Origin of the sequence: Alkalicoccobacillus porphyridii (genome assembly GCF_007293315.1) — a bacterium.
GTDB classification, from domain to species: domain Bacteria; phylum Bacillota; class Bacilli; order Bacillales; family Bacillaceae_D; genus Alkalicoccobacillus; species Alkalicoccobacillus porphyridii.
Window position 1 is genome coordinate 346,030 of the sequence record NZ_VLXZ01000003.1, and the last position, 84,610, is coordinate 430,639.

At 41.7% G+C, this 84,610-nt stretch carries 77 protein-coding genes and 5 tRNA genes (1 of these 82 cut by a window edge); 25 read left to right on the forward strand and 57 right to left on the reverse strand.

Going from position 1 to position 84,610, the window contains the following annotated elements; all coding sequences use genetic code 11:
* The 6 genes from FN960_RS06995 to FN960_RS07025 form a co-directional block, all read left to right on the forward strand.
* Positions 1-59, forward strand: partial view of a DUF1850 domain-containing protein gene (locus FN960_RS06995; protein WP_143847974.1) — the 3' portion only. It extends 415 nt beyond the left edge of the window; 59 of the gene's 474 nt are visible here — the last part of the coding sequence; its start codon lies beyond the left edge, outside the window; the stop codon is at positions 57-59.
* The gene (locus FN960_RS07000) at positions 56-2,098 is read left to right on the forward strand and encodes a TRAP transporter permease (RefSeq protein WP_143847975.1); all 2,043 of its coding nucleotides are present in this window, start codon (positions 56-58) and stop codon (positions 2,096-2,098) included. The genes FN960_RS06995 and FN960_RS07000 overlap by 4 nt, the downstream gene beginning before the upstream one ends.
* A gap of 574 nt (positions 2,099-2,672) precedes the next feature.
* Positions 2,673-4,217: an AbgT family transporter gene (locus FN960_RS07010; protein WP_143847977.1), complete on the forward strand. Its 1,545-nt coding sequence runs from the start codon at positions 2,673-2,675 to the stop codon at positions 4,215-4,217.
* A 28-nt stretch (positions 4,218-4,245) separates the two neighbouring features.
* The gene (locus tag FN960_RS07015) at positions 4,246-5,556 is read left to right on the forward strand and encodes an amidohydrolase (protein WP_143847978.1); all 1,311 of its coding nucleotides are present in this window, start codon (positions 4,246-4,248) and stop codon (positions 5,554-5,556) included.
* Positions 5,557-5,569: 13 nt separating this feature from the next.
* On the forward strand, positions 5,570-6,835 hold the full coding sequence (locus FN960_RS07020; RefSeq protein ID WP_143847979.1) for a M20 family metallo-hydrolase: 1,266 nt from the start codon (positions 5,570-5,572) through the stop codon (positions 6,833-6,835).
* Entirely contained in the window at positions 6,825-8,123 is a 1,299-nt protein-coding gene (locus FN960_RS07025) for a hypothetical protein (protein WP_143847980.1), read from the forward strand. Before FN960_RS07020 ends, FN960_RS07025 begins: the two co-directional genes overlap by 11 nt.
* A gap of 518 nt (positions 8,124-8,641) precedes the next feature.
* On the opposite strand, the gene FN960_RS07030 is transcribed toward FN960_RS07025, so the two are convergent.
* The 8 genes from FN960_RS07030 to FN960_RS07065 all read right to left on the reverse strand — a co-directional run bounded on the left by FN960_RS07030 (position 8,642) and on the right by FN960_RS07065 (position 16,187).
* On the reverse strand, positions 8,642-9,022 hold the full coding sequence (locus FN960_RS07030; protein ID WP_143847981.1) for a hypothetical protein: 381 nt from the start codon (positions 9,020-9,022) through the stop codon (positions 8,642-8,644).
* A 186-nt stretch (positions 9,023-9,208) separates the two neighbouring features.
* The gene (locus FN960_RS07035; RefSeq protein WP_185970951.1) at positions 9,209-9,841 is read right to left on the reverse strand and encodes a DUF4352 domain-containing protein; all 633 of its coding nucleotides are present in this window, start codon (positions 9,839-9,841) and stop codon (positions 9,209-9,211) included.
* 429 nt (positions 9,842-10,270) lie between these two features.
* A complete protein-coding gene (locus tag FN960_RS07040; RefSeq protein WP_143847983.1) occupies positions 10,271-10,555 on the reverse strand; it encodes a hypothetical protein in 285 nt (94 codons plus the stop codon).
* 374 nt (positions 10,556-10,929) lie between these two features.
* The gene (locus tag FN960_RS07045; RefSeq protein WP_143847984.1) at positions 10,930-11,223 is read right to left on the reverse strand and encodes a hypothetical protein; all 294 of its coding nucleotides are present in this window, start codon (positions 11,221-11,223) and stop codon (positions 10,930-10,932) included.
* Positions 11,224-12,239: 1,016 nt separating this feature from the next.
* On the reverse strand, positions 12,240-13,256 hold the full coding sequence (locus FN960_RS07050) for a sugar kinase (protein WP_143847985.1): 1,017 nt from the start codon (positions 13,254-13,256) through the stop codon (positions 12,240-12,242).
* Positions 13,249-14,004, reverse strand: coding sequence for a 2-dehydro-3-deoxy-phosphogluconate aldolase (dagF, locus tag FN960_RS07055; RefSeq protein WP_143847986.1), 756 nt, complete (start codon positions 14,002-14,004; stop codon positions 13,249-13,251). The genes FN960_RS07050 and dagF overlap by 8 nt, the downstream gene beginning before the upstream one ends.
* Positions 13,997-15,109 carry a DgaE family pyridoxal phosphate-dependent ammonia lyase gene (locus tag FN960_RS07060; protein ID WP_143847987.1) on the reverse strand — a complete coding sequence of 371 codons (1,113 nt, stop codon included), beginning with the start codon at positions 15,107-15,109 and terminating at the stop codon, positions 13,997-13,999. Before FN960_RS07060 ends, dagF begins: the two co-directional genes overlap by 8 nt.
* A complete protein-coding gene (locus FN960_RS07065) occupies positions 15,087-16,187 on the reverse strand; it encodes an amidohydrolase/deacetylase family metallohydrolase (RefSeq protein ID WP_143847988.1) in 1,101 nt (366 codons plus the stop codon). Before FN960_RS07065 ends, FN960_RS07060 begins: the two co-directional genes overlap by 23 nt.
* A gap of 247 nt (positions 16,188-16,434) precedes the next feature.
* On the opposite strand from FN960_RS07065, the gene FN960_RS07070 reads away from it, so the two are divergent.
* On the forward strand, positions 16,435-16,956 hold the full coding sequence (locus FN960_RS07070) for a hypothetical protein (protein WP_143847989.1): 522 nt from the start codon (positions 16,435-16,437) through the stop codon (positions 16,954-16,956).
* A 37-nt stretch (positions 16,957-16,993) separates the two neighbouring features.
* A complete protein-coding gene (locus FN960_RS07075) occupies positions 16,994-17,602 on the forward strand; it encodes an SdpI family protein (protein ID WP_185970952.1) in 609 nt (202 codons plus the stop codon).
* Positions 17,603-17,691: 89 nt separating this feature from the next.
* On the opposite strand, the gene FN960_RS07080 is transcribed toward FN960_RS07075, so the two are convergent.
* The 5 genes from FN960_RS07080 to FN960_RS07100 form a co-directional block, all read right to left on the reverse strand.
* A complete protein-coding gene (locus tag FN960_RS07080; protein WP_143847991.1) occupies positions 17,692-17,922 on the reverse strand; it encodes a hypothetical protein in 231 nt (76 codons plus the stop codon).
* A gap of 222 nt (positions 17,923-18,144) precedes the next feature.
* Positions 18,145-19,428, reverse strand: a complete 1,284-nt coding sequence (locus FN960_RS07085; protein WP_185970953.1) for a methyl-accepting chemotaxis protein — start codon at positions 19,426-19,428, stop codon at positions 18,145-18,147.
* A gap of 15 nt (positions 19,429-19,443) precedes the next feature.
* Positions 19,444-19,824, reverse strand: coding sequence for a hypothetical protein (locus FN960_RS07090; protein ID WP_143847993.1), 381 nt, complete (start codon positions 19,822-19,824; stop codon positions 19,444-19,446).
* A 13-nt stretch (positions 19,825-19,837) separates the two neighbouring features.
* Entirely contained in the window at positions 19,838-20,206 is a 369-nt protein-coding gene (locus FN960_RS07095) for a carboxymuconolactone decarboxylase family protein (RefSeq protein WP_143847994.1), read from the reverse strand.
* A gap of 11 nt (positions 20,207-20,217) precedes the next feature.
* Positions 20,218-21,852 carry a thiamine pyrophosphate-binding protein gene (locus FN960_RS07100; RefSeq protein WP_143847995.1) on the reverse strand — a complete coding sequence of 545 codons (1,635 nt, stop codon included), beginning with the start codon at positions 21,850-21,852 and terminating at the stop codon, positions 20,218-20,220.
* A gap of 630 nt (positions 21,853-22,482) precedes the next feature.
* On the opposite strand from FN960_RS07100, the gene FN960_RS07105 reads away from it, so the two are divergent.
* The 5 genes from FN960_RS07105 to FN960_RS07125 all read left to right on the forward strand — a co-directional run bounded on the left by FN960_RS07105 (position 22,483) and on the right by FN960_RS07125 (position 27,330).
* Positions 22,483-23,160 (forward strand): response regulator transcription factor, encoded by a 678-nt coding sequence (locus FN960_RS07105; RefSeq protein ID WP_143847996.1) that lies wholly within the window; start codon positions 22,483-22,485, stop codon positions 23,158-23,160.
* Positions 23,161-23,472: 312 nt separating this feature from the next.
* On the forward strand, positions 23,473-24,489 hold the full coding sequence (locus tag FN960_RS07110) for a siderophore ABC transporter substrate-binding protein (protein ID WP_143847997.1): 1,017 nt from the start codon (positions 23,473-23,475) through the stop codon (positions 24,487-24,489).
* A gap of 23 nt (positions 24,490-24,512) precedes the next feature.
* Positions 24,513-25,532, forward strand: a complete 1,020-nt coding sequence (locus FN960_RS07115; RefSeq protein WP_143847998.1) for an ABC transporter permease — start codon at positions 24,513-24,515, stop codon at positions 25,530-25,532.
* Positions 25,529-26,581 (forward strand): iron chelate uptake ABC transporter family permease subunit, encoded by a 1,053-nt coding sequence (locus FN960_RS07120; RefSeq protein ID WP_143847999.1) that lies wholly within the window; start codon positions 25,529-25,531, stop codon positions 26,579-26,581. Before FN960_RS07115 ends, FN960_RS07120 begins: the two co-directional genes overlap by 4 nt.
* A complete protein-coding gene (locus FN960_RS07125; RefSeq protein ID WP_143848000.1) occupies positions 26,578-27,330 on the forward strand; it encodes an iron ABC transporter ATP-binding protein in 753 nt (250 codons plus the stop codon). The genes FN960_RS07120 and FN960_RS07125 overlap by 4 nt, the downstream gene beginning before the upstream one ends.
* Before the next feature lie 213 nt (positions 27,331-27,543).
* Here the strand turns inward: FN960_RS07125 and FN960_RS07130 are convergent, their stop codons facing one another.
* The 5 genes from FN960_RS07130 to FN960_RS07150 form a co-directional block, all read right to left on the reverse strand.
* The gene (locus FN960_RS07130; RefSeq protein ID WP_143848001.1) at positions 27,544-29,748 is read right to left on the reverse strand and encodes a G5 domain-containing protein; all 2,205 of its coding nucleotides are present in this window, start codon (positions 29,746-29,748) and stop codon (positions 27,544-27,546) included.
* Between the two features lie 275 nt (positions 29,749-30,023).
* Entirely contained in the window at positions 30,024-31,043 is a 1,020-nt protein-coding gene (locus FN960_RS07135) for a DEAD/DEAH box helicase (protein ID WP_143848002.1), read from the reverse strand.
* On the reverse strand, positions 31,028-32,617 hold the full coding sequence (locus tag FN960_RS07140) for an ATP-dependent nuclease (RefSeq protein WP_143848003.1): 1,590 nt from the start codon (positions 32,615-32,617) through the stop codon (positions 31,028-31,030). The genes FN960_RS07135 and FN960_RS07140 overlap by 16 nt, the downstream gene beginning before the upstream one ends.
* Positions 32,618-32,695: 78 nt before the next feature.
* Positions 32,696-33,721 (reverse strand): restriction endonuclease, encoded by a 1,026-nt coding sequence (locus FN960_RS07145; protein ID WP_143848004.1) that lies wholly within the window; start codon positions 33,719-33,721, stop codon positions 32,696-32,698.
* Positions 33,722-33,964: 243 nt separating this feature from the next.
* A complete protein-coding gene (locus FN960_RS07150) occupies positions 33,965-34,702 on the reverse strand; it encodes an SDR family NAD(P)-dependent oxidoreductase (RefSeq protein WP_143848071.1) in 738 nt (245 codons plus the stop codon).
* 196 nt (positions 34,703-34,898) lie between these two features.
* Here FN960_RS07150 and FN960_RS07155 point away from each other — a divergent pair, with 196 nt between their 5' ends.
* On the forward strand, positions 34,899-35,507 hold the full coding sequence (locus tag FN960_RS07155) for a TetR/AcrR family transcriptional regulator (RefSeq protein WP_143848005.1): 609 nt from the start codon (positions 34,899-34,901) through the stop codon (positions 35,505-35,507).
* 120 nt (positions 35,508-35,627) lie between these two features.
* The gene (locus FN960_RS07160; protein WP_143848006.1) at positions 35,628-36,533 is read left to right on the forward strand and encodes a hypothetical protein; all 906 of its coding nucleotides are present in this window, start codon (positions 35,628-35,630) and stop codon (positions 36,531-36,533) included.
* A 270-nt stretch (positions 36,534-36,803) separates the two neighbouring features.
* On the opposite strand, the gene rlmH is transcribed toward FN960_RS07160, so the two are convergent.
* The 4 genes from rlmH to FN960_RS07180 form a co-directional block, all read right to left on the reverse strand.
* On the reverse strand, positions 36,804-37,283 hold the full coding sequence (rlmH, locus tag FN960_RS07165) for a 23S rRNA (pseudouridine(1915)-N(3))-methyltransferase RlmH (protein ID WP_143848007.1): 480 nt from the start codon (positions 37,281-37,283) through the stop codon (positions 36,804-36,806).
* Positions 37,284-37,352: 69 nt separating this feature from the next.
* Complete coding sequence (locus FN960_RS07170; protein ID WP_143848008.1) at positions 37,353-37,511, reverse strand: CxxH/CxxC protein; 159 nt, start codon at positions 37,509-37,511, stop codon at positions 37,353-37,355.
* Positions 37,512-37,656: 145 nt separating this feature from the next.
* On the reverse strand, positions 37,657-38,934 hold the full coding sequence (locus FN960_RS07175) for a S1C family serine protease (protein WP_143848009.1): 1,278 nt from the start codon (positions 38,932-38,934) through the stop codon (positions 37,657-37,659).
* A gap of 235 nt (positions 38,935-39,169) precedes the next feature.
* The gene (locus FN960_RS07180; RefSeq protein WP_143848010.1) at positions 39,170-40,078 is read right to left on the reverse strand and encodes a LysR family transcriptional regulator; all 909 of its coding nucleotides are present in this window, start codon (positions 40,076-40,078) and stop codon (positions 39,170-39,172) included.
* Positions 40,079-40,195: 117 nt separating this feature from the next.
* Here FN960_RS07180 and FN960_RS07185 point away from each other — a divergent pair, with 117 nt between their 5' ends.
* Positions 40,196-40,750 carry a flavodoxin family protein gene (locus tag FN960_RS07185; protein WP_143848011.1) on the forward strand — a complete coding sequence of 185 codons (555 nt, stop codon included), beginning with the start codon at positions 40,196-40,198 and terminating at the stop codon, positions 40,748-40,750.
* Positions 40,751-40,858: 108 nt separating this feature from the next.
* Here the strand turns inward: FN960_RS07185 and FN960_RS07190 are convergent, their stop codons facing one another.
* From FN960_RS07190 to FN960_RS07295, 22 genes are all read right to left on the reverse strand, one after another.
* Positions 40,859-41,560, reverse strand: coding sequence for a CPBP family intramembrane glutamic endopeptidase (locus FN960_RS07190; protein ID WP_143848012.1), 702 nt, complete (start codon positions 41,558-41,560; stop codon positions 40,859-40,861).
* A 284-nt stretch (positions 41,561-41,844) separates the two neighbouring features.
* The gene (locus FN960_RS07195) at positions 41,845-42,639 is read right to left on the reverse strand and encodes an MBL fold metallo-hydrolase (protein WP_143848013.1); all 795 of its coding nucleotides are present in this window, start codon (positions 42,637-42,639) and stop codon (positions 41,845-41,847) included.
* 25 nt (positions 42,640-42,664) lie between these two features.
* Complete coding sequence (locus tag FN960_RS07200; protein WP_143848014.1) at positions 42,665-43,534, reverse strand: two-component system regulatory protein YycI; 870 nt, start codon at positions 43,532-43,534, stop codon at positions 42,665-42,667.
* Complete coding sequence (locus tag FN960_RS07205) at positions 43,531-44,856, reverse strand: YycH family regulatory protein (protein ID WP_143848015.1); 1,326 nt, start codon at positions 44,854-44,856, stop codon at positions 43,531-43,533. Before FN960_RS07205 ends, FN960_RS07200 begins: the two co-directional genes overlap by 4 nt.
* On the reverse strand, positions 44,856-46,679 hold the full coding sequence (walK, locus tag FN960_RS07210) for a cell wall metabolism sensor histidine kinase WalK (RefSeq protein WP_143848016.1): 1,824 nt from the start codon (positions 46,677-46,679) through the stop codon (positions 44,856-44,858). Before walK ends, FN960_RS07205 begins: the two co-directional genes overlap by 1 nt.
* Positions 46,679-47,392, reverse strand: coding sequence for a response regulator YycF (yycF, locus tag FN960_RS07215; RefSeq protein ID WP_143848017.1), 714 nt, complete (start codon positions 47,390-47,392; stop codon positions 46,679-46,681). The genes walK and yycF overlap by 1 nt, the downstream gene beginning before the upstream one ends.
* A gap of 190 nt (positions 47,393-47,582) precedes the next feature.
* Positions 47,583-47,655: transfer RNA gene (locus tag FN960_RS07220), tRNA-Thr, on the reverse strand.
* 3 nt (positions 47,656-47,658) lie between these two features.
* Positions 47,659-47,734: transfer RNA gene (locus FN960_RS07225), tRNA-Phe, on the reverse strand.
* 19 nt (positions 47,735-47,753) lie between these two features.
* Positions 47,754-47,830 (reverse strand) — tRNA-Asp (locus FN960_RS07230).
* 1 nt (position 47,831) lies between these two features.
* Positions 47,832-47,906, reverse strand: a tRNA-Glu gene (locus FN960_RS07235).
* A gap of 68 nt (positions 47,907-47,974) precedes the next feature.
* Positions 47,975-48,047 (reverse strand) — tRNA-Lys (locus FN960_RS07240).
* Positions 48,048-48,220: 173 nt separating this feature from the next.
* Complete coding sequence (locus tag FN960_RS07245) at positions 48,221-49,507, reverse strand: adenylosuccinate synthase (RefSeq protein WP_143848018.1); 1,287 nt, start codon at positions 49,505-49,507, stop codon at positions 48,221-48,223.
* A gap of 1,072 nt (positions 49,508-50,579) precedes the next feature.
* On the reverse strand, positions 50,580-51,944 hold the full coding sequence (gene dnaB, locus FN960_RS07250; protein ID WP_143848019.1) for a replicative DNA helicase: 1,365 nt from the start codon (positions 51,942-51,944) through the stop codon (positions 50,580-50,582).
* Positions 51,945-52,030: 86 nt separating this feature from the next.
* Entirely contained in the window at positions 52,031-52,474 is a 444-nt protein-coding gene (gene rplI / locus FN960_RS07255) for a 50S ribosomal protein L9 (protein WP_143848020.1), read from the reverse strand.
* Entirely contained in the window at positions 52,474-54,438 is a 1,965-nt protein-coding gene (locus FN960_RS07260; RefSeq protein WP_143848021.1) for a DHH family phosphoesterase, read from the reverse strand. The genes rplI and FN960_RS07260 overlap by 1 nt, the downstream gene beginning before the upstream one ends.
* 12 nt (positions 54,439-54,450) lie before the next feature.
* Positions 54,451-55,371, reverse strand: a complete 921-nt coding sequence (locus tag FN960_RS07265) for a YybS family protein (protein WP_143848022.1) — start codon at positions 55,369-55,371, stop codon at positions 54,451-54,453.
* A gap of 194 nt (positions 55,372-55,565) precedes the next feature.
* Complete coding sequence (gene rpsR / locus FN960_RS07270) at positions 55,566-55,799, reverse strand: 30S ribosomal protein S18 (protein WP_143848023.1); 234 nt, start codon at positions 55,797-55,799, stop codon at positions 55,566-55,568.
* Between the two features lie 43 nt (positions 55,800-55,842).
* The gene (gene ssb, locus FN960_RS07275; RefSeq protein WP_143848024.1) at positions 55,843-56,328 is read right to left on the reverse strand and encodes a single-stranded DNA-binding protein; all 486 of its coding nucleotides are present in this window, start codon (positions 56,326-56,328) and stop codon (positions 55,843-55,845) included.
* Positions 56,329-56,422: 94 nt separating this feature from the next.
* Entirely contained in the window at positions 56,423-56,716 is a 294-nt protein-coding gene (gene rpsF / locus FN960_RS07280; RefSeq protein WP_143848025.1) for a 30S ribosomal protein S6, read from the reverse strand.
* 842 nt (positions 56,717-57,558) lie between these two features.
* Positions 57,559-58,659 (reverse strand): redox-regulated ATPase YchF, encoded by a 1,101-nt coding sequence (ychF, locus tag FN960_RS07285; RefSeq protein ID WP_143848026.1) that lies wholly within the window; start codon positions 58,657-58,659, stop codon positions 57,559-57,561.
* A gap of 74 nt (positions 58,660-58,733) precedes the next feature.
* On the reverse strand, positions 58,734-58,937 hold the full coding sequence (locus FN960_RS07290; RefSeq protein WP_143848027.1) for a DUF951 domain-containing protein: 204 nt from the start codon (positions 58,935-58,937) through the stop codon (positions 58,734-58,736).
* A gap of 68 nt (positions 58,938-59,005) precedes the next feature.
* Positions 59,006-60,043, reverse strand: a complete 1,038-nt coding sequence (locus FN960_RS07295; RefSeq protein WP_143848028.1) for a YkvI family membrane protein — start codon at positions 60,041-60,043, stop codon at positions 59,006-59,008.
* 87 nt (positions 60,044-60,130) lie between these two features.
* On the opposite strand from FN960_RS07295, the gene yyaC reads away from it, so the two are divergent.
* Positions 60,131-60,772 carry a spore protease YyaC gene (yyaC, locus tag FN960_RS07300; RefSeq protein WP_143848029.1) on the forward strand — a complete coding sequence of 214 codons (642 nt, stop codon included), beginning with the start codon at positions 60,131-60,133 and terminating at the stop codon, positions 60,770-60,772.
* Positions 60,773-60,856: 84 nt separating this feature from the next.
* Here the strand turns inward: yyaC and FN960_RS07305 are convergent, their stop codons facing one another.
* The 13 genes from FN960_RS07305 to FN960_RS22760 form a co-directional block, all read right to left on the reverse strand.
* Positions 60,857-61,570: a DUF554 domain-containing protein gene (locus FN960_RS07305; protein ID WP_143848030.1), complete on the reverse strand. Its 714-nt coding sequence runs from the start codon at positions 61,568-61,570 to the stop codon at positions 60,857-60,859.
* Between the two features lie 29 nt (positions 61,571-61,599).
* Positions 61,600-62,754: an aminotransferase class V-fold PLP-dependent enzyme gene (locus FN960_RS07310; RefSeq protein ID WP_143848031.1), complete on the reverse strand. Its 1,155-nt coding sequence runs from the start codon at positions 62,752-62,754 to the stop codon at positions 61,600-61,602.
* 64 nt (positions 62,755-62,818) lie between these two features.
* Positions 62,819-63,676: a ParB/RepB/Spo0J family partition protein gene (locus FN960_RS07315; protein WP_143848032.1), complete on the reverse strand. Its 858-nt coding sequence runs from the start codon at positions 63,674-63,676 to the stop codon at positions 62,819-62,821.
* Positions 63,669-64,430 carry a ParA family protein gene (locus FN960_RS07320; protein WP_143848033.1) on the reverse strand — a complete coding sequence of 254 codons (762 nt, stop codon included), beginning with the start codon at positions 64,428-64,430 and terminating at the stop codon, positions 63,669-63,671. The genes FN960_RS07315 and FN960_RS07320 overlap by 8 nt, the downstream gene beginning before the upstream one ends.
* Before the next feature lie 148 nt (positions 64,431-64,578).
* The gene (gene noc, locus FN960_RS07325) at positions 64,579-65,430 is read right to left on the reverse strand and encodes a nucleoid occlusion protein (RefSeq protein WP_143848034.1); all 852 of its coding nucleotides are present in this window, start codon (positions 65,428-65,430) and stop codon (positions 64,579-64,581) included.
* A 191-nt stretch (positions 65,431-65,621) separates the two neighbouring features.
* Complete coding sequence (gene rsmG / locus FN960_RS07330) at positions 65,622-66,335, reverse strand: 16S rRNA (guanine(527)-N(7))-methyltransferase RsmG (protein WP_143848035.1); 714 nt, start codon at positions 66,333-66,335, stop codon at positions 65,622-65,624.
* Between the two features lie 12 nt (positions 66,336-66,347).
* Complete coding sequence (gene mnmG, locus FN960_RS07335) at positions 66,348-68,237, reverse strand: tRNA uridine-5-carboxymethylaminomethyl(34) synthesis enzyme MnmG (RefSeq protein ID WP_143848072.1); 1,890 nt, start codon at positions 68,235-68,237, stop codon at positions 66,348-66,350.
* Positions 68,238-68,652: 415 nt separating this feature from the next.
* A complete protein-coding gene (gene mnmE / locus FN960_RS07340; RefSeq protein ID WP_143848036.1) occupies positions 68,653-70,029 on the reverse strand; it encodes a tRNA uridine-5-carboxymethylaminomethyl(34) synthesis GTPase MnmE in 1,377 nt (458 codons plus the stop codon).
* A 222-nt stretch (positions 70,030-70,251) separates the two neighbouring features.
* Entirely contained in the window at positions 70,252-70,890 is a 639-nt protein-coding gene (jag, locus tag FN960_RS07345; RefSeq protein ID WP_143848037.1) for an RNA-binding cell elongation regulator Jag/EloR, read from the reverse strand.
* Positions 70,823-71,656 carry a YidC family membrane integrase SpoIIIJ gene (gene spoIIIJ, locus FN960_RS07350; protein WP_143848038.1) on the reverse strand — a complete coding sequence of 278 codons (834 nt, stop codon included), beginning with the start codon at positions 71,654-71,656 and terminating at the stop codon, positions 70,823-70,825. The genes jag and spoIIIJ overlap by 68 nt, the downstream gene beginning before the upstream one ends.
* A 25-nt stretch (positions 71,657-71,681) precedes the next feature.
* Positions 71,682-72,044, reverse strand: a complete 363-nt coding sequence (gene rnpA, locus FN960_RS07355; protein WP_143848039.1) for a ribonuclease P protein component — start codon at positions 72,042-72,044, stop codon at positions 71,682-71,684.
* A gap of 164 nt (positions 72,045-72,208) precedes the next feature.
* Positions 72,209-72,346 carry a 50S ribosomal protein L34 gene (rpmH, locus tag FN960_RS07360; protein WP_143848040.1) on the reverse strand — a complete coding sequence of 46 codons (138 nt, stop codon included), beginning with the start codon at positions 72,344-72,346 and terminating at the stop codon, positions 72,209-72,211.
* Positions 72,347-72,801: 455 nt separating this feature from the next.
* A complete protein-coding gene (locus FN960_RS22760) occupies positions 72,802-72,960 on the reverse strand; it encodes a hypothetical protein (RefSeq protein ID WP_185970954.1) in 159 nt (52 codons plus the stop codon).
* Between the two features lie 1,120 nt (positions 72,961-74,080).
* Between FN960_RS22760 and dnaA the strand changes: the two genes are divergently transcribed.
* From dnaA to FN960_RS07400, 8 genes are all read left to right on the forward strand, one after another.
* Positions 74,081-75,430 (forward strand): chromosomal replication initiator protein DnaA, encoded by a 1,350-nt coding sequence (dnaA, locus tag FN960_RS07365; RefSeq protein ID WP_143848041.1) that lies wholly within the window; start codon positions 74,081-74,083, stop codon positions 75,428-75,430.
* A 168-nt stretch (positions 75,431-75,598) separates the two neighbouring features.
* The gene (gene dnaN / locus FN960_RS07370) at positions 75,599-76,738 is read left to right on the forward strand and encodes a DNA polymerase III subunit beta (protein WP_143848042.1); all 1,140 of its coding nucleotides are present in this window, start codon (positions 75,599-75,601) and stop codon (positions 76,736-76,738) included.
* Between the two features lie 171 nt (positions 76,739-76,909).
* On the forward strand, positions 76,910-77,131 hold the full coding sequence (gene yaaA, locus FN960_RS07375) for a S4 domain-containing protein YaaA (RefSeq protein ID WP_143848043.1): 222 nt from the start codon (positions 76,910-76,912) through the stop codon (positions 77,129-77,131).
* A 4-nt stretch (positions 77,132-77,135) separates the two neighbouring features.
* Positions 77,136-78,257, forward strand: coding sequence for a DNA replication/repair protein RecF (gene recF, locus FN960_RS07380; protein ID WP_143848044.1), 1,122 nt, complete (start codon positions 77,136-77,138; stop codon positions 78,255-78,257).
* 42 nt (positions 78,258-78,299) lie between these two features.
* Complete coding sequence (remB, locus tag FN960_RS07385; protein WP_143848045.1) at positions 78,300-78,560, forward strand: extracellular matrix regulator RemB; 261 nt, start codon at positions 78,300-78,302, stop codon at positions 78,558-78,560.
* Between the two features lie 37 nt (positions 78,561-78,597).
* A complete protein-coding gene (gyrB, locus tag FN960_RS07390; RefSeq protein WP_143848046.1) occupies positions 78,598-80,538 on the forward strand; it encodes a DNA topoisomerase (ATP-hydrolyzing) subunit B in 1,941 nt (646 codons plus the stop codon).
* A gap of 42 nt (positions 80,539-80,580) precedes the next feature.
* Positions 80,581-83,082 (forward strand): DNA gyrase subunit A, encoded by a 2,502-nt coding sequence (gene gyrA, locus FN960_RS07395; RefSeq protein WP_143848047.1) that lies wholly within the window; start codon positions 80,581-80,583, stop codon positions 83,080-83,082.
* Between the two features lie 135 nt (positions 83,083-83,217).
* Positions 83,218-84,312, forward strand: a complete 1,095-nt coding sequence (locus FN960_RS07400; RefSeq protein ID WP_143848048.1) for an HD-GYP domain-containing protein — start codon at positions 83,218-83,220, stop codon at positions 84,310-84,312.
* The last annotated feature ends 298 nt before the right edge of the window (positions 84,313-84,610 follow it).

Here is an 84,610-nt window from a genome sequence, read left to right on the forward strand (position 1 = left end):
TGACAATAAAAGCAAGGAATCTAGCATTATGGGAATATAAAAGGGGGGAATTCTTATGAAGAAAGATGACAAACTAGTTGAGCCTACAGCGATTGCTGATACGGAGATCCCAGATAAAGAGGTTCAAAAGGTACTTGAGAAATATGATATAGAATCTAATACGAGAAACTGGAGCAATAGGGGCCTTGTGTTGTTTTTTAGTCTATTAACGATTGGTTATGCACTATTCCATTTATATATTACCTTTTATCCACTACCAACCCTCTTACAGCGTAGCTTTCACTTAACGTTTGGGATGGCTTTGGTCTTTTTACTCTATCCAACCTATAAAAAGCAGGATCGCACGAAAATTCCATTTTACGACTGGATTTTGTTTGCCTTAAGTATTGGCTCGTGTATTTATTTATTTAACGTCTACCAAGAAATTGTGACTACTCGAGGCGGCGTAGCTAGTACAACAGATATTTTGATGGCGATCTTAACCGTCATTTTAGTCTTTGAAGCGGCACGGAGAGTAACCGGGTGGATCCTACCTATCCTCGCCTTCTTATTCTTACTGTATCCGTTCTTTAGCCATCAGGATTGGCTTCCAAGGATGTTGCTGACAAGGCCATTTGACTTTGCTGACATCTTTGGACAGATGTATACAAAAACAGAAGGCCTATTCTCGACAGCCATCGGGGCATCCGTGCAGTTTATCTTCTTATTTATTTTATTTGGAGCCTTCCTAGCCAAATCAGGCATGGGGAAATTCTTTAACGACCTAGCTTTAGCTCTAGCCGGTCATAAGCAGGGTGGACCTGCAAAGGTAGCGGTGCTATCGAGTGCGATGATGGGTTCAGTCAATGGCTCAGCTGTCGGAAACGTTGTAAGTACAGGGGCCTTTACGATCCCACTTATGAAAAAAATCGGCTACGACAAAAACTTCTCCGGAGCCGTTGAAGCCAGCTCCTCCATTGGTGGACAGATCCTCCCACCTATTATGGGAGCCAGTGCCTTCATCATGGCTGAAACAACAGGCATTTCCTATGGAACGATTGCCCTGGCAGCGATCATTCCAGCGTTTCTATTTTTTATTACTAGTATTATGCAGGTTCACTATCGTGCAGGACGTTCCAACCTTAGAGGTTTACCAAAAGCCGACCTTCCTGAAGTGAAAAAAGTTATGAAGCAGGGCTGGCATTTGATGATCCCGCTCATCAGCTTAATCATTATGCTATTTTCAGGAGTGCCTGTATCCTACGCAGCCTTCTATACCATTCTTGTATCAGTGGCAGCTTCCTGGATTCGTAAGCACACTAGAATGTATCCAAAGGACATCCTAAAAGCATTAGAAACCGGAACAAGACAAGCCCTATCCACGATCATTGCGTGTGGAGTTGTTGGGATTGTGATTGGTGTCGTGAACTTAACAGGCTTTGGCGCTACACTGACATCAGCCATCACTAGCCTTGGTCAAGGATCACTATTGTTAACGTTAATCTTAACAATGCTTGCATCTCTTGTACTTGGAATGGGCCTACCTTCCATCCCGGCTTATATTATTACAGCTACGATGGCAGCGCCAGCTCTAGCGACATTTGATGTACCCATTCTTGTGGCGCACTTATTTGTGTTCTACTTTGGAATTTTTGCGAATATCACGCCTCCAGTAGCCCTAGCATCCTTTGCTGCATCTGGCCTGGCGGGAGGAGACCCCATGCGAACGAGTATTATCTCACTGAGATTATCCGTTGCGGGCTTCCTCGTCCCATTTGTTTTTGTCTATAATCATTCGATGCTGTTAATTGATGCAACCGGACTACCGGCTAATACAACCGAGTTCGCCTTTGCCTCGATACCAGATATCGCCTTTGTTCTCATCACGTCGACCATCGCCGTTATTGCTATTAGTGCAGCGGTAGAAGGCTACATTAGAACAAACCTAGGCGTGATCAACCGACTCGTTTTAGGAGCGGCCTCTGTACTTGCGATCGTGCCAGAAATGGTATCGAGCATAATTGGCATTGCCGTGATTATTGTGATTTATGTGTTGAATTACATGAAAGCAAAGAAGGATCAAGATCCGCCGGTTGGGGTGGCGTCGAGTCAGGCATAAATTTATATGAATGAAGAAAGCTAGAAGCGAATGCCGCTTCTAGCTTATCTTTTGCTGACTGTGACGACCGAAAAAAAACTGGCTCACTCCGTCCGTTAAATTGAGTCAGAGATTGAAACTATAAGGGCTAAATCCTTATTCAACAACATCTTTAAGCTGGTTAATTTCAATTGGGGCATTCATTACAACATAATAAGTGCCACTACTATAATGAATAACACGACCTTCGTAAATACCTAGCCATACCGACTTATTTTTCATATTAAATGTAATATGAACTCCATTTTCTTTTGATACATCCTCATTCCATTCATCATCTTTCAATCTTTTTATATTGTATTGACTTAAAAAATCTACTAACTCATTTGCAAAAATTCCGTTTCATTCACACAACCATTTGTTAGGAAAAGAATGAACGTGAGACATGTTAAAGAGCTTTGTATCATATCCTCATGTCAGATTACCTGCTTAGAAAATTTATAATTATTAGATTTTTAATTGGAATCAAGAATTGAATGTGCTATTTTTATTTAAAGAACAATTAAAGACAATTGCTTAAAAAGAGGTGTATAATATGAATAATAGCGATAGTTCAAAGGGTTCAACGGTTTTTACGAGGGCGTTGGACTGGATTGAAAAGGTAGGTAACAAGCTTCCTCATCCGTTTATGCTCTTTGTTTATTTAGCATTGGGGGTCATTTTAATTTCCTCCGTCATCGGCTGGTATGGGGTGAGCTTTGAGGATCCTCAGTCAGGGGAGACGATTGCGGTTCAGCCGCTGCTATCTGTAGATGGGCTTGAATACATTCTGTCGTCGATGCTTAGCAATTTCACTGGCTTTGCTCCACTTGGTCTCGTTTTAGTGATGATGTTTGGGATCGGGCTAGCTCAAAAGGTTGGCTTAATGGAGACATTCATGAAGAAGACCATTCTTCAGGCACCGAAACGACTTGTGACGTATGCTGTTATTTTTACAGGCGTACTCGGAAATCTAGCCTCTGATGCAGCGTTTGTCATTGTTCCTCCCTTGGCTGCGATGGTCTTTTATTCTATTGGTCGTCATCCACTTGTAGGGATTGCAGCTGGATTTGCTGGGGTAGGGGCAGGATTTACAGCGAACATCATGATTACGGGAACCGATGCTCTGCTTTCGGGGATCACTACGGAAGTCGCTCAGACGGTGAATCCGGAGATCGTGGTTTCACCAGTTGATAACTATTATTTCATGGCCTCTTCGGTCATCATGCTTGTGGTGGTTGGCGCATGGATTACCGAGCGTATTATTGAGCCGAGGTTAGGTACATATGATTCGAAGCTAGGCGATGACTCTGTGACCTCAGATGAGATTGAGCAGATTACGCCAGAAAAGAACCGAGCGCTTCGCAATGCAGGAATCTTTGGTCTGCTCTACGTACTCATCGTAGCAACAACGATTGTTCCGGCTAATGGCATTCTCAGAGGTGAAGATGGTGGCTTTTTGAATTCACCGTTTCTTAGCAATATTATTCCGATCATTCTTTTCTTCTTTATTATTATTGCGGTTGCTTATGGAGTATCTGTTAAAGCGATTAAGAAGCCTGGAGATGTACCAGACTATATGGCGTCTGCGATCAAGGATATGTCAGGCTACATTGTCCTAATCTTTGCAGCCTCTCAGTTTATTGCGTATTTTGGGTGGACGAACTTATCTTCCTTTCTCGCTGTGTCTGGAGCAGACGCCTTAATTTCTGCTAACTTTACAGGCATGCCAGTCATTATCGGCTTTATCCTGCTCGCCACCATCCTGAACTTATTTATCTTTAGTGGCTCTGCCCAGTGGGCGTTAATGGCCCCAATTTTTGTGCCGATGTTTATGTATTTGGATTACAATCCGGCCTTTGTGCAGCTGGCTTACCGGATTGCGGACTCATCCACAAATGTGATTACGCCTTTAAATCCATATGTGCCGATTATTTTAGCGTTAATGAAACGCTATGACTCTCGTTCTGGTTTTGGGACATTGTTCTCGATCATGCTTCCGTATTCCCTCATCTTCTTAGGACTTTGGATTACGATTATGATTGTATGGACGCTCATTGGCTTGCCAATCGGACCTGGTGTAGGCATGTATCTAAACTAAGACTCTATGTAAAAGGAACGTGATATAAATGACTACGATTTCTGTCGAAAAGTGGGTCAACAACCACAGGGATCTTTTAAAAAGTTGGCGGCAAACTCGACACCAGCTTCCTGAGGTAGGTTGGACCGAGATTATCGCCACATATACAATAACGCAGCATCTAAAAAACTTACATGGACGAGTGATTTACGGGAAAGAGCTGATTGACACGAACTCAAGACAGGGCATGGTATCGGAGGTGGAGTGGCAGGAAGCGGCTACTCGGGCGGAGGAACATGGCGTCCCCGCTTCATTTATCGAAGAACTAGACACGGGGCATACTGGCGCTCTTATCCAATTTGATACGGGTAGCCCCGGCCCTCATGTGGCGTACCGATTTGATATTGATGCCTTGCCTATTAAAGAGTCTGATGATGCATCACATGAACCTAGGAAACAGGACTTTCCTTCACAGATTCCAGGAGCGATGCATGCTTGTGCCCATGATGGTCATGCGGCAATAGGCCTCGGTGTCGCAAGTTTTATCTCTGAGCACCTCAATCAACTCACTGGTACTATCACAGTCATCTTCCAACCAGCAGAGGAAGGCAGTCGCGGGGCTAAGGCAATTGTGAACAAGGGCTGGCTCGATCGTGTCGATTATTTTATAAGTGGTCATATTGGCATCTCGTCCCTCTCTGTTGGGGAGATTGCCTCCACCACCCATTCCTTTCTTGCTACAACAAAATTTAATGTCTCGTTTCAGGGCGTGTCCTCACATGCCGGTGCTAAACCAGAGGAAGGACGTAATGCCCTTCTTGCTGCAGCGACTGCAGCGACTCAGCTTCATGCGGTATCACGTCATTCCGGTGGTGCTTCACGAATTAATGTTGGCTCCCTTCACGCTGGCTCGGGTCGCAACATTATTGCCGATACAGCCGAGTTACAAGGAGAAACGCGAGGCAGTACAACGGAAATCAATGAATTCATGATCAAGGAAGCAAAGCGAATCATTCAAGCAGCCGCGCTTATGTATGATGTTGAGGCTCACATAGAGATTGTTGGCCAAGGCGAAGCAGCTGACTGTGATGAAGAGTGGAAGCAATGGATTCCCGCATCGCTTCAGGGTAGCGAACTCATTACAAACGTTCTGCCTACGATGGCAGTTGGTGCTTCTGAGGATGTGACTGTCATGATGAACCGTGTTCAACAAAATGGAGGTAAAGCTACCTATATGATCTTTGGCACTCCACTGGCAGCCGGGCACCATCATCCAGCCTTTGATTACGACGAAAATGTGCTAGCGATCGCTGTCACCGCGTGTCTTCATCCTTTAGTGACGCAAATATGGAGTAAATAGGAGGAGTATTCATATGAAAGAATGGCTACATCAACGTTTACTTGAACTTAATACAACCGATTCGATGGATCAATCAGAGGGCTTTACACGATGGGCCTATTCAGAGGACGAAGTAAAGGCCATGCAGGCTTTTAAGGACATTGCCCACTCCCTTGATATGCAGGTGGAACGCGACGAGGCTGGAAACCTGCACGCCATCTGGAACCCAGAAAAAAGTGAGGAAGCCACACTAGCCTTTGTTTCACACGTAGACACGGTAACAAATGGTGGGGGCTATGATGGGGTAGCCGGTGTGCTCTGCGGACTTGGTGTGATCAAACGTCTACAGGAGGAAGGCTTTAAACCCGAGCGTCCCATTTCCGTGATTTGCTTTGCCTCAGAGGAGTCCGATCGCTTTGGCGTCTCCACTCTTGGAAGTAAGGCCATGGCCGGTAAAATGACGAGCAAAGTCAAAGAATCGCTTGAAGGTTTACTCGATAAAGAGGGCATTTCCGTCAAAGAAGCCATTGAATCTACTGGGTTAAGCTGGAATCAGTTTGAACAGGCCGAAAAACATGAGGATAGCTACCACCATATCATCGAGCTACACATTGAACAAGGGACGCAAATTGAGGAAGCAGGAAAAGAAGTAGCCGCTGTAGAAGCAATTGCCTGCCCAATTCGTTTAATAATCACCATTGAAGGAAAAAGCAGTCACACCGGGACTACGCCGATGCACCAGAGAAAGGATGCCTTACTTGCCGCAGCTCCGATCATTAGTTTTACCGGCGAACATGCTGTGACCATTGCGGAAGAAGCGGGTGTGCCATTAGTTGCCACCGTTAGCTCTATTAACTGCTTTCCCAATGCTATGACAGTCATCCCAGGCAACGTCGAGCTTGGCATTGATATTCGCAGTGTGGATGATGATGCCAAGGAGCAGATGGCCACCGCCATCCGGGATAAGCTGTTAAGTATTGAGCAAAAATTTGGAGTGACGACAGATGTACAGGTCCTGGTCCATAACCCTTCTGTCAAACTCGACACAAAGGTTCATCAGTCTCTGTTGCAATCGATTGAGCAGACAGGGTATCTCTCGCATTCTATGAACAGTGGCGCAGGACATGATATTATGAATATGCAAACCAAATGGCCATCTGGTCTTTTATTTATCCCCTGCAAGGATGGAGTGAGTCATCATCCATCTGAACACGCGGAGCTAGAAGACCTTGAAAAAGGAGTTAAGGTTATGACACATTACGCCAAAAAAGAAGCAGGCGGATCAACCCTTGAAGATTAAAATTGGCACCGTAGGACCAGAGGATTCCGTGGAAATTTTAATGGAAGAAGTTAAAAAACACGAAGAATTTGAAGCGGTTCCAATTTGCTATAAACAAACGAGCGACCTAATGGAGCTGATTACGAAAGATCAATCTGAGATCACCTACTGGTTGTTCTCTGGTCAGGCTCCCTATGATATGGCCGTCTCTAATGGGTTAGTAGACAGTCGTAATGCAGGCTATCCTCCGTTGTACGGGGCTAGTTTGCTGGGCCGTCTAGTACAGGGACATTATCAGGCTGGCAAGCTCTTTCAGTCGATTAGTCTGGATACCATTCAGGAAAAAGAATTAGACGAAATCAAACAAACCTTTTTGCCTCAAGAGCTCACTTTACATACGCTTTTCTACCCAGGGTACAAACCATCTGAGGACATTATAGCGTTTCATAAAGAGCTCTATGAACAAAATAAAATTGACGCGGCCTTTACCTGTATACGAGAGGTGTACATCGAGCTGCAAAAACAAGGAATTCCCTGCTACCGAGTCACTGCGACCAAGCAATCGATTCAGCAGGCCTTAAAGTACCTAAAAGAACGCGCACAGGCAGAGCTCTACAAAAAAGCGCAGATTGCCATCGTCGCCATCGACATTCGCAACCAGAATGAGAAAAAGGATGCCAGCTTCTACTCAATGAAGCAAAAATACCAAGAGCTTGACCTCAGAAGATGGCTCCTGCACTACGCCGAGAAAGTAGGCGGCTCTTACATGCAAATCGGTGATGGAACCTTCTTTATCTACACCACCCGTGGCGAATTAGAATGGCACGGAGACAGACTCTGGTTCCAGTTTATGAAGGATGCAGAATCTAATACAACGCTACAAACCAATGTTGTCATAGGCTATGGCAGAACCGCACTAGAAGCAGAAAGCAATGCAAGAAGTGCGCTGAAGGAAGCACAGGACAAAAACAGCGGCACGATCATTTACGTAGACGAGAATAAACGAAGAACCGAACACCAGCCTAACAACGAGGTTTTATCCTACGAGACCCGTCGAATCAGCCAAGAGGGCTCTGCTGATATGACGCTCAGCCCAGCAGTGATAAACAAAATCAGCTCCCTCAGTCGACACTATGACCAGGATCTAGTTACGGCCCAGGACATCTCAACCTGGCTGAATAGCTCCCTACGCAACGCCAACCGAATCCTAGCCAAACTAGAGGACATGAACCTAGCCAAACAAACCGGCGGAGAGCAATCGGGGCAAAGGGGACGACCGAGAAGAATCTATCGGTTAGATATTCATTAAAAATATGTACGAAGTAAAACACCTCTCCACTAAGCGAGAAATGAGCTCATGCACCGCTACAGGAGAAAACTTCGCTTTCCACGGGAACGGCCTCAGCCCTTGAAGTGGAAGGGCGCCACTTCAATGTCTTCAGACTCGTTCTGTTCCGTAGGAGTCTTCGTTTTCTCCTTCCGCTCATGTTCCCGGTCAGTCAAATGATCAGCATTCCATTCTAAAGAAATGAGGACTGTTTTTTTGTTGAGAAGAAGGTTCACAATCATATAAAGCTTCTTTTTCAGTAGACTTCTTTTCATCCCTCAGGTGTCGGCTCTTCTATTTCGTCCGCCTGTTTTAGGGTAGGATTGGTATGACTATTAACAAAATAATAAGGACTTGACCACGACACGCAATCTCTCTTCTAGACATGCATGCAAGATACTCGTGGAAAACGTATGTTTCTCCTGTAGGTGCACATGAGCCTTAGTTCTAGTGACTTTTTCAGTGGCCTTAATAACCAAAGGAGTGTTTTCTGCCATCTTTTATGTAGGATCCGGAGTCGTCGTTTTTTTCATTTCTTTATATTTTTTATATGTTTCAAAAGCTGTATAGAGAATGACAATAAAGAGCACCGGACTCACAAGACCGGATTGAGATTCAATTCCCTGAAGAGAACATAGCAAGATAAATAAGATGAAAACAGACATTGCGATGATATTTATCCAGAAATGTTCTTTATCTGATTTTGTTTTAGTCGTATAGCTGAGAATTGCCTCAAGTAAAGCAAATGTAATTATAGGTAGAGCAATGTGAGTAGTGGTTAGTGAATCGAAAATCAATAAGCTTGGAAAGAAATCTTTAATGACCAGTAATAGTAACAAGGAATATACTGTAATGTGTATGGTCATGATGGCTTTTTTCATAGGGCCTCCAATTAAAGGTAAGTACCTTTATTTTATCAAAAAAATGACTGATTGACGTATATTGGAATAAAAAAACAGCCATGCAGCACATGACTGTTTGATTCATTTAAAATCACTTTTCTAGATTGCTTAATGGCTCGCGATTAGTTAGAGGCCCTGGGTTTAATGCTTCTAGCTATGGGACCTTTACTCAGCTTCACTCTTCTCAAAAGTAAAGGTAATTTGATTCTTCACGGCACCTGTTCCAACGAGTCCTTCATTGACAAGAACATAGTATTCATCTGCATCATAAGTGTAGTAGAGTGCCTGAGCAGTGGCTTCCTCATTAGGATTGATATCACCCTCAAATGAATTTACTTCTTCAAAATACTCAGCACTATCAGTCATTCCTGCGCCCTCAGGCATATCAGTTAATTCTAAATTACCGATTGTATCCAAAGCATCTATAGGTTCTTCGCCAATATTTCTGATCGTTAATTCTGCAATCATATATTCATCTAACTCAGACAGCTGTCCATCTACCTCTTGGGTGACTTCAACACCATGTAAGGTGATTTCATATAAACCAATGGTACTCTCTATTGTGGCAGTGTCACCAATTTTTAGATCTAGCTGATCCTCCACATTCCCCTCTGCCATGGCATCACTTTCATTAGAATCGGCTTCGCTATGATCATCTTCCTCGCCATCCATGGTTTCACCTGTGACCTCTTGATCTGGTGCTTCCTCCACAGGATCTTCAGTTTCCCCACTGTTACACGCTACAAGTACCCCGATCGAAACCAATAAGACTGAAGAATTTACTATGTACTTTTTCATCTCTCTCTTCCTCCTAGTATGAATAAACTGTTTTTTGAATGTAGAATTTCCCACCTTCAACACTACCATTTAAAATGCCTGAATCTCTAGCTAGAGATATTCTTGATCCTATTTATGTAACCAAATACCCAATTACAGATGCGAAATGATCCCGTTTATTAAAAAATTCTCTCTTTATACATTCGTCTCTTTTTCTTTTGATCTGTGATTAAAATGTGCAGCACCTATAAGACCAAAAATGATACCTACTACACTAGCGTTTATAAAGGTTTTATCAAACTCATAGGTAAGAGGGTTATTATGATAAGAATTACTTATTATTCTCACCAAAAAATAGGATAGATATGAAAGTGCAAGGTAAGCACAAAACATTAATATACTTCTCCATATCCTACTCAATATTTCACACCCCCTGGCTCTCATATAAAATCAATCTTGGTTAAATGGTTCAATCCTTTCTAAGACACCTTTATTAGTCTCACTGTTACTTTTATAAACCATAAAATATTCAGTCTCTACCTCAATCAGATTATAGACATTCTCATCTAACTCAAGCATAAAGAACGCATCACCCATATCTTTAATTTCAATCATATACTCGCCATGATTCTCTACCTTGTCAATGACCTCTACTATTGCACTTGTACTTGTGTCGAATTCGCTACATGCCATTAAAATAAAGATCGATATTGACAAGATTAGCTTTTTTACCACGTTTCATACCCTCCAAAGTTGTGCTGTCTTTTCCCAAAGATCATCCCAACCTATAAAATAGCCTAATTGATGATGAATATATTCTTTCGAGAACTCTACCCATTTCCAAATCTGGTAAAACGCTAATTTCAGAATGATAATCTAAAATCTGCCTTACGATAGAGAGGCTGAGACAATTGAAGAAATATCGCAGTCTTATAAAGATCTTTCGTTTTTCAGTGACCGCGATGGAAAAGTTCATTGAAATAAAAGGGTACCACCCGATATCGCGGGTACTCCCGCGGTAAGCGTGCCACAGTTCGGGGAGCGATACCCAAAAAAGCGGAACAATCAACGGAGGGACTCCAACATCGTTTCGCTTTTTATTAGTTAAACTACTTCCTAGCAGTTCGCTTCGTCTCTTTTCTTCTATCATACCAAACAAAATATTTATACAAGAGAAAAGCGATAACAAATAAACCCACCATAAACGGTAACGTAATCATTGTAAGTAAGAGAAAGCTAAACAGATCATCCCTACTTTGATTGTCCACCTGATTAAAAAAACTAATGATACGTATGCCTATTACAAAGATAATAGACAAACAGATCGATGAAACGGCCGCCGTGAAAACAGTCAGAATCAATTGTCCAACAAATGTTGTTCTTAGAAAAGCTACGAAACTCAACTTCAATCACCTCTGTACTACATTCCTACTACATGACTCTAATGGACAAGGATATATCAATCCTATCTAAAAAGAAACCTTCCTTTGCGCCTCTCGTAGATAACTAGAAAATACAATTAAGGGAGATAACGTGATGGCAACGTGAGGCTGGGACAAAAGAATTATTACTAATCTAAAAGCTGAAGAATGTTGGAGTCTCTCCATTCATTGTTCGGCTTTTTATTGTACAAATAAGGATAGATGTATTCCAGAAGTACACTTCACACGCTTAAATACATAGAGGAATTGGAGGTTATCTGAGTAACAGTTCTTCGGTTGTCACTCCCGAGAATGGGGGCATGCTTACCGCGGGAAGGTTTTGAGCTAACGGGCTTCGCCCATTTATCTCAATGAACCTTTTCATCCCGCAGGTGTCAGCCCACCATTTTCGTCCGCTTGGTGAGAGTGGTGGCATCAAGGATATGATAGTGAACCTTCTATTAAACAAAAAAACAACCCTCATTTCTTTAGACAGGAATGTTGGTCATTTGTCTAATTGGGCACAAGATCGGAAGGAGAAAACGTAGACTCCTACGGAACAGAACGAATCTGAAGACATTGAAGTGGTGCCCTTCCACTTCACTGGCTGAGGCCGTTCCCGTGGAAAGCGAAGTTTTCTCCTGTAGCGGTGCATAAGCTCATTTCTAGATGACTTTTTCAGTAGCCTCTTTTTATCCCGCAGTAATAGTCCACCATTTTCGACCGCCTAGTGAGTAGCAGGTATCTAGTATCTAGGATATAAGATATTACACATGCAGGGCAGTTTCTTGTACGTAATTCTGATAATGAAGAAGTATGGCGAATGGTCAATCGTTTTAATGGAACGGGTTTCGTTTACCTTCTAATGAGCAAAGACACGACTGCCTTTTAGATAACCTTCGTGTCTTTGCCATTCTTTTTTAGTTAATTGTTGCGGATAGTATGTTCGGGTCTATTTTTTCATGTGCACTTAGAAGGACCATTTCGTCACGGAAGGTTTATCGTTTGATATCCGTGCCCTTCGTTTCCATCGATTCAAAAATCTCCACATCTGATAGGACGGGCGTATCGCCTACCGTCGTATGCTTCAGCATTCCTGCTGTTGTGGCAAAGTCAACGGTTTTACGAGCAGACATCCCCTCTAATTCACCGTAGATTATTCCACTCGTAAATGCATCTCCGGCACCAATACGGTCGTGCACCGTAAATGTCAATGTGTCAGAGAAGCTAAATTGATCCTCTTTATAGAGGTAGCCCTGTAACGAATGCGTATGGTCCTCATGAATCGTTCGGTGAGTACCTGCGATAACAGGAATAGAGTATTTTTTTGCTACTTTCGGAATGAGATCTTTAAGTTGCTGGTGGCGATCTGTCTTTTCCGTTTGCATACCAAGCACATGTATCGCGTCTTTCTCATTCATTAACACAATATCCGCTAAGAACAATAATTCTTCATAATAAGGCTTTGCTTTTTTGTAGCTATTCTCTCCCCAAAGCGTGGGACGATAATTGCAGTCAAAGACAACGATCCCATCATTGTCTTTCACAGCCGTTGCAAACCTACGTATATTATTTCTTGCCACGTCATTCATTGCTAGAGTAATGCCGCAAAAATGAACAACATCCGTTTCCTTTGCAATCTTTTCAAAATCATAGATCGCTTCTGGTGCTGTATTAAAGCTGCTCTCTAGTCGATTTGAATAGGTCACGCGACTTGGCCTGACACCTACTCCAGACTCGAGAAAATAGTGGCCAAGATACTGCCCAAATCGAACCAGATAGTTCTTTGAAATGCCGAGCTTGCCAAGGTAGCTTTCGGCCGCTTGTCCAAGCGGATTGTCAGGTAGAGCCGATACCAAGTAGCCCTCATAACCATAACGGGTCATGGTAGATACAACATTCACGCCGGTTCCAGAGAACGAATAATTCAGTGTATTTGCCTGCGACAATAGCTCAAAACCAGGGACCTGCAACCGCATCATCACTTCACCAAAAGCCGCTATTTTTTTACTCATATTGATCAACCAGTTTTTTTATAATGGCGATTAATTCTTTTACGTCCTCGATTTTGGTGTCACCGGAGGCTTTATCAATAATGGATGAATACACATGCGGAATTATGTGTGGGACCTTTGACTCTAGTGCAATGCGTAAAATCGCCTCAAAGTTCTGCTTATCAATGCCACCAGTTGGCTCTAGGGCAAACCCAGCTTCTCCACAAGCCTTGGCAACAGCGCGAAATTCATCCTCTGCTGACAAACCATTCATTGGAAAGTACTTTAAGGCATTGCCTCCCATATCTTGAACGAGTGCAATCGCGGTTTCCACGGGGACAATGGCTTGTTCGTTTTGTGCGGCACTAAGAGGACCAGTGGAAATATTCACGTAGCCACCTTTGCCTGTCGGAGACACTAAGCTATTAATCCAGCTTTCTTCTCCATTAAGATTCGCGCGTGTGGCCCCAACCGAAGGAAATACCTGATTGATATGACTGCCAGGGTAATGCTTCGCAATGTCTGCAACAACCGCCGCCTGACGATTATCTCCAGCTCCGAGACCAATGGATACAGCATCCTCAATTTCCTCACCATATTCCTTCATCGCTGTTACAGCTTGAGCGACGGTTGAGTAATTTTTTGAAAGCACACCCACCACAACATATCCTTCCGCTGCTTGAAAGATCTCCTTTGCATTTTCAACACTATTAGCTAACACATTTAGCGCAACCCGGTTTTTATAAAAGCGTTTTGAGATCTTAGACATGGTCATTGCCTCCTATAAGTTCACGTGTTCGAGACTCAATCACCTGCAAATCATCGCCGCTGAGAGGTCGAGGGTCAATATCAAAATAACCTTCCCTGATTCCATAGTCGCGTGTGTAAATCGCAATACCACCCTCGCGTAATGCTTCGGTGAGCTGCATGGCTGTTAGGCTTGCTTCATTTGGATCAAGCTTCACTCGTGCACGAAAGATGCTACGTCCGGCTTCATCTTGAACAATCTGCACAGAGACACCAGCTAGCTCGTCCAAGGAGAGTAACGCCTGTAATTCTGCCTTCTCTTGTGCGCTTGTATCTTGCTTTGCCCCAAATTCATCGAGGGCCTGAAGCAATCCGAAGGTCGTCTCTTTGCCAACCTTCATACTTCTACCAATGCCATGCAATTGAACCTTTAGCCAGTCAATATACTGCTTCTTCCCTGCAACCAGCCCTGACGTCGGTCCTTCAATAGCTTTTGATCCACTAAAAATGACTAAGTCCGAGCATGATATATATCTCTGAAGCTCCTCTTCTGCTGCTGCATCGACAATCAGTGGAATATCATGTCGCTGCGCCACTTCCCAGGCCTCTTCCACAGGAATCATATTCTTTTGCACAGCATGATGAGATTTGACGTACACAATGGCTGCTGTCTTTTCTGAAATGGCCTCTTCAATATGACTAGCCTTACCCTCGTTTGCATAGCCTACCTCCATTAATGTTCCACCACCTAAATAAATCATCGTTTCAACCGGTGCGCCGTATTGAACGTTATGACCTTTTAACATAATGATTTCATTATGAGTAAGTGCTTCTTGATGGAGGCGTAAGCTTTTGCGTTGATTGCCTTTTGTCACAAGCGCTGCAACAGAGAGTGCAATGCCACTGGATGCCGAATTGACCACAACTGCATCCTCAGACCCGAGCTTTTGCGCGATGTATTGGCCTGCCTTGTCTACCAAATCCGCTATTTCTACATAGTTTTGTCCACCACTTTTCATGGCCTCCATCACCGTATCTGATGTTGTAGAGGTTCCAAGAATCGTCATCCGACCGCTTGCATTAATCACACGCTTCAATCCATACTTAGCACTTAATGTATTCGCCATGTACAAATACCCCCTCTGCGTTAATTGTGGTTTTTGAGATTCTCTCATCTCCAAGAGAATCAACAAGTTTAACCTCTTGATCCTTAAGAGAGAATAACGTTAGATTAGCCGGCTCCCCAACTCGGATACGACCAAGCTCCGGCTTCCCTAACCAGTTAGCTGCATTAACGGTCACCCCGTTAATCACCTCTTCAAGTGAATACCCTATTGATAGAAATTTGGTCAAAAGATTGGCCATACTATATACAGGTCCATTCAAACGATTGCCCTTATACATATCCGTGCTAATCGTATCAAAGTGGACGTTATTCGCTTTCGCTGCTTCCGCTACCTTAAAGGAGAAGCTCGCTGTTCCATGACCGACATCTAAATGCACGCCTCTTGAGATCGCATCCATGAGGACAGAGAGTGGCCTACCTTCTTTATCAAATAAATTATTTTCTTTGCCATTTAAGTAATGAGTGATCACATCGTTTGTTTGCAGAAGTGGAATCACCTCTTCTATGTGAGGAGGTCCTGAACCGATATGTACCATGAGTGGCTTTGACGTCTCATCGGAAAGCTCGCGTGCGATTAGCAACGGCTCGACGCCATTTTCCTTCACCACAGACTGGCTTATGCGCGCTTTTAATCCGATTACTATATCTTCATTCAAACGAACGGCGTCATGGATAGCTTGACGATCGATCCATTCTAGATTCGATAGCTCGTCCACTCGTTCCAACCCAATTTTGGAAATATTCAAAAAAGCAAAGACATTCGTTTTTGCTCTTCTACTATTAGCTGACAGCTCTCCCATGCGATTCGCTCCCGTACTCCCTGCATCAACGATCGTTGTGACCCCTTGCTTCACACCAATCTCATCAATCTCATCACCATACGGATTAAACTCGGGAAAGGCATGAACATGTAAATCGATCCATCCACTGGATACAAACATTCCAGTGCAATTTATCACTGCTCCTTCCCCACTCCCAGGCTCGGTCACATCAGCGATTTTACCTTCCTTAATAACCAAATCCACCTCTTCGCCAGTAAGCTTTTTGATATTATGTAATACGATTTGGTTGCTTTCCATTGTGACCTCCTTCCCTACTCCTTCTATGTTTGATAGTTTCAACATAGCATAATAAGAATTTTCTGTAAACATAATGTTATAATGTTATGTTATCTGATAAGTAAACAACTTGTATACCATAGAGGACAATAAAATTTACGAAGACAGAGTAAAAATATTTAGTTTGCTTAATAGTAAATCAAGAAACCAATAAACGCTTCAACTCGTACTTAGAGGTATCACGTCAAAGAAAAAAGGCGGTAAATTAATGAGTTCTTTTTCAATGATCAAAAAAGATCAACAATTTCTCGTTTGCAATTCAGACGGAGTTGTACTAGCGGAGATTCATAAGCTACATGCAGCACCCTATGAAAAAGGTCATGCCTTTATTTATAAAAGTAAAGATAATGCCTCAGCCATTCATCTAGGCATAAAAAAAGGACGGCTTCTTTTCGCTCAATATCTACTTCAAATCGAGAGTGAGAGCTATACCCTTCAGGACCATAAGGCAAAAACATTACTATATTTCGCTGTTTCTGGGAAGATAAACGGAAAGCAGATAGATGTGGAAGAGAACTGGAATGAACATATTGATCTCAGAGTAGCGGGCGAAAAAGTAGCTATTTTGAAGCCATATGCTATTAGAAGTGGAGCGAATATCGACATTGTGCATGAAGCTAAGAATGAACTCTATTTGTCTATTCTAGCGTTGTTTTACTTTATGTATCAGATTTACAAAGAGGAGACCGCCTTTGTGGAGGATCTGATAGAAGAGGCATTGGAGTTTTGATGCCCTGTGAATCATTCGCCTCGGAGGAATGTTGCCTATGAGTAGAAAATGGTTATGCCGTTCAATTATGCTTACAACCTTTTTGATTAGTTTTTGGTTTTACCTATACCTCCCCAACACAGTAACAATCCCTTTTATTGGCTCTGTATCAACATGGGCTTGGCTGTTTTTCCTACCTGTCACCCTATCTGTTCTTTGCCTTTTACGTCAAAGCAGGCTGTTTGTTGTGATTACAACGCTTCTAGCATTATTACAGTGGGTTCTTTTATATCTTTCAATCTTCGTAGGATTGGATGTTGATACCACCATTTTTCTATTTGTTTCATATGTCATTGGTTTTCTCTACATATTACTCGGCTATCTTTCTTCACGTGTAAAACAGAATCCGATTTTAGGGTTACGCGTGAGCTGGACATTACATAATGAAGAGGTATGGCGAAGGGCCAATCGCTTTAGCGGGACGGGGATGGTTTATATAGGCCTTATGACGATGGCTGCAAGTCTCATTGTCACCATGCTTTATCGTTCCAGTGCCTATGCGGAAATGGTGTTCTTCGGCTCCATTGTTTTGCTGGTGGTTTTTATCGTTGTTTCTCTAATTTATGCGTACCGTGTTCATCGTGAGGTTACTGTGGAAGGTAAATAGGAGGGATTAAAGCAAGCTGTGTTCGTTTGTTTTTCCCTTCTTTGTTTTACTTTTTTAAACGGCTTTAACAATACATTTGAAACCATCAATTATCCAAGGTTATTATAAAACCACAACACGATAAGAAACATACTCACAATTCCCCAAGCGAAAGTACTGATAATCCACCAAATAATAGATGTAGCTTTTGTTGAGCTTTCCTCGTCTTCCTTATTCGCTTTTATAACATCGAGCTTTCTTTCCATTCCTTTTTTCATAGATATGAGAACAACAAAACCGATGATTATGAAACCAATCGTTATCCAGAGTAATAAGTCCACTTTTAACACTCCTTTTTTGTGAAATCCTTTCCTTCCTACCTTATTTATTCAAGTATCCTGCTGTTTGTTGAACTAAGTAAACAAAGTGTACCATATATGATATGTTTCCATGCTCTGTATTAAAATTCCTTTAATCATCAAATCCTTCTTAGTAACTTGTTTCTCTTACAGAATAAAAGCACCGCCATCATGGCGATGCTTTTCATCAATATAAAGATTACATTAAGCCACCACGGACTGCTCGTCCTCGGAAACTACTTGTACTCCTTTTTTCATTACATCTTCACCCTCAACCTGTTGATTCGTCACATTCGCCAACGTCTCAGCCGAAGCGTAAATTTCCTCCATGGAGGCATTTAGTTCTTCAATGACGGCTGCGGCATTTTGCACGCTTCCGTTAGATTCAACGGCTGAGGTAGAGACTTCTTTCATCGTGTTGGACACGTCTTCCATGCTACCTGTTAACTCGCCAATGGATTCTGAGAGATCCTGGATGAATTCATCCACTTCCTGCGCGTTTTCATTAATGGTTTTGAAGACGGAGCCGATTTCGCGATTTAAGTCTATGCCTACCTCAACTGAATTCGCACCCTGCTGAATGGCAGAAATGGCATCATTACTTCCTTCTTGCACTTCAACAATAAGCTTTTGAATGTTGGCTGTGGCCGCATTTGTTTGTTCCGCAAGCATACGGACCTCGTTGGCAACAATCGAGAAGCCTCGACCATGCTCTCCTGCCCGCGCCGCTTCAATCGCTGCATTTAAGGCAAGTAGGTTCGTTTGTTTGGAAATGCCTGTGATCTGTAATAGGATTTGTTCGATCTCGGCTGTCTTTTGGCCCAGTGCTTCAATACGTTCTTTTGAAGACTGAACATCCTGTCCGATTAAATCCATTTGGTTCATTGATTTTTGAACGGCTGTATTTCCTTGTTTGGCGTTTGTGTACGTTGCGCTTGAAGACTCTGCTACAAACTGTGTGCTTTCGCTTATTTCTTTTAAGTTAAAGAATACAAAGGACAGGGATTCCTCAATGGATTTAATCGCATCCACTTGATCGTTATTATTAGACGCTAAGTCCTGCATCGTTTTTGCAATTTCTTCTACACCAGCGCTTGTCTCACTTGCCGATACCTGTAGATGATTCGCTGCTTCCGCTGTCTCAGCTTGTTGATTATGATTGCCACCCGACACTTCCACTGGCTGCGGCTTTGAATGAATAGCATGTAAAAACTGAGCAAACGAATTCTTTTGAATTGATTCTTGATCAAAAAGGTATAATTCTTCCGCTTCTACGCCTTCTTCTGCCTCGCGTAATGTACGAATAAGTTTCATGTGAAACAAAAACGCAACGGCTCCAACGACGACCCAAGTGAGGGCCAGTCCTGCCCATAGAAATAAGTTCCCATCGAGCCCGCCTCCGAGCAACACTGTAGCAAGCGAGATAACCATTACACTAATGACTGCTATAAGCATAACGTTCTGTAGTTTTTTATGAAGTTTGTTCAAATGGACCATTCCTCTCTAGCTAAGCTCTAAACTTGGTACCCCTACAAACTCAAGCGCCTGCTGAACATCTGTGAACGCTCGAACACTTTCATACGTTCCTGCTGTTTTCGAAAGTCGGTTTAACTGCATCTTTAATGACGTATTTGGAGCAATGGTTGCGTTCTTTTCAACATTTGTAGATACCCAACCCATTAGTTCTCCCCAGACAGCACCCACTTCTGGAGCAGCCACAGCTGTAATGTTGCGGTTATCATTCAGAAACTTGGAAATCGCTGGCTTGGATAATTGGCTACGAACAAAGTTAGCCTGTTCCTGCGCCTCTTCTACCGTACTAGCCATTTCTAGATAGTTAAAATAAAACACGTCACCTTCAACTTTGTAATCATACTTTTTCATTGTATATATCCCCCTATTCTTTTTCTAAAAAATCTTTAAATACATGTAGTGCATGAATCGCCTTTGGAAACCCAGCATACGCACTGCAGTGATTAATTAACTCTAAAATTTCTTCCTTCGATACGCCCACACGAAGCGCTGCATTAAAATGGTAGGTTAATCCTCTACCTTGATCCCCCTGGGTGATTAACGATGATAGGGTGATCAGAGCGCGTTGCTTTGAATCAAGCGCTTCTCCTAGATACACATCCCCATAACCAAACTCAAGGGCTAGCTTTGCCAGCCTCGGAGAAAACTCCTCAACGGCTTTCATCGCTTGAATGCCTCGTTCACCAGCTAATTCATCGATCTTCTTCCAGCCAGCTGCTGCTTTTTCACTCATAAGATCCTCCCTTATCCACGACCAAGCGTAGGTGGCACTTCCTCTTTATTCACTAACACTTCAATCACTACAGGACCCGCTACCTCTTTCGCTGCTTCGTATGCTTCTGTAATCTCAGCTTCTGTTGCACATTGGAACCCTGTGGCCCCTAGCGATTCAGCAAACTGGGCAGCATTAATGCCTTTTATATAACGAGTTCCAGTGACGACACCGAGATTATACTTCATGCCTTTATCCACCATATCGAGCATCTCATTATTAAAAACAACAAAAAGTAAGTCAGCATCAGCATCAACCGCCGTCGCAATCTCTGTTCCATGCATGAAGAGACAGCCATCCCCTGTGAAACAAACAATGTTCTGATCTGGCTGTGCCACCTTCGCCCCAATTGCCAGCCCTATGCCATTCCCCATTGCGCCAAACACATCATCAAAGCGGAACGTCCCAGCTACATGGGTGGTGAAGTGTTTAATCGTATAAAAGGAGTGACTGCCATCATCGCCATACACAATGGCATCGTGGGGCAGGAGGTCACGTAACACCTGAACCGTACGCGCAGCGGATAATCGACCCGTTTCGGGTTCGGCTGTTTCACCCGTTTCCTTTTGAACATAGGAACTCAGATCAATGGACGGAAGTGCGGAATGATTCGCTTGCTTTAAAAGCTGCTTCAAGTTTGTATCGGCATCACCCTGAACCAAAATGGTTTCACTTTCTAGTGACTTTCCAACAAATTCAGCGTGCCAATCAAACTGAATCACCTTTCTCGGTTCGCCTCCCGCCAGTAACCCAACGGTCGACATATCACTAAGCTTCGAACCAATCACAACAAACAGGTCGCTCTCTCGATCCTTCACATAAGCCGCAGCCGCTTCCGTTCCACCCAGTCCAAGTGCGCCTAAAGACAGGGGATGCGTTTCCACAAAGGCACCTTTTCCGCCTGGTGTGGTCACGACAGGAATCTGCCAGCGCTCCGCCAGCTCTTGAATAGAGGCATACGCCCCGGATAGATGAGCCCCTTTCCCAAGAAGCAAGAGGGGTCTTTCCGCGGCCTCTAATGCTTGAATCGCACGCTCGATGTTACCCGATATCACATCGTCCCTAGCAGGCACAGCAAACTCAAACGAATCGATCTCGCTCACCAAGATATCAAGGGGTACAGAAAGATGTACCGGACCCTTTGAACCCGTAAGCGCTTGCTCCTCTGCGTGCTGCAGAAGCTGTCTCAGCATCTCCTTGCTCTCAACCTTCGCACTAAACTTCGTGACCGGTTTAAATAGCTCGACCAAATCCGTCCCAAACATACTAGAATCCTGCCCTAGCGCCTTGCCAGATAAAGCAAGTGGCGGATGGCCCGTAATAAATAGCACAGGTGCATGAAACGCAGCTGCCTGAGCCGCAGCCGTCAGCATGTTTGTGCCCCCAGGACCCGATGTACCAATGGCTACCCCTAGCGACTGATTCTGCAAGGCATAGCCAGTAGCCATATAACCAGCCCCGCCCTCATGCCGAGCCAGCACAAACTCCACGCCTTCCGCTTCCATTGCTAGTATAAGCGGGACAATCGGCTTACCAGGAATGCCAAAAACCTTGGTGCAACCTTTTTCTTTCATAAATTTAACAATCATTGATGATACCTTTGGCATGGATGCCCCCCATTATTCAAGTATATGGCCATATGTATTACACGTTTCATAGAGCGCTTTCATAGCCAGTAGTACTTTTTTTAATGAATCATCTTATGTATCGGCAGGTGTCGGTGGGGTTTCTAGTATTTGTAGGAAAATAGGAGGGGGAAAGTTTTCCTAATTAGAGAAGAGTTGAGGGGAAGAGGTGAATCATAATCATAAGCCCCATAACACCAACTGTGACAAAGAGTTATTGATTAGGGGGTTAATAAATGATAAAAACCCGAAAATAGACCTTTTTAAAGTGTCCATCTCTTCGGGTTGCAGTTTAGTACTCTTCAGTTTTTATTAGATTCTCATTTATTTCTCTAACCCAGCTAGCATTCCGCTTATCCATACCATTGTCATAGAGCCACATAATCGTCTCCTTATATTTTTTCTAGTTCACAAAATATCCTTCTTGAAATATATCAAATAGACCAATTTTATTAATTTCCTCTGTCGTGTAGTCATTGAATTGAAATACATTATCATCATACTCTATATTAAAAGAAAGATAGGGAAAAAATATCACTATGAGAGGACAGAGGTTAACAATGGGCCATTTTATTGAAAAAGTACATAATGTTGAAGTAGAGGTGAGCTCATTTGAAGCGGGTGCTACTCATAAAAAATAAACGGTCTTTAGCCAAAAAGATTGTTAGTGGTCTGAATCAAGAAACTGGCTTTACTTTGACACTTCATAATGAGAATCAAGGGCTGGAGATCGCGTTTGAGCAGGACTGGGACTTTATCATTTTGGATTGGGATTCCTTAAGCATTCCTGGACCAGAAATCTGTAGACAAATCCGAGCTGTTAAAACGACCCCAATCATCATTGTGGCGGACCGTGTGTCCAGCAAGGCTTGCATAGCAGGCTTACGGGCTGGAGCAGATGATTATATAAGAAAACCTTTTGCGAAAGAGGAGTTAGTGGAAAGGATCAAAGTCATATTAAGAAGAGTAGATGGCTTCCATTCAAATGCGACACATGAATTACCATTTAAGGACCTCTCTGTTGATACAACACGTAACATTGTGACAAAAGATGGAGAAACCCTTTCCCTTACAAAACGGGAATATGACCTACTCTTATTTCTAGTCAGAAATAAAAATACCATACTAAGTCGAGAGATCCTTTTAAATAAGGTTTGGGGATATAATGTTGCTGTCAATTCGAATATCGTAGATTTATATATTGGCTATTTAAGAAAAAAACTAACGTGTACAAAGGACAACAGGTATATTCAAACCATACATGGCAGGGGCTATTCGATGGTTGAATAGGACAGATAAAATATACACACGAGTAAGCCGTTCGCGCGGAACCTTACTCGTGTTTTTTGTATTGGTCTGTCCCTTCTTAATTCAAAATCGTAATCCAGAGGAATAAAAACACATGAAAAAAATGATTTTTCACAGGATTTTCACAGAATTAAAATCTATACTTCTAGTTAGAAACTTGTTGAAAATGATTATCAATATCAATAATAGGAGGGGACAGATAATACGCGGGCAATACATAAAAGAAAAGCTACAGTCTTGTTACGACCTAGCGATGAGCTAGTCTACAAATATGATGAGGAAGAGGTATAGACGATGAAAAAATTAAGCTATTTTAAATTCCCTGTGATTGCGGCAGTTTTTACTTCAATGCTGGTAGCTTGCTCAGATTCAACGAACGAAACAACAACGGAAGAGCAAGTAAGTGGTGACGATACGACTGAGACATCTGAAACCGTTGAAATTACAGATGCACATGGTACTGTCGAGGTTCCTGTAAATCCTGAGACTGTTGTTGCTTTAGATAACCGTACGTTTGAAACATTATCTGATTTTGATGTTGAGTTAGCCGCGGCTCCAAAGGATGTTATGCATGCCGATACTCCTTATGCAAGTGATGATTCAGTTGAGAATATTGGAAATCACCGTGAACCGAATCTAGAAATCATCGCAGCAGCTGACCCTGATCTTGTCATTGTTGGTCAACGCTTTGCTAGCTTCTATGAAGACATTAAAGAATTAGTACCAAACTCAACGGTCATCGATCTAAACATTGATGTATCTGAAGAGGCGGACGCACCTGGAGAGAACTTCATGAACGGACTAACGGATTATACGCTAGTGTTAGGACAGATTTTTGATAAAACAGCAGAAGCTGAAGCATTGGAGGCTGACTTTAATCAAGCGATGGAAGACGTGAAAGCTGCGTATAACGGAACAGATACAGTCATGAGTGTCATTGTTTCCGGTGGCGATATCAACTATGCAGCGCCTCATAATGGACGTGTGTGGGGACCACTCTATGACATCTTTGAATTTGAACCCGCACTAGAAGTTGAGAACACAACCTCCGATCACCAGGGTGATGATGTTTCAGTTGAGTCGATTGCACAGAGCAACCCTGACTGGCTTCTTGTCCTAGATCGTGATGCCGCTGTATCTGCTGAAGATTCGTCTCCAGCAACAGACGTGATTGAAGGTTCACCTGCGCTTCAAAATACAACAGCTATATCTGAAGGTCACGTTTTCTATGCACCAGATGACACCTACACAACAGAGTCGATTCAAACCTATATCGAAATGTTTGAAGACCTTGCGAATGCTTTAAATTAAGTAGTGTAAAGGAGCCTAACGTAGTGCCTAAACACACAGTAACCGGGGCTGGGAATCATTCTTCTCAGCCCCGCTTTTATAACCAAAAGACATTATGGACAAAACCATTTATATTCGCCATTATAACGGTCCTCATCTTAAGTATAACTTCCTTATTAACCGGCGTATATGACATCTATGGTCAAGAAGATGGACTACGAATGTTCTTCACCACACGTGTTCCACGGACAGCCGCCTTACTACTTACGGGAGCGGCGATGGCGATGGCGGGGCTTGTGATGCAGTTGATTACACAGAATCGTTTCGTCGAGCCTACCACAACAGGAACCATTGAATGGGCGGGTTTAGGTCTTCTGCTTGTTTACTTAATTATTCCTTCCCCTACTTTAGGTGTGAGAATGATTGGCGCCATCGTTTTCTCATTTGTGGGGACGATGATTTTCTTTTTATTCTTACGACAAGTGACATTACGTTCGTCGCTGATTGTCCCGATTATTGGGCTGATGCTTGGAGCCGTTGTCTCTGCGTTTTCCACCTTTGTTGGACTCCTGTTTCAAATGACCCAAAACATTCAGAACTGGTTTATTGGTTCTTTTACGGCGGTTCAAATTGGACGATATGAATATTTATGGTTCATCGTCATCATCAGCATTCTTATTTTTATTTGTGCTGACAGACTAACGCTTGCAGGTCTTGGAGAAGACATAGCCACAAGCCTTGGCGTCAATTACAATAAGATCGTTCTAATTGGTACAGCTCTTATTTCTATCGCGGTGGGCATAGTGGCGGCGGTTATAGGATACTTGCCTTTTTTGGGGTTAATCGTACCAAATCTAGTATCCATGTTCAGAGGGGATGATCTGAGGAGTAATTTGCCCTGGGTCGCTGTGATCGGCATGGGAACCATAACCGCCTGTGACATCATTTCTCGAACGATTATTAAGCCTTTTGAAGTACCTGTTTCCCTCATACTTGGAACAGTAGGGGCCGTGGTATTCATCACGATCTTATTGAGACAGAGAAGACCAAGGAGGGCCAGATGAGCACATTAGAGCATAGAAAAACCATTCAAGCAAACCTCCACCATGGATCTAGGTCTGCTAGAGCCTTTCGTTATAAAAAAGAAGAGAAACGATACTGGATATTGCTGATCTCCTTGATTGTCTTAGGTCTGCTTGCTTCCTATGGACTCTTGGTCTATAACAATCCCGTTCCTATTGATTCACCATCATTCGTCCCAGTGACAAAAAGAAGGATGGTCGCCCTCGTAGCGATGATTATTGCGGCGATCTGTCAAAGCTTAGCAACCGTAGCCTTTCAATCGATCACAAATAACCGAATCATTACACCGTCCCTCTTAGGCTTTGAATCACTGTACTCGGTCATTAACACAAGTACGATCTATTTCTTTGGGGCAGCAGCATTCATTAACTTTACTGGCATTGGATCCTTTCTGTTTCAAGTCGCTGCGATGGTGCTAATGAGCTTAATCCTTTATGGCTGGTTGCTTTCCGGAAAATACGGCAACCTACAGATTCTCCTGTTGGTCGGTATTATTATCGGGGCAGGACTAGGTTCCGTTTCTTCATTCATGAGGAGAGTTCTTTCGCCTTCAGAATTCGATATCCTACAAGCAAGAATGTTCGGCTCAGTTAATAACGCAGATTCTGACTATTTTCCGATTGTCATTCCAATTGTCGTCATTGTCATGTTCTTAATTTTTGCTTATGCCAAGAAATTAAACGCCCTGTCACTCGGCAAAGAGGTCTCTACAACGCTTGGTGTTAATCATCGCTTTAGCATCATCTATGTGCTCGTCTTAGTTGCGATCTTGATGTCGATATCAACCGCTTTGATTGGACCACTTACGTTCTATGGATTCCTAGTGGCCACACTTAGCTATCAAGCTGCACCAACCTATGACCATAGATATATCTTTCCAATGGCTCTAGCCATAGGATTCTTGGTATTAACCGGTGCCTACTTCTTGATGTACCATGTATTTAACGCGCAAGGCGTTGTTTCTATTATCATTGAACTAATTGGTGGCGTAATCTTCTTATATGTCATCCTACGAAAGAGGTCGTTATGATACAAATTAGTAATGTGAGCAAGTCATATACTAGCGAGGAAACGATTGGCCCGTTAAATATCAACATCCCAAAAGCAGGTCTTACCTCTTTAATTGGACCAAACGGTGCCGGAAAATCAACAACACTCTTAATGATCGGAAGACTCCTAGATATTGATAACGGACAGATTCAAGTCGCCAATATGGACGTCTCTGGGTCAAAATCAAAGGATCTCGCCAAAATCCTCACCATCCTGCGACAAGAAAACCACTTTGTCACAAGACTCACAGTCAGACAGCTGGTTGGCTTCGGACGTTTCCCATACTCAAAAGGGAGACTAACCAGTGAGGACGAGTCCATTATCTCAAAGTACATTGATTTTCTCGAATTAACCAAACTCGAAAACAGATACCTAGACGAGCTTTCCGGTGGACAAAGACAAAGAGCTTACGTCGCGATGGTTCTGTGCCAGGAAACCGAATACGTACTCCTGGACGAGCCCTTAAACAACCTCGACGTCGCCCGCTCCGTGCAAATGATGGGCCACCTAAGAGAAGCCGCCAACGAACTCGGCCGAACCATCGTCACAGTCATGCACGACATCAACTTCGCCGCCAAATACTCCGACCGCATCTGCGCCATGAAAAAAGGCCAAATCGCCGCGTTTGGATCGGTGGATGAGATTATGCAGGCTGAGCTGCTGACTGATATCTTTGAAACGCAGATCGAGATTATTCAGGGGCCTTATGGGGGAGTGGCGATATATTAGAAGTACCTCACAGTGTGGATTTTTATGGAGAGTTTACATCCGCACTGTGCTCATTAATCAGGTCAAAAGAATATTATCATTATTGCGCAGGTATGGGCTATGTACAAATTGTAGCCTGCCTAAACGCTATCAACCACTAACGTACAATATCACTTAATGGGAAAAATAAAATCAGATAGAAGACATAGTCCTCTATCTGATATAAATAATTTCCTATATAGCTTTCCTACGACTAAGAAGCAGAGTACATCCACCAAGCATGATTAGCACAAGTCCAATCAACAAGATATTATACGTATTCGTTGCGGTATTTGGTAACGTGTTCCCCTTGTTTGAATCTGTATTTTCTCTAGCTGGTAGCGTATTTCCCTCGCTAGCATCGGTAGCTTCTGTAGCTGGTACAGTATTTTCTCCATTAGTATCTGTCTCTTCTATGTTTGGTAGAGTACCTTCTTCATTTGAATTCGTATCTTCTGGATTTGGTGCGATACTTTCCTCATTAGATTCTTCATCTTCTGGATTTGGTAGAGTATTTTCTTCTTCATTAGATTCTTCATCATCTAGAGTTGTAGTAAATACACCATATCTAGAGAAGTGGTCTACTTCTATTGTAATCGTACCTTCTTCTTCATTTACAGTCCCGTGTTGTTTTACCCATATCCCTTGGTTTTCATCGTAATAATAAATATCGACGTCATCTGCACCGTATTGATCCTTGTCATATTCCATTGTTAATAGATAGGGTCCAACAACGTTTTGATTATTTGCGTCGAAAATGGATACATCAAGCACATTTCCTGCCAAAACTAGGTGTTCATTCTTCAAATCTATGAGCTCGCTTGCATCCTCCACTATTAGTTTCGTTCCTTGTGGAAGTTGCCCTGGCATGGTAATGGTTGATTTCGTCTGACCCACTTCAATCGAAATGGTATCATGTGCACGGACATCATATTCTTTTCCAAGCGTTACATGTATATGACGTGGATGGTTTTCATCCTTTTCACCGCTATCGTCTTCTCGGTCCGTCATTTTTGTTCCAACGATGATGATTTGATCTACTGGCTCTCTTGTCACTTTTTCTGACTTTAATTCACGATGAACTTCTTCACCGTTTTTATAAGTCACTACGTATGTCATCACTTTCTCGCCAGCTAACCCCTGTTGTTCAATGACTTTTTTACCTTGCTCTAAGGTTGGGTCTTCTTTTGTTACCGTTTGATAAGGAATGTCTGTTTTTACTTCTTCCATTTTTCTATCGTCATTATTATAAATGTGTATATCATATTTCCCATTAAAGTCGGATGCTCCAAATCGGGTTTCATTCCCTGCGCGATCCATAATGATTAATGTAGCCAGTTCCCAAACTCCTTCTTGGTCTAACTCCCTGACGACATAGGAACCACTGCCATTCAAGGATGTGGAGTTCAAATCTTCGTTGTAAATACTGACATCGATGTATTGATTTCTTTGAGGAGAGTCATAGATGACTCTTGCATAATGTACGCCTGATGCATCATCATCTGCCTTTACGTTAAAGTTGATTCTCTCTCCTACCAACGCTTCTGTTGTACTCACTGAAAAATCTTCTAATGTCGGTGCTGTAATATCTGTGTTCTCATTTTGAATCGTGATATCATATTTCCCATTAAAATCTTCTGCTCCAAATCGAGTCTCATTTCCCGCTCGATCCATAACGATTAATGTAGCTAGCTCCCAAACTCCCTCTTGGTCTAACTCCCTTACCACATAAGATCCAATGCCGTTCAAGGATGTGGAGTTCAAATCTTCGTTGTAAATACTAACATCAATATATTGATTTCTTTGAGGAGAATCATAGATGACCCTTGCATAGTGTACGCCCGATCCATCATCCTGTGCTTTTACGTTAAAGTCAATTTTCTCTCCTACCGACGCTTCCGTTGTACTCACTGAAAACTCATCCAATGTCGGTGCTGTAATATCTGTGTTCTCATTTTGAATCGTAATATCATATATTCCTTTAAAATCTTCTGCTTCAAATCGAGTCTCATTTCCCGCTCGGTCCATAACGATTAATGTAGCTAGCTCCCAAACTCCCTCTTGGTCTAGCTCTCTTACTACATAGGAACCCATACCATTTAAGGATGTTGAGTTCGAGTCTTCATTGTAAATACTGACATCAATATACTGATTTCTTTGAGGCGAGTCATAGATAACTCTTGCATAATGAACCCCTGAAGAATCGTCATCTGCTTTAACTGTAAAATCAATGGTTTCCCCTACCTTCGCTTCTGTTGTACTCACTGAAAAATGTTCTAGTTCCGGTGGGGTAAGATCCGTGTTTGCACTGGTTTCATTTGGTATAAAGACTGTTTGTAAAATCAAAATAATTGCTAGAATCAAGGATACATTGTAAAACCTTCTTTTCTTAAAGCCCATCTTATTTTCACTTCTCCCATTCAAAATATTTACTAATACCTAGTAAAATTGTATCATATTTATACACAGTATTAATCCTATCGATGGAATACAATGAAAATATTCTAAATTTCTAGCATTTTAATTATTCTATAGTTATATCTATTGAAAAATAAATTAAATGCAACTTTAAGTCTACTTTATAAAAAGTATGAGGAAAAATAATACAAGATTTTTATACAAGTGGCCTTAAAATACTTACTTAATAGATTAAAAAGCATTAGAAGAAATCGCTTCTAATGCTTTTTAAAGTTCAAAGGAATATCTTTTTCTCTAATAAAATAAATATCTCCGCTACTTCTTGTACAGGCTACATAAAATTTTCGTAGTGTCTGAGGGGCTAATTCTCCTAATTCATTTTTTACGTATTTCTTAAATGTAGTATCATTTAAAATTATGCAAACATTTTCAAACGTCATACCTTTAGAGTTCCCCCAATTTTCACCACTTACACTAAACTTACTTGAATTCTGATAAAATAGTTTCTTGATATTATTATTCTCCAGGATCTGTTTAATTTCCTCAACGTCTATAATGTTCACAATTTCTGATGAATGATCTTTTGCTGATTCTATGTTTATTTCTAAATTAACTTTAATAAAACTGCAGACTGTTGAGGTACATCTATAACTTTTTACTAAAGTAGTTGTATCGAAGTAATACCCTGCGTCTCTAATTATTCCCTCATAGTTTGAAAAATTATTATATAAATTTCCTAAATGATTTCCTCGTCTACTTGAAGCAAAGGTTGATTGAAAAAAGTCACCTACTAGTGTCACTGGGATTTCTAAATCTTTTAGTGACAGCATCCACTTAAAATCATCCGAAGCTAAATCCTGCATTTCATCTATAAAAACCTCATCAAAATATTTATCCATCCTTCTTTTAAAATCCGCAATATTGTCCAATATATATTTTGCCATCCTACTATGATATATTTTATTTTTATCTCTAGTAAAAGGACTACGGTATCTAAAATTCGGTAACTCAAAACATATGTCTTTAACAGGATAAGAACATAATGGTTTAATAATGAATTTTAATAAAAACTCAAAATATCCATAAACGAATATATTTGAGGGCATATATCCAAACTTTTTAATTATCTTCCCTTTTAAATTCTCCTGATTTGTAGTTGTATATGTTAGTATTAAACTTTTTTTACCTTCAAACGATAGCTGGTCTATTATATAACTTGTTTTTCCAGCCCCGGCAACCGCATTAATCACTTTTTTATTATTTAACCCGTAATCCATTGAATTGATTCCTCAATATATGGTGGTATTTTAAATTTATCTAAATTGGTCTCAGGATTTTCATCAGAAAATAAACATAAAAGTCTAAAGGCAGATTCAGCCTTATTATTTAGCATAAAATTTTGAACTCCGTTAGTCATAAATGCAGTAGCTAAGTAATTATCTACAAACGAACTGTTGTGTCTATATAAACTTACTTCAAAAGTGTGATTTAAATTATCATCATCTGCAAAAATCTGTACATTTTCCATTTCAAAATCTAAATAGTTTTTAGTGATATTTTTTTCATAGTCGTGATCATTATCCGTAATAACAACTACTTTTTTATTCAATAATTTAGCTATTTCCAGATACCTTTTGAAAGTCTTACCTCCACAAGAAATAATAGAGATATCCCTATTATAAGGTTCATCACCTTGCAAGTAATTATAGAACTCATTTAATAAAATATACTCCGCGTCTCCTTCCACTAAAATAGCCTTTTTGGAGAGAATGAAGTTTAAAACGTTATTATCTGGGGCTTTTTTGAAAAACCCGGCAGTTTCTTTGTCTAATTCATATAAATTCATGATACTATTTTCGCTAAAAAAAATTGCATTTTGTAAATCTAATCTTGAAGCAGTCATATTACTATGTGTAGCAATAAATGTTTGTTTTTCATTACCTGCTGCGATTACTTTATCAATAAGTTTATGCATGTTTAAATAACTTAAATGATTTTCTGGTTCTTCAATTAGAATAATCTCAGAATTTCCTGTGGCGTTTGAAAGCAAAAATTCGGTGTTAATAAACATCTTTTCTCCCTGACCAAGATTTTTGATCATTATACCTGATTTTTCAACAGTAATATTTTCTTGAAAGCTATCTTCATTTTCGGTGTTGAGTTTAATTTTTAAATCATCTGTAGGTTCTAAGGCAAACTCCAAATATAAATCATCTGAGAATTTTTGGTTAATATCTCTATATCTATTGTTGATTCTTTGTCTTAGAGTTCGATCTGTTTTACTTTCATAAATTCGCTTAATATAATCTTTCATTGCATAATTTGAATTTACTTTTGAACTATCTAGATATGAGTACTTTATAAAGTCTGGATACTTCTTATAACTACTATATGCCCGGTCTGAAAAGGTATAAAATTCAACATTATAATATTCAAAAGGGAATATATTCGTACTTTCTAGTGATTCTTTTATTAAATCTGAATACTCTTCATTCGGACTGATTTGTAACCTTAGTCCATTTTTTTCGTGATTAGCAGAATTTTTCTTACCGTTAATTTCATGATTAATTACTTCCTCGATTATAAATAATTCAATTTCAATCACTGGTAACATTTCATATTTTTTATCACCATTCATAAATTCATTAATTGTATGTATATTAAAAAGATTATGTAAGCCTATTTTCTCTATAGTAGAATAACTGCCACTTAAAACACAGGATATAGCTGATAATACTGATGATTTCCCTACTCCATTTTCTCCAATTAAAATATTTCTACCTTTATTAAAAGTTATTACTTGTTCTTTGAATCCTTTGAAATTATGTAGTCTTATTTTCTCAATCAACATATTCACTCCAAATTAGTTATTAATCCCCTAACAAAACTCACTCAATTTCATTTTTGATCTCAAAATATCTAAGTAGAATTATTCCACTGCATGATCTAACATCCAAACTTTCTTAATAGGAATTTCTTTCTTAATCTCATCACTGATATTTTCGTAATTTTCAAATAACTCTCGGATGATTATTTTAGAATCCCATAGTCGAACCTTAAAAAACTGTTTAGGAATTTCCTTTGTAACTGAAGACTTAAAACCACTCCATGAAACTAACAAACCAAAATCTGCACTATAATTGCTCATTGTACCTATTAATTGATCTAATGTCGGTCTATCGAGTGGTGTATCAGATGTCTTTACTTGCACACAAATTTTGGGATCGCCAAACCCTAGTGTATTAGAAGCTGCTAATATATCTACACCATGGTCTGCTCCCTCTGGACTTCTAAAAGTCGTAAATCCTTTTGCCTTTAAAATTTCCTCAACCAAGTTCTCCATCTTATGACCCTGAAATCGTTGAATAATCCTCTCAGAAATCTGATCATAGATATATTCCTCTAAATCAACGGAAACTGATTCCTCGTTCTCTTCAACTAATTCCTTTACATTCTTTTTCTTGGGAACATACCAGTTATTATTATACATTTCTTTAATTCTTTCTTCTGCATTATTTCTATGTATTTTACATACCGTCATAAATGCACCTAATGAATATAAAATGTCTTGATCAAAACGATCCCTTGGGATATCTTTTGATACCCACTTAATTTCACGGTAATGATAATATGGGCTTCCAAGTGATTCATCATATACGTAGTTACCAGAAACTTCACCAATGTGAATTGTTCGACTAAATTTTGAAGGTAAAATTACCAAATCACCCTTTTTCATTGAATGTGCGATCGGCCAAATTTGTGAGGCCCAGTTAATTGCCGTTTTCTCTTTATCCAAATCATAGTGTTTAATTAACCTTCTATATAGGGTTTCCTTTGATTCAATCCCTTTTAAATTTATATTAAGTCTATCCCAAGTAAGATAGATTCTTTCATCCTCAAGGAACTTATTCTCAAACTCCCCTTGTTTACCTGCACGAAATAACCAAATTGTCATAAAACTCAACTCCTTATAGTTAGAAAAAATAAGACGCTTTGATTAGAATCTCCATTATCCTAATCATACCTATCCACTTTAATAAATGAATATCTCATATATTAATTCTTCATACATATTTAAAAACCTGTTACCTTTTGTAGTCATACCTTATATATCGACATATAAAGTATTTTTTCACTTAAAAAAAAAGACCTGTATAATTACAGATCTTTTTAGTACATAAATTAGAACAATATTCAATTACTGCGCCGTATACCCACCATCAACAATCAAGCTGTTCCCAGTCATATAAGAAGAATCATCAGAAGCCATAAATAATACTGCTTTTGCCATTTCATCAGCTAAGCCAAGACGTTTCATTGGTGTCATTTCAGATAACGTCTGTTTGCTTTCTTCAGGAATGATTGGCGTATCAATAAAGCCTGGGCATAGTGAGTTCACACGAATGTTCTTATCTGCATACTCAAGGGCTAGAGAACGAGTTAAGTTCACCACCCCGCCTTTTGCTGCGTTATATGCTGCTGAACCAGGTGATCCAACCCATCCGTACATAGAAGCTGTATTCACAATCGTACCGCCGCCAGTCTTTAGCATTTCACGGATCGCTTCACGTGCGACTAAGAAGACGCCATCTAAATCGACATTCACCGTGTTGCGCCATTCGGAGTACTCAAGATCATGGGTTGGGTGAACACGACCAATTCCTGCATTATTAAAAACAACATCTACTGTTCCAAATGCTTCAACCGTTTGTTTGAAGACATTTGCCACTTCTTCTTCACTCGTAATATTTGCTTTGATAAAAAGAGCCTCTGCCTTAAGCGTTTTCAATTCCTCTTCAAACACTTTGCCCTTCTCTTCATTTAAATCAACTAGAACCACCTTGGCTCCTTCTTTAACAAATAACTTTGCAGTCGCTGCTCCGATTCCAGATGCACCACCTGTAATCACGGCTACTTTATCCTGTAATTTACCCATCATAAATTCCCCCTGTTAGCTGAATTGTATTAGCACATTTTAGACATGTATAATAGATGGTATCTACTATTCGTGCTGTTCTTATTCATTTAAATTGTACTCTTTTGTTCACATGTAACAATCAGTAAGTTATGACGAAATGTCTAGTAGATAGACACTTATAAGAAAACTGTCTAAAATCAAAGGAGATTTTTTTATGAACCATGAAAACACAACCCCATCCCAACGACAAAATCGAACCAAAATCCATCTACAGCATGCCTTCATTGAACTCATCAAAGAAATCGGCTACCATGCCGTCACCGTAAAAGATATCGTCACACGCGCCGCTTATAACCGCAGTACATTCTATGTTCATTACAAGGATAAAATAGACTTAGCTGAAGACCTGCTCGTCTCCATGCTTCAAGGATTAGAAACAGCCGTAGGCAAACCCTATACACCAGGTCAAACAGTCTATACAGACAAGCTAGGTAGCCCGTCCTTCCATATCGTTTCCTATATCTATACCAATCGAGAGTTCTTCACGTTAATCAAATTCGAAGACACATTACCAGGCCTACACACACGCCTCCCGCAAACGATCTTAAAGATTTATAAGGAGCAATTTGAATTTGAAACCATTAATCACACACCAGTCAATATGGAGTATTTTGAACGATACACCGCCTATGGGTTTTACGGATTGTTGAAGCTTTGGATTAAGGAAGATTTTAGGGAGAGTCAAGAGGTGTTTATTCAGGAAGTAATTGAATTGACGAAGACGCATATGCATTCGTTTAGGTATGTTGGGGGAATAGATTAGGATAGGCTTCACGGCCAATTCATATTTAGAGCAATTATATACCTTCTTGTTAAATAGAAGTTAGACAAGTAAGTATAACAATATTTATATTAAATTAGTAATAAGTAAAAGGAGATAACTATGCGTGTGACATTTGAAGAAAAAACTTATGAAAGCTATTTTAATAACGAATTAGACAATCGTTCCAAAATTTATTTTCCTCCAGGGCAATATCAAGAAGGCTTTTTAGGCTTCGATTCATCAGCTTTTACAGAAGATATAGAACTCTGGCGTTATTTGGGTCATCCATGGTTACCCAATTTGCCGTTTGAGGGCATAAAACTTAGAAGGATTGCTGATGAAATGGAACATTTTTTGAGTATTAAGATTCGAAATATGCCATCCATAAGTGTTAATCTCTTGTTTCAATATAAGAAACCAGAGTACATAACAACTAGTTTGGGTAAGGAATGGAATAAATGGAGTCAACCATACTATAGATACGAAATTTATAGAGAGCAGCAAGAACTTTTAATGAATATTCATTCTAAGCTAGGAGATAGAGTTCTAGTCATCTATGCTTCACCTGCTTTGCTATCTAATGATGAGCTCGTAAATGCTCATATGAATAGAAAAATTATAGAATTTTCAAATTTCCGGAAAGCATCTGAATTAAATACTCATCACAGAAATACATATATAAAAGCTGGTAACTATTCTATAGCTTGTAGTGACCCTGAATTTTTAGATAATTTCGATCTCATTAATGAAATTAATAATTTTAAAAGAAGTAAAACTGATATGGATTTAAACAATATTGATATTATAAATAACTTTAGAAATAGTTTAATAGAATTAATTAATAAAGATCTATATATCTCAAATTCTTTTAACAAGTTAAATGAGAAGATTAGTGAATTCCAAAACCATGAATTACTATATACCTTTTTAGTCTTAAAAAATTTTAGATTGTTAACTGGTATGCAATGGGTTATTAAATTTGAAGATGAAGAGAAATTCAAAAAAAAAAGAATTCATATCAAATAGGTTTATACAATAATTTTAGTATGTATAATGTATGAATATTACATAAACCCTATACACCAGGTCAAAAAGTCTATACAGCCAAGCTTGACGTTCCTTATATTAATTGTCTCATTATACTTTTTTAGAAATTCTTATCATTCACTTTAAAAATAATTTCAGCTACATTAGAAAAGGAGCAAGCGAAATATCTTGTTCACCTACTCTAAATTATAATCATTTAATAAATTCTTCATTTTACTTTAATTGGTTTTGTACTATAAAAAACCTCATTTACTTATGGTAAGGCTCACCCCTCATAATCCTAAACCCCCTATACACCTGCTCCACCAAAATCAATCGCATCAACTGATGTGGAAACGTCATTTTAGAAAACGACAATTTCTCATTCGACCGATTCAGAACTTCATCCGACAATCCCAACGATCCACCAATCACATAGCAAATCTTACTCTTCCCATAAAGGGCAAGCTGATTAAGATTCGCTGCTAACTGTTCGGAGGTTAGCATCTGGCCTTCAATCGCGAGGGCGATGACGTGGGCGTCTTGGGGGATTTTGGTGAGGAGGCGATCTCCTTCTTTTTGTTTGATGATGCGCATGTCTTCTGGGCTGAGATTCTCGGGTGCTTTTTCGTCGGGGACTTCGGTGATGGTGATTTTGGCGTAGGCACCGAGGCGTTTGGTGTATTCGTCGATGCCTTGTTTGAGGTATTTTTCTTTTAGTTTGCCGACTGTTAGAATTGAGATATTCACAGTGTTGAAAACTCCTTTTTATATGTTATCCACAGAACTTATCCACATATACACATTGTGGGTATCTGATTATTTCGTTACGGAGTAAATGGCTTGTTTTTTGCAGAAGCTGCAGGCTGTGGATAAGGCTTGTTCTGATGTAAGCTTTTCCATGACCGGGAAGACTTCATTTTCGTCGACAACGACGTCGAGTGCGAGCTCAATGTGCTCGTCGCATGCGTAATACATAGATGATCCGTCCTTTCGTTTTCATGGCTATTATATCATAGGTTGAAGGTTGTTCCCACAGGCTGTGGATATGTGTGGATAACCTTTTACACAGGAAAAAAGCAGTGCCTGTTGATAGGTCACTGCTTTTTTGTGGATAGCTGTATTAGAAGCTTTGTGGTTCTTGTAATTGAACGTCGATTTCTTGTTGTTCGCCGTCTCTATAGAGAGAAACGGTAACTGTGTCTCCTACTGCTTTATCGGTGTAGAGGAAGCGACGTAGGTCGGCGCCATCTGCTAGCTCTTCTCCGTCAATGGAGATGATGACATCATATTCCTGTAAGCCCGCACTGGCTGCTGATGAGTTAGGTGCAACACTTGTGATCACAACTCCATCTTCTACATCCTCAGGCAGGTTCAATGTGCCTGTGCGGTGCTGAACCGGAATTTCAGAGAGGGAGCGAATGCCGACACCTAGCTGCGGACGTTTCACTTCTCCAAAGGTTTCAAGATCATTAATGATTGGTTCTGCTACCGCTGTTGGGATGGCAAAGCCAATGCCTTCGACTGCGCTTTGAGCAATTTTCATCGAATTGATGCCAATCACTTCACCGTTAATGTTAATCAATGCGCCACCGCTGTTCCCTGGGTTAATGGCTGCATCGGTTTGCAGTACCTCTGCATTCCAGTCTGGTGTGCCGTCGCCGTTAATATCAACCGGGATGCTTCGTTCAGTGGCACTGATAATCCCTTGGGTTACAGAGCTTGCAAAGCTTTGACCAAGTGGGTTCCCAATGGCAATCGCTGGTTCGCCGGCACGTAGGCTTTCGGAATTTCCGAAGGTCGCTACGGTATCAACATGCTCATCGTCAATTTCAAGCACGGCAAGGTCAGTAATTTCGTCTGCACCTAAAAGCTGTGCAGGGACCTCTGTGCCGTCTGTTAGCGTGACGGTAATTTCATTTGCGCCTTCGATGACGTGATTATTGGTGACTACATAGGCCTGGCCGCCTTCTTTTTTGTAGATGACGCCAGAGCCTGTGCCTTCTGCAACCTCTTCACTAAAGAGGTCTCCCTGGTGGCGGTTGGAAACGCCCACCACTGCATCCGAGACATTTTCGACTGCATCGGTGACGCCAGAGCTGACGTTCAGGTTAATGGCTTGATTTGAATTCTCTTCTCCCGTTGAGAGTAGGGAACCGCCTGTTTCTTCAGTAGGGGTACCAGACTGCGTATCATCCGGTAGCAAGCCGAGGCTTGAAAGCGCTGGTGTGGAAAAGACAACAATCAGCCCGCCGAGTACTGCACCGGCAAAAGCCGAAGCTCCTGCGACGCGTTTAAGACCCTTTGGTTTACGTGTCCTGTGCTGTGGCTCTTTATAACTTGGTTCATTTGAATAAGTAGGTCTGTTGCGATTTGGGTCTTGAGAATCATAATAGCCCATATGTGTTGCCCCTTTCTTTCTCCGTGGGGAGGTTAGTGTGTTGCTTTGAACTTATTATAACGCTTTTGTACCGCGGGTCTAGTGGCCTGGTCTCTTTTCGACTATTTTTTATAGAGATTAGTTAATTTGCGTCAAATTTGACGCGAATTTATGTAAATAGACGCAAAGTCGCGGTGAGGCTTTTGCCCTAAGAGGCACATCAATCTATCTTCATAATTCCACATATGTGGAAGGATTAAACATCTATTTGTGAATGATGAGAGGAGAATTGCTGTTTACTCGCTTCAATTAGTGATTTCAGGAAGGGTGTGAGCTGTTTATCCTTATGCCAGATGATGTGATGATGGATGCTATGATCATCCGTTTTTGCCCAATTCAATATATATAGCTCTCCGTTTCTCACTTCTTGCGCCACTGCTTCCCTAGGTAATAGGGCAATACCTAAGCCTGACTTTACACAGCTTTTTAAAGCTTCAATGGTGGTGATTTCATAAGTAGAGCGTGGTTTGATGTTGAATAGAGATAGAGAGTGCTCCAATAGATTACGGTACGAGCAATCTTTCTCTGTGACGATCCACGTTTCTTCTTTTACGTCCTCGATTGTACATATGGGCTGTTGCACAAGCGTGTGCGTAGTGGAAGCAACAAGTACAATTTGGCCTTTGGCGAGCGTTTGCTTTTTTATGTGTGAGGGTTTGCTTTGATCGCTGTCGCTAAATAAAAAAGCGATGTCTATTTCCCCTGTCTGAAGGCCTTCGTGAATCCGGGCAATCTGGTGCATTGGCCTCATAATAATTTGTGTATGTGGATGTAGCTTCCGTATCTCTGATAACAAGGCGGGAAGCTTATAGGTGCTTTGACTTTCTGTAGCGGCAATTGTGATCGTCGATTGCTGCTGTAATTCTTGGACCGCCAGGTTGTACTGAGAGAGTATGGCTTTTGCATGCAAGATAAAGCTTTGTCCAGGTGCCGTTAAAACAAGCTTATTGCCTAAACGTTCAAATAGAGACACACCCAGCTCCGTTTCGAGATTTTTTATTTGTGAAGTGACGGTCGATTGGGCATAATTAAGCTGCTCCGCACACTTGGTGAAATTTAGGCATTCACTTGCTACGATAAACGTCTTTACTTGCTTCATATCCATGGTTGTTGCCTCCAATCAAACATTCCGATGGATTCCATCGTTTATTTCAGCTGGGATCTATTGTCATCCTATCATACACTAAGTGTATTCATTTAGAGGATGGGAGAGAAATCAATCATGAAAATTGGCATCTTTTATGGAAGCACGAGAGAAGGCGGGAATACTGAGGCACTGACAGAAGAGGTTGTAAACGGATTGGCTGAGGTCGAAAGGGTTCATCTCCGAGAGTATCACATTCTAGATATGGTCGATCAACGACATGCACAGGGTGGGTTTAGTTCGGTAGATGATGACTATGACAAGCTTATTGACACCTTATTAGAGAGTGAGGTGCTATTGTTTGCGACACCGATCTATTGGTACGGCTTTTCTAGTGTGATGAAACGATTTATTGATCGCTGGTCGCAGCTACTTCGAGATGAACGTTATCCAGATGCTAAGAACAGGCTGGCCTCAAAAAAAGCATATTTAATTGCGGTTGGAGGAGATCAGCCGAGAGTAAAAGGGCTTCCGTTGGTGGAGCAATTTAAACATATATGTGCGTTTTCGGGTCTGCAGTATAGTGGGTATGTCTTGGGAACAGGTAACCGGCCGAATGATATATACCAGGATACAGAGGCGTTGGAGGAGGCGCGGGAGCTTGGAGAGAAGTTGAAGCTTAATCTAAGATAGTCAGTACCTCTTGCTGTTTGTGAACAGAGATTTTCTTAGTTACGTGGTGAATTATAAAAGACATAATAAAAGAGGCAGGCACACCATCGTCCGCCTCTTTAACATCGTTCAGATAAAATAAGAGGAAATAAATGCAACAATCGTACCCAATAAATTATTCATACCATGTACTATAACAGCAGGCCATACCGACTTCGTGCGATAATACAAGTATCCAGCAGCCAATCCAGTGATGAAGGCGATTGGTAGGATTTCATTGATCCCGTGTGCCAATGCAAAGATAAGGGAGCTCACACCAATTCCTATCCAAGGTCCATACCGGAGTAAGGCATTTGTGAGAACACCTCTAAAAGCAAATTCCTCACCCAAAGGTGTTAAGATACCAATGAATAGTAGCTGGATAGAAAAGATTAGTACACCACTCGATGAAGCAGCTTGGTACGCATCCTGAGTGTTCAGATCGCCCCCCCATATATATAGCAGTATCAATAGGCCACGATTTAGAAGAAAAACCGCTAAACCTATTCCTATGCTAATCAAAAGCCACTTCCACGTGGTTTTTCGAATTCCAAAGGCAGCTCCTGAACGTATACGAATTAGATATGCTGCAGCGAAAGCGGCGAGCCCTGCAAAGGCTGACAATGCTGAAAGACTTAGTCCTACCAACGTGATGTCGGAAGAAAACATATGTAATATGATTCTTGATACCACTACGACTACAATAAAATACACAATACCCAACACAATAATCTCCAACCATCCAGGTCTTATTTCATTGGTTGGATTATGTCCTTTAGATTGATTGTTCATACATAAGTCATCTCCTAGTTATGAAGGGTTCTGCCTTTTGCTTAAATGGGGAAGGCAGCTTTCAATCATTGAATTCGATCTCTGAAAAATAATCGCTCGATAGATCATTATCATTTAATTACCCAATAATGCTCGTAGGAAACAAAGAGCTTTTGCAGAAAGCAGTCATTGCGTCTTTGGATGACCATATTAATAGCGGTATGGTCCATAAGATTTGGGGCGTTATTTTTTTTGTCGCTTAAAAGCATAGGATTCAAAAAAGCCCAGCTGATGCTGGGCTTTTTTTATACCACCGTCAACGCAGTGGGTTTGATTGGGTCTGTATCATATAGCTCGAATTGTTCACCTACGCCCATACCCTGCTCATGAAGACTTTGCGCGACGGTGAGTCGGGCGAGGTCCTTCATGTTGTTATCGAGGCTAAGGTGGGCCAAATAGATGCGCGACGTGTTATCGGCAATGACATCTGTCAGGGCGAGGGCGGCGTCTTCATTAGAGACGTGGCCGACATCACTTAGGATACGGCGTTTGACGTTCCAGGGATAACGGCCGATGCGCAACATGTTCAGGTCGTGATTGGATTCAAAGACATACATGTCTGCGCCTTTAATTGTGCCTTTGATCCGGTCGCTAACATAACCCATATCGGTGGCAAGCACGAGCTTGCGCCCATTGTGGCGGAAGACGTAGAACATCGGTTCCGCGGCATCATGGGAGACGCCAAAGGATTCGACCTCTAAATCGCCGAAGCTGCGCACGGTTTCCATGTTAAAGTGAAATTTTTGATCAACGGGAATCGTGCCTAGGTGTTTGTCCATGGCATTCCAGGTTTTTTCGTTAGCATAGATCGGCAGCTTATGGCGCCGTGCGAAGATGCCTACGCCTTTAATATGATCGCTGTGCTCGTGGGTAACGAGAATGCCGTCTAGCTCCTTGGGATCACGGTTAATCTCAGTAAAGAGCTCGTCCATTTTTTTGCCACTGAGGCCGGCATCTACCAGCAGACGCTGAGTTGGTGTTTCTACATACATGGCGTTGCCAGTACTGCCGCTTGCCAAGACGCTAAATCGTAAGGCCATAAGCGGCCTCCTTTCCTTCTACTACCTATTCCTCTTCACGTAAGTCTTCTTCCGGGCCAAGATCTTCGCCTTCCATTTCAGGCGGGTTATCTAGTAATGGCTCGGTGATCTCTTCATCTTCAACTACCATGCCATGCTCCTGAACCGTTCCTTCAAACGCATTCACTAAGTAGGAGATTTCTTCATCATCGCCTTTATCGACATCAACCTTAAGAATGGGGGCAAAGACTGGGGATTCACTAAAAAAGCTGTAATAACCAATCTCAAAATTAACAACCGTCTCATTCATTGTGATGTACTGCCGATTAATCAGCGTTTCTATGGCACGTAGGTTAGCCAATGTGTCCTTTGGGTTCCCCTGTTTCTCAAAAAGAGAATAGTGTTGCTCGTAGCCTATAATCTCACCCTGTTCATTTAAAGAAAGAATTAAAGGTTCATTGTGATTGGTAAATACGGTTTTATCCTCAAACACTTGATCAAGGTAGATTGTGAACTCTTCACTTCTAACCACCTCATATTCGTCTCCGTGTAATACATACACTGAAAGAAATTGGTCAATGTTCACCGTGTCCGCTTCTAAAGAAAAGGGCTCATCCAGAGTGGAAAGAAGGGTGCGATCTTCGTTTAAAAAATCAAACTCTTGACCTGAAAGCGACGCGACATCAATTTCAGTAAAGGTTTGTTGTTGACCCACAATATACTCAGCTTCCTGCATGTCATCGGGAAGAGGAGTGGCAATGTCAATCTGATTTTGTCTCAATTTATCTTGAATCGTGCTGCTAGTTATCGAGCTAAGTTGATTATCATCGTTCACTTGATACAGCTGCCAGCCAAGATAGATGTTTAACAGGAAGAAGGTGAGAATAAAGACCGTTTTGGTTCTACTCCAATTCATTGATTGCCCTCCTCTGTAAACGAAACCTTCTCCCAGCCATTATCGGCTAGGATAAACCAGGCGGGCTCGAGCGTCACAAGTCCAAGCTGATCCTCATCATCAGTCATCTCATACCCAATGCGAACGTCCCTAAGTGTATTCATGTTCACATTCTCACCCTCTTGTAGACGAGTGATCAGATCTTCACCAGATTCAAGCATAATCGAAACCTCATTAATGGGGCTGCTATCCAGAATCAATAGTGGTCGAATGTAGTTTGTTGTTTGCGACCCATTTCTTTCTACGTTTAATGTCATGCTATCACTGCTATTTTTTATATTATAGATAGGTAGATCATTCATATACAATCGATAGACTGCATATTCCCTGTCATTCGATGAGGCTCTCCACCAGCTTAACACATAATCATTGGTCCAGCCGGCATGGCTATTAATATAGTCAAAGCTAGACTCTGGGATACTCGTCCTCGGGCTATTCGAATCCGTGCTCGATGAGTTTCGGTAGGTCATAAAGTTCTCATTATCCCGTAAATTTATGATTCGGCTACCATCTGTATAGGATAATTCACCATTGCTTTGTCTATATCTTCTCACGGAATCCGTATCTGGGAACAGCAGACGATTGATGTCATTTGTACTGACTCGCTCTGTCGAATAGGACTGACGATTGACTTCTACTGGTTCAGCAGGAATATAGATATTTTGCTGTGTAAGAATTGATTGATCTTCATTTGCATCATTCACCGTTAAGGCAGCGACACTATTATCTTCTTCCAAAAAACGTGTCACATCAGATCCAGAAAGAGAAAGCCCTATTTGAATGGCATCATCATCCGTTCTTGAATAAACCTGAAGCTGTGCCTGACCGTTTGTATCCTCATAAAGCAGAAGTCGATCTACCCCGACTAACGGAAAATTCTCCTCTTCTGATTCTTGATTATTTGAAAATAGGTTCATAAACATATTCATCGGTACGGTATCCGGAAACACAATCTCAATCCCTGTAGAGATATCTGATCTAGGGGAGTAATTTATATCATATAACTCAGCATCTAAAAGCCGGTCATAGATTTGATCAAAGGTAGATTCACTTTCAAGTACAATGGTTGTTTCATCCGCTTGGTGTTTCACTACTTTATTAGGTCGTACCACATCTCGAACCGATTTCTCTTCACCAATCGGATGAAATTCAACCGCCTCAGAATTTTGATCGGCAATATCAGGTTCATACGTCCAAAGTCTCCATGTCAAAAGGAGACTAATTGCAACAAGAATGATAAGCGCCCAGGTTTTTAAACGTTCATAGCAGAGACCCCTCACCATTACACGTCGCCTCCCTTAGTTGTGGAATAAGGCAATGTGAAATAAATGGTGGTGCCTTCTCCATACTCACTGTGCACCCAGATGTCGCCACCATGTGCTTGAACGAGCTCTTTAGCAATGGCCAACCCAAGCCCGGTCCCCCCAACACTTCGCGCTCTAGCTCGATCGACGCGGTAAAATCTGTCGAAGATTTTCATTTGACTTTCCCGGGGAATACCCATGCCTTCATCGGCAATACTCACGCGAACGTGGTTACCCTGATGTAGCAATGTGGTCGTAATATTTGCACCTTCAGCAGAGTATTTTAACGCATTAGAAATAATATTGTCTAATACTTGAATTAACTTATCTTGATCGATTTCGACATAGCTCGGTTTTTTAGAAATATGACGATGCAGCTCGATATTCTTTTCCTGGGCAATAATTTCAAAGCGATCAAGCACTTGATTCAAAAATTCCCCGAAATTAATCCATTGTAAGGTGAATTGATAATCATCGCTGTCGATTTTTGATAGCTGTAGTAGATCATTAACGAGACGAATCATTCGTTCTGTTTCATTTTGTGTAACCTTCAGGAAACGTGGTCCCATCTCAACATCCTGCATCACACCATCTTCAAGTGCTTCCAGATAACTCTTCATGGTTGTCAGTGGTGTACGCAGCTCATGGGAAACGTTGGCCACAAATTCACGCCGTTCCTGTTCATTCTTTTCTTTTTCAGTGACATCATGTAAAACAGTAATAATCCCGTTAATGGGGCCTTCATCCTCCTGAATCACAGAAAAGTTAGCCTCAAGTAAATACTGACCATCCTCATTACTGAAATCAAGTAGAATCGAATCAGATTGATCATATAAATCATAGACACCTACTGTTTCAGTTAGATGAAGAACATCGGTTAAAGGCTGTCTCATGACCTGTGTACTGGACACATTCAAAAGCTCCTCGGCCCGTTTATTTAATAGAATCACACGACCATTTTGGTCAGTAGCGACCACACCATCGGTCATATTCGAAAGAACAGAGCTTAATCGTTTTTGTTCACGATCCCGTGTTAATGTGGCTTCGTGTAACCTCATCGTCAGCTGGTTAAAGGAAGTGGCAAGCTGACCAATTTCGTCCGTGCTATATACTTTGACCTGACGGGAGAAGTCACCATGACTCATTCTCAACGCCTGCTTTCGCATCTCAATAATTGGCACAATAATCGTTTTTGCCAGCAAAATAACAAGTACAGCTGAAATGGCAAGAGCGATAGACGTTCCTTTAAAAAGAATGCTGTTGATTTGCTGAATCTGGTCGTATATTTCGTCTAGTGACGCTTGAATGTATATGACACCAAGTACGGTTTCATCACTACCTGTAATCGGAACAGCCATGATGCGGAAACGTTCCTGGTCGGAAGGATCCCGCACCTCTCCCTCTTCCTCGGAGCCAAGCAGTGCCCGTTTGACCCGAATTTCATTATTCCGCAACCCTATTTGATCCCGAGCCTCGGTACTTGATGTACCTATAATAACCTCGTTTCGGTCAATAACCTGTGCTGTGGCATTATCGACTCTAAATAAATCCGTCAGAATTGAATTAACCTCAACTGCGAGCTCCTCACGGTCGTCACTTGAGCCACTCATTACCTGTGAAAGCTGGAATAGCAGTAAATTAGACTGCTCTCTTAGCTCTGTATCATGACTACTCAAGAGATCCTGCTCAAGCTGACGAGTAAAATAAACCCCAATGACCTGAACCGCCACGAGAATAAGCAAAACATAGGCAATAATTAGCTTAAATTGAATCGACTTAAAAAAGCCAATCTTTCTATCCATTACGATTTCTCCTGCTCCTGTGTATCCGGTTCATTTAAGAAATATCCTACCCCACGCCTAGTAATAATCCATGCTGGGAAGCTCGGGTTGTCTTCTACCTTCTCGCGCAGACGACGAACGGTTACATCAACGGTTCGCACATCTCCAAAGTAATCATATCCCCACACAGCCTGCAGAAGGTGCTCACGGGTCATCACCTGTCCGAGATGTTTGGCTAAATAATGAATCAGTTCAAACTCTCTATGAGTCAGCTCAATCGGTTCTCCTCGCCTTTTAACCTGGTAGGCATCCGGGTAGATTACTAGATTACCAATCACAAGCTCTTTATGAGAAGGCGCCTCCTCTGAGGTTTTTTGTCTGCGTAAATTGGCTTTCACACGAGCCAGCAGCTCTCTGGTACTAAAGGGTTTTGTGACATAGTCATCCGCCCCAAGCTCTAGCCCTAGAACCTTATCAATCTCGGAATCTTTAGCTGTAAGCATAATAATCGGAATATCGTAACTCTTGCGGACCTCTCGGCAAACTTCCATTCCATCCTTATGAGGTAGCATAATATCTAATAATATTAAATCAGGTTTTTCCTGTTTGACTTGTTCCATCGCTTCGACGCCATCGTATGCACAAACGACATCAAATCCTTCTTTTTCAAGATTAAATTTCAGGATATCTGCAATGGGACGTTCGTCATCAACAACGAGAATTCGTTTATCCATTCCATTTCTCTCCTATTCTTATCTAACTCATTCTATTTTAACACAAATAACCTGTAACAAAACGACATCCATATGATCGTTGTACAGGAAGATAGGCATATATATGCATGCTACAGTTCATTTACAATCACTCGTACAAAAAGAACCCTCATTGCATATAGACCATGAGGGTTCTCCAAACGTGAGTGAATGCCGGCCAGAGGACTTGAACCCCCAACCTACTGATTACAAGTCAGTTGCTCTACCAATTGAGCTAGGCCGGCAAATGGTGGCTCAGGACAGAATCGAACTGCCGACACACGGATTTTCAGTCCGTTGCTCTACCAACTGAGCTACTGAGCCACAAATATTAAAAATAAAATGGCGGTCCGGACGGGACTCGAACCCGCGACCTCCTGCGTGACAGGCAGGCATTCTAACCAACTGAACTACCGGACCATGGTGACCCGTACGGGATTCGAACCCGTGTTACCGCCGTGAAAGGGCGGTGTCTTAACCGCTTGACCAACGGGCCATGGAAGTTTGTACTATGTACAATGTGAGCCAAACATATAAATCTCGGCTCTCTCTTTTGATAAGAAGTGAGCCATGAAGGATTCGAACCTTCGACCCTCTGATTAAAAGTCAGATGCTCTACCAACTGAGCTAATGGCTCATGTGACATGAATGTTGCCTTGGCGACAAGATTTATCTTAGCATATATGGTTGACCCATGCAATATTTTTTTAGAAAAATATTTGATTCATCTTCTTTTTTTCTCTCTACTCAGAATATCGAATAAACATAGCGAACGCAAGGAGTGATTTCACTCCCTGCGTTATCTAGTTCTTATGCGAATACTCCACGTACTAAGTTCGTTTGCTCACGGTCCGGGCCAACAGAAAAAATAGTTAATGGAATACCAGACAGCTGTGAAACTCTCTCAATATAATGACGAGCATTAGCAGGTAATTCACTTAGGCTTTTGACTCCTGTAATATCCTCTGTCCAACCAGGCAATTCTTCATAAACAGGTTCACATTCAGCCAATACCTTTAAGCTTGCTGGGAACTCTTCCATGATCTCGCCACGATATTTGTACGCGGTACAAATCTTTAACGTTTCAATGCCGGTTAAAACATCAATCGAGTTAAGAGACAAATCCGTAATTCCACTTACTCTACGCGCATGACGTACAACCACGCTGTCGAACCAACCCACACGGCGAGGACGACCAGTTGTTGTACCATACTCATTTCCAACATCACGAATTAAGTCACCTGTTTCGTCATGAAGCTCCGTTGGGAACGGGCCATCTCCTACACGTGTCGTGTATGCTTTTGAGACACCTACCACATGATTAATTTTAGATGGGCCAACACCAGAACCAATCGTCACACCGCCGGCAATCGGATTAGAAGACGTTACAAACGGGTATGTCCCTTGATCAATATCAAGCATAACTCCCTGAGCACCTTCAAATAATACACGTTTGCCCTCATCAAGAGCATCATTGAGAACCACAGAAGTATCACATACGTACTTAGCAATTTGCTGTCCATACTCATAATACTCTTCAAAAATTTCTTCTTTTGTGAATCCTTCTGTTTCAAAAAACTTCTCAAACATCCGATTTTTTTCTTTAAGATTCATCTCAAGTTTCTCTTCAAACGTTTCTTTATCAAGTAAATCAGCAATACGAATACCAATTCGCGCTGCTTTATCCATATATGCTGGGCCAATCCCTTTTTTCGTTGTCCCAATTTTATTGGCACCTTTGCGCTCTTCTTCCACAATATCAAGCTTTAAGTGATACGGAAGAATGACATGGGCACGGTTACTAATTTTTAAATTGCTTGTATCAACATCACGATCATGCAAATATTTTAATTCTTCAAGAAGTGCTTTTGGATCAATGACCATTCCATTCCCAATCACGCAATCCTTCTCTTTATAGAAGATTCCGGATGGGATAAGGTGAAGCTTATACTTCGTTCCACCAAATACAATGGTATGTCCTGCATTATTTCCACCTTGGTAGCGCGCGACAACCTCTGCTTTTTCTGAAAGGTAATCGGTGATTTTTCCTTTTCCTTCATCGCCCCACTGAGTTCCTACAACAACAACTGATGACATGTGTTGCACCTCCAATACTCTTCTAAAAACCCCAAATAAGTATATCAGCTAAGCGAGAGAGCGTCAAACTAAATCCGAACGTTTGGAATGAGAGATTGAAAGTTTGTTCGTGAAAAGGGGAGGGAGATAGGTAAACCGATAGAGGAAGAGCTCTTTTAAGTCAAAAGCGATTGGTTGCGGTGCGTAATACTTGTTAAGGCGCTTCGGTTTCGCTACCGAAATGGGGGGCACTTACCCGAGGTCAGGTATTGAGCTAATCTGGCTCTGCCATCTTATCTCAATGAACCTGTTCATCCCGCAGGTGTCGGCCCTCCCATTTCGTCCGCTTCGTTGGGTGGGTTTATGGGGGGAAGTTCAAGGGATTCTTCTTGCTTGGTGTTTCGTTCTTCTTGGTGTTCCTTGCTTTTCTCTTGGTAACAGGGGCTACTTCTTGCCAAGGGCTCCGTTCCTCTTGGTGTTTCTTGCATTCCTCTTGGTATCAGGGTTTGCCTCTTGCTAAGTGCCCCATTTCTCTTAGTGTTCCTTGCTTTTCTCTTGGTAACAGGGCCTGCTTCTTGCTAAGTGCCCCATTTCTCTTGGTGTTTCTTGTTTTTCTTTGGTAACAGGGTTTGCTTCTTGCTAAAGGCTTCATTCCTCTTGGTGTTCCTTTCTTTCCTCTTGGTATTAGGGTTTGCCTCTTGCTAAAGGCTCCGTTCCTCTTGGTGTTTCTTGTTTTCCTTTTGGTAACAGGGTTTGCTTCTTGCTAAAGGCTTCATTCCTCTTGGTGTTCCTTTCTTTCCTCTTGGTATTAGGGTTTGCCTCTTGCTAAAGGCTCCGTTCCTCTTGGTGTTTCTTGCTTTCCTCTTGGTAACAGGGCCTGCTTCTTGCTAAAGGCTCCGTTCCTCTTGGTGTTTCTCACTTCCCTCTTGGTAACAGGGTTCGCTTCTTGCTTAGTGCACCATTCCTCTTGGTGTGCCTTGCTTTCTTCTTGGTATCAGAGTTCACTTCTTGCTAAGTGTCCCTTCCCGTTGGTATCACCATTAATGCCATAAAAAAAGCAGAACGCTCTTTGCGTTCTGCTCTCCAATCTCGATTATGCTCCGGGTGGGATGTCTCGTTCGTCGTGGCGGCGGTCGAGATTGACGAATTTATTGTATTCTTTTACAAAGGCTAGTTCTACGGTTCCGACTGGGCCGTTCCGCTGCTTTGCGATGATAATTTCTATGATGTTTTGGTTCTCTGATTCCTTGTCATAGTAATCATCGCGGTAGAGGAAGGCGACAATATCCGCATCTTGCTCGATACTTCCTGATTCCCGGATATCTGACATCATTGGGCGCTTGTCTTGTCGCTGCTCTACGCCACGGGAGAGCTGAGAGAGGGCGATGACGGGCACTTCTAGCTCTCTGGCAATGGCTTTGAGAGTTCGAGAGATTTCTGATACTTCCTGCTGGCGGTTTTCGCCGCTACGGCCATTTCCTTGAATGAGCTGCAGGTAATCAATCATAATCATACCGAGTCCACTCTCTTGTTTGAGACGGCGGCATTTGGCGCGGATGTCGTTCACTTTTACACCGGGGGTATCATCAATGTAGATACCGGCCTTTGAAAGTGAGCCCATCGCCATCGTTAACTTCTGCCAGTCCTCATCGTTAAGTGCACCGGTTCTCATCCGTTGTGCGTCAATATTTCCCTCGGCACACAGCATCCGTTGCACAAGCTGGCTGGCTCCCATCTCGAGACTGAATATCGCAACGTTTTCCTCTGTTTTTGTGGCTACGTTCTGAGCAATATTTAGAGCAAAGGCTGTTTTACCTACGGAAGGACGGGCAGCAACAATAATTAAGTCGTTTCGCTGGAAGCCTGCCGTCATTTTATCAAGCTCGGAGAAGCCTGTAGCAATTCCAGTGATATCTCCCGTTTGGTTCTGAAGCATTTCAATTCGGTCGTAGGTTTCTACTAGAACATCCTTAATCGAGATAAAGGCACTTGAGTTCTGACGGTGAGACACCTCGAGAATTGTTTTTTCGGCTTCATTTAAGATGGTGTCTACTTCTTCCTCGCTGGCATAGCCTTCTGCAGCAATATCTGTGGCCACACGAATGAGCCTTCTGAGGACAGACTTTTCTTCGACAATTCGACTATAGTATTCGACGTTCGCGGCTGTAGGAACTGCATTTGCGATATCTCCAAGATATGAGACTCCGCCAATTTCCTCGAGCCATTTGCGGTCTTGTAGATCTGAGGTTACGGTGACCAGATCGACGGGCTCTCCTTTTTCGGCAAGCTCCACCATGACCTGATAAATCCGCTGATGCGCTGCCCGGTAGAAATCCTCGGGAATTAAGCGCTCAGTCGCTGTAATTAGAGCTGTATCTGCTAAAAAGATGGCGCCAAGCACCGCTTGCTCTGCTTCTATATTTTGAGGGGGAGTCCGATCAGAAAATAACTCGCTCATGCTTCATTCTTCCTTTCAAAAAAAACAGCTCCCCCTCGCTCCTGTTAGAGGAAAACAAGGAGGATAGCTGTTTGATCAGGTCGCTCTTATTCTTCAACTACATGCACTTTGACAGTAGCTGTTACGTCAGGGTGAATTTTGATTGGCACATTGGTGTAACCGAGCGCTCGAATCGGCTCGTTTAAGCCGATTTTACGCTTATCCACTTTTTTCTTCATTTTCTTTAGGGTTTCGGCGATTTGCTTTGTAGAGATGGCTCCAAATAGACGTCCGCCTTCTCCAGCCTTAGCTTTGATCTCAACAGTGAGAGCTTCAAGCTCGGCTTTATATGCCTTGGCTTGCTCTAGCTCTTCTTCTTGTTTTTTGTCTTGGCTTTTTTGCTTTGCTTCAAGGTCCTTCACATTACCTTGTGTGGCAGCTACAGCTAACTTGTTTGGCAGAAGATAGTTGCGAGCATAACCTTCAGACACGTTTTTGCGTTCGCCCTTTTTTCCTTTACCTTTAACTTCCTCTAAAAAAATGACTTCCATTACGCTTCTCCTCCAATCGCTTCGTCTATCGCTTGCTGAAGCTGTTCTTTAGCATCTTCAATCGATACATCCTCTAGCTGAGTGGCTGCATTAGATAAATGCCCACCGCCACCGAGGCTCTCCATTATAACCTGTACATTGACTTCCCCTAAGGATCTTGCACTGATACTAGTAAGACCATCTGATCTCTTTGAAATAACAAAGGAGGCAACCACACGCTTCATCGTTAGCAGGGTATCCGCTGCCTGTGCAATGACAAGCTGCGAATACACTTCAGATTCATCGGCAGTGGCAATCATATAGCCATCCTTATACATTTCACCTGACTCGACAAGCTTTGCTCTCTTTTTGTAGTGCTCCAGATCTTCTTTTAACAGCTGCTGAACCATCACTGTATCAGCGCCGTTTGACCGTAAGAAGGAAGCGGCATCAAACGTTCTTGCCCCTGTTCGGATAGCAAAGCTTTTTGTATCAACAATAATTCCGGCAAGCAATGCTGTGGCTTCCAAGCGATCCATATTCAACTGCTTCGGCTGATACTCTAAAAGCTCCGTCACGAGCTCGGCTGTTGATGATGCGTAAGGCTCCATATAGACGAGAACTGGGTCATGTATAAAATCTTCGCCACGTCTATGATGATCTAAAACAACCACGCGGTTCACCATATCAAGCAGCTTTGGCTCAATAACCATCGAAGGCTTATGTGTATCAACTACGACCAAAAGAGTGTCCTTATCAATTAAAGAGACCGCTTCTTCAGGTGAGATAAATTGTGACCAAAGGTGATCGTGTGTTTCAACCTCTTCCATTAATCGTTGTACATCGGCATTCATATCACTTTGATCAAGAACAATATAGCCTTCTCGATCATTCACATCTGCAATTTTTAATATACCGATTGAGGCACCAATGGCATCCATGTCTGGACGCGAATGACCCATCACAATCACACGTTCACTTTCTGTCACAAAGTCACGTAGGGCATGGGCTATCACTCGAGCACGAACCCGAGTACGTTTCTCCATGGCGTTTGTTTTGCCACCATAGAACCGAACTCGTCCATCCTTTCGCTTAATCGCTACTTGATCTCCTCCGCGCCCAAGCGCTAGGTCTAAACTTGATTGAGCGACATTTCCAAGATCACGCAAGGATGCTTCCTCTGTCCCCACCCCAATACTTAAGGTAATCGAGGCTTTCTCCTTACTTGTCACTTCCCGTATCTCATCAACAATCGCAAATCGATTCTCTTCAAGCAATAGCAACGATTTGTAATTCATTACTGCTAAAAAGCGATCTGACGCCGTTCGTCTAAGAAAAATATCATACTCGTTCGCCCAGTTGTTTAAAGTGGAAGTGACCGCACTCATCATTCGACTGCGCACCTGATCTTCCATCCCTTGGGTCACTTCATCGTAGTTATCAAGATAAATTAAGGATACAACCGTTTGGGTATCCTCAAATAATTCCTTGGTTTCTTCCTTCTCCGTCACATCTGTAAGGTAAATCAGACGCTCGTTGTATTCAATTTCTACATGATAATAGGAAGAGTCAATCTGAACCGTATCCGTATCAGATTCCTCATCCAAAATGACCAGAAGATCTTCACTAATATGTGAAAGCTGCTTACCGATCACATCATGGCTTAGTCGATTTAATACAAAAGGGTTTACCCATTGTACCTTTAAGTCTTCATTATAAAGAATAATTCCTACTGGCAGATTGGCTACCGCACCCTCACCTGCCTTATTCACACGATAAGACAGAGTCGAAATATAGCTTTCTAAATCTCGCTTGAAGGCTTGCTCTGCCTGTAACGAGTAAAATGCAACTAGTATAACAGCAGCAAAGCTAACCAGTCCCATCTGCCAATGCCAAAACGCAATGACAGAGCTCAACAGGATCGACAACGCAAACAGGGTCATTACATGATAGCCGTGCCAGCGTTTCGTTAAAGACTTCGGCATACTTGTCAACTCCTACTTCCTCTGGCTTCCAAGCCTGCTTTTCAAATCAAGAACCATATCTGCTATACCAATTAATCGAACCACTAGTTGGAGTGGTGCAAGTAGTATAGTCATAAAGATAACAATGACTCCAAACACCTTTGGGTATTTCTTATGATCAAAGAAGAAAAAGACAAAGCTGAGTCCCTGGATCATCATGATGGTATTAACCAAAAGATAAATATTAGTAACCGCAATAAAAAGCGTGCTTCCTTCTTCAGGATTGCTAAGTATTAACACAAATACAATCAAATACACCCAAATAAATACCTTTGGAAATCCCCAATTTTTAAAGGCAGGTAGCCTTTTCACATCCATACGGTACTTGCGAAGCAGTATACCTATTAGCCACACAGTAACAAGTGCCATCATCGTTGCAAAAAAGACAATAAGAAAAGGCACTATATATGGAATTTGATTCATTCCATCTGTTACTAAGTCAATTTGCTCCTGCGATTGACCAGCAACTTGTAAAAGATCTGTTACCTGTTCTCGCTGGCTGCGGACCAGCTGGTTTATTGTCATATCTGAAAGAACTGAAATCCAGACATAAGCCATGGTTAAAAACAAGGTATAGGTTAGGCTGACCCCTCTAAGGACGGCAAATCCGTCTGCTTTTCTACGGTGAAGCTCTCCTGTAACCACTCCCGCAAGCGCAAATACAAGCGTTACAAGAAGTCCGAGGGTATGAATCGGCCACGAAATCATACAGAGCAAAAGATATAGAACCAATGATTTTTTTAGTTCATGCCTACTAGCAAAATACGCTAGTGGCAAAGGCAGTGCCCAAACAACAATGATATTTACAATGGGTACAGCAAGCACCACCAACAAAAGCAGGAGATAAATCCCCGTTATCAGTGTGCCTTCTTTCCAAGGACTTGTATGATTCACACATTCACCTCATTTTACCAACAAACAAAATGGCCCTTTTTTTGTATAGAAAGGCCTTTGACAATTCCACATATACTTGTTTATTTTAGCGCAATTACCTTAAAAATTAAAGGATTGCTTTTAGTCTATGCGCTTTTGTCCAAAAAAATAAATCGACAGGATGCTACGTTCCCGTCGATTTATCATCATTTAAATTAATTTACTTCATTTACATAAGGAAGCAATGCGATTTGACGAGAACGCTTGATAGCGATAGTCAATTTGCGTTGGTACTTTGCAGAAGTTCCAGTCACACGACGAGGCAAGATTTTGCCACGTTCTGAGATGAAACGTTTTAGAAGCTCAGTATCCTTATAATCGATGTGCGTAATTTTGTTTACAGTGAAGAAACAAACCTTACGGCGCTTAGGACGACCACGACGAGCCATAACGGAACAACTCCTTTCCTATAAATGTTCAGTCAGTTACCTATTAAAACGGTAGATCATCATCTGAAATATCAATGGGTTTTCCGTCATTTGCAAACGGATCATCATTGTATCCACCCTGCTGGCGATTCGAATTTTGGTTATAATCGTTCCCGCCACCCTGGTTATAGTTAGCATTTTGATTACCGCTTGATTGGTTATTCTGACTATTACGCGGTTCCAGGAACTGGACGCTGTCGGCTACAATCTCGGTCACAAAGACGCGACGGCCTTCATTGTTGTCATAGCTTCTTGTTTGTACTCGGCCATCTACGCCTGCCAAGCTGCCTTTGTTTAGAAAGTTAGCTACGTTTTCAGCTGGTTTACGCCACACCACACAGTTAATGAAATCGGCTTCACGATCTCCCTGTTGATTCGAAAATGGACGATTCACAGCGAGTGTAAAGTTAGCGACTGCCACACCATTTGGCGTATAGCGCAATTCAGGGTCTTTTGTTAAACGACCAACCAGGACAACACGATTTAGCAATCCATATCCCTCCCGCTTTTAAGATGTATGAAGACGGTCCCCGAGAGGATGTCACATGTTAGATTGATGCTCATCACCAATCTTTGGGTTAAAATTAAGCTACGTCTTTAGTTACTAGGACACGAATAACGTTGTCGTTGATTTTGATTAAGCGATTAAATTCATTAAGCGCATCAGAATCAGCAGCAGCGTTCACGTTTAGCAATACGTAGAAACCTTCAGTGAAATCATTGATTTCATAAGCTAAACGGCGTTTGCCCATTTCATTAACCTTTTCGATCTCAGCTCCGTTAGTTGTTAACACGTTATTGTAACGTTCAACAATCTCTTTATAAGCTGATTCTTCAAGGTTTGGAGCGATAATGTACATGATTTCGTACTTACGCATTCCGGCCACCTCCTTTTGGTCTAAGCGGCTCCGATCATACGGAGCAAGAAGCAAAACTCATCAACAGAGTCATTTTACTCACAACAATTAATGATAACAGATAAAACAGGCTTAGGCAAGGATTTAAAAGAGGTTAAAACAAAATTTGGTTGCTCCGGCTTCGCTCCCGGGATGAGGGACCGCTTTCCGCGGGCAGGCGTTGAACTAAATGGGCAAAGCCTTGTATTTTAACCTTGCCTGTTTTTCGAGGCCACTGAAAAAGTCATGTAAGAATTAGCGGAATGGCGGCCGCTACAGGAGAACCCTTCGCTTTCCGCGGGAACGGCCTCAGCCCTCGAAGCGGAAAACCACCACTTCGATGTCTTCAGACGCGTTCTGTTCCGCAGGAGTCTACGGGTTCTCCTTCCGCTAACGTTTTGACTTAAACAATTGAAAAAAGTACTTAGTTTTATAAAAATCATTTTTCAGTGACCTCTTTTTTTCCCGTAGGAGTCGGCCCTCTCATCTCGTCCGCTGATATAGATTTACTCTCAAAATAATACTTGCTGAAAATATCATTCTTTTTTTGAAATGTTGAGATCCATATATTTACACAAATCAAATGTACTATTAAATAAATGTAAAATATATCTTCAGGTATGGAGGCCAAAAATGACTAATAGTTTTATTGTCATCATCTTAGGTTTGATCTTGGTTATTGGTATTCCTGTTGGTGTTTTTTTTGCTATAAAACATTTGATTACGTATTATTTTAAATGAAGAATAAATATCAAGAGTAAGTAGGTAAAAGAAAAACGAAGGCTATGATGCCCTTCGTTTTTCTTTATATATGAGAATTCACCTTAAACGTTAAAACGGAAGTGAATGACGTCGCCGTCTTGGACGATGTATTCTTTTCCTTCTAGGCGGACTTTTCCACGTTCTTTAGCGACGGTCATGGATTCTGCGTCGACTAGGTCTTCGTAGGAAACGATTTCTGCGCGGATAAAGCCTCTTTCAAAGTCAGTATGAATGATACCGGCTGCTTGAGGGGCTTTAATTCCTTTTTTAAATGTCCATGCACGGACTTCTTGCTCGCCTGCTGTGAAGTAGGTTTGAAGTCCAAGAAGCTGGTAGGCAGCGCGAATGAGCTGATCGAGTCCTGACTCAGCAATGCCTAAATCATCGAGGAATTCCTGCTTTTCATCGCCATCAAGCTCAGCAATTTCCTCTTCAATTTTGGCACAGACGACAATGACCTCACTGTTTTCATCTGCTGCAAAGGCTCTAACCTTTGCCACGTATTCATTCTGGTCTGGATCCATGATATCTTCTTCACTTACGTTGGCTGCATATAATACAGGTTTGCTTGTTAAAAGGTGCATGCCTTTCACTAGCTTAGCTTCCTCATCTGAGAAATCAATGCTTCTCGCTGGTTTTTCTTCCTCAAAGGCTACACGTAGCTTTTCTAAAACGGCAAGCTCTGCGACTGCATCCTTATCTTTAGTCCGAGCCAATTTAGATACACGCGCCAAACGCTTGTCCACTGTTTCAAAATCAGCGAGGATTAGCTCTAAATTAATGACTTCAATGTCACGAATTGGGTCAACGCTACCCGAAACGTGGGTAATGTTATCATCTGCAAAGCACCGTACCACGTGGGAGATCGCATCTACCTGACGAATATGTGATAGAAACTTGTTTCCAAGCCCCTCACCTTTACTTGCTCCTTCTACGATTCCAGCGATGTCCGTAAATTCAAATGCGGTAGGGATCGTCTTTTTAGGTTTGACTAACGTTGTTAAGACTTGTAGTCTATGATCTGGAACCTCAACAATCCCAACATTTGGATCAATGGTACAGAATGGGTAGTTTGCTGATTCTGCACCCGCCTGTGTAATCGCATTAAATAATGTCGACTTGCCGACGTTAGGCAAGCCTACAATTCCGGTTGTTAAAGCCAATGAAGTCACGTCCTTTTTTTCTTATATTTGTTCGCATAACAAAACAAGGCAGCGGGCAAAACCCCTCACCTTGTTTACTCTTCGGGTTGAGCATGTTCTACGATTTTTTTTAGCTTACGGGAAAACTCTTTGCGGGGAAGCATGACACTGTGTTGACATCCCAAACACTTAATACGCACATCCATACCGACTCGGATTATTTTCCACTGATTGGCTCCACAAGGATGCGGTTTTCTCATCTCCACGATATCGTGCAGTGAGAATTCTTTATCTGCCATACCATCCAACCTCCTTGCAGCATACTAATCACCATTATACACGATTATGAATTAAAATGGGAAATCGTCTAGTCTGCTTTTTTGTTTCTAAGAAGAGCGGGATGATGAAAAAATGGATAAAGAATGATGCATATGAGCAGGTAGACATTAACTACCCCATACAATGGATATAGAAAGGCAATCATAGACGAAAAGCCAAAGGTGGTAAGAGGGGCCATAATGGCGATTAACAGCATAGCTATAAGCCAGCTTTCTCCTTTTATGTGTCCTCTTAATCTAGAAATTAATCCAAATATTCCTGCCCCTGCCGTAGTATAGATAGCCAGCCACAATAGAACAGACATCGCCACCACCATAATCGATGGATATTGTTTAAGAATCACAAATAGTGGAATTTCATAGAACATAATCTCTCCTGCAATTTGAAGCAGTGATTCATTGTAAAGATACGAGATGGAGCCCATGAGCAGCCCACTACCCAATGAAGCAATCCAAATTTCTCCGCGATGTTTCATTTGACGCCCGATCGCTGAAACAACCGCAACGATCGGCAGTATATTTAATGAAGTGAATGTAATCGCAGCTGGCCAATTATGCTGATGGGACCACTCAAAGGTAAATTGAAAGCCTAAAGATGACTGAAACACTAGTAAAATACTAACCAATGAGAGAATTAAGATTGGAATTAGAAATGCGTTAATCGTTGTCATGCCATGTGTATCTTTTAGAAACAGTAGAACCACCATGGCACCACTGCCTGCCATACCTAGCCAAAACGGAATATTATATACTTCAAGGGTGGCTCCTGCTCCAGCGAGCATAATTGTTGTTGTTGAAAACAAATATGAAAATATCACCCAATCATACGCCTTCGCTAATTTATCTCCCACTAACGTTGTGAGTAATGGCACATATTGAGTAGATTGTTGCTTAAAGGCTAGATTCATGATGACAAAACAGCTAATGGTAAACAAAATCGCAAATAATAGAATGGCGACATTACTTTCCGCTCCAAAAAACTGCCAGAGCTCTCGGCCCGATGCATATCCTGCTCCTATTAACGTACCAACAATTAAAAACATCCATTTTAGACCGTTTGCCCACATCCTGCCCGCTCCTTTTATCTAATCTGCATGTATAAAAACGCCTTTAAACTACTATACTGTTACTACTATGGCAAAGGAGTACAAGTTATGAGTCCAAACTTATGGCGTTTCACCAAAAAGAAAGAGCTTAAGCCTTTTCGTGTGCCCTTTGAGGATATTCATGCCTCACACGAGCCGTTTGCCGATAAAATTTTCTCCTATTGTCAAAATGTAAGTAATCAAAACATGGTTATTCTTTGTGTAGGAACGGATCGATCCACAGGTGATTCTTTGGGCCCATTAATTGGATCCAAGCTTGAAGCCATGTCTTTACATCACTTTTCTGTATATGGCACGCTTAAATATCCTGTACATGCAATGAACCTAACAGAAAGACTGGAAGACATTAAGAAAAAGTACATGAATCCTTATATTATTGCTATTGATGCTTGTCTTGGTCAGCAGATGAATGTGGGTTCGCTTACTTTACAGGAAGGTCCACTTTACCCTGGGGCTGCCGTTCAGAAAAAGCTTCCAGAGGTGGGGGACATCCATATCACGGGTATTGTAAATGTGGGCGGTGCGATGGAGTTCTACGTCCTACAAAATACGCGCTTACATGTCGTTATGTCGATGGCTGAAAGTATTGCCCAATCTATTTATCTTGCAGATCAAAAATTATCTGAACATTCGACAAGTTTATTACATGTTGACGCTTTTAAGCCATTCATGATTGAAAAAGATGTATAGCCTTACGCATATTGTGATTGATATAAATAGCACAAAAAAGACTCTTTTCCTATGGTGGAAAGAGCCTTTTTATGTGTTGAACACTTAAAAAATACTATTTATTAGCCACATCAGACCAGCTAACACTGGGAGGGCTGGGAGGAGGTTAGCCACTCTAATCGCTGTTAAGCCTAAGATGTTTAATCCAATCGCTACGACCATAATTCCGCCTACAGCTGACATTTCAAGTATAAACTGATTCAAAAAGTAATCGGGTACAATCACAGCGATGTAGGTCGCCATCAGGGCAATTGAGCCTTGGTATAAGATGACGGGTATAGCTGAAAGCAGGACACCAACTCCAAGTGTTGAGGCGAAAATAATCGCAGATAGACCGTCTAACATGGCTTTGGTGTAAAGCAATGAATGATCGCCTCTTAATCCACTATCAATGGACCCGAGGACAGCCATGGCTCCAACAACATAAATTAAGGTTGTGGTGACAAATGCTTGCGCTACTTTTCCCGATTCTCCTGATTTTGCAGGTTTTATAACACTTTCAATCCAGCGACCAAATTGATTCAAATACGAATCAATACCAATCCACTCACCCATGACGCCTCCTATGGCTAGGCTTGCAATGACAAGTAGAAATTGCTGCGTTTGCAAACCCATTTGAATCCCTAATAGTATGACAGCAAGGGCAATCGCCTGTAGGACCGTTGTTTTCATTTTTTCCGGAATATTTTGTACGAGTAAGCCTAGGCCACCTGCAACTACAATTGCAGCTCCATTTACTAAAGTTCCTGTAAGTACCATATATATTATCCTATTCTATGCTCCAAATTTTACATTGAAAATGCTTCGACTATTTCATGTAGAGCGTTCACTAGCTGTTTTACTTCTTCTTCGGTGTTATACGGTCCAAAGCTAACGCGGACCAATCCCTCTTGTATTGTATCTAAATGCTGATGGGCTCTTGGCGCACAATGAAGCCCTGCTCTGACTGCGATCTGATAGCTGCTATCTAGAATCATGGCAACCTCGTGACTCGGCACATGTTTCACGTGAAACGAAACCACGGACACGCGATTTTCCACGGAGGTTTGTCCAACCATTTGAATATCTTCTACATTGGAAATGCCTTCAATAAATTGTTTCATTAATGCTTCTTCATGTTCAAAAATAGCATCAATGCCTTTGAGTTTAACTGCTTTCACTCCAGCTAATAACCCTGCAATGCCCGGTGTATTTAACGTTCCCGCTTCATAGCGTTCTGGCCATGTTAAGGGCTGGACATCCTCTTCAGAGCTTGTTCCCGTGCCTCCGTGGATGAGTGGAGCTAGCTGATAATCATGTTTACTAATTAACACCCCTGTTCCTTGGGGACCAAGTAAACCCTTATGACCGGCAAAAGCTAATAAATCAATATGATCATGTTCCATTGAAATATTCAGCTTACCTGCAGTTTGTGAGGCGTCTACTACGAATATCGCTTGGTGCTTTTCTAATCGTAAACCAAACTCTGCTACGGGAAATATTGACCCTGTTATATTGGAAGCATGAGTCACGACGACCATTTTGGTTTGTTCCGTTAATTGGCTTTCAAAATCATCTAGATCAAATTCATCCAGTTCATTAGGTTTAACATAGGTAACCCGTACCCCTTTTTCTAATTCAAGCATTTTTATGGGGCGTAAAACAGAGTTATGCTCATACACGGTAACAAGAATGTGATCTCCTTCTTCAAAAGGATAGCCAAGAATGGCTTGATTTAGTGCCATCGTGGCGTTTTGATAAAACCATACATGTTCATTTTTGGGCACTTTAAATAAAGAAGCTATTTCTGTTCGTGCTTCTTTTACAATGGCTGCGGCTTTTTGCGAAAGAGTGTGTCCTCCCCTGCCTGGGTTGGCGGCGTATAGGTCTACTGCTTCTTTCATAGCCTCCCCTACTTCATGAGGCTTAGGAAAAGATGAGGCGGCATGGTCAAAATAATACATGTACATCTCCCTCCATTAAAAAAATGAAGTCATCTCTAGAGGATGACCTCATTCTATCTACTCTTTATGATTGTTTCTCTTCAACAGATAAAATTTGTAGAATTCGATCTAGATCATCCTCAGAGAAATAGTCGATTTCGATCTTTCCTTTTTTCTTACCGGGTTTGATAGCGACAGATGTTCCTAAAGTAGAACGTAGGATATCCTGTCTTTCTTTTAAAAATGGACTAAGATTAATTTTTCTGCGTTTTGTTTCACGTGAAACGCGATCATTTAATTGTTGGATGAGCTGTTCTAATTCTCTAACACTAAGCTTATCATGAAGGACCTTCTCTAACAACGAAGAGAGCTTCTTCTTATCAGCTAGCCCGAGTAATGCTCGCCCATGTCCCATTGATAGCTTCCCATCTGAGATAAATTGCTGTACCACAGTTGGCAATTGAAGTAGTCGAATATGATTGGCAATATGCGGTCGACTTTTGCCAAGTCGTTTGGCTAATTGCTCCTGCGTTACATCAAGGTGACTCATTAATTTTTGATAGGCAGTTCCTTCTTCAATAGGATTAAGATCCTCACGTTGAAGATTTTCAATTAACGCTAATTCCATCATCTCATCATCGTTAAATTCTTTAACAATAGCAGGAATAGACTCTAGCTTTGCATGCTGCGCTGCGCGAAACCGTCTTTCCCCTACAACGATTTCATAGCCTTTAATACTTTTGCGAACCGTAATCGGCTGTAACACGCCATGGGTTTGAATAGAATGAGAAAGTTCACTTATGGCTTCATCCGAGAAGTTCTTTCGTGGTTGGTAAGGATTCGGTCGAATTTGTTTTAGTGAAATCTCTTCAATCTGTTCTTGTTTTTCATCTGAGTGTTCAGGAAAAAAAGCTTGAAGTCCTTTGCCTAACCCTTTAGCCATTTGCTACCACTTCCTTCGCTAAATCTACGTAAACTTCTGCTCCACGTGACTTTGCATCATAAACAATGATTGGTTTACCGTGACTTGGTGCTTCTCCAAGACGAACGTTACGAGGAATAATGGTATCAAATACTTTTTCTCTGAAATATTTCTTCACTTCATCAATAACTTGAATTCCTAGATTCGTTCTGGCATCAAGCATTGTTAAAAGAACACCTTCAATAGCAAGGTCTGTATTCAAATGCTTTTGTACCAGTCGAACGGTGTTTAACAATTGGCTTAATCCTTCTAATGCGTAATACTCACATTGTACGGGAATTAGTACAGAATCAGAGGCAGTTAATGCATTGATCGTTAATAGACCAAGAGATGGAGGGCAATCAATGAAAATATAATCATATTCATCGGCTACCTCTGACAAGGCTCGTTTAAGACGAACCTCTCTGGAAATCGTAGAAACGAGTTCAATTTCAGCTCCTGATAGCTGGATGGTTGAAGGGATAACGTGTAAATTCTCAACCGTGGTCCCTCTAATCACAGATTTTGTTTCAATATCCTCTACTAACAGATCATAGACACATTCGTCTACGTCTCCTTTTTCTACTCCTACCCCGCTTGATGCATTTCCTTGCGGGTCTATATCAACCAAAAGGACTCGCTGTCCAAGATGAGCAAGACATGCGCTTAAATTTACAGCAGTGGTGGTTTTGCCCACTCCTCCTTTTTGATTGGCTATCGAAATAATTTTGGCCACTAAGCCACCTTCTTTCCCTCAAAAAAGAACTAACATAAGTCGTTCTTATTCTATCATAATTTTAGGGAAAGGATTTTAGAAAGTTGTGTGAGATCAAAAAATCGTTCAAAAAGAATGGTAAAAAAATAATCTATCAGCCATAGATAGATTACTTTTTGGGAATTCGAATCGTAAATTGATAGAAATCATCATTTTCTTCTTCGTTTGTGTCTATATGAAGCCCACTTTGAAGAACCATATCCACTGATTGTCTAATTGTATTCATCGCAATACGCATATCTTTAGAATAGGCTTTTCTCGTTGCTTTTTTCTTTTTTTCCTCGGAAGCAGGTGCTACTTCCAATAGTGATTTGACTAGCTCTTCTGTTTGTTTCACATTTAATTGCTGCTCAATAATTTCTGCTAGAACTGTAGATTGCTTTTCAGCATCCTTTAGTGTTAATAGGGCTCGTGCATGTCTTTCAGAAATTTGTCGATCCAGAATTGCTTGTTGAACCTCTTCAGGTAGATGCAACAATCGTAGCTTGTTGGCAATGGTAGATTGCCCTCTCCCTAGACGTTGAGCTAAGCTTTCTTGCGTCAACCCATGAATTTCAATAAGCTTTGCATAGGCTATAGCTTCTTCAATAGAGGTTAATCCTTCACGTTGAAGATTCTCAATGAGCGCAATAGAGGCTGTTTGTGAGTCATTAAATTCTTTAACTAGAGCAGGAATCTTCTCCCAACCTAGTGACGTGACGGCTCTCCAGCGTCTTTCCCCTGCAATAATTTCATATTTGTCATCACGTGCACGTACAACGATTGGTTGGATGACTCCGTGGGTGCGAATGGTTTGAGCTAGTTCTTCAATCTTTTCCTGATCAAATACGGTCCGAGGCTGAAAACGGTTGGGTACAATTTCTGCTAAAGAGATTTGTTGCACTTCCTCGTTCTCTCTAATCTCTGCTGTCTCATCCTGTTTGTCATTAAAGCCAAATAGGCGTGAAAACGGCTGCTTCATCGCCTGACACCACCTTCTGTTTATAAACCTCTACGTCTTATCTATCTATTCGACATAAGGGCTTATAATCCCTTTTTATATCTAACTCCTTTATATCCTGAGAGCGTTTAAGCGTCAAGCCTTTATTTGTCTCAATTTCCCACGTTATGTATATACCAGATAGCGTTTCACGTGAAACGCTATCTGGAACGTTATAGAGGCTGCTTGGCAGGAACTCCTGCTTTACGTGGATACTTCTTCGGTGTAGGTCGTGTTTTTTCAAGCAGATAAATGGTACGTTCACTTTCCTCTTCAGGCAACGTAAATTCATACGTTTCACGAACCGTTCCACCTAATGTTTTAATTGCCTTTTCAGCATCTTGTAACTCTTCCTCTGCGCCTGCACCTTTCATTGCTAGGAAATCCCCACCCTGTTTAACAAAAGGTACACATAGCTCTGATAGCACTGAAAGCCTGGCAACAGCTCTAGCGGTGACAAGATCAAACCGTTCACGATACGCGGGATCCTGCCCTGCAATTTCTGCACGGTTATGCTGAAAAGAAACATTGGTTAAAGCAAGCTCTGAAGAAAGATGCTCAAGAAAACCAATCCGTTTTTTTAGAGAATCAATAATCGTTACATGAATATCTGGAAAAACGATTTTAATTGGAAGACTAGGAAAACCCGCTCCTGCTCCAACGTCTAATAGGCTTTTTCCATCCGAAAAGGAGTAATAGAAGCCCGCACTAATGGAATCATAAAAGTGTTTTAGATACACATCACTTTCAGACGTTAATGCCGTTAGATTCATCTTTTCGTTCCACTCCACTAATAGTTCAAAATATCGTTCAAACTGCCATTGCTGATGCTCTGTTAATTCAATTCCTTTTTTTGATAAAGATAGAACAAATTCACTTTTATTCATATGTCCCTCTTTCTATGGTTTCACTTTTGCCAGTTTCCCTTGCTCCATATAAACAAGCAGGATGGAGATGTCGGCTGGATTCACTCCTGATACACGTGAAGCCTGACCGAGTGAAATAGGTCGTACCTCTGCCAGCTTTTGTTTGGCTTCCGTAGCAAGACCGTTAATGGCCATATAATCAAGGTCTTCTGGCAGCTTTTTGTTTTCCATTTTCTTTGAACGTTCAACCTGCTGCAATTGTTTACTAATATAACCCTCGTACTTCACTTGAATTTCCACCTGTTCTGCCACATCCTCAGGAATCAAAGCTCCCGCTGGTGGAATCACCTTGGCGATATGCTGATAGGTTAATTCAGGACGACGTAGGAGCGCTGCAGCATGCATAGCTTCAGTTAGTGGTGAAGAGCCTGCTTCCTCAAGCATTTGATCAACTTCAACAGATGGCTTGATCACAAATTTTTCGATGCGTTTCTTCTCAGAGAAGATTTGCTCCTTTTTCTCAAGGAAGCGATTAAAGCGGTCCTCTTTAATTAAGCCAATTCGATGACCTACCTCTGTTAATCTTAGATCAGCATTGTCATGACGTAGAAGTAGCCTAAATTCGGCTCTAGAGGTCAAAAGACGATAAGGCTCATTTGTACCCTTCGTTACTAGATCGTCGATGAGAACGCCAATGTAGGCCTCTGATCGATCAAGTATTAATCCTTCTTCGCCTCGTACTTTAAGAGCTGCATTGATACCTGCCATAACCCCTTGTCCTGCTGCTTCCTCATATCCAGATGTTCCGTTTATTTGTCCTGCTGTAAATAAGCCCTCTACCTTTTTAGTTTCAAGGGTTGGCCATAGCTGGGTTGGAACCATTGCGTCATATTCAATCGCGTAGCCTGGACGCATCATTTTTACGTTTTCAAGTCCAGGGATCGTTTTTAACATGTTGAGCTGTACATCCTCAGGTAAGCTCGTTGATAACCCCTGTACATAAACTTCAGTTGTGTTACGTCCTTCTGGCTCTAAGAAAATTTGATGTCTCGGTTTATCGTTGAAGCGGACAATTTTATCCTCAATGGATGGACAATATCTTGGACCGGTTCCTTCAATCATTCCCGAGTACATTGGAGAACGCTTCAGGTTCTCATTAATGATTTGATGCGTATTTGCAGACGTATAGGTAAGCCAGCAAGGCAGCTGATCGGTAATATATTTCGTTGTTTCATAGGAGAAAGCACGCGGGACGTCATCTCCAGGTTGAATTTCTGTTTGATTATAATCAATCGTGTTTCCATTTACGCGTGGAGGAGTACCTGTTTTAAAGCGAACCATATCAAATCCTAGTTCTTGCAAGTGATAAGACAGCTGCACAGATGGCTGCATGTTGTTTGGGCCACTTTCATAGGCAAGCTCGCCCAAAATAATTTTCCCACGCAGATAGGTTCCTGTTGTGATCACCACGGCTTTACTGCGGTATTCTGCGCCGGTATTAGTGATGACACCTTTGCAGACACCCTCTTCAACGATCAGTTTTTCTACCATACCCTGACGAAGTAGCAGATTCTCCTGCTCTTCAATTGTTTTTTTCATTTCATGCTGGTATAGAAATTTATCTGCTTGTGCGCGTAATGCACGTACAGCAGGGCCTTTGCCCGTATTTAACATTCTCATTTGGATGTGCGTTTTATCTATATTACGGGCCATTTCTCCGCCCAATGCATCTAGTTCTCTTACAACAATTCCTTTTGCCGGTCCTCCAACAGACGGGTTACACGGCATAAACGCAACAGCATCTAGGTTCAATGTTAGCATTAATGTGTTTGCACCCATACGGGCTGAGGCAAGTCCTGCTTCTACGCCTGCATGCCCTGCACCGATGACGATCACATCAAATTCTCCACCTTGATAGCTCATGGCTAATCCTTCTTTCTTTAATATAGTGTAATTCTGGTCTTCGGCTTCGCTACCTGGACGTGGGGCACGCTTTCCGGGGGCAGACATTGAACTAAACTGGCTATGCCAGTTCATTTCAATTAGCCTGTTCATCCCCTCGGAGTCGGCCCTCACGTCCAGTCCGCTGGATCAGTAGTCCAGCCTACCAGCAAGCATTAAAAACCAAATAATATTGTATCGATTTAATTAAGAAGCTTCGATTCAGCTTCAAAGATTAGGGATACGCTTTCCGGGGGCGGGCGTTGAACTAACCGAGCTTTGCCCGTTCATTTCAACCCTGCCCGTACATCCCCTCGGAGTCGGTCCTCACGTCCAGTCCGCTGGCTGAGTGAAATACTCAAATGACAAAATCAAAGCAAACTACACTAGTAAAACCTTATTTCCCTAAACAGAACTGCGAGAAGAGTTGGTCGATGAGGCTTTCTTGTACGCTGTCACCGATAATTTCTCCTAGTAGCTCCCATGTTCTTGTTACATCTATTTGAATTAAATCGATTGGCATGCCTGATTCTGAGGCTTCTAATGCGTCTTGTGCTGTTTGCTTTGCCTGTTCTAGAAGGGCAATATGACGGGTGTTTGATACGTACGTTGCATCCTCGCCCTCAATGGCTCCTTCAAAAAACAGATTCGCAATCGCCGTTTCTAGCTCGTCAATGCCTTTATCTTCAATAAAAGCGGTTGTCACTAGCGGGCGTGCCCCTGCAAGCTCCTGTACTCGGTCCAGGTCAATCTTCCGTGGCGTATCCGTTTTATTAACAATGATGATGGCATTCATGCCTGCCACTGCTTCAAAGAGCGCTTCATCCTCTTTGGATAACTCTTCCCCGTGATTTAATACAAGTAGAATCAAGTCTGCTTCTCGTAATGCCTTCCTCGAGCGTTCCACGCCTAGTTTCTCAACGATATCCTCTGTTTCACGAATACCTGCCGTATCCACTAAACGCAGAGGTACGCCTCGAACATTGACATACTCTTCAAGTGTATCTCTTGTGGTACCCGGGATATCCGTCACAATGGCTTTATTTTCGTGAACCAGACTGTTCATTAATGATGACTTCCCTACGTTGGGTCTACCTATAATGGCTGTAGCTAAGCCTTCCCGCAAAATTTTACCCTGGCTAGCTGTCTCTAAAAGCTTATCCACTTCTTTAATAACAAAACCTACTTTATCCACCATTAAATCCTGTGTCATAGCTTCGGCATCATATTCCGGATAATCAATGTTTACTTCAACATGGGCCACTGTTTCCAGAAGCTCTTGGCGCAGCACAGAGATTTTTTTAGATAATCGCCCTTCAAGCTGACCTAACGCCACGTTCATCGCTCGGTCTGTTTTTGCGCGAATTAAGTCCATGACACCTTCCGCCTGCGATAAGTCAATCCGACCATTTAAAAAAGCTCTTTTCGTGAATTCTCCAGGTTCCGCTAGCCTCGCTCCATGTTTTAGCGCAAGCTGAAGAACTCGGTTGACAGAGACCAACCCCCCGTGACAGTTAATCTCTATAACGTCCTCCCTTGTGAAGGTACGTGGCGCTCTCATCACACTAATCATTGCTTCTTCTACTTTATTGGTTCCATCTGTAATGTGACCATACACAATAGAATGCGAGGCAACTTCCGCGAGCGGCTGCTTTCCTATATATAAATGAGAGGCAATGGCAATGGCTTCGTCTCCACTTAGCCTAACAATGCCAATCGCTCCTTCTCCTTGTGCTGTGGATATTGCTGCAATCGTATCAAATTCAGTAATCATCTACTACTCACCTCCTACAAAAAAAAGATTTGTTTAATAAAAGTCCGCAGTTCTTCTAATATAATAGAATAGCACAGAGTAGGTGGAAAAGCTATGAAGGTAGCTGTGGATACAGGACCATCATTTGGCACACGAAACTCTACTCCCATCTAAAGTAGACGCGAAAAAATCCAAACATCCACGCATTGTTCACGTTATGTTCGGATTTTTTTACTTCGTTCATTATGTCGATTTCTTAACAATTACGTGTCGATGAGTGCCTTTTCCTTTTGAATAGGTCATGACACCCTCTTGATTATAAAGCATTTGGTGGACAATTTTTCTTTCTCGTGCACTCATCGGCTCTAACGGGATCTCCTCTTGCTGTTCCTGCGCTTTTTTAGCGACTCGTATAGCAAGCTCACGTAGAGATTGGATTCGCTTTGCGCGGTACCCGCCGGCATCGACTAAAAAGTTAACATTTTTTGTATGTCGTCGATTCGCTGCTAGGCCAACTAGATACTCTAGTGAATCAAGGGTTTGTCCCCTTTTACCAATCAAACGAGCGGTATCTCTTTCCTGCTCACAAGCAACGGAAAGACTCACACCTTCATTCGTTGTTTGTTTGTCGATGGTTGCCGGGATCCCCATTTCTTTCATGGTTTGAGTCAGAAATTCATACGCCTCTTCTTCAGGATCAGGCAAAACATATGCTTCAATTGTTGCATTCTTTACACCAATCAATCCTAGAAAACCCTTTTTTGCCTCTTCAAGAACCTCAAAGTGCACACGATCTTGGGGGACATTTAATTCGTTAGCGGCGTTTTTTACTGCTTCTTCTGTTGTTTTTCCTGACGCCTTTACCTTTGTTACCTTTAACATCAGATTTCCCTCCAACGCCCGCTTTCGTAGCCTTACGTTGTTCTACGTTCGGGCCCGTAATAAAGTACGTTTGAGCAATCATAAACAGGTTTCCAACAACCCAATAAAGAATAACGGCTGAAGGCAGAAATAATCCAAATACAGTAATCATAATTGGCATAGCATACAGCAAGATTTGCATCTGCGGGTTGTGTTGAACCATCATCATCTTCTGCTGAACATATGTGGCGGCACCCGCTACAAGAGGCAGCAAAAAGATAGGATCCGGTTGATCAAGAATAAACCACAGAAAACTGTGACCACTTATTTCCGATGTTCTCATAATGGCGTGGTAAAGCGCCAGTAAAATAGGCATTTGAATAACTAACGGCAAACAGCCCGCAAATGGATTCACGCCTCTTTCCTTATAAAGACCCATTAATTCACTTTGCAGCTTTTGTTGAGTATTCTGATCCTTTGCACTATACTTCTCTCGCAGCTTCTGCATCTCAGGCTGCAATAATTGCATGGCCTTCATACTTTTGGTCTGCTTAATCATTAATGGCATAATGACAAGTCTAATGAGAATGGTCAATGCCACAATGGCTAACCCATAACTGTTAAACGCCTCGGCAAAGTTTATAATAAGCCAGGAAACTGGATAAACAAAAATACTGTTCCAAATTCCCTCACTATTACTTGTGATCGGCTCATTTACACTAAAGCACCCAGTTAATAGAAATAAAAGACCAAATGATACAATAAGTAGGCCCCACTTATTTTTCACTCTTTCACACCCTCTGCACAACTTTTCATTTTCTTGATGTTTGTTGATTACGTGTTAATACGCCACCTTTTCTCATTACATGAGCAAGACTAGCGTGAAATTCCTGATAATCCATTGATGCAGTAGGCTTTCTCGCTATGACAACGTAATCACAGTTAGGAAGCAGCGTTTCCTGTTTTTCTTGAAACACCGTACGTATTAAACGCTTGATTCGATTACGCATCACCGCATTGCCTACTTTTTTACTCACAGAGAGTCCTAGTCTCAGCTGCTCTTGATCCTCTTTCTTAAGAACGTACAGAACAAACTGACGGTTCGCAACGGAACGACCATGATTAAATACAGCCGAAAATTCCTCATTCTTTTTAATCCGCTGTTCTTTTCTCATATTTCCGCTCCTCTAAAGTTTGTTCTACTTGAAGCAAAAAAGACCACTGTCTGCCAGTGGTCTCAGATGTTTGATCCTTGCCGCGAACGCGTGCGCCAAAAGAAGCACATGCACAAAGCAAGTCCAAGAATCTGAAGTTGCTTATCACTGGCTATCAGCGGTTTTTATGCGGACAATACTTTTCTTCCTTTTTGACGACGACGAGCTAGAACTTTACGTCCGTTACTAGTGCTCATTCTTGCACGAAAACCATGCTTTTTCTTACGCTTACGGTTATTTGGCTGAAAGGTTGGTTTACCCATTAATTACACCCCCTGCGAATTGCTCATAAAAAATAAAATTCTGGCTGTAAGACAGTCCTGTAAATTATATAGAAAATAAATGACTATTGTCAAGATTAAATTAACACGATTGTCAACATCTTATTATAAACCTCTAGAAGGCTTTTCAGCAAGCCTTGATGTTGGAGGTGGATAACTGACAATTTAATTAGAGGAAAAATTCACTAAAGGATCAACGTATTCGCTACCTGGATGGCAGGCACGCTTGTGTAGAGTGAAAATCTTTGAGGATATGGTTTATCAAGAAGAATTCTGTCTTACGCAGGAGGATCTTTATTTTAGTAAGAACTTCGGCGCAATTCCCAAGAATAATTTTTTTTGGATAGAGGGCGACTCATGATTCGTTTCTTCCGTCGCTCCCAAAATAGGGGGCACGCTTACCGCGGGCAGGCATTGAACTAACCGGGCAAGCCCGTTCATTTCAATAAGCCTGTTCTTCCCGCAGGTGTCGGCCCTCCTATTTTGTCCGCTTGTTTTAGATAGGCTTTGATATGACTATTTATACAAAATAAGAACTTGACCCCGGTAGTAAAAAGATCCTCTGCTTTTTCATAAATAATTGGGGCAATTACCAAGATCGCTCCTCCCTCCCCGAGCGAAAAGCCCTTTAGATGAGGTATATCAAGAAGAATTTAAGCATTGCCAAGAAAGATCCTTACTTCAGCAAGAGCTCCGCAGCACTTACCAAGAAAGACAGCACGTTAGCAAGAGAATCTTCATCTTCTCCAAGAAGACTGGACTCAATACCAAGAACCAAAGCCTTTTAACAAGAACTTTCTTAGATTCATCAAGAAAGATTTCATTTTACCAAGACCGCTCCTCTCTCACCGTGCGAAATGCCCTGTGGATGGTAAAGCCCTCATATTTGTCTAAATACTGATGCTAATACCTCTCATAGCAAGCGGACGAAAATGGAGGGCCAACACCTGCGGGATAAAAAGGTTCAATGAGCTAACTCGACGGAGTCGAGTTAGCTCATTACCTTCCCGCGGTAAGCGTGCCCCCATTTTCGGGAGCGGCAGCCGAAGAAACAAAACATGATTCTCCCTCTATCTTCACAACACTCTTCTACCTCTTTTCAAAGACAATCCCCTCACCAGCTCAATTTGAAATTGTGACGACCGACGATTCTGACGCTCACTTTTTTCACAACAATAATTATTTCTCCACATGATCGAAATAATCCCCAAGATCATTTTTCATTCCAAAATTCTCTTCTGCCTCTTTCAAAAATCTCTGTGGACAACTCTAAATGACATATTTCGACTTATCCTCTGAGTCATCGACAAGTTACTCACATATCTTGTGTTGTGGAAAAAAATTAGACACAACATAGTGTGGTTTGTGGATAAATCGAACAAACCATTGCGGTATCAAGTTTGTTTTGCTATGATTATATTGTTTTCATTCGTGGATATATTATTTTGTAATGAATCCTGTCCACAGCCTGTGGGTAAAGTTGTGGACAGGATATTTTTCTATGGATTATCTTGTCCACAAGAATGTTAGTCATTCCATTTTTGATGCTTTTCTACTATACTATTATTTTTCCACACTTTCTTCAGGTTGAATAATTATTCAGTCTGATCTTTTATGTTATACAAAACCTATACAAGCATTCCATTTAAAAGGCCTAAAGCAGGTCTTTTCTCTGTCTGTTAAGCCTGTACCATCTGATCTAAAGGAGGTCTAATCTTGGAAAATATTCACGACCTGTGGGAGCGGGTGCTCGCTGAAATGGAAAAAAAGGTGAGTAAGCCGAGCTTTGAGACGTGGCTGAAATCAACAAAAGCAACGGTCATTCAAAATGACACGATTACAGTGACGGCTCCAAACGAATTTGCACGTGATTGGCTAGAGGATCATTATGCCAGTTTAACTTCAGATACGATTGAACAATTAACGGGCTCCAGGCTGGATCCTAAGTTCGTGATTCCGCAAAATGAAACGGTCGACGACTTATTGCTTGAACAGCCGCCTAAAAAGATGCCGAAGCCTGAGGCCGCTGATGAGATCTCAAGTCGTACCATGTTAAACAGTAAATACACTTTTAATACATTTGTTATAGGCTCTGGTAACCGATTTGCTCATGCAGCTTCACTAGCTGTAGCTGAAGCACCAGCTAAAGCCTATAATCCGTTATTTATTTATGGTGGAGTCGGACTCGGGAAGACCCACTTGATGCATGCGATTGGACACTATGTGATGGAGCATAATCCCAGTGCCAATGTAGTCTATTTGTCGTCTGAAAAATTTACGAATGAATTCATTAATTCAATTCGTGACAATCGGGCCGTAAACTTCCGTAACAAATATAGAAATGTAGATGTACTGCTTATTGATGACATTCAATTCCTTGCAGGCAAAGAGCAGACGCAGGAAGAGTTTTTCCATACATTTAATGCGCTTCATGAAGAATCAAAGCAGATTGTGATCTCAAGTGACCGACCTCCAAAAGAGATTCCAACACTTGAGGACAGGCTCAGATCACGCTTTGAATGGGGTCTTATTACTGATATTACGCCACCTGATTTAGAAACTCGGATTGCTATACTTAGAAAAAAAGCAAAGGCAGAAAATCTCGATATTCCTAATGAAGTCATGCTATATATTGCGAATCAAATTGATACAAACATCCGTGAGCTTGAAGGTGCCCTTATTCGTGTTGTGGCCTATTCGTCATTGATTAATAAGGATATGAATGCTGATTTGGCTGCTGAAGCATTAAAAGATATTATTCCAAATTCAAAACCAAAAATGTTAACCATTACGGATATTCAAAAGCTTGTGGGTGATTATTACCAAGTAAAGCTTGATGATTTTAAAGCGAAGAAACGTACGAAGTCAGTTGCATTTCCAAGACAAATTGCGATGTATCTGTCACGCGAACTTACAGATTCATCACTTCCGAAAATCGGTAGTGAATTTGGCGGAAGAGATCACACCACCGTCATTCATGCACACGAAAAAATATCAAAGCTGCTTCATACCGATCAAGAACTTCAACAAAAAATTCAAGCGATCACTGAACAGCTTCGGGGATAACACCTGTGCATAGTGTGGGTAAACCATTCAACGCTATACACAGCTTACCCACATGTGTATAACCTTGTATTAATAGGCTTTTTGGACTTATCCACAAAATCACAGCCCCTATTACTACTGAGACTATATTTTTAATTATAATTAATTAGATTAAAGGAGCCATTTAGCATGCATTTTGTGATCGAAAGAAATCGTTTTGTTCATGATGTTCAAAACGTAGCAAAAGCTGTTTCTTCAAGAACCACTATTCCGATACTAACAGGAATGAAACTAGTGGCCACAAATGAAGGAGTCACACTAACTGGTAGTGACTCAGATATTTCCATCGAGACGTTTATTCCTGTAGAAGAAGGCGATCTTCAGCTCGTAGATATTAAGCAAGAAGGAAGCATCGTTCTACAAGCACGTTTCTTTGCGGAAATTGTAAAGAAACTGCCTGGAGAGCAAATTGAAATTAGCGTGCTGGATCAGCTAAGTGCCACGATTCGTTCAGGTGCGTCTGTCTTTACGCTAAATGGACTCGATCCAGAGGAATATCCGCGACTTCCACAGTTGGAAGAGGATCTAATGTTTAAATTGCCTCAGGATATGCTAAAGAACATTATCCGCCAAACCGTATTTGCCGTGTCCACTCAGGAAACACGACCTGTGTTGACAGGTGTAAACCTAGAGATTGAAAACGGGGAATTAATCTGTACTGCAACAGATAGCAGAAGATTGGCGATGAGAACATCCACTGTAGAGCGGAACGATCAAGAGCTATCGTTTAAAAATGTTGTTATTCCAGGTAAAAGTCTTACGGAGCTTAGTAGAATTCTTGAAGAAAATGATGAGTTGATAGAAATCGTAGTAACAGAAAACCAGATTCTATTTAAGCTGGGACATACGATGTTTTTCTCAAGACTACTTGACGGAAAATATCCAGTCACAAGTAGCATGATTCCAACACAATCCAAGACATCGTTTTCGGTTCAAACGAAATCACTTCTGCAGACATTGGAACGAGCCTTATTACTTTCAGATGGGAAAAACAATGTGGTGACCTTAAAAACGTTACCGGATCAGCAAATCGAAATTACATCTGTATCTCCTGAGATCGGAAAAGTCACAGAGGATCTAACAACTTCTGAACAAGAGGGAGAAGAGATGAGAATTTCCTTTAACGGAAAAATAGTCATCGATGCCTTAAAGGTTATCGATAGTGAAAAAGTTAATATCATGTTCACAGGAGCCATGAGTGCATTTGTGTTAAGACCAACAGATCATAAGCACTATCTGCATTTATTCTCTCCAGTACGTACATACTAGGACCATGTGGCTCTCTTAAAGATTGGACTTGGCTAGCAGGCGCTAGTCTAGTACAATAGTTATTAGAGAAAGTATGTAAAATTGAACGGAACTAGAAGACAGCAGCTCAGATGAATTGCTGTCTTCCCTTTCTTATAACCCTCAAAAATGAGGAAGAAAAAGAGGTACAACATGAATGTACTAAAGATTTCAACGCCGTATATTACCCTTGGTCAGTTGCTGAAGGAAGCTGGTGTGATTGATACAGGGGGGATGGCTAAATGGTATCTCAGTGAGTATGAAGTGCTGGTGAATGATGAGTCAGAGGATCGTCGTGGCAAAAAGCTGAGAGTGGGTGATGTGGTCCGTTTCTCAGACGGCACATCCATTGAAATTGCACAGACCGAGGAGTAAAAAGATGAGGGTCAACAAGCTATCTTTAAAACACTATCGGAACTATGCCAAAGCTGAGCTTACATTCAACAAGCAGGTTCACGTCTTTGTTGGCGAAAATGCGCAAGGGAAAACCAATGTCCTAGAAGCGATTTATGTGCTCGCCATGGCAAAATCCCACCGCACAGCGAAGGATAAGGAATTAATTAGCTGGCAGGAGGAGTATGCAGGTATTTACGGTGAAGCACAGACAAGAACAAGTAAGCTAACACTGGAATTAGCCGTTTCTAGTAAAGGGAAAAGAGTAAAGCTTAATGGGTTGGAGCAACGACGCCTCAGTGAGTACGTCGGAGCTCTTAATGTCGTTATGTTTGCACCAGAAGATCTTCATCTGGTAAAAGGGAGCCCTCAAGGAAGACGTCGCTTTATGGATATGGAGCTCGGACAAATTAGTCCAGTCTATCTTCATCATAGCAGTCGTTACCAGAAGATTTTGCAACAACGAAATTCTTTGCTGCGAGATTGGCACAGAAAACCTTCTGTCGATATGATGGATATCCTGACCGAGCAATTGATTGAAACGGCTGCTGAGTTGATTAAACGGCGAGCTGAATTTATAAAAAAGCTTGAGCGTTGGGCTCAAACGATTCATTCTGACATTTCGCGTGGCACAGAGGACCTACAGCTTCTCTATCTTTCATCCATAGAGGTATTAGAAGACTTGAACTTGTCGAACCTAAAAGAGAGACTACATGCTGTCTATGAAAAGAAAAAAGAAAAAGAACGGATTCGAGGAACGACTCTTTTTGGCCCGCATCGTGAAGATTTGGGTTTTCTCGTGAATGGCAAGGATGTTCAAAGCTTTGGTTCTCAAGGTCAGCAACGAACAACCGCACTGGCTTTAAAGCTGGCTGAGATTGAGCTAATCAAAGAAGAAGTGGGTGAGTATCCAGTATTGTTGCTTGATGATGTCCTCTCTGAATTGGATGACTACAGGCAGTCTCATCTGCTAGAAACGATCCAGAAAAAGGTACAGACATTTGTGACAACAACGGGGCTTGCCGGAGTGCACAAAAAGGCATTGGAAAGTGCAGAGATTTTTGAAGTGAAAGCGGGCCATATTCAAGTGCTCCCAACGCTTTCTTAATATAGACATATACAAGGGAAAATGCTCGAGTGAGGTGATGGTGTGTTTATTCATTTGGGCGGAGACGTAATGGTACAAGCAGAGGAAATTATTGCGATTCTTCACTACGAGGAAGACAATGTGGCAGACGCAACAAAAACCTTTTTAGAGCATGCTTCTCATTCCGAAGCAATTACGATTACTCCGGATCTTATAAAATCTATTATAATTACAGACCAATTTATTTATTATGCTCCTGTCTCTTCTAGTACATTAAACCGAAGAATGCTTATAGGGGTCGGCTTAAAAGAAGAAATAGAGTAAGACAGGTCATTTCGTAAGATGTTTAAGATAATTGGGAATGAAGGTGACGCAAGTGAACAGTGAACAGCAAACAGAACAATCCTATGATGAAAGCCAGATACAGGTACTTGAAGGTCTTGAAGCTGTACGGAAACGTCCAGGCATGTATATTGGATCCACAAGTGTCCGCGGTCTGCATCACTTAGTATGGGAAATTGTAGATAATAGTATTGATGAAGCGATGGCCGGACACTGTGACACGATTACAGTGACGATTGAGCCTGATAACAGCATCTCAGTGGAGGATAACGGGCGCGGAATCCCTGTTGGAATTCAAGAGAAAATGGGACGTCCGGCTGTAGAAGTTATTATGACAGTGCTGCACGCAGGTGGTAAGTTTGGCGGTGGCGGTTATAAGGTTTCAGGTGGACTACATGGTGTAGGGGCATCGGTAGTTAATGCGTTGTCAACATATCTGGAGGTCAACGTTCACCTTGGTGGCGGTATTCATTATCAAAAGTATGAAAGAGGCGTACCGGCCGCTGACCTAAAAGTGGTAGGAGAAACAGATAAAACGGGAACCGTCATTCGCTTTAAGCCTGATGCAGAGATTTTCCAGGAAACACAGGAATATGATTTTGATACACTCGCGACTCGTCTTCGTGAACTAGCTTTCTTAAATAAAGGATTAACGATTCATATTCATGATAAACGTGAAGGAAAAGAAAAAGAGTCCACGTATTATTACGAGGGTGGAATTGGTTCGTTTGTTGAGCATTTAAATCGTACCAAGGAAGTTCTTCATCCCGAGCCTATCCATATTGAGAGTGAGAAGGATGGTTTGACCGTTGAAGTTGCGGTTCAATACAACGATGGATTTGTCAGTAATATCTATTCCTTTGCAAATAATATCAACACACATGAAGGTGGAACACACGAGTCCGGATTTAAAACGGGTTTAACACGTGTGATTAACGATTATGCGCGTAAAAATAGTCTGTTTAAAGAGGCGGATCCAAACCTTACAGGGGAGGATGTACGTGAAGGGTTAACAGCGATTGTGTCCGTGAAAATCCCTGATCCTCAATTTGAAGGGCAAACAAAAACAAAGCTAGGAAACAGCGAAGCAAGAACAATCACTGATTCATTATTCAGTGAGCATTTTGCCCGTTTTCTTATAGAGAATCCTCAGGTTGCTCGCAAGGTGGTCGAAAAAGGATTAATGGCGTCACGTGCGCGTGAGGCAGCGAAAAAGGCTCGTGAGCTGACGCGTAGAAAGAGTGCCCTTGAAGTGAGCTCTCTGCCAGGTAAACTAGCGGATTGTGCTTCTAAAGATGCATCCATTAGTGAGCTGTATATCGTTGAGGGTGACTCGGCCGGTGGATCTGCAAAGCAAGGACGCAGCCGTCATTTCCAGGCGATTTTGCCGCTACGTGGGAAAATTATTAACGTAGAAAAGGCGCGTCTCGATAAAATTCTGGCAAACAATGAAATCAGAACAATTATTACGGCACTTGGAACTGGAATTGGTGAGGAATTTGATATCACAAAAGCTCGTTATCATAAGCTAATTTTGATGACAGATGCCGATGTAGATGGCGCTCATATCCGGACCCTGCTGTTAACATTTTTGTATCGTTACATGCGTCCAGTGATTGAGAATGGCTATGTATATATTGCTCAACCGCCATTATACAAAGTGACACAAGGGAAACAAGACTTTTACACGTACAATGACCGCGAGTTAGATGAGCTATTAAAAACGTTCTCTGATCGCTCTAAGATTGGTATCCAGCGCTATAAAGGACTTGGAGAGATGAATCCGGAACAGCTTTGGGATACCACAATGAACCCAGACACGCGGAGCATGATGCAGGTGACTCTTGCTGACGCCATTAAAGCAGATGAAATTTTTGATATTTTAATGGGGGATCGAGTAGAGCCTAGACGTGATTTTATCCAGGAAAACGCCCAATACGTAAAAAATCTTGATGTATAAGCGGGCAAAAGAACTCAAGTAGCATTGATGGAGGTTTAGAAAATGGCTGAGCAGAATCAATCAAATATTACAGAAATTAATATAGGCCAGGAAATGCAGACATCCTTTATGGATTATGCAATGAGCGTTATTGTCAGCCGTGCACTTCCCGATGCCAGAGACGGTCTTAAACCCGTGCATCGTCGGATTTTGTATGCAATGAATGATTTAGGTATGACCCCTGATAAAGCCTACAAGAAATCAGCCAGAATTGTCGGCGATGTCATCGGTAAGTATCACCCACATGGTGACTCTGCTGTATACGAAACGATGGTACGGATGGCGCAGGATTTTAGCTACCGTTATATGCTTGTGGATGGTCACGGGAACTTCGGTTCTGTAGATGGTGATTCCGCAGCAGCCATGCGTTACACGGAAGCAAAGATGTCCAAGATCTCAATGGAACTTGTGCGCGATATCAACAAGGATACAATTGATTTCCAAGACAACTATGACGGCTCTGAGCAAGAGCCTGTTGTTATGCCGGCCCGTTTTCCGAATTTACTCGTAAACGGGGCTTCAGGGATTGCTGTTGGTATGGCTACCAATATTCCCCCTCATCAATTGGGAGAAGTAATAGATGGGGTTTTAGCTCTATCTGAAAATCGTGAAATTGATATAGCTGAGCTTATGGAGTACATTCCAGGTCCAGACTTCCCAACAGGGGCAGAGATTCTTGGTCGTTCCGGTATTCGCCGCGCCTACCAAACGGGTCGAGGCTCGATTACACTACGTGCAAAGTCAGAGATCGAAGAAAATGGTGGTAAGCAGCGTATTATTGTCACAGAACTTCCTTACCAGGTGAATAAAGCACGTTTAATCGAGAAAATCGCCGAGTTGGTTCGTGATAAAAAGATTGAGGGAATTACCGATTTACGTGATGAGTCAGATCGTACCGGGATGCGTATTGTTATTGAAGTGAGACGAGATGCTAATGCCAATGTTCTTTTAAACAATTTGCATAAGCAAACCGCGCTTCAATCAAGCTTTGGAATTAACCTGCTTGCTTTAGTAGGCGGACGTCCAAAGGTATTAAATTTAAAAGAGTGTTTAGAGGAATACCTGGATCACCAAATTGTTGTTACACGAAGAAGAACAGCCTTTGAATTAAAAAAGGCTGAGGCTAGAGCTCATATCCTAGAGGGATTACGTATTGCACTAGATCACTTGGATGAAGTCATCAGCCTCATTCGTGCGTCACAAACAACGGAAATTGCTCGTAATGGCTTAATGGAGCGTTTTGAATTAAGTTATGATCAATCCCAAGCGATTTTGGACATGCGTTTACAGCGTTTAACGGGTCTAGAGCGTGATAAGATTGAGGGCGAATATAAAGAGCTTCAGGAACGAATTGCTGAGCTTAAGGAAATTTTAGCAAATGAATATAAGGTTTTAGAGATTATCCGCACGGAGCTTTTAGCTGTGAAGGAACGCTACAATGATGAGCGCCGCACAGTGATCTCAATGAGTGAGGATCATCTTGAGGATGAGGACTTGATAGCGCGTCAAAATATCATTATTACCTTAAGTCATAATGGGTACATTAAGCGACTACCCATCTCCACCTACAAGAGTCAAAAGCGTGGAGGAAAAGGCATTCAGGCAATGGGCACAAATGATAATGATTTTGTCTCCCATCTGTTTACAACAAATACTCATCACACCATTCTATTCTTTACAAATAAAGGGAAGGTGTATCGTCTGAAGGGATATGAGATTCCTGAGCTTGGCAGAACAGCTAAGGGTATCCCGATTATTAACCTACTTCAAATTGAACAAGGCGAGTATATTAGTACCGTTATTCCAATTGAAGAATTTAACGATGACTCGTATCTGTTCTTCCTTACAAAAGAGGGAATTGCTAAGCGTACACAGCTTTCAGCCTTTGCCAATATTCGCAAGGGTGGATTATTTGCCATTAACCTGCGTGGAGAAGATGAGCTTCATGGCGTACGCTTAACGGGCGGCGATGAAGAAATTATCATCGGAACAAGACAAGGGATGGCGATCCGTTTCCATGAGAATGATGTAAGGCTGATGGGCCGAACAGCTGGTGGGGTAAAAGGGATTACCCTTTCAAATGAAGATCATGTTGTCGGTATGGATGTGGTTGTGTCTGATCAGGATGTATTGATTGTTTCTGAGAAAGGGTACGGCAAGCGTACACCGATAGAAGAATACAGAATACAGAATCGTGGCGGTAAAGGCATTAAGACCTCAAATATTACAGATAAAACGGGTGCACTCGTTTCTTTAAAAGTGGTCTCGCTTGAAAGTGATATAATGATTATTACTGCAAGTGGTGTCATTATCCGTACTCAGGTAGAGCCAATTTCACAAACAAGTCGTAACACGCAAGGGGTTAAGTTAATCCGCGTCGACGAAGGTGAAGAAGTAGCCACAGTAGCACGAGTGGATATTGAAGATGATGAAGTAGAAGAGCTTTTAGAGGAAGAGCAAGCTCAAACAAATGATGAGCAAGAATCCGAATCTACAGAAGAATAATCATGAAACCGACCGAATGAGGTCGGTTTTTTCTTTGCTATTTTTTAATAATATTTCCCAACTAACAGATTTTGGCGTATAATAAAGGAGTATAGATCTAGTTCTAAAGTAATATTAGATAGGGGAGTTCATTATATGATTGTGCCTGTTCATGTTTTGCAAGAGGGCTGTATTGTTAAATCCGATGTGTACGCAGCGGCCTCTATTCCGTTACTAAAAGGTCATACTGTCATTACAGAGAGGCACCTCTCTTTTTTACGTGCATTTTTTATTAAAGAAGTGGATGTAGAACATTTGCTCGCAGACGGTCAGATCTTCTCTCCCGCTCTTTCTAGTACAATGAATAAAGAGGAGTCGCTTCCCGCGGCAGAATCTTCATTTTTTGACATGTATACTGAGGCAGTCCAGTTGTTTAAGAAGGAATTCGAACGATGGCAGGCGGGAATGCCCGTGTCAGTCCATGAACTTCGGACGATTATGCTACCGTTGTTTGAAAAGGTTATTAAGGATCCGGAGCATTTGATGTCGCTTCATCAATTTTCCCATAAGTGTGATTACCAGTATCATCATTCTGTCTCTGTGGGCTTATTATCCGCATCTCTTGGCTACAAACTACAATACGAATCCGGAGACTGGATTCAAATAGGTTTAGCTGGATTGTTGTCCGATATAGGCATGGCTAAAATTGCATCCACTTCTTTAAATAAAGGCGGACCTCTAACTGCCTTTGAATTTGAAGATGTGAAAAAGCATCCTATCTATAGCTACAAAATGGTGAAAGATTCTACTGGATTAACAGCTGCAGCTAAGTTAGCGATTTTGCAGCATCATGAACGAACGGATCGACAAGGGTATCCGATGGCTATTGGAGCAGAGAAGCTTCATCCTTATAGTGAGATCATTGCTGTAGCTGATGTGTACCATGCCATGTCTTCTGAGCGACCCCATCGAGCTAAACATTCTATCTATTATATTTTAGAAGAGATGCGCCGCCAAAACTTCGGCCCTTTAAATATTCCAGCCGTGTTAGCTTTAACCGAGCAGCTTTTGCAGTTTACAGTTGGTGCTTCTGTTCGTTTAAATACTGAAGAAGAAGGGGAAATTATTTTTGTTACTCCGCAAGATCTAACTAAACCTATGGTTAAATTATATGAGTCAGGTGAAATCATTAATCTTAACTATCAAACTCATATTTATATTGAAGATATATTATCTAAGAAAAAATCTTAAAAAACAGTTGTGGAGAATCAATTAGTTATGCTATACTATTTCTTGTCCTAAAGAACAACATTATTATTTATTTGAAAAAGTTGTTGACGAAGACATCTGGAAATGGTATATTAGTTAAGTCGCCAAATGAGCGACGGAAGTTCTTTGAAAACTGAACAGAAGCCAAGCGTACGAAGAGATACACGATATCTCATAGTCATAAAAAGTCGCAATTTCGATTGCGCAAAGCAAGTCAGCAATGAGCAATCAGCTCATCCACTTTTATGGAGAGTTTGATCCTGGCTCAGGACGAACGCTG

Excerpts from the sequence above, each read along its gene's own strand:
- FN960_RS07000 (WP_143847975.1), top strand. The coding sequence starts at position 56 with ATGAAGAAAGATGACAAACTAGTTGAGCCTACAGCGATTGCTGATACG.
- FN960_RS07010 (WP_143847977.1), top strand. The coding sequence starts at position 2,673 with ATGAATAATAGCGATAGTTCAAAGGGTTCAACGGTTTTTACGAGGGCG.
- FN960_RS07015 (WP_143847978.1), top strand. The coding sequence starts at position 4,246 with ATGACTACGATTTCTGTCGAAAAGTGGGTCAACAACCACAGGGATCTT.
- FN960_RS07020 (WP_143847979.1), top strand. The coding sequence starts at position 5,570 with ATGAAAGAATGGCTACATCAACGTTTACTTGAACTTAATACAACCGAT.
- FN960_RS07030 (WP_143847981.1), bottom strand. The coding sequence starts at position 9,022 with ATGAAAAAAGCCATCATGACCATACACATTACAGTATATTCCTTGTTA.
- FN960_RS07035 (WP_185970951.1), bottom strand. The coding sequence starts at position 9,841 with ATGAAAAAGTACATAGTAAATTCTTCAGTCTTATTGGTTTCGATCGGG.
- FN960_RS07050 (WP_143847985.1), bottom strand. The coding sequence starts at position 13,256 with ATGAGTAAAAAAATAGCGGCTTTTGGTGAAGTGATGATGCGGTTGCAG.
- dagF (WP_143847986.1), bottom strand. The coding sequence starts at position 14,004 with ATGTCTAAGATCTCAAAACGCTTTTATAAAAACCGGGTTGCGCTAAAT.
- FN960_RS07060 (WP_143847987.1), bottom strand. The coding sequence starts at position 15,109 with ATGGCGAATACATTAAGTGCTAAGTATGGATTGAAGCGTGTGATTAAT.
- FN960_RS07065 (WP_143847988.1), bottom strand. The coding sequence starts at position 16,187 with ATGGAAAGCAACCAAATCGTATTACATAATATCAAAAAGCTTACTGGC.
- FN960_RS07070 (WP_143847989.1), top strand. The coding sequence starts at position 16,435 with ATGAGTTCTTTTTCAATGATCAAAAAAGATCAACAATTTCTCGTTTGC.
- FN960_RS07075 (WP_185970952.1), top strand. The coding sequence starts at position 16,994 with ATGAGTAGAAAATGGTTATGCCGTTCAATTATGCTTACAACCTTTTTG.
- FN960_RS07090 (WP_143847993.1), bottom strand. The coding sequence starts at position 19,824 with ATGAAAAAGTATGATTACAAAGTTGAAGGTGACGTGTTTTATTTTAAC.
- FN960_RS07095 (WP_143847994.1), bottom strand. The coding sequence starts at position 20,206 with ATGAGTGAAAAAGCAGCAGCTGGCTGGAAGAAGATCGATGAATTAGCT.
- FN960_RS07100 (WP_143847995.1), bottom strand. The coding sequence starts at position 21,852 with ATGCCAAAGGTATCATCAATGATTGTTAAATTTATGAAAGAAAAAGGT.
- FN960_RS07110 (WP_143847997.1), top strand. The coding sequence starts at position 23,473 with ATGAAAAAATTAAGCTATTTTAAATTCCCTGTGATTGCGGCAGTTTTT.
- FN960_RS07120 (WP_143847999.1), top strand. The coding sequence starts at position 25,529 with ATGAGCACATTAGAGCATAGAAAAACCATTCAAGCAAACCTCCACCAT.
- FN960_RS07125 (WP_143848000.1), top strand. The coding sequence starts at position 26,578 with ATGATACAAATTAGTAATGTGAGCAAGTCATATACTAGCGAGGAAACG.
- FN960_RS07130 (WP_143848001.1), bottom strand. The coding sequence starts at position 29,748 with ATGGGCTTTAAGAAAAGAAGGTTTTACAATGTATCCTTGATTCTAGCA.
- FN960_RS07135 (WP_143848002.1), bottom strand. The coding sequence starts at position 31,043 with ATGGATTACGGGTTAAATAATAAAAAAGTGATTAATGCGGTTGCCGGG.
- FN960_RS07140 (WP_143848003.1), bottom strand. The coding sequence starts at position 32,617 with ATGTTGATTGAGAAAATAAGACTACATAATTTCAAAGGATTCAAAGAA.
- FN960_RS07145 (WP_143848004.1), bottom strand. The coding sequence starts at position 33,721 with ATGACAATTTGGTTATTTCGTGCAGGTAAACAAGGGGAGTTTGAGAAT.
- FN960_RS07150 (WP_143848071.1), bottom strand. The coding sequence starts at position 34,702 with ATGGGTAAATTACAGGATAAAGTAGCCGTGATTACAGGTGGTGCATCT.
- FN960_RS07155 (WP_143848005.1), top strand. The coding sequence starts at position 34,899 with ATGAACCATGAAAACACAACCCCATCCCAACGACAAAATCGAACCAAA.
- FN960_RS07160 (WP_143848006.1), top strand. The coding sequence starts at position 35,628 with ATGCGTGTGACATTTGAAGAAAAAACTTATGAAAGCTATTTTAATAAC.
- FN960_RS07170 (WP_143848008.1), bottom strand. The coding sequence starts at position 37,511 with ATGTATTACGCATGCGACGAGCACATTGAGCTCGCACTCGACGTCGTT.
- FN960_RS07175 (WP_143848009.1), bottom strand. The coding sequence starts at position 38,934 with ATGGGCTATTATGATTCTCAAGACCCAAATCGCAACAGACCTACTTAT.
- FN960_RS07180 (WP_143848010.1), bottom strand. The coding sequence starts at position 40,078 with ATGGATATGAAGCAAGTAAAGACGTTTATCGTAGCAAGTGAATGCCTA.
- FN960_RS07185 (WP_143848011.1), top strand. The coding sequence starts at position 40,196 with ATGAAAATTGGCATCTTTTATGGAAGCACGAGAGAAGGCGGGAATACT.
- FN960_RS07190 (WP_143848012.1), bottom strand. The coding sequence starts at position 41,560 with ATGAACAATCAATCTAAAGGACATAATCCAACCAATGAAATAAGACCT.
- FN960_RS07195 (WP_143848013.1), bottom strand. The coding sequence starts at position 42,639 with ATGGCCTTACGATTTAGCGTCTTGGCAAGCGGCAGTACTGGCAACGCC.
- FN960_RS07200 (WP_143848014.1), bottom strand. The coding sequence starts at position 43,534 with ATGAATTGGAGTAGAACCAAAACGGTCTTTATTCTCACCTTCTTCCTG.
- FN960_RS07205 (WP_143848015.1), bottom strand. The coding sequence starts at position 44,856 with ATGGTGAGGGGTCTCTGCTATGAACGTTTAAAAACCTGGGCGCTTATC.
- walK (WP_143848016.1), bottom strand. The coding sequence starts at position 46,679 with ATGGATAGAAAGATTGGCTTTTTTAAGTCGATTCAATTTAAGCTAATT.
- yycF (WP_143848017.1), bottom strand. The coding sequence starts at position 47,392 with ATGGATAAACGAATTCTCGTTGTTGATGACGAACGTCCCATTGCAGAT.
- FN960_RS07245 (WP_143848018.1), bottom strand. The coding sequence starts at position 49,507 with ATGTCATCAGTTGTTGTTGTAGGAACTCAGTGGGGCGATGAAGGAAAA.
- dnaB (WP_143848019.1), bottom strand. The coding sequence starts at position 51,944 with ATGAGCGAGTTATTTTCTGATCGGACTCCCCCTCAAAATATAGAAGCA.
- rplI (WP_143848020.1), bottom strand. The coding sequence starts at position 52,474 with ATGGAAGTCATTTTTTTAGAGGAAGTTAAAGGTAAAGGAAAAAAGGGC.
- FN960_RS07260 (WP_143848021.1), bottom strand. The coding sequence starts at position 54,438 with ATGCCGAAGTCTTTAACGAAACGCTGGCACGGCTATCATGTAATGACC.
- rpsR (WP_143848023.1), bottom strand. The coding sequence starts at position 55,799 with ATGGCTCGTCGTGGTCGTCCTAAGCGCCGTAAGGTTTGTTTCTTCACT.
- rpsF (WP_143848025.1), bottom strand. The coding sequence starts at position 56,716 with ATGCGTAAGTACGAAATCATGTACATTATCGCTCCAAACCTTGAAGAA.
- FN960_RS07290 (WP_143848027.1), bottom strand. The coding sequence starts at position 58,937 with ATGGCAGATAAAGAATTCTCACTGCACGATATCGTGGAGATGAGAAAA.
- FN960_RS07295 (WP_143848028.1), bottom strand. The coding sequence starts at position 60,043 with ATGTGGGCAAACGGTCTAAAATGGATGTTTTTAATTGTTGGTACGTTA.
- yyaC (WP_143848029.1), top strand. The coding sequence starts at position 60,131 with ATGAGTCCAAACTTATGGCGTTTCACCAAAAAGAAAGAGCTTAAGCCT.
- FN960_RS07305 (WP_143848030.1), bottom strand. The coding sequence starts at position 61,570 with ATGGTACTTACAGGAACTTTAGTAAATGGAGCTGCAATTGTAGTTGCA.
- FN960_RS07310 (WP_143848031.1), bottom strand. The coding sequence starts at position 62,754 with ATGTATTATTTTGACCATGCCGCCTCATCTTTTCCTAAGCCTCATGAA.
- FN960_RS07315 (WP_143848032.1), bottom strand. The coding sequence starts at position 63,676 with ATGGCTAAAGGGTTAGGCAAAGGACTTCAAGCTTTTTTTCCTGAACAC.
- noc (WP_143848034.1), bottom strand. The coding sequence starts at position 65,430 with ATGAAGCAGCCGTTTTCACGCCTATTTGGCTTTAATGACAAACAGGAT.
- rsmG (WP_143848035.1), bottom strand. The coding sequence starts at position 66,335 with ATGAATAAAAGTGAATTTGTTCTATCTTTATCAAAAAAAGGAATTGAA.
- mnmG (WP_143848072.1), bottom strand. The coding sequence starts at position 68,237 with ATGAGCTATCAAGGTGGAGAATTTGATGTGATCGTCATCGGTGCAGGG.
- mnmE (WP_143848036.1), bottom strand. The coding sequence starts at position 70,029 with ATGATTACTGAATTTGATACGATTGCAGCAATATCCACAGCACAAGGA.
- jag (WP_143848037.1), bottom strand. The coding sequence starts at position 70,890 with ATGTTAAAGGTAACAAAGGTAAAGGCGTCAGGAAAAACAACAGAAGAA.
- rnpA (WP_143848039.1), bottom strand. The coding sequence starts at position 72,044 with ATGAGAAAAGAACAGCGGATTAAAAAGAATGAGGAATTTTCGGCTGTA.
- rpmH (WP_143848040.1), bottom strand. The coding sequence starts at position 72,346 with ATGGGTAAACCAACCTTTCAGCCAAATAACCGTAAGCGTAAGAAAAAG.
- dnaN (WP_143848042.1), top strand. The coding sequence starts at position 75,599 with ATGCATTTTGTGATCGAAAGAAATCGTTTTGTTCATGATGTTCAAAAC.
- yaaA (WP_143848043.1), top strand. The coding sequence starts at position 76,910 with ATGAATGTACTAAAGATTTCAACGCCGTATATTACCCTTGGTCAGTTG.
- recF (WP_143848044.1), top strand. The coding sequence starts at position 77,136 with ATGAGGGTCAACAAGCTATCTTTAAAACACTATCGGAACTATGCCAAA.
- gyrB (WP_143848046.1), top strand. The coding sequence starts at position 78,598 with ATGAAGGTGACGCAAGTGAACAGTGAACAGCAAACAGAACAATCCTAT.
- gyrA (WP_143848047.1), top strand. The coding sequence starts at position 80,581 with ATGGCTGAGCAGAATCAATCAAATATTACAGAAATTAATATAGGCCAG.
- FN960_RS07400 (WP_143848048.1), top strand. The coding sequence starts at position 83,218 with ATGATTGTGCCTGTTCATGTTTTGCAAGAGGGCTGTATTGTTAAATCC.